This is a genomic window from Paenibacillus sp. BR1-192, from assembly GCF_029542445.1.
In the GTDB taxonomy this organism is placed as follows: domain Bacteria; phylum Bacillota; class Bacilli; order Paenibacillales; family Paenibacillaceae; genus Paenibacillus_AQ; species Paenibacillus_AQ lautus_A.
The window spans coordinates 5,535,632-5,650,974 of sequence record NZ_CP120718.1; the positions used below are offsets into that span (position 1 = coordinate 5,535,632).

Genomic DNA, 115,343 nt, shown 5'->3' on the forward strand with positions numbered 1-115,343 from the left:
TTACTGCCGGTCAATTCTTGAATCCATTTCAGCGTACGCTCAATGATCGACAGCGTCCGCAGGCCCAAAAAATCCATCTTGAGGAGCCCCACGCTCTCCAAATTCTCCATGGAATACTGCGTCAGCGCCGTCTTCTCGCTGCCTTCCTGCAGCGGCACCGCATCCGTCAAGGGCTCCCTGGAAATGACGATGCCGGCCGCATGCGTCGATGCATGGCGCGGCATGCCCTCGACCTTCATCGCCATGTCGATCAGCTCGCGTACCTTCGGCTTTGTTTCGTACTGCTCCTTCAGCTGCGGGCTTTGCTCCATCGCTCTTTCAATGCTGATGCCCAGGTGGTTAGGGATCAGCTTGGCCGCCTTGTCCACATCCCCGAACGGCACATTCAGCGCACGCCCGACGTCGCGGACGGCTGCCCTTGCGGCCATCGTACCGAACGTAATGATCTGGGCCACATGCTCTTTCCCGTATTTGTCCACCACGTAATCGATGACCTCGTCCCGGCGCTCATCGCTGAAATCGATATCGATATCCGGCATCGTGATCCGTTCCGGATTCAGGAAGCGCTCAAACAACAGCTTGTATTTCATCGGATCCACATTGGTAATCTGCAGGGTATAAGCCACTAGGCTTCCTGCCGAGGAACCCCTTCCGGGTCCGACCGCGATGCCTTTCTGGTGGGCATAGGCGATGAAATCCCATACGATCAGGAAATAATCGCTGAAGCCCATGCTCTCGATAACGCCGAGCTCATAATCAAGGCGCTGCTCCAGCTCGCTGCGTTGCACTTCATCCTGCCACCGTTCCGTTTCTTCGTAGCGTTCCCGCAATCCGCTCAGGCAGAGATCCCGCAGATATTCCGCAGCATTCTTCCCTTCGGGAAGCGAGCTGTATTCCGGCAAGATGGATTTGCCGAACTCCAGCTCCAAATGGCACTGGTCCGCAATCTTAGCCGTATTCGTTATAGCTTCAGGCACATGGGGATACAGACGCTCCATGTCGCTGCCGCTCTTCAAATAAAGCTGATTCGTCTGGATCTGCAGCCTGTCTTCATCTTCGACCGTCTTTCCCGTGCCGATGCAGATCAGGACGTCCTGAACCTCGGCATCGCTCTCGGTCAGATAATGCACATCGTTGGTCGCGACCAGCGGAATGCCGGTCTCGCGACTTAGCTGAATCAGCTGGGGATTCACGCGCTTCTGCTCCGGAATTCCGTGATCCTGCAGCTCCAGATAGTAGTCTTCTCCAAAAATCGCCTGATAACGAAGCGCGGCAGCTTTCGCTTCCGCTTCGCGTCCATGAAGCAGATGCTGGGGAACCTCGCCTCCCAAGCAGGCGCTGAGGCATATGATGCCTTCATGATGGGCGGCCAGCGCCTCCATGTCGATTCGGGGTCTGTAATGATACCCCTCCAAATGCCCGATCGAGCACAGCTTCATTAAATTGCGATAGCCGGTCTCATTCTTGGCAAGCAAAATCAAATGATAGATCGGCTGGTCCTTGCGGCTTCCCCGCTCCTTGCGGGAGCCTGCCGTGATATAGGCCTCGCAGCCGATAATCGGTTTGATGCCCTGCGCCAGGCAGGCTTTATAGAACGGAACGGCACCATACATCACGCCATGATCCGTCAGCGCCAGCGATTTCATGCCAAGCGCCGCCGCTTCCCGCACCAGGTCACCGATACGTGCCGCTCCATCGAGCAAACTGTATTCACTATGCACGTGCAAATGCACGAAAGAGCTCATCGTAACGCCTTCCTTTCGCCGGTACATGTATATTTAAAATCAATTCAGAAATATCTTAAAAAGTCTTTATACCATTTTATCATAATCCCGCTAGGCCCGCCCATAGAATGAAACTAGGGAATACGTGGACAGGCGGTTGCCTTGACATCCACCGAGAGAAGAAAGGAGACATGAGGGCATGAGCGTTTTTTTATCCAAAGCGATCCTGGATTTTTTTATAGCCTTCGGCATCGTGCTGGGGGGGGCCATGGTGGGAGGCGTGGGCGCCGTGCTGTCCCTGCAGCCCCCGACCCTGACCATGATAGAAGTGGCCGACCGGATTAAGATATGGGCGCTTGCCGCCGCCATCGGAGGCACCATTGATCCGATGCGGGTCATTGAAAGCAACATGGTAGTCGGCAATCTGTCCCCTGCCATCAAGCAGGTTTTATATCTGGGTTTTGCATTTCTTGGAGCACATATGGGCAGCGAGCTGGTCAAATGGGTGTGCTCCAGCCGGAGCTGATCCATGCGCGTACCTCCGGCCCACCGATTCCGCCCCTTCTATCAGGTCGCATCCATCTTCGTGCTGGGGATGGTCGTCGGCAGCATCCTCTACAATTCGGTTTATCATGCAGCCTACAATAAATTATGGGAAACGAATCAGGAACAGCAGCTCAAAATAACGCAGTATGAAAAAGATATCGATTCGTTAAAAAAATACAATAAACAATCCACGGTCATCAAGGAAATCAAGATCCGCAGCGAACAAAACGACAGGGAGCCTCTTGATCCCGTCATCATCAAAGAGCTCGTCAGGCTTATGAGCGACGATCTGGCTGCCCTTCGCGGCCGCAACGTGTTTGATATCGATACGGACAGCAAGCTGACCCGTTCGCTCCTCAGCGACAAAATCTATACGGTCCGGGAAAAAGATTACAAGGTCCAGATCAAGACCATGCTCGTCATGGAAGGCGTGCTGCAAATCTGGGTCGGCGTCGATCATCTGGATGCAAAGTCAACGGGATCATGATACAATACATACTATTGTAAATGATCGAATCTAACATGCTTTTAGAGGTTGTTCAAAAAGTCATCTTTTGATCACGAAGCAGCACATGAACATACACTTTCAGCCACATCGCGAGCATGTTACCGAATATAAAGGAGCCTTCCATTCCATGATAACCGTCATCCACTATATCCTGTACATTATCCTTGTCCTGTCCGTCGTAGCTGCCGCGCTGTATAGCATTCGCGCACGGCGAGTAGCGGATCCGGTCGACCGCGGAATCCATATGTCCATGATGAACCTCTGCATGGGCATTATGCTGGTTTCCCTTTCGCTGGTGTGCATGTTCCTGTTCAGCGGCTCCACGCCCGCTGTCATTGTAGAAGCAGCGTTTTTGGTGCTTGGCGCGTTCAATATATTTGCCGGCATTCGAAGCCGCACCTATTACAGCAGACTGAAGAATTCGCGGACGGCCGGCTGAATGAAGCTAAGTTGAAAAAAGGCATCCCGCATGGTCTACAAGACCAGCGGGGTGCCCTTTTTTTATTAGTCGGGAGAGTTTCCCGTTAGCCGTGATCGATCGCCTGCATCGTCATGACCGCTTTGGCAATCAGGCTCGTCTGATGCTGGATTTCAATCTCCATCTTGCAGGTACGCCGGCTGAGCTCCAGCAATTTCGGCATAATGACAATCGGATCCTCGATCTGCACAGGCCGGATGAAATACGTAGACAGATGATCGAGGACATGATCCCAGCCGCTGATATCCTTGGCGGCCTTCACGGCCGCCTGGCTCATAACGGTGGTGAGCACCCCTTGTGAAATCGTTCCGAGTTCCGAGGCCATCTGGGGCGTGATAAAGCCGTGGAAGAACAATCGCCCTTCCTCATCCCGATCCTCCGCTATCCCGTTCCAGATCAGCTGATCGAACGTCTCGCCGAGCTGAGGCTGGTTTCGCGCATCCCGCAGTGCGCCAAGCACCTCTTTCCGGGTGACGGTGGCAAGCAGCTTGCGGTTCCGATCTACGATCGGCAGAAAATCGATCCCTTCCCACATCATGATCTGCGCGGCTGACGCAAGGGAGGTCTTCATGCTGGCCGTCACCGGATTGCGGGTCATCGCTTTCTCGATCGGCTGGGTTTCGGCCAGCCCTTCCACGTCGCGAACCCCGACAATGCCGATGACCCGGTTCCATTCGTCCGTGACGGGGTACCGGTTTTCCCCTGTCTCCTGCGAAATCCGTTTGAATTCCTGAACGGTGACGGAGTTTTTCAACTGGTGATTCTTGGGCTTATCATGGGCGATATCCTCCACCAGCATAATTTTCTTCTTAATTAAACGGTCGAAAATGGCACGGTTGATCATGGAGGCGACCGTAAACGTGTCATGTCGGGACGAGATGATAGGCAGATCCAGCTGATCCGCCAGCAGCTTCACTTCCCGGCTCGTGCCGAAACCGCCGGTAATCAGCACGCCTGCCCCCTGCTCTAACGCCAGGGAATGGGCATCTTCGCGGTTACCGACAATCATGAGGCTTCCGGCGTCGATATAGCGGATCATGGCTTCCACCTTCATCGCGCCGATCACATACTTGTGCAGGCTTTTATTCAGCCCTTCGGCACCGCCAAGCACATGTCCTTCCACGATCTCAACGACATCGGCAAACGTAAGCTGCTCGGATATGTTCCGCGGCTTCCGTTCCACGCGAACCGTACCGATCCGTTCCTTCGTGACAACGATGCCTAGGCTTTCCGCTTCCTTCACCGCCCGGTAAGCGGTACCCTCGCTGACGCCCATCTCCTTGGCCAGCCGCCGCACCGATATTTTGCTTCCCACCTTCAAACTTTCAATATACTGAACCAACTGCTCGTGTTTTGTAATCGTATCATCCCGAACGTCCAACTGTTACACCCCCATAACACTATCTGTACTATACTGTATCTATTATATCACGTCCGCTGACGCTCCCATACCCGTCAAATCCAAAAAAAACCTCCCCTCAAGGATGGCGGATGGATAATCCAGCCGCATCGGCTTCAAGGGAGGTTTTTGTTTATCGCAGCTCTCGCTGTGATCCGGCACTTAATTGGCTTCCTGGCTCTTCTGTTCCTCAGGCCATTTCAGTTCCCACTGGCTCAATTTCTCCTTGCGGATTGCGTCCAGCGCTTTCTGCTTCGCCTCATCTACTCCGATAAGATAATAGAGATGCGAACCGATCACGAGCAGGGCAAAGCCTGCCCAGACAGCACCGAACAGCGAAACCCAAGAGAACCCGCCGGAGAAAGAAATGCTCGGAAGGGCGTATATCAGCATGCCGAGTGCAACCAATAAATATGCGGTGTGTTTAAACTTGTTCTTCTTTTTTTTCATTGTAAACGCAGCTCCTCTACTCTCTGAAATCTATATTTCTACTCTATGAGGAGCTTGCGCAATTTATGAGACAAGTTTTTAAAAATTTGTTCGAATTGTCTTCGAAGTTAACCGCCGCACCATGGTTACAAACGAGACCGCTTAGGATTGGGCCGGTCCGTACAGATGCTGCAGGCTGTCCGATATAATCTTGTTGACGTCTTCGATAATGACGCTCAGACGCCGCTCGGCGTCAAACAGACGGCGGATGTTCAGGTTCAGGCTCAGCACCTCGAACTGTTTCTCCATCTTCTCCATTTCCTCTTGGGCCGGCATGTCTCCGGACATCATGCGCTGTTGAAGCTCCATCTGACGCTGACGGAAATCGTCCAGCATGCGTCTGCTCTCCGGATCCGCATCCACGAGTTTCATCGCGGATGTAATCTCTTCTACCTCCTGGCTCTCCTTCATTGCTTTTGCCAAATCATGCGCTTTGTCATAAATGTTCATTCTTGGTTCCTCCCCTATATTCGGCTAAGAAGCCGTTTTGTTCGTTCGCTTTTTGCCACATCTTAACTCTTAACATCTCATCTCCACAGTATCGTCAGCAGCGATTGGAGCAATCCAATGATCCCGCCCAGCAAAACCCCGAGCCAGGTAATAGCCCTGAACTCGCGGCCGGATACGCTCAGTATGACCTCTTCCAGCCGCTCGATCGGAAATTTCTCCACCTGCTCCTGAACGAGCTGAGGCAAGTTAACGGCCTTCATCGCCCCCGGGATGCTTCGCTCCAAAAAGCCCAGCCCCTTATCGAGCATTCCTGGCAGGGCTGCCTCGATAGCCGGCATGCGCGGGCCGATCGCTTCGCCAACGCGAAGAAGCTCGATCCGCTGAATCCATGTGGACCAAGGAAGCTTGTCATCCAATGTCCGTGTCAGCCACGCAAGCCCCGGCTCATCCGATGCATGTTCGATGATATCCCCGATCGGCATCTCCCCGTAATGGGACAGCTTACCGGAGATGATGTCCGTGATGGTCTTGCGGACCTTCTCTCCCTCCAGCTGCTGGATCAGCACAGGGGTCATCTTCTGTACCAGTTTATCCTCATCCACAAAGATTGAAGCCATCGTTCCGAGAAACCCGCCCGCCTTATCGATAAGCGAAGAAGCTACGTCCGACAGCATGAGCTGCCCCTTTGCCGACAAGAGCGTATGCTTCAGCTCCTTCAGCACGGTATCGGCTGCGGCCGCGCTCCAGCCCTGGATCGTTTCCTCCGACCAGCCGGGAACGAGCTCCTTCAGCGGTTTCGCCTCAAGCCCATACCCGTGCCATATGGCAGCGGCACCTCGGGCCGTAAGCTCGCGCGCCAATTGTTCCGCCCGGACCTTCATCTGCTCCCACTGTTCGGGACTCCATACTTTCAGCGCCAAATCGCCGAAGCTCAGCTCCGATTCGCTCCATTCCTCCAGCTTCCGCCGGAGGCTTTCCTCCATCTTGCTGCGGAACACCGGCCTGCGAATCAGATCCTGCAGGCCCTCGCTTGTCACCAGGTAATCCGAAACCACATGCCCCAGCGACTCGGCAATCTCGTCCTTGCGCTTGGGGATGAGCCCCGGGGTAAAGGGTACGCGGCGGCCCAGGATGATTTTTTCTTCGCGGGGATGAAACAGCATTTTTATCGCAAAGTGGTTCGTTACGCCGCCAACAAAAGCAGCGACGCACACGTTCACCAAAATAAACAGCCAGTTCTGCATTTTCAGCACTCCTTTTTCCCGAGCAGTACAATCACCAAGGGATATATGTCCTCATATGATGCATTACATGCAATGATCAGATGAAGTCTTCGTCTGTTCACTTAAGTATCCAGTTGTTGTCGGAAGGAGATCCATCATGCGCAAATCCAAGATCAAATCCAACACCAAATCCAAGATATCGGTTCAATTAATCCGCTCAGCCCAGCTTCCGGATAACGATATCAAGCTTGGTGACCGGCTCATAAGACAGCTCCGTATCCCGACAGATTCACCGATACAGCTTGCCTTTGGCTCCTTCAAGCAGGAAATCCGCGTTACTTCAGGAGGAAAATCGAACACGCTGGCCCTAAGCCCCACCATATTCAGCAGTTCGGAACTGCTTCCTCGCACCACGATGAATGTCAGATATTATCCAACGGAAAAAATGCTGAAGCTCGGTCCGCTCATCGGTGTCATGGTCAGCCGCTTTTTACCGGATGAACCTGATAAACCTTTCGGGTCGATTTCGGCTTTCTGTTTGGAAATGGTAAACGCGGCCAAGAAACAAGGCGCATATGTGTACTTTTTCACCCCTGACATGATCGGTTCGAACCCGTCAACACTTGAAGCAATTATCTATGACGCGGGTTGGAAAAAGCGCAGCGTTCCAGCTCCGGACGTCATTAATAACCGGCTGTCTACCCGCAAACTGGAGAATAGTCCTAGCGTACAGCATTTTATGAGAGAAGTAAAATCACGATTCGGCACCCACATCTTTAACGAGAAATTCCTCGATAAATCCGATGTCTTCGAGGCGCTCGGACCCGATGCGAAGCTCCAAAAATATTTGCCGGAATCCTATTTGCTCAGCGGTTATCCGACTCTCAAAAAAATGTGCACCACGTATCGGACGGTCTTCCTGAAACCGGTGCGGGGAAGTCTGGGAAAGGGAATCATCCGGATATCCCGGCAAGAGAACGGCCATTACCAAACGATGACGACATCTCTTGAAGGATCCAAGAAGAGCACCTACTCCTCGCTTCCAAAGCTGTTCAGCAGCTTATCCGGAAAAAAAAAAAAAACGCGTTATCAAATTCAGCAAGGATTGGATTTAATCCGCATCAACCGGCGAAACGTCGATTTTCGCGCGCTTGTTCATAAAGACAAAAACGGCAAATGGGCAGTGACCTCGGTCGTGGCCCGAATTGCCGGCGGAAACCACTTTGTCTCCAATCTCGCCAGAGGCGGTACGCTATCTTCCGTCAAGGACGCGCTGGCCATGAGCAGCATTCCGTTATCCTCCAAGCAAACGGCTCCCGCACGAATGAACCAAGCGGCGCTCGATATCGCTCATGGATTGGAGGCTGCCATTCCTTATCACTTCGGAGAGCTGGGCATCGACTTGGCGATTGATACCTCGGGACGTATTTGGCTTCTGGAGGTCAACTCCAAGCCTTCCAAAGGCGAAAATGCGCCATTGAATGCCGACTCCAAAGTAAGGCCGTCTGCCGTACGACTCGTTCAATACTGTCAATACTTGACGGGTTTGTAAAAAAGGAGAACCTTATGTCCTCAAAGATAATAGGCACCCTGGGTGTCATGGCATGCCGCAAACCGGGCTTCCCACCGTTCGCCGAGAAGCAATTTCTCCGCGAGCTAAGCTTGAAGTCCGAGGGGCTCGGCATGCAGGTATTTGTTTTTTGTCCGGATGATGCCTCACCTGCTTCAGGTGCGGACAGCGCCGCGGACAGGATAAAAGGATATCGCTTCAATCCGGAAGAGGGCTGGATTACCGGCACCTTCCCGCTTCCTGACATCGTCTATGACCGTTGCCTGCACCGAAGCGGCGAGGAAACGGCCGCAGCCGGTGAACTTCTGAACCGAATGTCGCAGCTTGGCGTTAAGCTGTGGTCGCGCGGTCTGCCGGGCAAGCAGAAGGTTCATCAGCTGTTAAAGCGCTCCTCAGCCATCAAGCCTTATTTGCCGGCAACCTTAAGTTATACGGGAGCCGAATCCCTCAGCCGGGCTTTGCTCGCCTTTGGCGGACGTCTCTTCATGAAGCCAAGCGGAGGCTCTCAGGGCCGTCACACCTTGTACCTCGCGTTGACAGATCAACAGCGTGTCAGACTGCAAGGAAGGGATCGGAGCAACCGCATGTTCCTGCATACCATTCCCGTGCAAGAGATGAACGAATGGGTGGGAAGTTTTACCGGCCGCCGCCGGTTTATCATTCAGCCCTTCCTGAAACTTCGCAACGGTAACGGGCACCCGTACGATATCCGGTCATTGGTTCAAAAGAATGATCGCGGCATATGGTCCGTCACAGGAATCGCTGTTAGGCAAGGAGCCGACCAAGGATTAACCTCAAACCTTCATGGCGGAGGCACGGCATTTCCCGCCCTCCCCTATCTAACGACCGATTTCGGAGAAGAAAAGGCCACGGGGATCATGCGGACCATCCGGGATTTGTCCGCTCAGCTTCCAGCTCTGCTGGAGGAAGGATTCGGCCGGCTCGGCGAGCTGGGAATCGATTTTGGCGTGGATACCAGCGGACGGGTCTGGATCCTGGAGGTCAACTCCAAACCTGGCCGACGCGCATTTACACTAACGGGAGATGGTCACGCAGCCCGGCTGTCCGTCGAACATCCGATTCAATACGCCCGTTATTTATTGCTTCGACAACTTAGGAGGGTAAATACATGAGTTTGAATTTCGGAAATATTCATTTCTCGCAGCAGCCCGAAAAAGTCGTCTTTTTATCCGGTTCGCTTCTCAAGAGCCTGGGGCTATCAAGCAAGAAATCGATAAAGCTTCGCATTGGCACCAATACCGTGTCCGCTGCCCTGAAACCGATCGAACGGTCGGGAAAACACATCTATTTAAGCAGCGGAGTCCGAAACAGCGTCAACGTTCCCAGACAGGGTCCTGTGTATATCCATTCCCCCCGGGAAGGAGAACTTGAACTCGGGCCGGTGGTCGGGGTTCTGTCCGACGGCCCCCCGAATCCGTCCAGTCCTTTTGGAGCCCGCACTTCATATATCCGGCAGCTGCTTCGCGAAGGCAACAAAAAAATGTTCGTATATGCCTTTGCCCCACGGGATATCAATTGGCAGCGCGAAACCGTTCATGCCTATATGCTTGGTTCCGGCGGCGGCTTCATTCGCAAGACCGTTCCGCTTCCTGATGTCGTTTATAACCGCCTACCGAGCCGGAAAACCGACTTCTCCCCTTTTACCAACCAACTGAGGGACCGGTTCGGCAAACGCAACATCAAATTCTTCAATTGGGCGTTCTTCAATAAATCGGATGTCTACTCGCAGCTGGACGGTGACCTGCAGGCGGGCAAATATTTGCCGGAAACCTACAACAATCCTAGTCCCGAGCGGATTAAGGATATGATGGAACGCCATCATTTCGTATATTATAAGCCTTCTGCCGGAAGTTTAGGCCTGGGCATCTACCGGTTAACCTATCTTCCCAAAAAAGGATACTATGCCCGCTATCACGGAAACGGCGGCAACACGCTGCTCAAATTCCCGAACTTTAACAGTCTGATGCGGATGCTTCAGGCAAAGCACGGTGCCAAGCTGAAGAGCTACGTCATCCAGCAAGGAATCCGTCTCATTGAAATCGACGGATGTCCCATCGACTTCAGGTTCCATATGCATAAGAACAGCAGAAACCGTTGGGCCGTGGTCGGCATCGGCGCAAAAAAAGCCGGACGCGGCAGCGTCACCACGCATATCAAGAACGGCGGCTCGCTGATGACGCCGGAAGTGGCGCTCTCCCGCGCTTTTGGAACCAGATCGCGTGATGTGCTGGAGCGCGCCAAGGAAGCCGCCATTGCGATGTCGGAAGCGATCGAGAATCACCACCCGCATCTGTTAGGGGAAATCGGGTTCGATATCGGCATAGACGATAACGAGAGAATCTGGATGTTTGAAGCGAATTCGAAGCCGGGCAGATCGATTTTCAGCCACCCTTCACTTAAAGCGGAAGGAAGAGCATCAGTCGAGCATATTTTTGATCACAGTTTGTATCTGAGCGGCTTCCACAGGGGGAATGATTCGTGATCAGCCGAGTGGAGAGTGATGGAAGACCGGTTGTAGCAATCTTGACCATGCACGATACTCAAACCATGTTCAGAGGCAACCGGCAAAACTTTCAGGAAATTATCAAGACAGGAAAAGATATGGGGTTTCTGGTCTATGTGGTCACGGTACGCGATCTGAAGCTTGATACGGATTCTGTCAAAGGCTATATGCTGATGGGCGACCATTGGGAGCAGAGGTTATGTCCTCTGCCCCAGGTTATCTATAACCGGATTCCATACCGTGAGGATGAAGCGCTGCCGTGGGTTCGCCGCAAAATCAAGGAATGCCAAAGGCATCCCCATATCGACCTCTACAACCCACATTTCTTTAATAAGTGGAGACTGTTCGCTTGGCTGAACAAATCGCGGTTAACCAAGCAATGGACTCCTCTGACTAAGCGCTTGAAGGGGTATCCGACTTTATATGAGATGATGAAGAGGAAGCCCTACCTGTATCTAAAACCGGAGGATGGCAAAGCCGGTCAAGGAATTATGAGGATTCGGTACCAGAAAAACAAATCGCTCCCCTACCGCATCCAGATTCAGAACAACAAAAACAGTACCACGTACAAAGCGGCTTCCTTGGAAAGGCTCTGGAGCCGGGTTTATCAGGAAACCAAAGGAAGCTCATACCTTATTCAGCAGGGAATCGAGCTGGCTCAGGTCCATGGCCGCTCCTTTGATCTCCGCATTCTTGTGCAAAAGAACGATTCGGGTTCCTGGGCGGTCACGGGAATCGGAGCACGCATGGCAGGGGCCAAGAGCATAACCACGCATGTTCCCCGCGGGGGAACGATTGAGGACCCGGAGAAGCTGCTACCGATCGTATTCGGTCCGGAACGTTCAGATGCCATCCTGGGCGAGGTTAGAAAGGCAGCCGTGCATATGGCACGGCAGATTGAGAAATGCTCCGGGCAGATCCATGGGGAAATGTCCATGGACCTTGGAATCGATAACGAAGGCATCCTCTGGTTCTTCGAGGCGAATTCAAGACCGATGAAATTTGACGAACCGGCGATCCGCAAAAAATCACTGGAGCGGATTTTTCAATATTCCGACTATCTGATCAAGCAAAAGTAAATCTTGCACGGTCTCAAGCACCGGTCAAAGATGTACGGAAAGGAGGGGATCATGTGGAAATCTCATGTCTCTCTCTCGCAAGCCCGGAAGAATGGCCGCATGCCAGACAGCAATGCAGCGAGTTCTTCCGGCGTTACAGCAACAAGCGTCTAACCCGCGAAGGTTATCAGCGTCTGGCATCGTTATCCTACGACGAGCTGCTGCAGCCAGGCACTTCGATCGTGGCGGCAACGGTTCGGGGCGATATCGGGCGCATACCGGTGGGGATTTGCTTTGCGGCGGATTATGGAGAAAGTGCCTGTATGATTGCTGTACACCCTCTATACCGCAACCGGCAAATCGGTTCTTCCCTGATCCGCTCGCAATTATCCAGGTTCGGGCGGCTGCGATGCAAAGTGGCTGCAGATCATACGGCAAGTTTGCAAATGTGCTTTCATGCAGGGATGCAGGCCATTGCTCTTGAGCAGGGTCCGACAGGAAAACCTACGCTCATTATGAGCGGAAATCTGCCCCTGCACCAACCATTTAATGCTGACTCTATTCAAGAAGGTGAACCTCTGTGTCGAAACCCGTCTTAGGTATTATGACGCTTTACTTGGATGAACGGAAAAAGCTGGAGGAACGGCATATCTACGAGCATATGATCAAGGAAGGAAAGGCAATGGGGCTGGACGTCTATGTCTTCACCCCCGCCGAGGTCAACAGCGCCCAAGGGCTGATCAACGCCATGGAATACGACCCTGACCACCAAAGATGGAGCCGGAGGTGGCGGTCGTTTCCCGACATGATCTTTGACCGCTGCCGCATTCAAAAGAGCCCGCGCTTTCAACAGCTGCTGCGCTTTCGTTCCCGCTACCGGTACTTGCTGTTTCTGAACCGGCCGCTGCGCAACAAATGGACGATTCATCAAATACTGTCCACCAAAAAACGCTTCCGGCCCCATCTGCCCGACACCCGGATCGTTACGAGCACCAGTGACATTCACCGGATGCTCCATGTTCACCCTGTCGTTTATTTTAAGCCGATCAACGGAACGGGCGGACGCGGAATCCTGCGGATTGCGAAGGTGCCGGGCGTTACGGGCACGTATGAAATCCGGGGACGCAATTCCAATCGGAGCATCATTAAACCGAAACGGATGCCATCGGGCCATTTGGCGCAATATTTATCGGGCTGGGGCAATAAAGACCGATATCTCGTCCAAGAGGGAATACAGCTGGAGCTGCCGGACGGAAGAGTGCATGACTACCGAATGCTCGTGCAGAAAGACGGAGCCGGTCAATGGCAGGTGACCGGCTGCGTGGGACGCGTCGGGGCGCCGAAGAGCGTAACCTCCAACCTGCATGGCGGCGGAAGCGCGACGATGATGGAAGAATTGTTAAGCAAATGGATCGCAGATCCGGCAAAGCGCGCCAGCATCCGCGAGGAAGCCGATTCCCTCGGCGTGGCCATAGCCCAATTTCTCGACGGACAATATGGAGGCTTGTGCGAGCTTGCGCTGGATCTGGCAGTGGATAAAACCGGAAGGGTTCTTCTCCTGGAGGTGAATCCTAAGCCATCAAGGGAAGTATTCTCGCAGATCGGCGATATGGCTGCCTACCGCGAATCCATGGTGAAGCCCTTAGAATATGCCATGTGGGTATACAGTCAAAAAAAATCCGCGAAGAATGCTTAAGGCCGAACCCTGGAAAATCGAATACTAGAATCCGAAAAAACGCACAAAGGCTGTTTCCAAGAGGGTTGCATGCTACCCTTGGAAACAGCCTTTGTGACTCCTATCCAATCTACTCGGCTTGGTCATGAAGCTTCAGCAGCTGTGAAAAAGAATGGATGACAACGTCCGATCCCTTCAGCTCCTGATCCTCGCCAAAACCTGCATAGCGGCAGCCAATGACGGTTTGTCCGTTCTCTTTGCCTGCCTCCACATCCGATGACCGGTCTCCTACCATCCAGGCATCCTTGATTTCATGCTGATCCAGCAGCAATCTGACCAAATCCACCTTCGAAGCCGTTCCGTGCTCTCCGGCACTGTAGACCCCTTCAAAAAGCGGCATAAGCCCCCTCGCTTGGGAGATGCCCTTCACGTAATCCTCCAGTCCGTTGCTGGCAACAAACAATCGGACGCCGCGCCGATGAAGCTCCTCCAGCGTCTCCTTCACCTCAGGATACAAAACGGCTGCTTCATCGCTTAAACCTTCGAGCTCCAGCTGCAGCAGCAGCTCGTTTGCACGGTTATGGGCTGCCGGCGTCGCATCCGGTATGACCTTCTTCCAAATGTCTTCGAGCAGCATCCCCAGACATCCAAGCATGAGCTCCTCATCCGGCGTTTCTCCCTCGTAGTGCCCCTCTTCGCGCAGAATGTCGAACAATTTGTGATAGGCGGGCAGCAGCAGGGTCTCCGTCTGAAACAGCGTTCCATCCATGTCAAATATCATCGCTTCCGGCTTGATTAACGTAGCTGTTTTTTCCAATTTTGTCCTTCCCTTCGCTCCATATAATCTGATTCTAGTCTAATCTCCCCTCATCATATAGGAACCATATCACATCTGCAAATCCCATTCCCCCATAACTGCTGCTTTTTGTCTATGTCATCATGCGTAACCAAGTAGGCTTTAACGTTGTTATATATACGATAAGTGCGAAGAAAGGAGAGGATGAACTTGCCGGAAACAAGGGAGTCTGGTGAAGCATCGGCCATCGGGCTGCTGGAAGCCGAACTGCTGGCAGAGCTGGAACGGTATGATCCCCGTGAGCAAGCCGCCATTCTCAAGAGGATGGTTAACCGGCTTAAGAAGGGCCGATATGTCCGAAGCCCGATCGCCCTGGTGAAGGAGATGGTTCGGACACCGCTCGTATGGTACCTGTTGTCCCTGGGGTTTGCGATACCGATCCTGTTCTATATCTTGTTCGTTTGGATCTCGCTGGCGGTTGAAGGGTAACGCCGGAACGAAGCGTTATTGTTCAAATTCCGGGCGCGGCCGCCAGATCATTAACGTAGCGGCGTACCATGCCGAGGTAACAAACGGCAGATATTTGAGACCCTTCAACCCGTCCTCGTCTCCTCCAAATACCATGTGCGACGTAACGGCGATCACTGCATTCAGAACGATCCCGCCTGCAAAACCTCCGATTAAAGCCATAACCAGCACGGCAAGGCTTCTCATGTTCGTATTACCCCTTCTGTTCCTGTCGATAGGACGGGAGTACACCACGTGCCGTATCCACGGCAAGCCAGAATAATCCGATGGCAATGACCGGATGCCATGCCCCTGCGCCAGGCAGGTTCGCCGTGAGGTATTGGCTGATGACCAATAACAACAGAGCCAGTGATCTCCTTTTATACGGGGCTGGCAGTTTGCCTGCAATACCAAATATCAGCATGAGCAGCGGCACGATTTCAAAAAAATGGACAAACACGGTGTGGCTTCTCCACATCGATCCGTCGTGAAACAGCGCCATGCCGGCAATAAACGTCTGAACGGCAATACAAACAACAAATAACCATGTCAGCCCTAACGAAATCCATACGGCCAGCGGTGTTTTTCTTTCAGCTTGTTGCGTCATGTCGATATCCCTCTCTCGATTCAAAAATTTTTTACGAGATCATCCTATCATCGAAATGTTGCGATCTTGTGATGATGGCTTGCGGATTCCGTGAAATTTTCCAATTGCGGCTGGAAACCGTATATAATGGGGTGGATTTACCGCTGAACCTAACGAATCAATGGAAAGGCAGGATGGTTGCATGGCACATACCTTGCTTCTTGTGGACGATGAACGGAAAGTCATTGAATTTATGGAGCCGTTCCTCCGGCAGGAGGGATTTCACATCATTACCGCTTCGACCGGCACGGAGGCTTTAGCCAAAGCGAGAGACGCCAAGCCGTCGCTGGTCGTATTGGATTGGATGCTGCCGGAATTAAGCGGCATTGAAGTATGCCGGGAGCTCAGAAAATCAAGCCGTGTCGGCATTATTATGGTTACCGCCCGGATTGAGGAAACCGATAAGCTGATCGGGCTGGAGGTAGGCGCAGACGATTACATGACCAAGCCTTTCTCCCTGCGGGAGCTGGCTGCGCGTATCCGGTCGGTCCTTCGCAGAATAGAAGGCGAATCGGTTACTGAAGAAATGCTTAAGCGCGGCGATTTAACGATCTCGGAAACCCAATGCCGGGTATGGAAACACGACCGGGAGATCCTGCTTACGCCTACCGAATTCAAGCTGCTCCTGACCCTTGCTTCCAGGCCTGGCGTGGTATACAGCCGTCTGCAGCTGCTTCAGGCGGCCATGGAGGATGATATCCACAATGATGAACGGACCGCGGACGCCCATATCAGCCGGATTCGCAAAAAAATCGAAGATGACCCGGCCGAGCCCGTTTTTATCAAAACGGTGTATGGATTCGGTTACCGGTTTGAGCAGCAGCCATGAGCGTGGGCCGCAAAATCTTCATCGTCCTCTCGTCGTTCATTATCGGTTTCAGCACCGTCTTCGTCCTTCTTACTTATATCGTGATCCGCGATTCCATGGATGTCATGCTGCAAACCTCGCGCGAAGAAGAGCTGGATCAGCTCCAGGACCGGCTGGTCGGCTACTACGTAAAGAATGGGCATACTTTTCGTGCCGTTCAGGATCAGGCATGGTTAGCGGACAGTCCCCGTTCGGCTGACCGCCAGGAGAGCATCCTGCTGGTGTCAGGGGAACAAACGACCCTCTTGCATGAGGGGGAGGCTGTAGAGCAGCTGATCAAACGTCTGGGGGTAAAGCGGACGTTACATGTTGAAGGCGACGCGGTCGCGGAGCTGTATTATTATGATACGGATGTGGCAAACCTGACCAAGCTTCGGATCGGCACGCCCACATCCATCATCATTCTGCTGGGCGGAGGCACCATCCTCTTCGTCCTGCTATCCCTTGGGGCGGCATACTGGATATCGCGAAGGCTCACGGCGCCCCTGCGCAAACTCGTCCCGGCCATCGAACGCCTCGGTCAAGGCGAATACGGCATTCAGGCCCCCGTCACCTCGGAGGACGAATACGGGAGGGTCGCCGTCGCTTTTAACGGAATGTCTTCCAAGCTCGAACAATCGGAAATGGTCCGCCGCAATTTGGTGGCTGACGTCGCCCATGAGCTTCGCACGCCGCTGACCATCGTGAGGGGAAAGCTGGATCTGCTTCAACAGAATCGGCAGCCGATCGAACCCGAACTGCTGCTTCCCATCCAGGACGAATTGATTCGCTTAACCCGGCTCGTGGGTGACCTCCATCAATTATCTTTAGCCGAAGCGAAGCAGCTGCCGCTGGTTCGAAAACCAACCGATATGCTGGTTCTGCTGAGTCAAATCCGGGAACGGGTAGAGCCTGAGGCGGAGGCCAAAAACTTGGCTCTGCGACTGACGAGCGCTACGGAACGCACCTCCGTACCCGTTGATCCTAGTCGAATCACCCAGGTGTTCCTGAATCTGTTCGTCAACGCGATCCGGTATACGCCCCATGGCGGGCTTGTCCATGTTTCGCTGTTAGAGGAGTCCCCATCCGGCATGCTTCGGATCGATATTCGGGATACGGGCCCAGGGATTGAAGAAGAGCATCTTCCTTATCTCTTTAACCGCTTCTACCGCACGGATGAAGCGCGTGCGCGGCATCAAGGCGGCATGGGACTAGGTCTTGCGATTGCCAAGGAATTCATCGTATCTCATGGAGGCACGATTCAGGCGGAGAGCAAGCCGGGGCAGGGTACCACCTTTACGGTCCGGCTGCCGTATCATGATTCGGACCAGGAGCTGCGCGGGACCTAATGGCCGCGATATCTCCCTTCCACCATAAACAGGCCCGGCCGCTATCGGCCGGGCCTGTCATGAACGATTCACTTGGGTGGGGCTAACGATGTACGCACCCTAGAATATTTTCTTCGTTTCCCGATCTTCCTTGATAATCTCAACGGCCTCCCGGAAGCGGAGGGAATGAATGATTTCCCGTTCCCGCAAAAATTTGAGACTGTCCTGCAAATCCACGTCGTCGGTCATGTCGATGAGCCATTGATATGTAGCGCGCGCTTTCTCTTCTGCCGCAATGTCCTCGTACAAATCCGCAATCGGATCGCCTTTTGCCTGAATGTAAGTTGCCGTGAACGGAACTCCAGCGGCATTCTCGTAATACAGCGCATGATCGTGATTGGCATAGTGCGCGCCCAATCCGGCTGCCTCCAGCTCCGCCACGCTTGCATCCTTCGTCAATTTGTACACCATCGCGGCAATCATCTCGAGATGTGCGAATTCCTCGGTTCCGATATCGTTGAGCAATCCGATCACTTTGTCTGGAATCGTATACCGCTGGTTCAGATAACGCAGCGCGGCGGCCAGCTCGCCGTCAGCGCCTCCATATTGCTCCATCAAAAATTTTGCCATTCTCGGATCACATTTACTTACGCGCACCGGATACTGAAGCTTTTTTTCATATACCCACATGGGCTCTTCCGCCTCCTTGTTCTCGCTTTTCCTCTTCGTGAGGGCTGCATGCAGGTGGTGAAGCAAGCAGCAGCCCGCTGGCCAACGCCGTCAAACCTGCCAAGGCCAAGGGCCTTGGGCCCATTCGAACGGATATTTGGAATACGCGCGGCCAAAATTTTGCAGGGGCCCATACAACTCCTGGAATTGCTTCGCGAGCACCGTCCTTTCCTGCGTCAGCTTGTTGAATTGCTCGATGCTCTTGAGATCATCCGGATGGGTGTCCAAATACAGGTTCAGCTCGACGAGGACAAAATCCAATGCCTGAAGCTGCTCCAGCATTTCGTAATACTTCCGATCTCCAACCTGGGGTCTGGCTTCGTTCACGGCCGATCACTCTCCTTTAAATTTTCGCGAGGTATACGGGCTATACAAGGACGGCCATAACGTTCCGTGTCTCAATGCCTCGGCAGGGCTAAACTGCGGCAGGCCGGGCGGTTGAAACACGAGATACTGGTTAACCGGCACCACATACGTTCTGTAGAGCTTGGGCGGGCAAGGATCAAATGGCGAATGAAATACCGGGTATACGCGCACCTCAGGGTTTTCCTTCAAGGGTATTCCTCCTTATCGTTACTATCCGTCGTTTTCAAGGACTCTTCGTATTTAACATATGTCTTCCGCCCAGAAAATGAACTCCAAAATGACAAAAAAACCCTCTTCCCTGGAATATTCCCGGGAAAAGGGTTCGCATCAAGTTGTCCTTCAGAATTTGATCTTGATTTGGAACAAGCCCGCTTTACGCATGGCGGAATAGATAATGACGACCAGGGGGCCGATAAAAAATCCGATCACGCCAACCAGCTTAAATCCGACATACATGCTGACCAGTGCCGGTAATGCGCCGATGCCGACGGCATCCCCAATGACCTTCGGCTCCAGCACGCGGCGGATCACCGTAATCAGGATGAACAGGAAAATCAAGCCGATCCCAGTAAAAATATCGCCTACCGCGAGCAGGTAAATGGACCATGGGATCAGTACGGAGCCTACGCCAAGGATCGGCAGGATGTCGACAATCGTGACAAGCAGGGCGATGGCAAGCGGGTAATTGATACCTAATACCAGCAAGCCGAGCAGCGTGATCACGTACGTGAACAAACTGAGGATCAGCTGGGCCCGTAAAAAGCCGAATATCGATTTTTTCAGGCTGAGCAGCACTTCATTCACCTGCGACTGGGATGACTCGTCGAACAGCGACAAGACCTTCTCGCGCATCGTATCGAGGCTGAACGCAAACAAGTATACCGCCACGCAGAATACGATGAACGTGACAAACAGGTTAGGCAGCGTTTTGGCAAAGGACAGGAAGGTTGAAGATACCGAATTGACCAGCGACTGCACATAGGAAGAAATATTCGACATAAATTCGGTAAGACTGTCGGCAAGGCCCGGCGAAACGCCGTTCAGCATGTCCTGAGCCTGAATAATCGTATGCTGAAGGAATTCATTGGCCCCCGCAAAATATTGCGGAGCCCTGCTCCAGTATTCGACCAGCTGGTTAAACACCTGAAGCCCGATCAGATAAGCCAGAAGCAGCATCAAGAGAAGAAATAGCGTGCTGGTCACGGTTGCGGCCGCAATGCGGTTCAGCCGGAGCCTTTTCATCAAGAGCCGATTTAACGGCTCCAGTGCAATAGCAATCACGATAGCCAACAGGAACGGAGCTCCGACCGTAAACATTCCGTAAAGCAACAGGAGCCCCAGACCGATAAAGATCAGCTGCTTAATCGACATAATCCACTTCCTAACCAATAGAGTCTTGCTAGTTCTGGGTGAGGCTGCTTTCCAGCTTCTGATGAATCATGACACGGGTTACGCGCAACCGGGTAGATTCCTCAACTTCAAAGACCACCCCGTCAAAGGTGGTTTTCTTCCCGACTGCCGGGTTCCCTTCCAGCTCCTTGAACAACCAACCGCCAATGGAATCGACGTCATGCTCATCAATCATCAAGCCGGTCAAATCATTCACTTCTTCGATGAGCATTCGACCGTCTACCGAAAAGGACTCATCATAGACTTCGATTTCCGGCCGCTCGTCTTCGAACTCATCGTACAGGTCCCCGACAATCTCTTCCAGAATCTTCTCAGCCGTGAGAATGCCGGCGGTCCCTCCGTATTCGTCCACCACGAGCGCAAGCTGCTCATGTCTCGCCTGCATCTTCCGCAGCACCTGGCTGATTTCCATAGATTCCGATACGTCCATAATCGGTCTCACCAAGGATGTCAGATCACGCTGTTTCTCCGGCTCTGCCAGAAGGAGATCCGTAATGTGGACAAATCCGATGATGCGGTCCTTGTTGTCCGTGGCAACCGGGTAACGGGAATGCTTCGTCTCATTGACGATCCGAAGGTTCTCCTCCAAGGTAAAATTGGTGAACAATACGTCCATATCCGTCCTCGGCAGCATAATTTCCCTGGCTCTCAAATCGGAAAAATCGAACAGGTTGTCCATCAATTTCATCTCGTTCTCGTCGATGACACCGCTCCGTGCGCTCTCGGTCATCAGAATCCGAATCTCTTCCTCGGAGTGGGCTGCCTCGGCCTCGCTTGCGGGCTCGATGCCGACCAGCTTCAGAATACGGTTAGCGGAAGCATTGAGCACCCAGATCACCGGCAGAAAAATGCGGTAAAACCAGAGAAGCGGGGCTGACAGAAGCAGTGCCGTGCCCTCCGTCCGCTGAATAGCCAAGGATTTCGGTGCAAGCTCCCCTAACACAATATGCAAAAAGGTGATAATACAGAAGCCCACCGCGACCGATATCGTGCTGATCAATCGCTCATCCGCAAAGCCGATGCTGTGCATGATGGGGGCTACCAGCAATTCGGAAATGGCGGGCTCCCCGATCCAGCCGAGTCCCAGGGAAGTCAGGGTAATCCCGAGTTGGGTGGCGGATAAATAAGCATCCAGCTTTTGGTTTACTTTCAGCGCAATGCCGGCAAGCCGGTTCCCTTCGCTAACGAGCTGGGTCAGCCTGGATTGGCGCATTTTCACGAGTGAAAATTCGGCGGCTACAAACACGCCGTTCAACAAAACGAGCAGGAAAACCAAGAGTAAATTCAAAATCAGTTTCCCGACCTCAAATCCCTCTGCCATGATGACACGCCTTCTTTCTAGGGTTCTAGTTTGTCTTTGCTTTTCTCGACTTGAAATCCACACCCCGATAGTACATGTCGGCTACCAACAGGTTCGGGCCGCAGCAGCTCACTGCATCGCAGTGACAGTTGACCGTTTGATTCAACGGATGCCCTGTAGACCATGCGTCAAAAATATCGTCCAGCTTCTGTTCCTTAATATTACCAAAAGCCGGGATATCAGCAAAATCCGTTACGTACACGTCGCCCGAGAATAAATTCACATTCACCCGGTTACGGCCATCCGGATCGTTCCGCACCGTTACGTTCGGTTCTTGCCGCAAGCGGCGAATGATCTCCTGGTCATGATCGTCCGAGCTGCAGGCATAGAACGGCAGCGTTCCGAACAGCATCCACATGTCCCTGTCTCGGACATCCAGCAAATGATGGATGGCGGCTTTCGTATCGGCCAAAGACAAGACGGGCAGCGCGGATGCAAAGTTCGAAGCATACATCGGGTGAACCTCGTGCCGCTTGCAGCCCATGTCCTTGATCAGCTTATGAATACCGCCCAGTTTCGTATGCGTTCTGTAGTTAATCATTGATTCGGCGGATATGTACATGCCGGCCGCGCTCAGCTTCTCGGAATTGATCAGCATCGTGTCGTACATCTTGTATGCCGTTTCCTTGGAGACAGGGCGAGCGCTATTCGCAAATCCGACCTCATAAAAGTCGTCCCCGTTCAAGTAATTGAACGAAATATGCATAACGTCCAGATAGGGCAGCATCTTCTCGTACCTGCCGATATCCAGCGTCAGATTGGAGTTGATCTGAGTCCGGATTCCCCGTTCCTTGGCGTACTTGAGCAGGGGAACAATCACGTTATCCACCGTTTTGCCCAGAAACGCCGGTTCACCGCCCGTCAAGCTGATCGTCTGCAGATGCTCTACCTCATCCAGCCGCTTCAGCATCGTATCCAGGGGCAGCATCGGGGCTTCCTTCATGACGAGCATATCACCGACAGCGCAATGCTCGCAGCGCATATTGCACAGATGCGTCACTGTCATTTCCACGCTGGTCAGCACGTGGCGGCCATGCTCGCGCAGCAGGAAGTTATCGGATCCCACGGATCATAACTCGGCGAAATAGGCCTTACGGCTGATGGAAACGGCTGTGCTGTATTACTCATGGTTCACTCACCTTATTTCTTTGAATTACCGATTCAGTCAGTACAACTTGCTTGGATGTACTCTACGGTTTTGATAATGTCCATTATATGATTATAACATACCCAAACAGAAGGCTTCTGCTTGGTTCGGCTGGAAATCATCCGGATTCCCCCGTTTGTCTGAACGTTCCTTGGAAGCAAGCTTAGATGCCGGAAACATCCATGCGGGACTCCACCAATTCGCTCTGCCCAGCATCTTCATGAATGCAGGCACAAGCAGCACCCGAATCACGGTCGCGTCCAGCAGAATGGCTGCTGTCAGGCCTAAACCGATCGCTTTCATCACTTCATTGTCCGTAAATACGAAGGCACCCACAACGACGGCCAGAATCAGAGCCGCGCTGGTAATCAAACCGCCCGTACTCTCCAAGCCCTCGGCCGTGCTGAATTCGTTATCCCCCGTCCGTTCATAGTTCTCCATGATCCGCGAGAGCATCATGACTTCATAGTCCATCGATATGCCGAACACCACGCAGAATATCAGGACCGGCAAAAGCGCGAAGATGGACCCTGTAGAGGAAACGCCCAGCCACTCCGCACCAATGCCCTCCTGAAATACCCACACCACGATACCGAGTCCGGCGCCCAGGCTGAGCATGTTCATGACGCTGGCCTTTAAGGGGAGCACGATCGACCGGAATGCGAAGAGGAGGATGATATAAGTCACCGCAAATACAAATACCAGGACGTAGGAAATGTTCTGCTGGATGGCTTCCATGATGTCCAGTTTATACGCGGGGCTGCCGGTGACATAGGTCTTCAGTTCATTCGTATCCATGGTCCGCAGCGCTTGGACAAGCTGCATCGTGAGTGCATGGGATTCCTCATGCTCCGGAGTCACGGCAACGGCTGCCATATTTCCTCTGACAAAACGATGCTGCTCCAGCTGCTGGCGGATCTCTTGGCGGGACAGAACGTTTGATACTTCCTCCACCGAACCCCTGCCAACGCTCAGATAACTCTCTACCCGCTTCACGCCTGGCATGAGCCTGATTTCATCCGTGTACGCCTTCATCAGCTCGATGCTGTGCGGATCCGCATAGGAGGACGGAAGCTCCACCGCCACAACGATCGAATTCAATTCGCGTTCGTCATAAGCCTGCGTAAGCAGGTCGTGGCCATAACGGGATTCATAGGCGGGGGGCAGCACTTCGGCAGCGGGGATGGCAATGCTCATGTTTCGGACCGGATAGATCGCTACCAGCAGCAAACCGATCGCTGCTACAGAGATGGTCACGGGATGGGCCATAACAAAACCGGAGATCCTTCTCCACATACCCGAGGTCTGCCGGCCCCGAAGCGACCGGAGTTTGGCCGGAAAGAGAGGGAGCGCATCGATGCGGGGGCCCAGCATCCCCAATAAAGCCGGAAGAAGCGTGTTGCCGGCCAGCACCGAGAACAGCACGACGGTAATGCCGCCTATGCTGAAAGAGCGGAAGATCGGCAGGTCGATGAAACTCATCGCCACAAAACCGATCAACACGGCAGCACCCGAGAACATCACTGCTTTGCCGGCGGTTGCGCAAGTGATAGCCAGGGCGGATCCCACATCCCCGCTCCGTGTCCGCAATTCTTCTTTGAAGCGGCTAACGATCAGCAAGGCATAATCAATGCCTACGGCCAGACCCAGCATCGTGACGACATTCGGAAGAAAATTGCTGATCGAGCCGTCGGCCAAAGCGACAAAATACAGAATGCCCATCGTGACCACCACGCTGACAATTCCGGCGATTAAAGGAAGAAGCGCGGCAGTCAATGTGCCGAATACGACCGCCAGGATGAGCAAGGCTGCAGGAATGCCTATCATTTCCGCATGGATAATATCGCTCTTAACGGCTTGATTCATATCGGCGAAGATGGCGGTATTTCCCGTTATGTACGTATCCGCTCCCGTGATGTCGGGAACCGAGTCTCTGATCTCTTCAAACTGCTGCAGGGCTTTCGAGGAATCCAGATCCAGCAGCACCGTCACGGATACGATATGATCCTGGCCTGCCTGATGAGCTGCGATATTCATATACATATCCCTGACATATGGGCGGTCACGCAAAGGCGCAAGCTCCGTCAGTATCCGCCTCTGCGCCGTCCCTGCCGTCAGGTTCTCATCGTGTCGACTGACAACGACGATATCTAGCGAGGCTGCCGACAATCCCAGACCCTCCTCCAGCTTCTCGATTCCGATCTGGGCCGGGCTATCCTTCGGCGTAAACCCGTTATGCTGCAATATGGACGGCAGCTTGAACGCAAACGGAAGCAGCACGCAAAACAAAATAAGCCAGGTTACAACAATGGCTTTACGGTAGCGGTAAATCAGTCGCCCCCATGTATGCAGCAATGTTGCATGGCCGTTACGTCTCACGAGTCAACCTCCTTATGCTCCAGTTTGATCTATGGTGCTCTGTCCGATGCCGGCGATCATAACGGCCAGCGTCTCGGATAAATCCAATTCGTAAGGCGCGGATAACGGGGTGCCCTCGGCATCCGTCAATACGCGGACAACGGGTCGATGCGGCACATGCGCGTGGATCCTGGATACCACTCCATTCTCACCCGTATGCAATTTCACGGTGATCCCGGGAGGATATATCGCTACCCGATCCCGAAACATGGCCAGGAATGATTGTTCATACAGCGTTCCCGATCCGGCGTACATGACCTCCACCGCTTCGTGCGGCAGCAATGCAGGCTTGTACACCCGCTGCGTGGTCATCGCGTCGTAAGAATCCGTAATCGCGATCCATTTGGCGTATTCATGGATGTCAGGTCCCTTCAAAGCCCGGGGATAACCGCTGCCATCCAGGCGCTCATGATGTGACAGGGCGCAATGCGCCGATAACAGCGGAATGTTGGGCTCGTCCTTCAATATTTTGAAGCCGATCTCGGTGTGCTTCTGGACCTCGCGAAATTCCTCCTCGCTAAGCCGTCCTGGATGGTTCAGCAGCTTCTGGCTTATCCGCGTTTTGCCGATATCGTGCAGCAGGGCCCCCAGGCCGAGCACCCTCAGCTCTTCCCGGTTATACCCGTAAGAAACGCCAAGAACCGTCGAGTAGACGCATACGTTCAGAGAATGACGGTACAGGTTGTAATCGTTCGTATTCATATCGGTCAGCAGCACCATGCCCTCATCATGCTCCGAAATTTCATCCATAATGGACTCCATCATTCCGGAGAACGTTTTGCCCAAATGAAGGAAGCTGCCTTTCAGAGCAGCCTGGCTCTCCAGGTTCTTGAAGCTGGTCCGAATCGATTGGATCGCCTGCAGCCGCGTCTCTTCGGTCAACAGCTCCGGAACCACGATATCCTCCGTCATCGGATCCTCGATGTATACATACCCGAGTTCCAGCGTGCCCAGACGGCGGATCAGCCCGGCTGTCAGTTCCACGCCCTCGGCAAGCAGGATTAAACCGTCACTATTGTATATTTTCTTACCAAGAACCATGCCCGGCCTCAACGCGTTGATAGGTATAAGACGCAAAATCCGTCACTTCCTCTGCTATTCTGAAACTTGTGTGGGATATAGCGTCTAGTCTTCAGTGGATCACGATACGAAGAAGCCGGATCTCCTTCTTGTGTCTACTCCTGCTTAATGCATGATGAACAGCCAAAAAACGGCAGCGAGACCAAAACGGTAGATCGCAAAATGAGTAAGCCTTATCTTCTGTATGAGTTTCATGAAGGCCAAGACGACAAAATAAGCGACAACAAACGAAACGATAAAACCGGCTAGAAATACGCCGATCGTATCTAAAGTAAAATATCGGTAAGAATCCAGCAATTCATATCCCGATGCGGCACACATGATGGGAATCGCGATAATAAACGAGAAATCGGCCGATGCCTTATAACTCACGCCGCTAAGCATGCCCCCGGAGATCGTGGACCCCGAACGGGAAAAGCCCGGCCATAAGACGGATATGATCTGGTAGATCCCAATCAGAAAGGCCTGCTTATATGTCAAATCATCCATATCATGCGCGGTCACTTGGACTTTATGCTTATTGTACCATTCCGCAAAAATCATAAAAATGCCGCCGGCAACGAGCGCAAACAGCACCGTCTGCGCATGGAACAGGCTTTTGATGAAATCCCTCGCAAAAAACGCAACCAGCAGGGCCGGAGCAATCCCCAAAAATATATGCATCAGGTTCAATCGCCTCCGAGGCACTTTCCGGGTCAACGGCTCGCTTCGGCTCCACCCGAGCAGATTCAAAATCCGATTCCAATAAACTATCGCGATCGCCAAAATGGCTCCCAGCTGAATGACAACCTCAAACGTCTTCATGATCGGTGTTTGGTCATCGTAACCGAGCACCTTGGCCGTCAAAATCATGTGGCCCGTGGAAGACACCGGAATGAATTCGGTTAGTCCTTCCACGATCCCCAGTATGATGGATGTGATAAAATCCATGTCCTATCCCTCCCCTTACCTTTGTCCTCCTCATATGTATGCTCGGCCAAAGGAAGTTAGTCGGGGGTTGTCAGGATATCCAGCGTGAAATCATGGACGCTTCAAGCGATCCGGGACGCGAAAGCTCGCTCCGCAGCAGGTCTCGAATAAACTCGGGCAGCATATAAACCGTATCCGTTCCAAGCGCCAGGGTCTCGTATCCGATTTTAAAAGTAAACATGTCGAGCGTTCCCACATGATATTCCCGCTGCCATTCCAGCGGTTGTCCCTTGAAGGAGATTTGCGTGATCTTCCGGTAAGGTTCTCCATCCTTGTCATATCGGATCTTTAATCCATCGACGGCCAGGCCCCCTAACAGATACCCGCGGAAGCCGAAGCCCATGATCTTCTTCCCGCTAAACTCCGGAAGCAGACTCTCTTCAAGCGCCTGATAGATGTGTTCTCCCCGCAATTTCACGACACAGGGATTAATCGGTGACGGGCACAAACCATGCAGCATCCCGGTGCTGATTTCGCCCTCCGGCAGCGGTCCCAGCAGCTGCCCGGAATTGACGATCGCAATTTCGGCGCCCGTGTGCTGCAGCACGGCCTGAGCCAACAGGTTCGCAAACGGCGATTCCTCCTCATAATGGATCGGCAGGCTGCGGTCGATTACGGCCACGGCTTCGGTTAACTTCTCCTTGGCCAGCTCACGATGTTTCAGGATGGCCTGCTCCACGATGGGCTCCATTAAGCTTTTATCCACAGGCAGCAAGGTTCCCTCTACGCATGCAAACCGTTCACCAACGTCATTCCGCTCCATAACGAGGCGGCCTACGTATTGTCCGAATTTGCCCGCGCCGCATACGGCTGTCTTCCCGATCATTAGCGGCTCCTCAAGGATGTGATGGGTATGGCCGCCAAGTATGACATCAATGCCTTCTACATGTTCTGCTAATCTTTTATCAATCGTTAGTCCTAAATGGGATAAAACGATAACGATATCACACTGGCCCTGAAGCGCTCGAACCTGTTCGGCGATGGCCTCCACCGGGTCTCCTGCTTCCCAGCCTAACAATTGATAAAATCCTGCAAAAGCTGCCGTCGCGCCGGTGAGCCCGATCGAAATGCCATCCCGCTCTAGGATCACATGCCGTTTCATCCATGAAGGAGGACTGCCGCTCTCCGTCTCCCTGATGTTGCAGCAAACGACAGGGCACTGCAGTCCGGCATATACATGCTCCAGAACATCATACGAAATGGTCAGGCCTTCGTTATTGCCGATCGTAATCGCGTCGTATCCTGTCAAATTAATGACATCCACATTCGCTTGCCCCATTGAGCCTTCGGTTTCCACCGATGCGCGATCCATATGGTCTCCGATATCCAGTACGATCGACTTATCGCCGGCAGCCGTCTTTTCCCGGGAAATAAGTGCCGCCACATTGCTCATCATCTCGAAATGGCTGTGTATATCGTTGGTATATAATATGGTCAGCTTTTGTTTATTGCTTTTAAGCCCCATCTGGCGGCCCCCTCCCAAGTTACTTTTACGATAATTTCCGGTCTTACAAGCATAACATTTTAGCGAAGAATATGGTATATTGTAGCCCATAAGAATTACGAGGTGATCAAAATGTCGACAACCATTTCCATACTGCTATTCGCCGGATTAGCCGATCGCATCGGCACGGCTTCACTTGCATTCAGCGTACCCGCCCTTCCCCTTACGACCGGGGATTTGAAGCGGCTTCTTAGCGAGGCTTATCCTGATGCCCAATCCCAGATTGCCACGGCCTTCGTTGCGGTCAATCAAGAATATGCGCTGCCGGATCAGCTTATTCAGAGCGGGGACGAGGTGGCTCTGATTCCGCCTGTGTCCGGCGGAGACGGAACCAACCTGCAGGACACAGACTCCAGTTCCTCGTCAGACGGAACGTGCACCATCACCTGCCACCGGCTGTCCGTGGAAGAAACCATCGCCAAAGTGCATGATGATAACCATGGCGCAACGCTTTCCTTTGTAGGCACGACGCGGGAGATAACCGGTCAGATGCGAACGGTAACGCTGGAGTATGAAGCTTACATTCCGATGGCCCTGAAAGAAATGCAGCAAATCTGCATGGACATCCACGGCCGATGGCCCGGCACGAAATGCGCGATTTCCCACCGTATCGGTACGGTCGGAATCGGGGAAACCAGCGTCGTTATCGCCGTATCTTCACCGCATCGGGAAACATGTTACGAAGCAAGCCGATATGCCATCGAGCAGTTGAAGCGATCCGTTCCGATCTGGAAGAAGGAGATATGGGACGATGGATCCGAGTGGAAAGGGGCGCAGACCGGACCCTGGGACCCAATGGCTAGGCAATAAGTCGCGATTATATCATTGTAAAACCATAATTTTCTTGCTAAGATAGTTTTGATCTTTTTACTTATATAAGGGCAAGAGGTGCAATGATTTGAGAGTACATGTCACGGACCTGAAACCCGGTGATCAAATACAGCAGGATGCTTACAACACTAACGGCGTTCATGTTCTGCAAAAAGGAGCTTTGCTACGTTCAGAGGATATATCCAAGCTATTGCAGCACGGCATCGATTACATAGAAATACGGCCGCGCGCGCTGTCCGTATCCCTCGATCCGTTATCTGAAATTTCGGACTCGTTCAACAAGGTTAAACCTCACTTTAACCTTGCGTTTGACGGATGCTCCGCCTTATTTACGGAAGCATCCCAATCCGGAAAGTTCAATGAATCCCTTGTAGACGATGTTTTCCAGCCACTGGTCGGCTCGCTGAACGAGCATACGGATGTGGTATCCCTGCTTCTGCTGTTTAATGGAACAGACGATTATACCTACAGGCATTCCATTCAAGTAGGGATGCTATCCTACTACATCGCGGATTGGATGGGTTACTCCGGCAAGGAAGCCTATGAAATCGGCAAGGCAGGCTATCTCCATGATATCGGCAAGAGTAAGATTTCAAGGGATATCCTGGACAAGCCCGGCAAGCTGACCCCCGAGGAATTCGAGGAAGTGAAGCTGCACACCATCTATGGTTACGAGATGATCGCCGAATCCATGGATGACAAGGTGACCGCCATGGTCGCGCTTCAGCACCATGAACGGGATGACCGTTCGGGCTATCCGCGAGCGCTCCATGCAGACCAGATTCATCCGTACTCTCATATTTGCGCGGTAGCCGATGTCTACAGCGCCATGACAACGAACCGTGTTTATCAGTCCAAGCAGCAGCTGCTAACCGTTCTGCGCGAGCTGTACAGTCTCAGCTTCGGGAAGCTGAACGGCAAGCCGACGCACGCTTTCATTCAGCAGATGCTGCCGAATTTCATCGGCAAAAAGGTTCTGCTGACGACGGGCGAATCCGGCATCATCGTCATGAACCATCCTTCGGATTACTTCCGTCCGCTTGTAAAGACCGATGATCGTTTCATCGACCTCTCCAAGGAATATCATACCGAGATTCAAGAGATTCTGTTGTGACCTGTGTCCCTATAGATAATCCGGAAGCTGCTAAATCGCTTGCTCCCCTGCTTGAATAACCAGTATTGCCGTCAGCCTTGAGGCTGGCGTTTTTAGCATCTGCCTTGTGGCGTTTTTCACATCAAATCTTATTGGATTTTGGCAAAATCGAAGACGTATCCAACCGGCCTGTGCAATCTATAAATCTCTTCGTCCGCGTCTCGGTGCCATTCCCATAAACGTTCAAGCACAATAAAAAGAGCGAATCACCCATCCCTGAGTGATTCGCTCCTGTCTTCATATGAACTACTTAGCCGATGGAACCTTCCATCTCGAACTTGATCAGGCGGTTCATTTCAACGGCATACTCCATCGGAAGTTCTTTGGTGAACGGCTCGATGAAGCCCATAACAATCATCTGCGTAGCTTCGTCTTCCGTAAGTCCGCGGCTCATGAGGTAGAACAATTGATCCTCGGATACCTTGGAGACGGTCGCCTCATGCTCCAGCGTAATGTTGTCGTTTTTGATTTCGTTGTAAGGAATCGTATCGGACGTCGACTCGTTATCAAGAATGAGTGTATCGCACTTAATGTTCGCTTTCGCGCCTTCCGCATTGCGGCCGAACGAGGCGAGACCGCGGTATGTTACTTTACCGCCATGCTTACTGATCGATTTCGATACGATCGTGGACGTCGTATCCGGCGCCAGGTGGAGCATTTTCGCCCCAGCGTCCTGATGCTGGCCTTTGCCCGCAACCGCGATGGAAAGCACCATCCCTTTGGCACCGCGTCCTTTCAGGACGACAGCAGGGTATTTCATCGTCAGCTTGGAGCCGATGTTACCATCCACCCATTCCATCGTTGCGTTCTCTTCCGCAACCGCGCGCTTCGTTACGAGGTTGTAGATGTTCGGTGCCCAGTTCTGAATCGTCGTGTAGCGAACACGCGCGTTCTTTTTGCAGATGATCTCAACCACGGCACTGTGAAGCGAGTTCGTGCTGTAGATCGGAGCCGTACAGCCTTCAACGTAATGCACGAAGCTGTCCTCGTCGGCAATGATCAGCGTGCGTTCGAACTGACCCATGTTCTCGGAGTTGATCCGGAAGTAGGCTTGCAGCGGAATTTCGCACTGTACGCCTTTCGGCACATAGATGAAGCTTCCGCCGGACCATACCGCACTGTTCAAAGCCGCGAATTTGTTATCCGTCGGAGGTACGACCGTTGCAAAGTACTCTTTCAGAATCTCCGGATGCTCTCTAAGAGCCGTGTCGGTATCCATGAAGATAACGCCTTGATCCTCTAGATCCTTTTGCATATTATGGTAGACCACTTCGGATTCGTACTGCGCGGATACGCCCGCCAGGAACTTCTGCTCTGCTTCGGGAATCCCCAACTTATCGAAGGTTTCCTTGATCTCGGCCGGTACTTCCTCCCACGTCTTGCCTTGCTTCTCGGAAGGTCTTACATAATACTGGATATCGTTGAAATCCAGCTCGTCGAGATCGCCGCCCCAACGAGGCATCGGCATTTTCTCGAACTGCTCCAGAGCCTTCAAACGGAATTCCAGCATCCATTCCGGCTCGTTCTTGATTTTGGATATTTCCGTAACGACTTCACGCGTCAAACCTTTGCCGGTTTGGAAAATAGCCTTGTGCTCGTCACGGAAACCATATTTATACTCTTCCATTTCTGGCGCTTTTTTAGCCATTTAACTTACCTCCCTATCGATCTGTTCATTCGCTTACTTCGCGTCAATTCCTTTTCGGAGTGCGTTCCAAGCAAGTGTTGCGCATTTAATGCGTGCAGGAAACTTGTTAACACCGGATAGGGCTTCAATATCCTCGTACTCGTCAAAATCCACTTCATCGCCTTTCATAAGGGAAGAAAAGCGGTCCGCCAAACTGATGGCTTCATCGAGCGTTCTTCCTTTTACGGCGTCCGTCATCATCGAAGCGGAAGACATGCTGATGGAGCAGCCTTCCCCCGTATATTTGGCATCGGCGACCACGCCGTTCTCTACCTTAAGCTGCAAGGAAATGCGATCTCCGCAAGTCGGATTGTTCAAATCGATGGTTACCGCATCTTCTTCAAACTTGCCGCGATTGCGGGGGTTCTTATAATGATCCATGATGACACGTCTGTACAAATCGTCAAGTTGCATCGCCAAAATACTCCTTTGTCTGGATTAAGGCGCTAACTAATCGATCAACGTCCTCTTCTGTATTATACAGATAAAAGCTCGCGCGTGCCGTGGAAGATACTTTTAACCAACGCATAAGCGGTTGACAGCAATGATGTCCGGCACGAATCGCAATCCCCTGGGCATCCAGAACGGTTGCCACGTCATGCGGATGAACGTCTCCAAGATTGAATGTGATAAGGCCCACTTTACGCTTACGGGGACCGTAAATGGAGATGCCTTTGATCTCGGAGATCCGGTCCATGGCGTAGTTCGCAAGCTGAGCCTCATGCCGTTCGATGGCGTCCATTCCGATTTCCTCCAGGAAATCGATCGCGGCGCCAAGTCCGACAGCTCCTGCAATGATGGGCGTGCCGCCCTCAAACTTCCAAGGGAGCTCCTTCCAGTTCGATTCGTACAACCCGACGTCATTGATCATCTCTCCGCCGAATTCGATCGGCTCCATTGATTCCAGCAGCGCCTTCTTGCCGTATAATGCGCCGATACCTGTTGGAGCACACATCTTGTGTCCGGACAAAGCGTAGAAATCGCAGTCCAGGTCCTGAACGTCCACTTTCATGTGCGGCGTGCTTTGCGCCCCGTCCACCACGATAACGGCACCGTGCCGATGCGCGATTTCCGCGATTTGTTTAACGGGATGCACGACGCCCATGACGTTGGACACGTATGCGATGGCTACGACTTTCGTCCGTTCGGTCACCAGTGCCTCTACATCTTCGACACGGATCGTGCCGTCAGGCTGCAGAGGAATATATTTCAGCGTAGCGCCGACGGCGATGGCCGCCTGCTGCCACGGAATGAGATTGCTGTGATGCTCCATTTCCGTCAGGACGATTTCATCCCCAGGACCGCAAACGGAGCGTGCGTAGGATGAAGCCACCAGATTCAGGGCCGTCGTCGTTCCGCGGGTGAATATAATCTGCTCCGAACTCTCGGCATTTATGAAACGGGCAACCTTCTCCCTGGCTCCTTCATAAGCATCGGTAGCACGGCTGCCGAGCGTATGAACTCCGCGGTGCACATTGGAGTTCTCCCATTCGTAGTACCGCTTGACGGCATCTATGACCACCTGCGGCTTTTGCGATGTCGCGGCATTGTCGAGATATACCAGCGGATGTCCGTTGATCTCCTGGTGAAGAATGGGAAATTGCTCACGGACGGAGGCGATCATTGTCCCAGCTTCCTTTCAACGAGCCCCTGCAGCTGGTCGCGAAGTCCCTCGAGCGGAATTTCGCTGACAACCGGAGCCAAGAAGCCGTAAATAATCAGGGATTCTGCAACGGAACGGGAGATGCCGCGGGACATCAGGTAGTAAATTTGCTCCCGGTTCACTTGTCCTACGGACGCTGCGTGACCGGCCGTTACGTCGTCCTCGTCGATCAACAGAATCGGGTTCGCGTCGCCGCGGGCTTTCGGGCTGAGCATCAGAACGCGTTCGGTCTGCTGTCCGTCCGCCTTCGTCGCACCCTTCTCGATCTTGGTAATGCCGTTGATGATGGCTTGTGCTTCTTCGCGCATGACCGCACGGGTGATCATCTGGGATGCGGAGCTCTTGCCGAAATGCTTCGCTTGCGTGGTGTAGTTGATCTTCTGGGATCCGGAACCTACCGCAATGATTTTAGCATCGGATGTCGAGCCGTTGCCCTTCAGAATGCTCATGGTGTCGCTGGCTGTATCGCCATCGTTCATCTCGCCGACGATCCACTCGATCGAAGCGTCGTTGTCAAGCACCGCGCGGCGGAACGTGACATCCGTTGCTTCTCCGGCCAATTGGTGAACGGATGCGTAACGCACCTTCGCGCCGTTCTTAGCAAACACTTCCACCACGCCGTTATGGGTTACCGGCGCAGTCAGGGAATCCGATACGTAGTTGTCTACATAAGTAATCTGACTGTTCGCTTCGGCTACGACCAGCACATGCGGAGCAAACGTTGCTTCAGCATCGTCGGTCAGCATGACCGCTTGCAGCGGAACATCGACCTCCACATTCTTGGGAACGTAGAGGAATACTCCGCCGTTCCATACGGCAGCATGCAGAGCGGCCATGGCGTGCTCATCGCTCTTAAGCGCTTGGTGCAGATAAGGTTTAACCAAATCCGCGTGTTCTTTAACCGCTGTTTCCAAATCGGTGAAAATCACGCCTTTGGCTGCGAGTTCCGGTGCCAGGCTTGCATATACGGTTCCGGAATTGCGTTGAATAACCAAACCGCCTTCTCTCGAGCCTTCGACAAGTTTGGCCACATGCTCAGGCAATTCGTCAAGGGACGCGAGTTTATTGCTCTCTTTATATTCACCGTAGCTGTGGATGTTCCAACGCTCGATGCGTTGTTTCTCCAGCTTGGGCAGTTCCAACTGGCCGGCCAGTTCCAGGGCTGCCAGACGGCTGTCTGTAAGCCAAGCCGGCTCCTGTTTACTTTCGGACAATGCCTTCAGAGCCTCAGCGTTGACCGGAAGAATGGTTTGTGTAGTCATATCGTTTCCTCCTCCCGTCTATTTACGCGTCTTGACCTACAGTTTCATCGGTAATGCCCAGCTCTTCCTTGATCCAGTCGTAACCTTCCGCTTCCAAACGCTCAGCCAGCTCAGGGCCGCCGGATTTCACGATGCGCCCTTGCATCATAACGTGAACGTAATCTGGCGTGATATAGTTAAGCAAACGCTGGTAGTGGGTAATGATCAAGAAACCGCGCTCTTCGGACTTCATGGCATTTACGCCGTTCGCCACGATTCTCAAAGCATCGATATCCAGACCGGAGTCGATTTCGTCTAGCACGACGATTTTCGGATCCAGCATCATCATTTGCAGAATTTCATTACGCTTCTTCTCACCGCCGGAGAAGCCTTCGTTCAGGTAACGGTGAGCAAACTCGGGATTCATCTCGAGCTCTTTCATTTTGCCTTCCATTTGACGAATGAACTTGATCAGGGAAATCTCGTTGCCTTCGCCGCGGCGTGCATTGATGGAGCTGCGCAGAAAATCGGAGTTCGTCACGCCGGCGATTTCGCTCGGATATTGCATGGCCAGGAACAGACCTGCGCGTGCGCGCTCGTCTACTTCCATCTCCAGCACGTCTTCATCGTCGAGGAATACTTTACCTTCGGTTACTTCATATTTAGGATGACCCATCAACGCGGAAGCCAACGTACTTTTACCCGTTCCGTTTGGTCCCATGATGGCATGAACTTCTCCGCCCTTCATCTCAAGGTTGATCCCCTTCAGGATCTCCTTGCCCTCGATCGTTGCTTTCAATCCTTCAATGACAAACTTGGTTGACATATTAGATTCCCTCCGTTGAATAGGTAGTGTATTTGTTGTCCCATATGATAACAGGATTGTACGCCCTGATTTCATAAAATAAAAAGTGATTCTTTATTTATAATCATTCTAAACTGATTATCAATGATTCTCAAGCCATTTTATAATAAAAAATGACGTATTTCAACCGGACAAGCCTTTTGGAGACAACATTCGGACAACTGTAACCATTAAAAACAGGCTTGGCCGATTAACCGGCCAAGCCTGTTTCATTCTGCCCTTTTCATCCGCCGTATATGCTGTGGCTCCCCGTGTCGGTCACGGCATCTAGGCAACGGCGTCAACCGCGCGTCGTCAGACGGTGTTGGGGGACACATAAGCTATGAGGAGGACTCGTTAACAAGCTGCCTCAAGCTGCAGCGAATATACGGAATGAATGGGGATATCATTCTATAGGAATCACGCTTTATCCAAGGTAAGAGCGCAGCATCCACATATGCTTCTCAAGATCGGCCTTGAACCCGGTGAACATGTCCGCTGTCGGCGCATCTCCGGCTTCCTCGGCCATTTCGATGCCTTCCGCCAATTCCTCGGACACGGTAGCAAAGTCCTCCACCAAGGCCTGTACCATGCCGCGGGTATCCTCGTTGCCGGAGGCCTCCTGAACGGTCGCAAGCTCCAGATATTCTTTCATCGTTGCAGCCGGCTTGCCTTTGATCGAAAGCAGGCGTTCCGCAACCTCATCCATTTTAAGCGTGATTTCGTCATAAAGCTCTTCGAATTTAACATGAAGGGAGTAGAACTGCTCTCCGGTTACATACCAGTGATAGTTGTGAAGTTTGACGTAGAGCACGTTGAAGTTCGCAACCTGCTGATTGAGCATTTGCTCCAGACTTGCGTTTTTCGTTTTTCCTGCAGCTTTGCCAGATGTAGTTTTTGCCATGGTTTATCCCTTCCTTTTCTATATGAAATGCACCCTGTACTGCGTCAAAGGAACATTCGGCAGATCGGTGTATCCCCATTGTAACTGGAACCATCTGCTAATGCTATTCCTTCATTAATATATGAGTACATCCTGTGCTTGGGCGTCTATTTGTAGTTTACCCTCAGGACTGCGAAGCGAATCAGGTTCGGCTAACCTTGAGACTTGCCAAAAAATTATACAAAATTCGCGAAAAAACGTTATACTAGGTAATACCAAGCAAAAAAGTTGGCTTTGTTTTTCTTCTATTATATTTGGGGGTGACCATCCATGTCTGCATATCATCCGCTGAACGCGGACGAAGCGATACAATTAGCTAAAAGTATACCGGGCCGGTTCCCGGACCATGCCGAACTCGAATGCCGCGAAATCGGCGACGGCAATCTCAATCTGGTGTTTCATGTCACCGCCAAAAATACGGCTGATAGTATCATTATCAAGCAAGCTGTTCCTTATGCAAAAGTCGTAGGCGAATCCTGGCCGCTGTCTCTCGACCGCGCGCGCATCGAGCGTCTCGCCCTGGAGACGGAGTACTCCCTGTGCCCTGACCTCGTGCCGAAAGTATACGGCTATTCGGATGAGCTCGCCTACACCGTGATGGAAGACTTAAGCGAATACACCATCATGCGCAAAGGCCTTATCGAAGGCATCGCCTATCCGAAGTTCGCGGAGCATATCGGCCGGTTTTTGGCCAGAACCCTGTTCTATACGTCGGATCTGGGCATGAACCAGCAGAAGAAGAAGGAACTTGCCGGCCGTTTCGTTAATCCGGATCTATGCAAAATTACCGAGGACTTAATCTTTGAGGATCCATACCGCGAATCCGCCAACAACAACTATGAACAGAGCATTGCCGATGAAGCGGAAGCCCTTCGCGCCGACCTGCCGCTTCACTTCGAAGTCGCGCTGCTGCGCCATAAGTTTCTGACCCATGCGCAAGCTCTGCTCCACGGGGATCTGCATACGGGCAGCATCTTCGTCACGCCGGAATCCACCAAGGTGATCGACCCGGAATTCGCTTATTTCGGCCCGATGGGATTCGATATCGGCGCGGTGATCGGAAACCTCCTGCTCAACTACGCGGCACAGCCGGGCTGGAGCGGGGACGAGCAGACGCTGGCCGCCCGGGAAGCCCGACTCCTCGAGATGGCGAGCAGCGTTTGGAACCACTTCGAGAACAACTTCCGCTCGCTGTGGAACGATGATCTCTTGGACGAGATGTCCCGCACGCCAGGCTATCAGGACCATTATGTGTCGCAGATTTTGAAGGACGCCGCAGGATTCGCGGGCTGCAAAATGATTCGGCGCATCGTCGGATTGTCCCATGTTGCGGACATCGACACCATAGCGGACGATAAGGCCAGAGAAGCAGCACAGCGCAAAGCGCTCGCCATCGGCAAAAATCTCGTGCGCCATCACCGCAGCATCAAGTCCTTCGAGGACATACTGACCTTGATCACGCAAGCATCCAAAGGAAATGAGGTATCGATATGAGCGGTATGACTACCGGCAATACCAGCACCTATGAACCGCTAAGCTCGGTTTACTGGGGAGGAGACCATCTGGTCCTTCTGGATCAGCGCTTGCTCCCGGAAGAGATCGTCTATCTTAAGCTCTATACGCCAGAGGAAGTCTGGGAAGGGATTCACTTCATGAAAGTCCGCGGCGCACCGGCGATCGGCATCGCGGCAGCATTCGGCGCCGTTCTCGGGGGAATGCAGGTGGAAGCCGATGGTCGCGAGGATTGGCTTCAGCAAGTCGCAAAAACCTGCGCTTATCTCGCAACGTCCAGACCGACGGCCGTCAATCTGTTTTGGGCGCTGGACCGCATCAAGCTTGCAGCCGAGAAGCTGGCGGCTTCGGATCTCGACACGGCTGGTCTGAACGCGGCGCTGCTCGCCGAAGCCGAGGCCATCCGGGCCGAGGACGAGGATGTATGCCGCCGCATCGGCGAGAACGCGCTGCCGTTCTTCCGGGACGGCATGGGCGTGCTCACCCACTGCAATGCGGGGGGATTGGCGACCGCCAAATACGGGACCGCCCTGGCGCCAATGTATCTGGCCCATGAGCAGGGCCTGAACATCAAGGTGTTCGCGGATGAGACGAGACCCGTTCTGCAAGGTGCCCGCCTAACCGCCTTTGAACTCCAGCAGGCCGGCATCGACGTCACGCTGCTGGCAGACAACATGGCCGCCATGGTCATGTCCAAAGGTTGGATACAAGCGGTTATCGTCGGTACGGATCGCGTAGCCGCAAACGGCGATGTCGCCAACAAAATCGGTACGTATGGGGTCGCGGTCCTGGCGAAAGCCCATGGCATTCCTTTTTATGTGGCGTGCCCGTTGTCCACGATCGACCTGAATACGAAGACGGGTGCCGATATTCCGATTGAGGAGCGGCCGGCGGAAGAAATCACGGAAGGTTTCGGCAAGCGCACCGCACCACAAGGCGTCAAAGTGTACAACCCTGCCTTCGACATTACGCCGAACGAATACGTGACGGCGATCATAACGGAAAAAGGCGTCGTGCAAGCACCTTACGAAGAGAGCTTGAAAAACTTATTCGAATAAGCCGCTGCAAGATTTCACGCCATCGACGAACAAACGGACAAAAGGCCCCCGCCGATTGTCCGTTTGTTCTCTTTGATTGCGTTTCGGCGCATTTTTTTCCCTGTGAAGCTGACAAAAGCATCGCTTATCTCATTAAAAAAAGAGCGATCCGCACCGGAATCACTCTTGTACCGCTTAAGCCTGCTGGGCTCAGATCATCCGCAGGATCGCATCCTTGCCGGCGAGGCCGGGATGAATGCCCCACTTCTCCGCCTCCAAGGTTACCGATTCCAGCGGTGCCTCCAGCAGCTGCTCCAATGTGCGAACCCCAACGGCTCTCCCGGCAATAATCTTGCGGTCTGCAAGCTGTTCGTTCAGAAGGCCCACATCGAGGGCACCGCACATAATATAACCGCGGGAAGTGTATACAGCCAGCAGCGTAGTTTTCGGAAGTTTGACCTCGACGCCCATAACGGTATGTCCTTCAATCTCGATCGGCAGTAAAGTCACCAATATAAACAATCCTCCCCTCACATCGGCTTAGAATTATGTTTATTCTCTTTGAACCGACATGGTGCGAATGTCTCTGATATTGCGCAAGGGCGCCTTATGTTTATGGTGCGAACGTCTCTCGATTTAATAGAATAAAAGTGAAATATCCGTGACATTAGGACTATGAAAATTCGAAAATTATGGTATATTTGATTCAGAAGAAAACCTTGAAAGCTGGTGAATGATAAAAGCTATGAACACAATTCCTGTCACCGATGATAACGGCTTTTTATTCAACGTTGATATTCTGGTCAAGAGTCCCTCCAACGCACTGGCTTTGCAATATTTGCTGGAAATGCTGAACGACAAGGCCGAAGTCGTCGATTTCCGGATTAAGTCCGGAATGGAACTTGGAGAAATTATCAACACCTTGGTCCAAGCCAAGAAAGATTCCGTTATTAGCAAGGCCTCCCGGAAGATGGCTTCTTCCACGACTCAGCATGAGAAACCTGCTCCGCCTGCGATATCCTCGCCGGAAAAAAAGATCGCTGCAAGCGCACCTCCTGTCCAAACTCCACTCGCCGGAAATGATCCCTTTGAATGGATTAAAGTATACAGTAAGGACAATCGCCTTGTTCGCCTGACAACCAACCGCCATGGTAAGCAGACAAGTCTCCCCTGCCGCATACTCAACTATGACGAAAGCAATTTCCTGGTCAACGTCTATCATGTCGATGAGAAGCAGGTATATACCTTCAAACTCAATGAAATCGACGAGTTCAGCGTGAGCTGAGTCGGCAGTATATTATAGGTATGTAAAAACGGCATCGCCGCCCTTTATCAGGGATCGGTGAAGCCGTTCTTTTTTTTGAGTGCTAGTTTTTACGGGACAGCGCCGAGGACATCAGGATCAGCCAGCCTGCGATAAAGGATACGCCGCCGATCGGCGTAATCGCCCCTAGCCATTTGATGCCGGATATACTTAACACGTAGAGACTGCCGGAAAAAATAACGGTTCCCGCGATGAATAAAGCCCCCGCCCAAAACAGCTTCCGGGATTCGCCCAGCACCTTGGCCACAATCCCCGTAATCAGGACCGCCAATCCGTGAATCATATGATAGTGGACGCCCGTCTCATAGGTGGCAAGCTCGTCCGGCGTAATGATATCCTCCAGCATATGGGCGCCGAATGCCCCAATGGCGACGGACAATGCCATCAGGATCGAGCCCCATGCGATGAAAGCACGACTCATGTTTTTTTCAACCCCTTTTGTCAGCGGACACCCGTGTCCATATGTAATCATGTTAAGTTTAACGGATTCGCGTACGCTTTTCCACCGGCGCGCAAACGCTTTGGACTTGATTTCAGGGCCATTTTGTGAAAGATTAATAAGGATGTCTTTTATTTGGAAACCGCATGGACCCATTAAGAATGAATCTCAAGTTAGGAGCGATTATGTACATGGATCAACAATCACCTTCCTCCCCATCCGAGGGGCAAGATTCGCCCAAGCGACCTAAAACCACCTTCATTCCTCCCGAGGACAGAAAGAACTCCCGCTTCGGCATTGCATCATTCATTCTGTCGATCGTGACGCTGCTTGGTTATATTCTGCTCGGCGCGCTCGGCACCACGATGATTGAACCTTACATGACGGAAAACGGGCCGATCCTGGAGCCGACGCAGGAAACGCTTGAAGCGATGACCACGCTGGCGGCCGTTTTCATTCTCGTGATGATCATCAATATCGTCGGCCTGGCGCTTGGCATTGTCGGCTGCTTCTCTAAGACGCGCAAGCGTGCCGTCGCCGTCATTGCCACCATCGTGAACGGCGTAGTCATCGTCACCATCGGCGCCCTTTTCCTATTCGTATTAAGCGCATAAGGATTACGTACCAGGACACTTGCCTGATCCATTTCAGGTTAAGTGTCTTTTTCATGGCAAACACGGATTCACACTCACATATCGCTCTTTCTCCCGAATATAATGAGATACTACAGCCGAAAAGACGGCAACCGTGTCAAGGCTACACTTGGGAGGTGACTGTCCGTGCAAAATGAAGACGCTCTGTCGTTTGTCGTATCCCGTGAAGACTGGTCGCTGCACCGCAAAGGCTATCAGGATCAGGTACGTCACCAGCATAAAATCCGCGAAGTGATCAAACGCAACCTGCCCGACCTTATTACTGAGGAAAACATTATTTTGTCCGACGGAAAGCAGATCATTAAAGTTCCGATCCGAAGCCTTGACGAATACCGTTTCATCTACAATTACCAGAAGCAAAAGCATGTCGGTCAAGGCGACGGTGACAGTCAGGTTGGGGACGTCCTTGGACGCGACCCTTCAGCGGCCCAGCCCGGAAAAGGAGAATCGGCCGGTGACCAGGCGGGACAGGATATTGTGGAAACCGAGGTCAGCCTGGAAGAGCTGGAGAATATGCTGTTTGAGGAGCTGGAGCTCCCGCTGCTGCAGCCCAAGGATAAAGAGCAGATCGAGACGGAGTCCATCGTGTTCAACGACATCCGCAAAAAAGGCATCATGTCCAACATCGATAAGAAACGCACCATCCTGGAGAATCTGCGCCGCAATGCGAGGGACGGCAAGCCCGGCATCCACGGCATCAGTCCGGACGACCTGCGCTACAAAACCTGGGACGACACCGTCATACCGGAATCCAATGCGGTCATCATCGCCATGATGGACACTTCCGGTTCCATGGGTTCCTTCGAGAAATACTGCGCGCGCAGCTTTTTCTTCTGGATGACCCGTTTCCTCCGCAAGCAGTACGAGAAGGTGGAAATCGTGTTTATCGCCCACCATACCGAAGCGAAGGAAGTGACCGAAGAGGAGTTCTTCACGCGCGGCGAAAGCGGGGGTACGATATGTTCATCCGCGTATCAGAAGGCGCTGGATATCATTCATCACCGGTACCCTCCTTCCAAATACAACATCTATCCCTTCCATTTCTCGGACGGCGATAATCTCACATCCGATAATGAACGCTGCGTCAAACTCATCGGGGAGCTGCTGAAGGTGAGCAACATGTTCGGTTACGGCGAGGTCAATCAATACAATCGCAGCAGCACGCTGATGTCGGCGTATAAAAATATCAAGCTGGACCAATTCATGTACCATGTCATAAAGGACAAAGGGGAAGTGTACGAGGCGCTCAAGACCTTTTTTCGGAAACGGCAAGGAGCCGCTACCTGATTTTAAAGTCGATAAGTGAAAGAAAAAAATAAATATCGGATGACCTGGACACTGGAGGAGGCAGGGACCTCCTCTTTCTTATGGCCTCCTGCGATACGACTAACAGCCCGTTGCCGAATAATGGATATGTCAAGCATAACGGCTTGTCATTTCAAATGAAAAATCTGTCTTATTATTGACATCACAATGTAGCCGTAGGTTCATTTTTTTGTCACCTTCTGTTTTTCCAAGGATGGTAGTATTAGCTATGACATCTTGTTGCAGGATATTACAGGATTCGATAAGGTCTCCTGCATATGAAATATCCTCCTATAAAGGAAAGGGAAGGTTTACCATGTTCCAAATGACACATCGACTATCCAGCACCCAGACGTTTGAGAATATGTCCTACATATTATCGCAGCGGCTGTTACAGGGCGGCATGAGCGCAGATCCCTCGAGAGGAGTGATCTTCCGTGCCGATATCCGATAAACCACATTCACGTTACATGCCCGGTCTTGACGGACTGCGGGCCCTCGCATTGATCGGTGTGATGGGATACCACTGGAATTTTGGCTTTGCAGGCGGCGGGTTTCTCGGGGTAAGTTTATTCTTCGTATTGTCCGGTTACCTCATTACGGATATTTTGGCTTCGCAATGGCATCATCATAGACGGATTGATCTCAAGGATTTTTGGATACGGAGATTCCGGCGTCTCCTGCCGGCGATGCTGCTCATGCTGTTCATCCTTGTGGTATGGGTAACGCTGTTCGACCGGTCAAGATTGGCTACGCTTCGAAGCGAAGTGCTTGGAGCGGTTACGTACATAAGCAACTGGCAGTTTATTTTTCAGCAGCAATCCTATTTTGAATCGTTTGGCCCGCCTTCTCCGCTGGGGCATTTCTGGTCGCTAGCAGTGGAAGAACAGTTCTACCTGCTGTGGCCGGTTATCATGCTGGCGGCGCTCAAGCTGTTTCCCCGCCGAGGGCAGCTCTTTGCGTTCATTGCCGCCGGTGCCGCGATTTCCGCGCTCCTCATGGCCGTGATCTATCAGCCGGGCGACGATCCGAGCCGGGTTTACTACGGTACGGATACCCGGGCGTTCGGCCTGCTGATCGGAGCGGGGCTGGCCATCGTATGGCCCAGCTGGAAACTGTCCTCCCGCGCTTCAAGAGGCATCCGCTATAAACTCAACATGACGGGTGCCGCGGCAATGCTTATCATTCTCTACATGATGTGGCAGGTGGACCGTTACGACGCATTCCTGTATCAAGGAGGCATGTTCCTCTTTTCCTTGGCTGCTGCCGTGCTCATAGCGGTGCTGGCCCACCCTGCGGCTTCCATCAGCCGCTTGTTAAGCTGGAAGCCGCTGCTGTGGATCGGCGTTCGTTCCTATGGCATCTACTTATGGCATTACCCGGTCATGATCCTGACCTCGCCTGATTCCGGCGCTAGCGATCTCAGTTTGCTTCAGACTGCGCTGCAAATCACCGCAAGCGTTCTGCTGGCCGCGCTATCCTGGAAGTATGTCGAAGAACCGATACGGCATGGCGGGCTTAAAAAATTATGGCTTAAAGCCCGCTCGCTTCGCCGCCGCCCAGCTTCGATTTCGTTAAGAGGCTGGATCGTGTCCCTGAGCTCTCTTATGCTGATCGGCATATTCTGTTCGGGGATGATGAGCAGCGTGTCCTCTGCAAGAACGGTGGGCGATATCGCTGCCATGCTGAACATCGATGACCCTGCTCCGGAGGAAGCGGCTCAGCCTCCAAGCACCGAGTCTGCTACGGCCGAACCGCCGCAACCGGTCGACACGAACGGAGACAACGCAACGCCTCCTGCCGTAGAGCCATCGAAACAACCGGATACGGTGAAGGAGCCGAATTCTAGGGATGAAGGGGCTAAGGCTCCGCTTTCGGATGGAGCGACGGACTCTGGAAATAACGACGCCGGTGCTGATGAGAACGAAGTGCCGGACCCAGCGGCAGAGAACAACCAAGACGTCCAAGACAAGCAAACCGGCGGAGAAAGCGATCCTATGGATAAAGCCGACTCCGGGAAACCGATTCCGGATCAACCGGATGACGATAAGACTGGCGAGCCGAATGGGGATCAGGTCGATAAGCCGGATCCATCCAAGGACCCGGCTAGCGGAACTCCCGGCGGCAAGAACGATCCTGCCAAGCCGACGACGAAGCCGGAGCAGCCACCGGTAACCAAGTCCGCCATCACGGCCATCGGGGATTCGGTTATGCTCGGGGTCTCCCCTTATCTCGAAAAATCGCTGCCCGGCATTCACATTGATGCGGTGATTGGCCGCCAAATGCGCCAGGCCGATGAGCTGATTCCGGCCCTGAAATCCCAAAATCGGATTGACGGCGGCATTGTCATCATCGGGCTCGGAACCAACGGGGCCTTCTCGCAAAAGGATCTCGATTCCCTGCTGGGCCCTCTGAATTCGGCCAAACAGATTCTGCTTATCAATACGCGCGTTCCGCGCGATTGGGAACAGAACGTTAACGGCATGCTCGCCAAAGCAGCCGAACGGAACCCGAAAGTTACGCTGGTGGATTGGTATTCAGCCAGTAAGGATCATCCGGAATACTTCCGGTCCGACGGCGTCCATCTGGAGCCGGAAGGTGCCGAGGCCTACACATCCATGCTGCTTCAAGCCATCAAGAAATAAACGGATTGTCCTGATTCTTGCCATCATTCATTCTCATATCGTCGGCCTGATCTCATCATTTGATGAGACAGGTCGACTTTTTAGTTATATACGTATTCGCAAGCAGCAATATGATATAATTCGGTTACTTAATCTCATCATTTCTTAATAGAAGGCGGTGTCCTGGCATATGAACAATATCGTGACAATGAAATGGCTGCTGGCTAGACTCTATGAACCGGATCTGGTCATCGTCGACTGCCGTTTTGCCCTCGGCAAACCGGAAAGCGGCCGAGCCACATACGAGGAATCGCATATTCCGCGGGCGGTTTACCTCGACCTGGAGAAGGACCTCTCCTCCCCCATTACCGAGCATGGCGGTCGCCACCCCCTGCCCGACCTGGATCACCTTGCACAACGTCTTGGCCAGTCCGGCATTCAAAGCAGCAGCCGCGTCGTGATCTACGACGACCAGGGCGGAGCCATGGCCAGCCGACTATGGTGGCTGCTGAAATATACCGGCCACGAGCAAGCTTATGTATTGGATGAAGGGTTTACGGCTTGGAAGAACGCATCGTATCCGGTAACGGACGAACAGCCGGTCGTCATTCCGGTTACATATGACATCCACCTTAAGCCCGACAAATTGGTCCGCGTCGATGAAGTACGCAAGGCGTCGCAGCAGCGAAGCAAAACGCTCATCGATTCCCGCGAGCCGCGCAGATATGCCGGATTGGAGGAGCCTATGGACACCAAAGCCGGGCATATTCCGGGTGCTGTGAACTATTTCTGGAAAGGCGTCCTGGACGATTCCGGACATTGGAAGGATGCGGAAGCGATCCGCGAGCATTTCTCGGACATCCCGCAAGATGCCGAGATCATCGTATACTGCGGCTCCGGCGTCACCGCTTGTCCGAACGTGCTAGCCCTGGAGGAAGCCGGGTACGGCAACGTAAAGCTGTACGCGGGCAGCTGGAGCGATTGGATCAGTTATGAGGAGAACCCGGTGGCGACGGGGGAAGAATCACTAGGTTGAAATCGGGAAAAGCCCGCTATGGTAGCGGGCTTTTAATTTTTTGATCATCTGCATTCTTTCCTACATCAGAATTCCTGACAGATGCTCAAGAGCCATCGAGCGTATCCGGTTCTCCTCAGGGATATTCTCGTAGAGCAGAGCCTCTTTGCCCGCTTCCACCATTCGCTTGCGGAGAGCAGCAATTCGGCCTTTGCCGGAATCGATAAACCGGAAGTCGATCTGGCGCAGGCAGTCCATTTTTGTTAAGCCGTCCAAGGCTTCCGCCTTGATCCTTGTAGAAATCTCCTTCAGCATTAGAACCTCCAACCGGTCCGCGGTCCACAGATTCCCGATCTCCTGCAAGGATTTCATATAATCCAGTTCAAGCTGCCGAAGATTACGCATATGCGAGAAATCGCACAAGCGCTCGACTTTCGGCAGCGACAAGTGCAGAAAGGCCAGATGATCCAATGCCGCCAGGTCATCAATATGCACCAGGTTGCGGACGGAAGACAGCCTCAGCATGCTTACATTCGAATCGGCCAACACATTAAGCGAACCGTTCAATGTACAGCTGTCTAAGGCCAGATACTTCATCAAGGGCAAATCCACGATAAAATCCAGTTGATCGATGGAGCAGTTCAGGACCAGCGTATCCAGGCGAATGCAGTCGGCAATCGGCGCCAGATCATCGAATTTACCGCTGAGCTCCAGGTATTTTAGAAACTTGTAGCTCCGGATAAAATCGATGCTTTGCGTTTTGGGCGAGCGTAACTTAAGAAACTCCATTCGATCCATCGCGCCCAGCCTAGTTAAATCCTGCCGCTGTTTCAGATCCAAATGCAAAGCAGCAACAAACTTCAATCCCGCGAGCGTCTTCAGAAATTCATCGGTATATCTTCCGTTCGCTTCTGCTTGATAAATATGCAGTATCAAGTCCGGACGCTTGGAAAACACCTGCTCGTCCAGCTTCAGCAGATCTTCCGCATCGTCTGCCCCGACAACAAAACCGATGGTTGCACGGTTCCTCAGCTGTTTAACGGCACTATGCATTTTGTCCGTGCTCCAGGGAGCACCGCTCATCGATGCAGCCCACGGCTCGCTCATTTCGTTCGCCTCCATTCTTTGAACTGATCCGGGAGCCTCCACTCCGCCTTAAATCTAGTTAACATAGTACCAAAATATGGGCAAATCTTCCACTTCAACAGAAGAGAAGAAGCCGTCCTTCTTCGTGTCGGCGAAGAGGACAGCTTCTATGCAATTCTAAAAACTCTACTAGATCATAAGCGTCAAAGAGAGCTTTCCTCCCAACCGGAAAATATAGTATGCTAAGCCATAAGAGAGGAGAGGATTATTATGGTAAAACAACTGATCATCGGCGATGCAGCGCAGGAGCTGGCTCATACGCGCCGCGTTCTGGAACGCTTGCCCGAGGAGCATATGTCGTGGAAGCCGCACGAGAAATCGATGACGCTCGGCGGGTTGGCCACGCACCTGATTAACCTGCTCAACTGGCAAATCGCGATTTTTCAGTATCCGGAGTTCGATCTTTCGAGTGTGCCGCTGCGGCGGGAGGCTTTGGAAAAACGCGCCGACGTTCTGGAGGAATTCGACGCGAACGTGGGCAAGTTGGAGCAGCTGCTCGCCGAATGCGACGAGAAAACGCTCGCCGAGGAATGGACGCTGCGCCACGGCGACCATATCATCCTCCGCGCGCCGCGGGCGATTGCGCTCCGCACTTTCGGCTTCAGCCACATGGTTCATCATCGGGCTCAGTTAGGGGTATATCTGCGGCTTCTCGATATTCCGGTGCCGGGCATCTACGGTCCATCTGCCGACGAGGCGGCGCAATGAACTAAAACTTCCCGATCGGACAACGTCAAACAGTCGCGGGTACCGGCATAACCGCCGGCACTCTGCGACTTGTTTAGTTTAATGCTTTTCTATGAGCTGCTTCGTGCTTGACGGGCGAGCATTCCGCTCACGAAGACCATGACCGCGGCCAGCCCAAGAAAATACAAAGGCATGGCGACTAACGAGCCGTCGTGAAGAAAGCTCATGCCGCTCGTTATCAGGCTGACGACAACGTAATAACCCAATCCGAAGATGGCCCCTGCCGTCCCAAGCACGTCTCCGTAATGGATCAGCGCCAGGCTGAGGCAGTTGGGAATGGCCATTCCGATGCCGAGCAGAATAATAAAAATACAGGATACCATTAACACCAAATCCATCACGGTGGCTTTGATCCCGCTAAGGGCAAAACCCGTGAAGCAAAGGGCCCCCACCGACGTAATGAACGTGCCGAGCAAGATCATGCGCTCTGCCTTGAGCATGGTCAGCAGCCTTTTCGACAGCAGCGCGCCTAAAATCGAGGACATCGCCACTAAGATTCCGAAGAAGCCGAACGCAGCAGGTCTCATCTGAAAAAATTCAATAAAAATAAAGGGCGCTTCCACATAATAACTGAACAAAATGCCGTTGGTCGCTCCAATAAGAAAACCGAATCCCCATACCCTGCGATCGAAGAGCAGACGCTTGACCACCGAGAACGTGTTAATCCTCGAGGCGGCCTGTACTCTGGTCTCGGGCAGGGAGATCCAGGTGTAGGTCAATACGGTTGCGCTCAATATTACCAGCGTGAAGAAAACCGCTCGGAAGCCGAGCGACTGATCTACCCATCCGCCAATCAGCGGCCCTATCGCAGGAGTAAACGCCAGCGCCGCCGAAATCTGGGCAAACACCGCATGGCGTTTGGCTCCAACTACGGTCTCGCGCAAAATCGTTTGCGTGACGACAGAGCCCGTGCTGGCACCAAAAGCCTGTATGAACCGGCTGACCAATAACCATTCGGCCGAACCGGACAGATAACAGCCCAGGCTGCCCAACCCATAAACCAGGATGCCCCACAGCATGGCGGGGCGCCGTCCGATGGAATCGGACAGCCTCCCCCAGCAATACACGCCAAAGGCAAAGCCCAGAAAGTAAATGCTGAGCGTAAGCTGGATCACATTATTGCCCGCCCCTAAATGATGGGCGATATCCGGTAATGAAGGCGTATATATCGTTTCGCTTATTTGCGGGAAACCCACAAGAACAATAAACAACAGCAGCGACGGTTTTGAGATTTTTCTTTGCACAGCCAAACTCCCCCTTATCGTTTCAGAAAATCTCTAGTTTGCCGGCAAAGGAATTACGGGATCGGGGGTTTGCATTTGGTTAGTCTAGTAAATGAAAGCATTGAAAGTTCACCTGTACGAGATCCGATACGTCGTCGGCCGAACGCTAAATGCAAGAGCCCACGCGTCACGCGTGGGCTCTTGCTCCAAGGCTATACAATCCCCTGCCAGCTCTCATGATACGCTCAATACAGCTCCCAAGTCTCCGTGCATAACGCCGGCAAAGAATCCGCAACACGCTCGCAGTCTTCATACCCCAGGTTGCCGGAATGCGCGAACAAAATCGCATATTCGCCGTTTGTCGGCGCTTCCCTCATATCGAACATATAATGGTTTCCGCTTCCATCCATCGCAAACGACACCGCACCAGGCATATACTCCGGCAGCTCGTAGGCCAGATTCATCTCCCTCAGGTCATCCGTGTTAAAGAACTGGAAAAGACGTGCTCCCTGTTGAAATTCCCCGCCGTTGGAATACTTCAATAACTCCAAATAGCTTGCGGGAAAGTTTCGCCGAGGCAGCTTCCAGCCTGCAGGATCCAACGGAACATATTGATCGTAGAAGGGGGAGCTTTTATGAAAAGGATTCACTTGTCTCCCCTTGATTTCATCCATCTCCTGCACGGAAAGCCCTGCATTCCACTCCATAACAAAACGGGCAATTTGTTCTTCGGCGGCACCCGCGCGTATGTCGTACGCGTGCTCAAAATCGATATTCCACATCTTCGCCTGCCTCCGTCCCAATACTTCCTTCCTCGCAACTTCTTCAAACATTATAAAGGAAATACTGGAAAAAGGAATCATGCCGTAGGTTCTTTCTATGTTCATGGATTGCGGCAACGGCGGCGGTCACAGATGGGTTCCTCCGCTGGCATCGATGCACTGACCGGTGATCCAGCGGCTGTCCGGCGAAGCCAGAAACGCCGCGATATCCGCGATATCCCCCGGCTCCCCCCACCTTCCGAACATCGAATAGTCGGCCCCGAACCGATACGAGTCAGGATCCTGCAGCATTCCGGCATTCATGTCGGTAGCTACGAATCCGGGCAGTATCGCATTGATCGTGATTCCGCGGGATGCCAGCTGGCTCGACAAGGAGAGCGTCAGCGCATTAATGGCTCCCTTCGTCATCGTGTACGCCGGAATATTGGGCAGGGAAATCCGGGTGACCGCAGACGATAAATTGATGATGCGCCCATTGTCCCGAAGGCGGGGAAGAGCTTGCTGTATCAGGAAGAACGGCGTTTTCACGTTAAGATGCATCACTTCGTCAAAGCTCTGCTCCGTGGTTTCCTCGATGGTCTCCACCAAGCCGATCCCTGCGTTGTTAACCAGGATGTCCATTTGCGTGCTGCCCGTCCGGTCGTTCAACGCCTCATCCAGCGACTCGAACAGGGCATTTACCCCCTCCAAGGAGCGGAGGTCCGCTCCAACCGCAAAAGCCTCCCCTCCGGCCTGCGCAATCTCGCGGACGACCTCTTCCGCAGCCTCCCTATTCTTGCCGTAGTGAACGGCGACCACGGCTCCTTCCTTCGCCAATCGGTTCGCGATGGCACGTCCGATGCCCCGGCTGGAGCCCGTAACCAAAGCCGTTGTTCCATTCCATGTTTTCATGTTCTCATCATCTCCTCTTCTTCTTTCCCTTTCAGTTTTATCACAGCTCCCATTTTGAAATGTTGCGCTCCTATTCCCGCTCTCCGCTCGATTTCAAACATCATTAAAAAGCCCCCTCTTGGATAGGGGGCTGGAATGCAGGGATTTGCGCCGACCTGCAAGCTTATGAAAATTAAAAATCATTTACATTCCATGTGAAGATTATTATAATGAGTATATCAAAAGAGCTGCGCAACCTATGTTTGCATAAAGCGATTAAAGGATGAGTTTTTCCTTTAATCGCTTTTTTTGTGAGCTTGTTGAAAGTCATGGAGGTATATCGTATGAAAAAAAGAGCGTTTGATATGATCATGCTGCTCATCGGGGCATTTATTTTTGCGCTGGCGGTCAATTTATTCGTCATTCCCAACGATTTTGGCGAAGGCGGCGTTACCGGGATATCGATCATCCTGTTTTATGTGCTGAAATGGTCGCCGGCGCTGGTCGGCATTGTGATTAACGGGATATTGCTGATGATCGGCTACAAGCTGCTGGATAAAAAAACGACGGTATATACCATCATTGCCGTCGCCTTTCATTCCCTGTTCCTGCACTTGACGGAGAACTGGCGCATCGCGTCGGATGAGCCGGTGATCAACGCCATTTTCGCCGGACTGTTCGCCGGCGTCGGGATCGGACTCATCGTCCGGGTGGGCGGAACGACGGCAGGCACGGTGATACTGGCTCGTCTGGCCAATAAATATTGGGATTGGAATATCAGTTATGCCCTGCTGTTCTTTGACCTGATCGTGGCCGGACTGTCCGTTTTCGTAATCGGGATCGAGAAGGTGATGTTCACCGTGGTCATCCTCTACATCGGCACCAAGGCAATGGAATTCATCATTGAGGGCTTGAATCCCAAAAAAGCCGTTACCATCATCTCGACACATCATGACCGCATTGCCATCCGGGTGACGGAGATTATGGACCGCGGGGTGACCGTGCTCCGGGGGTACGGATATTACACCGGTCAGACCAAAGACGTGCTATACATCGTCATCAGCAAACAGGAAGTTTCCATGCTCAAAAAAATCGTCCGTGCCGAGGATAAAAACGCCTTTGTCACCATCCACGACGTACGTGACGTGTTCGGGGAAGGATTTATTGATATTTCGAAGTAAAGCCGGACTTATCGTTAGATAAAAAAAGATCGAAACCATCGCTGAGGCGGGTTTCGATCTTTTTTCGTAATAACTCGGCTCCATCGAAGGATCAGGGGGACATATATCTTCCATATTCCAGCCCGAGATCCGTAATCGCATCGTCCGATACGGACAGAAGCGAAACATTCTCACCTTCCGCGCCCATCCACTGCACGCCAAGCACAAGACCAAGCTCCGATTCTGCCGCAAACAGAAAGGAGAACATGTCCGGACGCACCTCTCCTTGGTCATCCACTCTCCACGTCGAGCTCGGATCGTACTTCGCCGGATAATCGTAATACAGCCAGCCGCTCTCGCGTTTCAGCGCCAAGCTGGCCAGCATATCGTCACCTTCTCTGACGAACTGCACCAGATAGAGGGACTCTTCCTCCGGAAGCTGAATAAGCGGCCATGCCTGCTCTACCGCTCTCCCCTTGCTGTTCTTGATCTCCTGCAGCACTTGTCCATCCGCCTGTTCCGGCTTGGCCGGCTGGATGGTCAACAGCGCCTCTTCCGGAACATGGCGCTTTGGTATGATGAAGTACGTTGCATTCGGGGCGGCCGTCCCCTCCGTCACCTCGTACAGCTGCCCGGCCTGATGGCTGAAATTCTGCGAAGTTTGCCTGCCGTTATCTTCTTCCGTCGCTTGCTGTTCACCCGCATATTGGACCGGAAGCGGCTCGCCGCCCTGGCCGATGGCAATCAGCGAGGCTTCTTCATCCTGAATCGCGGCATCCGGATTAACGAGCAGCTTATGCCCCGTTTCGTCGGAAAATGCAAAGGTCCCTTCCTGTAAGGCAGCCACATTCCGGATCACCAAGGGTTGGTCCTCCTTTACGTCAGGGGCCGGCTCCACGCTCGAAACGGGCGGGGGTTCGACTTTCCCATTCTCCGAATCGGCGCATGCGGTCAAGGTACAAATGGCTGTCATGAACAGCGCTGCCCATATCTTTTTCATGCCTTCAGCTCCTGTAATAAGATTCCAACTCTTCCATAACCTCAGACGAAAAAATGGCCGAAAAAGTTGATGTCAAAGTTCCTTTTATTTGTATTTTTCCATGACAAAATCGGATGTTTTTTTGCATTTTCGCTACATAAAACACGGGATAATGGCTGATTAACTTACACCTAATGACAGGTTCATAGAAATATTTAATGAGTTTGCAAAAAACATTTTATTGGTAATACGAGGCAAGATTCTATAAAATTCTTTTTAACTTAAAAATGCTGAGTGCAAACTTTTAATGGTTTTGTACAAATGGTTCAAGACGGGCGTCCCTTTTCTGAAACACCAACGATTTTTCTCGCAATTCTACTTTAACGATTTGAAGGAGTGCATCGCAAAAGTGACTACGAATATTTCTGTAACTTCACCCCTTACTGCCGCGCAAGAATATGTGGAATCCATCTATAACCAAGTTGTAGCCCGCGATCCGCATGAGTCCGAGTTTCACCAAGCCGTCCGGGAATTTGTGGATTCCCTCGTCCCTGTGTTAGCCCAGCACCCGAAATATCGTGAACACGGCATTCTGGAGCGCCTTGTCGAGCCGGAGCGCATGGTCACCTTCCGCGTACCTTGGGTGGATGATCAAGGCAAAACGCAAGTCAACCGCGGATTCCGCGTTCAGTTTAACAGCGCACTGGGCCCGTACAAAGGCGGCATCCGGTTCCATCCGTCGGTTTATGCCGGCATCGTCAAGTTCCTCGGTTTTGAGCAAATCTTCAAAAACTCGCTCACCGGCCAGCCCATCGGCGGCGGCAAAGGCGGTTCGGACTTCGATCCGAAAGGCAAATCCGATCAGGAAGTCATGCGTTTTACCCAGAGCTTCATGACCGAGCTGTACCGTCATATCGGACCTGATTCCGATGTGCCTGCCGGCGATATCGGCGTGGGCGCTCGCGAGATCGGTTATATGTTCGGCCAATACAAACGCATCCGCGGAGGACATGAGGCCGGCGTGCTGACAGGCAAAGGCGTCATTTATGGAGGAAGCCTGGCACGTACGGAAGCAACCGGTTACGGCTGCGTCTACTTCGTACAGGAGATGCTGGCTGCGAAGGGCCTTAGCTTCCAGGACAGCCGCGTCGTGGTGTCCGGTTCGGGCAACGTCTCCATCTACGCCATCGAAAAGGCACAGCAGCTCGGTGCGCACGTCATCGCATGCAGCGACTCTAACGGATATCTGTATGATCCGGAAGGAATTAACCTTGAAACCGTCAAGCTGCTCAAGGAGCGGGATCGTCTGCGGATCAGCGAATACGTGAAGATTCATCCGCATGCCGTATACACCGAAGGCTGCACGGGAATCTGGTCGCTTCCATGCGATATCGCACTCCCTTGCGCCACGCAGAATGAGCTCGACGCCGACGCTGCCAAAACCCTCATCTCGAATGGAGTGAAGGCCATCGGCGAAGGCGCGAACATGCCTTCCACGTTGGAGGCGATTGAGTTGTTCATCAGCAAGGGCGTATTGTTTGGACCGGCTAAAGCCGCCAATGCAGGCGGTGTTGCCGTATCGGCTCTCGAGATGAGCCAAAACAGCATGAGAATGTCATGGACGTTTGAAGAGGTGGATGCGAAGCTCCATCAAATCATGAAGAACATTTACAACAGTGCGGTAGATGCTGCCGAAGAGTATGGCGTAGCCGGCAATCTTGTGGCCGGTGCCAACATCGCAGGCTTTATCAAAGTGGCCGATGCCATGATCGCGCAAGGAATCGTATAAATTACACAAAAAAAGCCCTGCCGCATATGCGGCAGGGCTTTTTACAGCTTATAGGAGCTCGCTGCGGAGCTGTTCGGCCGATTTTGGCGACAGGTACCCGAGCGGAATGTCAAACACCGTTTTGGCGCCCTGCTGTCCCTCTCTGCTCAAGCGATGCGCAGCTCTTGCATAAGACACGAGCACGCTTGCCGTAAATTCAGGGTTGCTGTCCAGCTTCAGGCCAAATTCAACAATTTGCTTGCTTCCGTTTCCGGTAACCCCGCTGCGGATGACAAATCCGCCGTGTGGCATTCCGGCATGCTCAGCCTCAAGCTCTTCCTGCGTAATGAAGGTAACGGTTGTATCGTAATCGGAGAAATAGTTCGGCATCGACACAATCGTCTGACGGATTTGCTCTTGGTCCGCGCCCTCTTCCGCAACGACGAAACAATCTCTCCGGTGCTTCTCGCGAGTGGCAAGCTCCGGTGTCTCACCGGAACGGATCTGGTTAATAACCTCTTCTACAGGAACCGTGTATTGAACGCCTGCTTTCACTCCGGGTACGCGACGGATCGCATCGGAATGGCCTTGGCTTACGCCTTTGCCCCAGAACGTATAATCTTTGCCTTCCGGCAAAATCGCTTCGGCAAGCAGACGGTTCATGGAGAACAAGCCCGGATCCCAGCCTGTCGAGATGACGCTGATATGGCCGCCGCCCATCGCCGCTTTGTTAACCTCCTGGAAAAACTCAGGAATTTTAGCGTGCGTGTCAAAGCTGTCTACCGTATTGAACATGCTGGCAAGCTGTGGCGTTTGCTCCGGCAAATCGGTAGCCGAACCGCCGCACAGAATCATCACGTCAATCTTCCCGATATATTGCTCTGCCACTGAAATATGCTCGAAACGCGCACCGGAATTGGCCGGCATTTGCTGCGGGTCTCTGCGCGTGAAGATGGCTACCAGCTCCAAATCCGGATTTTGCCCGATAGCTTTCTGCACGCCCTTGCCCAAGTTTCCATAACCTACGATCCCTACTTTAATAGTTGCGTTCAATGTTATCCTCCCTTTGTCAGTCCATTTGCTTTGACATGATGTTTATGTACTGCTTTAAAGTATAAGTATATAGACATCACACTAATTGTAAACTATTTTATATGAAGAGGAAATTGTTTCTAGCTGCGTCATTCATATTTTCACCTGCTACCCGATAACTTGAACAACGTTTCCTTCCTGATCCTTGATTTCCGTCTTCACGATGTCAATTCGGATTCCAGGTAAACCGGAAAGCTCGAAGATGCTGACCTGCGGAACCAAACGGCTTGAGAATTCACCCGCCGTCCGATCGTCCAGGATCAACGTAACATCTCCATCCTCCGCGGTCCAGCGGCTCTCGTTCCCCGGCTCAAATACGACCCGAACCTCCGGACCTACAAGGCTCAAGCTCTTCTCCTTCAGAATTCGCCCCTGCAGCAGCTTGCCGATGATGCCCGCCTGCTTGGCGCCGATTTGGAGCGCAGCCGGGGTTTTGCTTAACCAGCCCTTTTTTCCCGGTTCAAAAGCCAGCTGGCTCACATATAGAAATCCGGTGTTCGAGCCTTCCTCCTTCATTCCTCTATCCACGGTTTCCGAGATCGAAGGTACCTTAAGAAACGAATCCCGATTCAAATCCGTTATGTAAAGCGGCATATGTTCTGCACAAGCTTGCAGCACGCCAAGCGTATTCCAGGTCTGCATCGCCTCAAGCTCTTCCCGGGTAATGCCGATCATCTGCAGGAATTCGACCCGCCCATTCGGTGTATCCATGGCCGGCAGCTCGGGATCTTCGACAAAGGCGAGTGCGGTCAGCTGCGTATCGGCACCCAGGCAGATCGGTCCATTGGCATCCAAATAATCGCCCGAGCGAAAAATATTCCCGCTATTAAACACGTATCTCCCCATATTCTGAAGCAGATTTAGCGCCCATGCCGGCGGCTCTTCCTCATCCTCCGGCTTAGCCAGCCTCAACGTCAATTCGAATCCGTAACCGCTCTCCTCCAGATGATCCGATTCTTTATCATACAGCTCGCTAAAACCATAGGTAACCATATGCCAATGCGGCATTGGCGTATCCAAGACATAAGCGCTGATTCCATTCAGCGGATCAGGTCCTCCAAGCGCATACGGAATCAGCGCTCCGTAATGCTTCGGCTCCTGCTCTCCATATAGCTTCAGCAGTGCATCGTCAATCGCGTCCCAGCCGGGTGCGTTATCTTCATATGTCATATCCTGTTCCCTCCCGTTATCGTTTCCATCCTAAACTTCACCCTATCCGCCCCCGTTAAATCATATCCCCTTCCATTAGGCGGCGCATTCAACAATTACCGATAATACAAGCAAGGCAGCTTCAGGACGATAGCCCATCATCCTCCTTCACTTCATTATATAGGACATATTGGGGAATGAAGAAGTTTCCAGAGAAGTGTATAATAGTACCATATCAACAAAGGAGCCTACATGTTCATGAAAAAACGAACGGCATTATCAGTAACCTTAACGCTCACCGCTTCGCTTACAGTCTCTTCTCTGGCCCTGCAGCCGGCATCTGCCGACGCGGCCTCCGCCAAGGAATGGATACAAATTTCCGAACGGACGTCCTATTACGGCGAAGCGGCTAACGGCCAGCCTAACGGACGCGGCACCATCAAGTGGGGCAACGGCAAACAATATTCCGGCGATTTCATGGACGGGAAGCGTGCCGGGAGCGGTAAATACATTAACGAATACCAATTGGACGGCGAAACGCATAAGGTGGTGTACAGCGGCCGCTGGAACCATGACAAAATGGATGGCGAAGGCACCCTGACCCATAAGGTGACATTGCCGGACGGGTCCGTCCGATGGAACCAGATCCAGGAAGGGATATTCAAGGCAGGCGTCTTCCAAAGCGGATACGATGTCATTCATGCCGTGGCCGATCCCGACTACAGCTTTACCTACAAGAAGGGCAAGGAACTGCTCGTGATTATGGGCACCAATCAGAACATGAAGAAAAACTGGGCGAGCGGAACGATGTTCAGCGCTCAATACAAGAATGGTTCCGTCAACCATCGTTACTCGATCTTCCCGGCCAATTCGGCGGCCGAGCAGCGTCAGAACGACGCCGCGCTCCGATACTTCAAGAGCATTCAAGCCAAGATGGCTCCGCATCTGCAGCAATTCGAAGCCTTGTCCAAGCAGGTTCCGTTAAAATAACCCGCCATAAAAAAGAACCCGGTATTGCCAAGGCAGAACCGGGTTCTTTGATTTGACCGGAAGGAATTCACCGTCTTTCTGCGCACGTCCCCCGTTCAGAAGCGTGACCGATTTATCGATTCGCCGCTGACGCGTCTCCATCGTCTTGGCCCCTTCAATCGACAGCGCCAAGCGGCGCTGGTTGGCTGTAGGGCAAACGATCAAAAAATTGTCGGGCCGCCGGATTCAGCTCACTCAAGGCTTATTCCGTCATCCCTATTGTGCCGTCCAGCCGCCATCCACAAGCAGCAAGGTGCCCGTAACGAGGTCGGATGCCGGCGATGCCAAATAGATAACGGCGCCGGCCACATCGCCTATGGTGCCGATCCGGCCTGCCGGGATCCGTGCCAATACGCCGTCCCGGAACTCGGGGGAGTCCAATCTTTCGGCCGTTCCCGGCGTATGGATGAAGGTGGGACCGACCGCATTGATGTTGACGCCCCGGCTGGACCACTCCAGCGCCAGCACCTTCGTCAGCTGGTTAACCCCGCCCTTGGAGGCGCAATAGGCAGCGCCTTCGGTAATCCCGACGATGCTGACCTGCGAGCTGACGTTGATGATTTTTCCATAGCCCTGCTCCAGCATGAGGCGGCCGGCAGCCTGACAGCAGAAAAATACGCCCTTCAAATTAACGTCCATCATCTCGTCCCAATAATCTTCCGTGATGTCTTCCGCGAGCATGCCCTCTCCCAAACCCGCGTTATTGACCACGATATCCAGCCGGCCAAAGTCCTTGGCTACCTGTCCAAATACGGATCGGATCTGCTCCACATTGCGCACATCCAGCTCATAGGCCTTGGCCTGGCCTCCCGCCATGAAGATTTCCTCAACCAATCGATCCAGCGACGCTTTGCTACGTGCCATAACGGCAACCTTGGCTCCTGCCGCTGCGAGCGCTTGGGCTAGTCCGTAACTGATGCCTTTGCTGGCACCCGTCACGATTGCGATTTTATCCTGAATGCTGAAATTGGGCTGCATGGTAACCTCCATCACCTTGGATTCGTTTCTGTAGTTACATTAAAGCATGACGTCTTGGCCTCGGGCAATCATTTCGGATGTTCTGAGAGCAAAGGCTGTCCAACACTCCTGAAACACGAAATCCGCATCCATGGAGGAATCTACGCATCAGGGATAGAAGTGAGGAATATCGTATCGTTGTATTTTAGTATGAAGGTATGGAGGAGCCGAAAATGAGCGAACGGTTAACCGAAGCGCAGCAACAAGCGATTCTTCATGTCGAATCGTTAGCGGCGAACGCACGGAAGAGCACCTCGGCCATGACGGAGCATATTTTACGAAAACATGGAAAAGAATCCGTGACGATGTGCCGACAGTTAAAGCTCATCGAAAAGCATGCCCGGGTCACGTTGAATTTCCATCCGGATCGGATACTGCCTACAGGCCGCTCCGTTATCGAATCTCTCCTGACGGAAGGCGTATATCATAACCAGTTCATCACGAGCGTGACCAACGGAAGCCGTACGGCCCACCCGGGCGGCGACCGCGACCAATGGGAACGGCTCCTGTTTGGCGGAGCCTACCAGCAGCCCGGCGTTCGCCATGACGAGCGGCCGAAGTACGGCGCACTCAATCTCATGAATTATGCTGACGGGGGGTCTCCCCGCTTCGGTTCTTGTTTTCTGGTGCTGTCCCCGGGCATATTGAAGCGCAGCACCTTTACATTCGGTGACAGTCACGCAGGTCCCGAGTTTGTAGGCACCATACGTCAGTGGGATTCGATTCTCGCTGCGCTCTTGCAGCAAGTGGAATCCACCGGCTCGGCCCTGGGTTCTCCGAATGTAAATATTCCAGCTATGCTGGAGCGGCTGATTCATCTTCCTTCATCGCATACCGGTCCCACCGGACCGGTCGGCCGCTCCTTGGACGATTATATTGAAGCACAGATCCATGGTCCCATCGACTTGTCCAGCGATGCGGAGGCCCTGGTTGCCGATCCGTCCTACAAGCATACCCCGATCGGCCGCCTGCTCCACGCGCTGTGTGAGCGATATCATCTTGCCCTGTCCTGGCATCCGGGGTTCTCTCTTGCCGTGCAGGATGTCCCCAATAACTTCCGGGGACCCGCCATGCCGCCGCTCGCCAAGCGGATCGACCAGAGCTACGCAGGCTCGAAAGGCGTCCTGGATGCGGCCATCATCGGCAAAGCGGCTGCTCACCTGGAGGATGATCCAAGCTCTTGGAGCGATTGGGGAACCTATGAAGAAACTTTTCAGCATCTCAAACAGCTGTGGCATGTGCTCGTAAAATATGGACATCCGAATCCGAATCCGAATGCCGCAGACCGCTAAGCGGCATTTGCAGCTTGCGTTTCCAACGGAATCTCAGCTCGCGGATACGGGGACATAGCATGGCTAGCGAAATCCGTGCAGAAACGGCTAGGCCTACCTGCTATGACTTCTTATATATTGATCTTAGAAAGGATGATGACCGGATGGATTGGGTCCAGCGGATGAATGAAGCCATCGGCTATATAGAAGCGAACATAACCGAAGAGATCGATTACGCTGAAGCGGCGAAGGTCGCCTGCTGCTCCGCATACCATTTTCAACGCTTGTTTCCGTTCGTTACGGATGTCACGCTCTCCGAATACATACGGAGACGGAGATTGACGCTGGCCGCTTACGAGCTGCAAAACAGCGACATCAAGGTCATCGACCTTGCACTTAAATACGGCTATGATTCCCCGGAGGCGTTCGCGCGTGCATTCCAGAACATGCACGGCACAACGCCGACGGCCGCCCGCCAAGCCGGTACCAAGCTGAAGGCCTATCCCCGCATCTCCTTTCAATTCTCCATGCGAGGGGCTGCCGAAATGAATTACAGAATCGAAGAAATGAAGGCATTTTCCGTTGTCGGTTTCAAGAAGCAAGTAAGCACGCAGCGCGCCTATGAAGAGGTTCCTTTTCTCTGGAAAGACGCCCATGCGGAAGGCATCTTCGACAAGCTGTGGAACTACCGTGCGCAAGACCATCCCATCCGGGGAATTCTCGGGGTTTGTGCAGACGGCGACTACGGAAAGAACGAGTATTTCGACTACATCATGTCCGTCGTATCGACGCATAATCCTCCGGAACCGATGGTGTTGCGGCATTTCCCTGCCGCTTCATGGGCGGTATTCGAGCTGGAAGGAAATCCGAGCCGTATTGCGGAGATGTGGAAGCGTCTTTATACCGAGTGGATCCCGTCCCATGCCTACGATCTAGCGCCGCTGCCTGCAATCGAATGCTATCTTCCCCCGGACGAGTATAAGAACGAATTATGGATTCCTGTCATTCGAAAGGCGCAATAAGTATTGCTGCTGAAGACATGTTTAGGGGCTCACCGCATCAAAAGTCATAAATCACGGCCGACTATGGTGCAGTGAGTCCCCATCATGTTTTCCTGCCGAAATGAAACAGCCTCAGCGCCAACCATCCCGCCGTTAACAATGCCGCCGTGCCGATGAGCACCGGATAGGGCCCAAAATGATCAATCGTTTACTCTATACTGATTAACGCGTCGGCAGGCGGATAAACTAGATATCCTCCATGCGCATCAAGATGGAAATATAAAAAAAACCGCTCTTTATCAGAGCGGTTGGTATTATCCCCTTTTAGTAGACAAGAGAAAAAAGACATCTGTTAAGATGGACTTAATCTTGCCTAACGAAGGGGATTTTTTCATGGCTAAAAAAGGACAAACTTACCAACGGTACTCCTTGGAATTAAAATTGGAGGCGGCCCGGCTGGTCAACGAAGAACATATGAGTATTCGTGAAGTAGCAAAACGTTTAGGTATTCAAAATAAATCTCAAGTACAAGTATGGGCGGCGAAAACGAAACGTGGAATGAGCCTAGAACCTGCCACATCCAAACGGGGACGCCCCAGAACGAAGTTTTCCAGTATGGAAGAAGAGATGGCATACTTGCGAGCGGAGATTGAATATTTAAAAAAGCAGTATCCAAATCTACACAAGGAGTGACGAGTAAAGCAGCTAGATTTCAGATCATAGAGGACTTGCGAGTACGCCATCGTCTTGTTTGGCTCTTGAAGTTAGCCGCGGTTTCCCGTTCAGGCTATTACAAGTGGAGAAAGAGCTTGCAAGCGGCAAAAGAACGTAGACAAAAGCAGCATGAATTGGAATCCCATCTGCTTGCCATCCATCGCATTCATCCCTACTTTGGTTATCTTCGAATGACGGTAGCTTTACGGAGGGAAGGCATTAGGGTCAACCACAAGAAGGTGTACCGATTAATGAAACAATTAGGAATCTGTTCTGTCATTCGGAAGAAGCGTCGATTCTTTGGAAAACAAGCTTCCGTGGTGAATCCGAATCGGCTTCAACGCCAGTTTAAAGCGGATACGCCACGAACTAAACTGGTCACAGATATTACCTATATTCGTGCTGGAGAACAATTTGTGTACCTGTCTGTGATTCAGGATTTATACAATAACGAGATTGTAGCTTGGCATTTATCGGAACGAAATGACCTCGCTTTGGTTCATGAAACGCTGGATAGACTCCGTCAGCACGTGGATGTGAGTGGGGTAATCCTACACTCGGATCAAGGATTTCAATACACGTCAAAACCATTTAACCGTAAACTGAAACAACTCGGCATGCTAGGCAGTCACTCTAGGCGAGGGAATTGCCTGGACAATGCCTGTATCGAGTCTTTCTTCTCTCATTTGAAGAGCGAGAAAATATACTTGAATGAGGCAGCAAACAAAGCTGAGGTTGAACAGCAAGTGAGTGAATACATTTTGTTCTATAACCAGAACCGATTCCAGAAAAAATTAAACGACCGTTCCCCGGTAGAATACCGGGAAACGGCCGCAGCTTAAATCTTGTCTTTTTTGTACTGTCTACTTGCCAGGGTTATGACCAGGTTTGCGGCTTTTCGCATAAGTTTGTATATAAGGCTAGAAAGTCCGTCCTTTGTTGCCTGCGGTGTTCCTGTCAGATCCGGCTATTCCGTTTGAACGGGAATCATGATCATAAACTCAGGGTCATCCGAATACGGGTCTTGACTCATCGGATATTGTTCGAAATGCGTTAAATGATCCGGGTTGTATTCCGAGTAGCCTTGTTCCGCAATCCAGGCATAGATATTGTTGTAAGATTGGTCGATGCTCTGCCCTTTGCGATGGGAACAAGCGGCATAGGTTAATGCGGGAACGGATATCGTAACCATCCCTTCCGGTACTTCCTCAATCCGCTCCACTTCGACGACGGCATAATGGATGAATCCTTCACCCCCGGGAGCCGCGTGGTAAGATAACCCCAGCAGGGTGTCCGCATGGATTGCGTTAGGAATCTCCGCGAGCCGCTCTTGCAGCGTCCGCTGCACCGCCCGGATTCCGCCCGCGCCTGCCTCGGCAAATGTGCCCTCCCATTTCAATCCAACCGCCTGAAATGCCGGCTTTCTCGTAACCGCTGCTTCATTTCGTTGATCGATGTTCATCGGTAAATACTCCTTTATCCTCTTTTTAGTTTCATTATATACTTGAACTATGCCAGAAACTGTCACAGTATATAAAATACTCAAGGAGCAGATTTATGCCCAAAACCGAACGGATCCTTAACGTCATGCAGCGAGTGTATGAACGGCAGAACTTCACCGTCGGCGAGTTAGCCGATGAATTCTCGGTCTCGTATCGTACGATGCTCCGCTATCTTCATGAACTGTCTCGGCTAGGCGTTCCCTTATACGCCAATGAAGGAAAGAATGGCGGCTATTCCATCCTGACTTCTCGGCAGAAGCGGGAACGATCCGAGCAGACGAACGAGACCATTCAGCGGATCATCAAACCGCGGACGCTGATCGTCGGCCTGGAGATGAAGCTCCCCTTCACGGCCTATTACATGTCTCAGGCCCTCAAGCCCAGGCTGTGGCAGGAGCTTCAAAACCGGATGGAGGAGATTCCCTATATCCGCCATAAAACGCCGAACCCCTTGTTTATTGCTGCTGTTTTGAATCGGCAGCCGATCTATCATTATGTAGCAGGGTTCGAGGTCAGCACGATCCGGGATATGCCGGAGCGGATGGTGGGTTTAACCCTGCCGACGCAGGAGTATGCGATGTACACCCATGAGGGCCATTCCGAGCGGGAGGATACCGACCAGTCCTACTCCTATGTTCTTCAGCTGCTGAAACAACGCGGACTTATGCCGAACCCCGAACACTACAGCTTGGAGCTGAGAACCTCGGTGCATGCCTCGAAGACCCAGATCTACATCCCTATAACCTGAATCAGGGAATTTCACTTTCGGGAAATGGTACGCTGCGGATGCGCATATTCAGGTTTACCCCTTGGCGATATAAAAAAGCGAGCCCGGATCCTTTCCGGAGCTCGCCTTTGCTCGATTAAATGGCTTTCGGATTGTCGACCACGGGATTTACATCCGCATCATAATCCACGCCGTCGGTTTCAAAGCCGAACAGCTGGAAGAACTCGCGGCGGTAACCGGCAAGGTCGGTCAATTCTTCGATATTTTCACTGGTCACTTTGCTCCACAATTCGGCTACTTCGGCCTGAACGTCCTCGCGAAGCTCCCAATCGTCGATACGGATACGGCCCTTCTCGTCCACCGGGGTTTCTTGCCCGTTATAGAGACGATCGGAGAACAGACGGTAAATCTGCTCGATGCAGCCCTCGTGCAGCCCCTTTTCCTTCATGACTTTGTACAGCGCCGATACGTACAGCGGCACGACCGGAATCGCCGAGCTGGATTGAGTCACTAACGCTTTGCTCACCGTAACGTATGCGCGTCCGCCTCCGGTGGCAAGCTTCTCGTTCAGTTTCAGCGCGGTGGCCTCCAAGTGATCCTTGGCTTGTCCAATAGATCCGTCCCGGTAAATGGCCTTGGTAATCTCGGAGCCGATATAAGAGAACGCAATGGTCGTCACGTCAGGAGCCAATACGCCGCCTTCCGCCAGTTCGTTCATCCACAATTCCCAATCGTCGCCGCCCATGACCTCAACGGTGTTCTTCACTTCCTCTTCCGTCGCCGGTTCAATCGTAACCTCCGTCACTTCACCGGTGTGGAAGTTAACCGTTTTGTTGGTATACGCCGGTCCGATCGGCTTCAATACCGAGCTGACCGTCTCGCCCGTTTCAGGGAGCGTGCGTCGAGCCGACGCAACGCTGTAGACCACGAGATCGACCCGGCCCAGCTCTTTGCGGATCAGTTCAACCGTTTTGGCTTTGGTCTCCTGCGTGAAGGCATCTCCCGTCACGCTGTACGATTTCAAGCCGGCGGCATCCGCTGCCTTCTCGAAAGCGGCCGAATTGTACCAGCCCGCGGATGCGGTCCGTTTCTCGGTGGCCTGGCTTGGACGATACACGCCTACGGTATTCGCCCGGGCGCCGAATGCTGCAGCTATTCTGGCCGACAAGCCATACCCCGTGGAGGCGCCGATGACCAGCACATTGCGCGGCCCTTCGATTCCAGGCTGCTTCAGTACATAATCGATCTGCTCCTGCACTTGGGCTTCGCAGCCTACAGGATGGGATGTCGTGCAAATAAATCCGCGTGTTCTAGGTTTAATGATCATATTTATATACCTCTCTTCTCGTATCCGTCGTTTCATACCTTATGTATGGTCTGCCAAGTTCCCCTCTATTTTAACTGTTTTTAGCGGAGAGAGGAAATGTTTTGACGGGAAAATCAAGAAAACCTCCCTTTGGTGTGACGGAGGCTTCAGCCTGCATTCCTTCCAAAGAGAGGTTCTTTATGTTTAATGCGCTATATCTGCTACCATAAAATACAGAACGGATTATTTGAATGAAGCATAGCCCTGGTCGGCCATGACCACGCTGCCCGTAATCGCAGCCGCTTCATCCAGCGACACGAGATACACGGTATCGGCGACCACCTCGGGCTGCGTCAATTCTCCGCCCATGACTTTGGCTCTCATGGAATCCAGCATGCCGGAATCTTTATAACCCTGGATGATCGGTGTATCGACGGCTCCAGGAGCAACAGCCACGACACGAATGCCGTATGGCGCCAGTTCAAGCGCGGCGGATTTGCTCATCATGATGACGGCACCCTTTGTCGCATGGTAAGCAAATGTTCCCGGCGAAGCCAAGAAGCCGAATACGGAAGCCGTGTTGATGATAACGCCTTTAATGCCCAGTTCTTTCATTTTTCTGCCTGCCGCGATGATACCGTAGGCAACCCCGTGCTGATTCACGTTAATCGTGCGATGGTACAGATCCATATTTTGTTCAAGGACCGGCCCGGCGCCGCCAATGCCGGCATTGTTGTGCATGACGTCGATGCGGCCGTAAAGCTCAACCGCTTTATCCACAAGCGCCTCGACGCTTTCTTGCTTGGAAACGTCGACTTGAACGAATGAAGCTTCGCCGCCTTCTGCTTTGATCATATCGACGGTCTCTTGCCCGGCAGTTTCATTAAAATCGGCAACGACGACGCGATCGCCTTTTCTTGCGAATTTAAGGGAGACCTGGCGACCGATTCCGCTCGCTCCACCGGTAATTACCGCTACACGTTGTTCTGACATTATCAATGACCTCCTAGAGTAAAATAGCGTTATGATTTGAACATTGTGTGTCCATGTCCTTGTGTTCATTGTAATCCCGGGTTATATTTAAGTAAATTTAAACATAATTAATGTTGCTTAACTTTTATTTAAGGATGAAAGCCATATGAATCTTGAACAATTGGAATATATCGTGGAGACGGCCAAGACAGGATCGTTAACCAAGGCAGCCCAGAATTGCAACGTCACCCTTTCCGCGGTGAGCCAAGCCGTGTCCAGCCTGGAAGCCGAGTTCGGTTTTTCTTTGTTCACCCGTTCCCGGCTTGGTGCCGTACCTACGGCCGAAGGTCAGCGGATCCTGCAGAAGGCTTATGCCATTTTGGAGCAATTTCAGGAGCTGAGGGCAGAGGCCGAAGGCTATTCTAATTTGCTTGGCGGGTCATTGCGGATTGCTACCGTACCGGTGCCTTTAACGCTGTCCATCGATGCCATTATCCGGTTCAAAAAAGACTTTCCGCAAATCAAACTCGACATCACGGAGAAAGCGACGCTCGATATTATTGAGGATATTAAACAGAATCAAGCGGACATCGGTCTGATCTTCGTCGATGAATCCATCATTCATCAGCATCGCGGCCTGCATTTCGGGAAGCTCCTCGAGAGCAAATTCGTGGTGGGGGTCAGTCGCCAATCCCCTCTCGCCATGCGGCAATCGATCACGCCCGAAGAGCTCCGGGAATATCCCTTGGTACTGTATAAGGATGACAATCTGTTCAAGCTGATGGATGTATTCCAGGAGCAGTACGGGGACATGGATGTGCTATTCTCCACCAACCAGACGAGGGTCATACAGAAGCTCGTCGAAGAGAATGTGGCGGTTACGGTAGGGGTCGACTTGTCCTTTGCCAGCTTCGCCTCCGTTCCTTCGGGAAACATCGTGACGCTGGAGCTGGAGATGCCTCCCGGCCTCGCCGCTTCCTCCTTCGGGTGGGTACAGCCCGGAACCCACCACCTGTCGAAGCCGGCGTCGATCTTTCTGGACAAGCTGAAGCATCAGATTGGATAAGGGGCTTAGGTTCGCCGAATGAAAAGCCAACCGGCAAATAGGGTCGTGGCATTATACCAGTCTCCCCGTTCGCCGGTTGGCTTTTTTAACAAGCTCCGTAATTATGTTAATGAATTACTCAAGCGTCAAACTCACCGGGCAATGATCGCTTCCGAGCACATGGCAGTCGATCTCGGCATCCTTCAGCTTCTCGGCTAAACGGGCAGACGTCAGGAAATAATCGATGCGCCAGCCGATATTCCGCTCCCTCACCTTGGCCATATAGGACCACCAGCTGTATACGTCCGTACGGTCGGGGTAGAAGTGGCGGAAGGAATCGATAAAGCCCGCAGCCAGCAGATCGGTCATTTTGCCGCGCTCCTCCTGCGTGAAGCCGGAATTCCCATGATTGGATTTGGCATTTTTCAGGTCGATTTCCTGGTGCGCCACATTCAAGTCCCCGCATACGATCACGGGTTTGCGTTCGTCGAGCTGAAGCAGGTAAGTGCGGAACCGTTCCTCCCACTCCAGCCGATAATCCAGCCGGCTCAGGTCGCGCTTCGCGTTCGGCGTGTATACGTTCACGAGATAGAAGTCCTCAAACTCCAGCGTGATCACTCTGCCCTCGGGCTCGCTGTCTTCCTCCAGACCATAGCGAACGGACAATGGGGCGATTCTCGTAAATACCGCCGTTCCCGAGTATCCTTTCTTCTCCGCATAGTTCCAATACTGCTGATATTCCGGACCCAGATCGAGCTCGATCTGTCCCGCTTGCAGTTTCGTTTCCTGCACGCAAAATATATCGGCATCCGCCTCATTAAAATAATCCATAAAGCCTTTCGTAACGCAGGCCCGCAATCCGTTGACGTTCCATGATACTAGCTTCATATCGTAACCTCCGTGGTATCCATATCGTTTTGCGCGTTGAATCTATGAATCTTCTAAATTCTATAATGGTATCATGTCACGGGTGTAACGAACAAGAAGCTTCGCCCCTTTCATCATAACTTCATGAAACGATAAGATGAGGCCTTGCGTGCATAATCCCGCCCCAAATCAGGAACAACATAAACGTAAACGGAGTGCGGTCATTTCGCACCCAATCGATGAGAATCCCACGAAAGGAGGAGTGCAGCAAATGACTGGCAGAAACAGCAAGCCTAAGAACGACGGCCCTTCCAGCAGCCCTGAACGTTTGGATCAATACGGGGACAAGCTGGCTTCCGAGAACGAAGAGGAGTTCACCTCCGCGGCCGAAGAGCATTGTCGGGATCAGGAATAATGGAATTGATGCGGCTGTCGATGCCCATTCGATAATCACCGCAGCAAAAACACCCATCCATGCCAAGGCAATGAGATGGGTGTTTTTCCTAACGATCATCTGGACGAACAAAATGCTCGTCGATTATAACCATTCTGCTCCTCGCCGTCGCTACTCCGTCACCCCGCAGCGGTTGCCGTCCGGATCTGTCAGGGAAAATCCTTTGAACCCGCCAAAATCCTCAATTTCAGTCACGTCGGCTCCCTTGGCAACCAGTCGTTGATGGATTTCACTCACATTCGTGGTATGCAGGTTGAAATATTGCCCCACACCATAATCGTTCTTGGGAAATTCCGGCTGCTTCACCTCATAGGATCGCACGAGGCAAAAGGATACCTTCTCATCGTTCATTCGCATGACAACCGCATTCGGTTCATCCGTGTGAATCACTTCAAAGCCGAGCATTTCCGTATACCAGGCCGTCGAACGCTTTAGATCACTCACCGGTACGAAAATGCCAACGCCGTACAATAGGGATTTTTTCAACCAACCTTCCTCCTCTTTGATTAGCTTAAATAGCTTCCAACACATAAGAAACGATATTTCGGGCTAAAACCAAACAGGGTCCAAATTTATTCCGTAAATTTCCACACGTTTCCATCCGGATCTTCCATATAAAATGCAAGGACTCCGCCAACCCGGCTCAATTTGCTTATTCTGATGCGCAGCTTGGTCAGTTGAAGGTACGAAGTACAAATCGCTTGGGGATCTCTTCTTCGAAAAGCTATCACAAGCGCATCCATATCCAGTGCTGCGGCTGTACCCGCTGGGTCTCTCTCCTGCGGCTTAGGTTCATCGCCTGTTTGCTGCATGCGATGCAGCTTCTTCAGCCTGGCTCGCGCACGTCCGAGCGACACCTGAACCGTCCCTTCGGACATGGAGAGAAATTCGGCCGTCTCCCTGGCCGTGAAATCCAATACGTCCATAAGCAGCAAAATCACCATCGCACGTGGCGATAACCGGTCCGCTAAGGCCTCCAAAAGCTCCCTGGTGGATAAGCCGTCATCTTCGGCCGCCCTATCTCCTAATACATTCTCGGAAACCCTCATCCCGGGCTTATCCTTTCTCAGTCGGTCCTTCCACGCGTTGCTTGCGATGCGAAACAAATAGGCATTGGACAGATGTCTTCCAGGGTCGGTTTCAACGGCCCGCATTACCTTCATCATGACATCCTGCAGCAGATCCTCCGCTTCCCATGGATCCCCCGAGATCCGCATGCAGTATCGGTGCAGCTTGGTCTGGATGTTGGATAAGTCCGGCATATACTTCGGCATCATGATTCCCACCTCGCTAACTAGTTCTGTGAGTGCCCGTGTTTTCCTGCTCAAGGTTTGCATGTTATCTTAGCCCATATCCATATCCATATACCAAAAAGCCGCCTCCCGACAATATCGGGTGGCGGCTGCTTTGTTCACTCTGACAGCGTTTATTTCACCAAACTTTCCAGCACGTCATCAATGATCTGGCTGTTGGCAATCGTGCCGGTATAGAGCCAGCTTGTATCTTTTCCATATTCATAGATGTTGCCGTTCTTGACGGCCGGAATATTCGCCCAGAGCGGATCCTGAAGCACTTCGGCGCCTTCGCCGTCGCTGTTAATAAAGAACAGATGATCCGCGTCGAGCTCGGCCAATTTCTCGAGGGAAATGGAGGACCAGTTGCCGGTAGCCGATGCCGAGATTTCCTTCACCACGCCCGGTACGGTAAGTCCCAAGTCACCGTACATAACGGCGCCGCTGGACAGCGTCTCGCTGACAACGAACAATTTGCCGCCGACAAGCCATATAGCCGCAGCGGATTCACCGCCGATCGCCTGTTGGATTTGATCCCTGGCATCCTTGGCCTTCTGCTCGTAACGATCAAGCGCCGCTTGAGCTTCCTCCTCCATGCCAAAGATTTCGCCCACTTTCTTCAGCTCTTCGCGCCAATCGTTATTGACTTCGTTGCCGATGACGTAGGTAGGAGCAATCTTGCTGTACTGGCTGTATTTATTGCCTTCTACCATAGAAGCGGAGTCCATGATCAACAGGTCCGGCTGAAAGCTTGCTACCGCTTCAAAAGGAAGATCATGCTCAATGGTCGGCACGTCTTTTAACGCATCCTGCAGGTAATCCTGGACGCTTCCGCCCTTGACCGACCACTGCGCGATCGGGGTAATGCCCAATGCCACCAGGTTATCCTCCAAGTAAGAAGCGATCACCCGTTTCGGCTCCGCCGGAATGTTCACTTCATGGCCCATGGCGTCCGTCAACGTTCGCTCCGTCTTCGCTTCCGTGCTTCCTTCCTCCGGCTTGGCTTCGGTGCCGCCGTTCTGCTCGCTTGGCGTTGGCGTCCCCGTCGGCTCGTTACCGGCTGCGTCCTTGCTGTTACCGCAAGCTGCAAGCAGCGTTAAAGCCGCCAGCAGTCCTGCGATAATCCATATTTTTTTCTTGAAAAGACTCATCTTTTCTTTCCCCCTATGTATATTTTTTTGGCGCAATCACTAGCATTCTACGCATGAAGTGATATAATAACACTAACCATGATAATGAAATTCATTCTCATTTACAATACGTTATTTCAATATTTTTATCAACATAAAGGTTTAGGTGAACATGCAGGCAAATCATCCCAATCACAAAACAACCGCAAAATCCATTTACCGTCCCAAAACAGCGGCGGCCGTCATTCTCCTGGGGCTTGGTCTGCTGGCTGCCGCGATGGCATCTTCGATTATCTATGGCGCGTCGAACATTAAACTGTCCACCATATGGGAGGCGTTTGTCCGCTTCGATGCCGATTCCACCCCGCATCAGATTATCCAGAGACTTCGAATGCCAAGGGTCTTGGCGGCTGCGCTGATCGGCGGTTCCTTGGCCGTATCGGGAGCCATCATGCAGGGCATGACAAGGAATGCGCTCGCCTCCCCTTCCATTATGGGCGTCACCGCCGGTGCCTCCTTCATGATGTCGATCGGGTTTGCCTTTATGGAGTCGCCATCCATTACTGCGCTCATGCTGTTATCTTTTACAGGCGCCGGCTTGGGGGCCGGGCTTGTGCTGCTGATCGGCTCGTTATCCAAACGGGGATTGACGCCTGTCAAGCTGGCCTTGGCCGGGTCAGCCGTTACCGCGCTGCTGAGCTCGATATCCTCGGCCATTGCCATCCGCTTTAACGTTGCCAAGGATATCAGCTTCTGGTATGCCGGTGGCGTGTCGGGCGTGCAATGGGTGAACGTGAAACTCCTGATCCCCGTCGCCATCGTCGGGCTGCTGATTGCGCTGGCGCTCAGCCGATCCATTACCGTCATGAGCCTGGGCGAGGAAGTCGCTACCGGGCTTGGCCAAAAAACGGGAACCGTCAAGTTCCTGGGCACGCTCGTTGTGCTGCTGCTGACAGGCGCAGCGGTGGCTGTAGGCGGAACAATCGGATTCGTGGGGCTCGTCATCCCGCATATCGTCCGCTTCATCGTCGGACCCGACTATCGGCTGATCATCCCTTGCTCCGCCGTCATGGGAGCACTTCTGCTGGTGTTTGCCGATGTGGGTGCGCGGATGATCAATCCTCCGTTCGAGACGCCGGTCGGCGCAATTACGGCGATGATCGGCGTTCCCTTCTTCCTCTATCTTGCACGGCGCGAAGGGAGAGGGCTGTAACGATGAATACAACGAGAAAAATCATCTCCGTATCCATGATCCTGCTGCTGGCTATCATTGCCGTGTTCCTGGTCAGCCTGAATATGGGAACGATGAAAATCCCGCTGGCCGAAGTGGTCAAAGCGTTCAACGGGACAGGTTCCGAACAGAATTATACCGTCCTGATGCACTTTCGCCTGCCCCGCATGGTCATTGCCATCCTGATCGGCGCGGGAATCGCCGTCTCCGGCGCCATACTGCAAAGCGTTTCGCGAAACGCGCTGGCAGACCCGGGCATTCTGGGCATCAACTCCGGGGCAGGATTGGCCGTCGTACTGTATATTTTTTATTTTCAAGGAAGCTCGTTCAGTTCCGGCATATGGTCCGTCTATATCATGCCTTTTGCCGCGCTAGTCGGTGCATTTCTTGCCGCCTTCCTCATCTATTCGCTGGCCTGGAAGCAAGGCGTCACGCCGATCCGGCTGGTGCTTGTGGGGATCGGCATCAACGCGGCCTTCGGGGCGCTGATTATCGTATTCCAGCTGATGATGGACCCTAACAATTTCATGCAGGCCACCATCTGGCTGTCCGGCAGCATCTGGGGGGCAAGCTGGGAGTATGTCGTTGCGATCCTTCCGTGGATCCTGTTCCTGGTTCCTTGGGCGGTATATAAATCGCAAAATTTGAATGTGCTCAACCTGGGAGACCACACGGCTGCGGGGCTTGGGGTGACGGTCGAGCGCGAGCGAAGAACGCTGCTGTTCATCTCCGTTGCCCTGGCGGGCGCCTGCGTCGCCGTTGGCGGCGGCATCGCGTTCCTCGGACTCGTAGCTCCGCATTTGGCACGCAAGCTGGTGGGTCCCCGTCATCAAGGAATGCTGCCTGTCTCCGCGCTTCTCGGCTCGCTGGTGCTGCTTGTGGCCGATATGATCGGCAAGAACCTGATGGCCCCTTCCGAAATCCCGGTCGGCTTGGTCGTTTCCTGTCTCGGAGCGCCTTACTTTATCTATTTGCTGATCAAGGATTAAGTTGGAATAGGTTTAACAAAAAAAGACGGCGATCGCCTCCCGGTCCATGCAGGAGGAAATCGCCGTTTTTTTAATCATCTTGCTGACTTGATTGATTCACAAGAGCCGAGTGCTATGCACGGTTCTGGTTCAGCTCGGAGACGATCTTTTTGTTCGCAAGGCTCCGGGCATATGGAAGGAATACCGTAAACGCCAGCGCCAGCATGATTCCCATGATCGAAGTTACGAATGCAGCATGAATATGGATAGGTGCCGGGTCAATCAGCCTAAATGCATATAACAGAATAATTCCGAGCGTGACCCCCACAAACATGCCGATACAGAGGTACAGCAGCACCTGCGTTAGAATGATCCCCACGAGACCCTTTTTGTCCACGGAAATAGCCCGTAATACGGCATATTCCTTACGTTTGCTGTAAATATTGTTAATGAGGGAATTAAATACGCCGATGGTCACGCTTAGCATAATCACAATGATGGCACTTAAGAAAAAAGACCATACCCGCGTGTACATGTTGCTTGAATTCTCCAAAGCTTGGGCGTAACTGCTGACATCGACCGTTGGAAACTGCCCCTTGATTCCTTGCAGCTGCTTCAAGGCAGCATTCTCATTCGCGGGCGTTACATAAGCGGTTCCGAATACCGTAAACCTTGTATGGAAGGCGCTGTTCGACCAGTCGATGTACATATCCGCCTGTTGGAATGGCTCCGTAATGGCCGCTACCGTCAATGTTCCGGCATTCTTGAAGTTCTCTGGATCCTCTTCTTGGTATATCGACAAAGCTATCGTGTCGCCGATGCTTAACGCATGTTCGTCAGCGTAACGGTTGGATACGATAACGGCATTCCCTACATTTGAAACTTCCGGCAGCAGCCGCTGAGCCGCCAACGCATCCAAATCAGCCAACGCATAGTCGATAATCCTTCCGTCTTGTCCCTGTTTGGCAGGGCTTAATCTGCTGACGGTGCTGACTTCCTCGATCCCTTCCAATTCCGATATTCGCTGCTTTAATTGTTCAGGGTTAATCGATGACGAGTTCTCCAGCCGATCGACCACCTGAATATCCGTGGCATACTGCTTCTTGACATAATTCCGTTCGTTATGCTGTATCGTATTCAGGAGAGACGAGCCGATGACGGCAATCATCATGGCAAGGCTGATCGTCAGAATAACGAAGGTGTTTTTCTTGACCTGCGGCACAAGATTTTTGACAGCAACATAAGAAACTCGCCCCCCTAGCAGCTTCAACACAGGCGACACCTTAGCCAACACACCGGGAAGGTATACGGGAACCATCGTAAACACGGACCATACGAACAATAGAAATCCCATTAAAAAGCTTAACTCCGGGTTAGCTGACGGGGTACCCGAGAATGCAACCCCAAAAAGGATGCAAAACAGGCTGGCTGCCATCAGCACTTTCCCTAATGCTTTTCGTCCCTTTCGCCCTCTAAAATCGGTATTCTGGTTCATCTCCAGCATCTTAAGCGGCAGTATCTTGGTGCTTCTGTAAGCAGGAATCAACATAAATAACTCCAGGATGATAAAGCTTGCCACCGCTACCATCGTCGCAACTCCAACATCAAAACGGCTATCCGTCAGCGGAACCAGAAACAGTCCGGATATCCATGGGATAATGTAAGTGTAACCTAGTAGGGATACCAGCAAGCCGCTCAGAACACCGAGCCCATTCGTAACCGTGCATTGGATGAACACCATCTTAAACAACTGTTCGGTTTGCGCGCCCATAGACCTGAGAACGGCGAATTGGAAGCGGTATTTATGCAGCATGCCTTCGAAATTGGACACGATCAACAGGGAGATGACCATAACAATCAGGACCGAGATGACCAGGATGTAATTGCCCAAGATAGACAAGCCCGCCTTCAATGTTGAATTCTGCGCGGCAATCTCGATCGTTAGCCCGGGCTCCAGCTCTTGTAACTGCTCACTCAGAACCAGCAGGTCGGTATCATCCGCCGCCTGCACCATCACATAACTTGACACCGCATCATGCTGGGCTCCTGCAGCCTTAATCTGCCTGACTTCCTCCCGGTTCATAAGCAGCAGATCCGATGTGGTACCTGCAGCGGCAACCGGATCGCCAATGATCTCCGTGACTGTGTACGCTTTCCCTTCAACCTTCATCCGACTGCCCACCCGCAGCTGTAACTCCTCTGCAAGCGACTCGTTCAGAATCAACTCCCCGCGTCCCGGATATGCTGTGAAATGATATCGGCTCATCGACAACGCGTCATCCTCAATACCGGCAACGGCTACAGGTGCAGCGAGATCATTAACGAACATCCGGGACAGCATGACCGGAGAGGCCTGTCGTACCCCGCCTGTGGACTGCATTAAATCCATAATGCGTTGATTTGATGTCTCATGATCCACTTCGTTAGTGTATCCCACCACCATATCGACATCGCCATACTGCAACTTCACTTCGTGGTCTATGGAACGGTTGGCATTCGCCATGAATGAAGACATCGTGATCATCAGAAACACGGCCAAACTTATGCTAATCACGGAAAAGGACAGAATCGACTTGTTACGGGCCAGTATACGAAAAGCTATGCTTCGTAGGGAATGAATCATGCGGATAACTCCATCATCTTCTTGAATATGTTCAATATCGGATCCATCTTTCGCTCTCCGCTGCTCTCATACTGATCCACGATTTGACCGTCATGGAAAAATAACACCCGATCGGCATAAACCGCTACATTCGGATCATGCGTTACTATAATCATGCTTTGATTGAAGGCGCTTCTCATCTCCACCAAAGCTTCAAGAATTTCCTTTGAGGTATTGTAATCCAGATTGCCGGTCGGCTCGTCTGCCAGCAGCAGCGGCGGATTCGTAATCAGCGCCCGGCCGATGGCTACCCGCTGCTGCTGTCCCCCTGACAGCTGAACAGGCCGTTTCTTCCTCCAGCTCGCAAGTCCAAGCAGAGTGAGCATGTCCTGAACTTTGTGCTGAATCTCCGCCTCCGATGCCCCTTGCAAGATCAAGGGAATCGCCATGTTCTCTTCTACGCTTAAATCATTCAATAAATGAAAAGATTGAAATACAAAACCGATATTTTCTCGTCGGTAGCGGGTTGCATGAGGTTCCACGAAGATATGGTCCATGACCTCTCCCTTTAACTCGATGCTGCCTGAGCTAGGGGTGTCCAAGGAGCTGATAATGTTAAGCAGGGTGCTTTTTCCGGAGCCGCTGGTTCCCATAATCGCCACCAATTCGCCCTCCGCCAGCCCAAACGAAACATTCTTTAGCGCTTGAACTTTAAATCCGTCTCCATCATAGGTTTTGTGGATATTGCGAACCGATAACAAACTCTTCTGATTCATCCAATCCCTCCACTCGATTTATTTGTCTATACTTGGATAAAATACTCTATGAGTATATCAGATTTGGTTATATATGTAATCTCATGGAATCCATGGAATGCAATTGACTAGTTTGATATCTTATTGGCATAAACATCCAAAGAAAAAAAGACCGCGTTACGCGGTCTTTCATAAGCCATGCAGCTTCGATATTAGTGAGCGCTCACCAGGATCTTCACTTGGTTCTTCTCTTTAAGCAGGGCTTCAAAGCCCCGGTCGATAACCTCATCCAGTTTGATCCGCTGGGTGACCAGCTTATCCGCCGGGAAGAAGCCTTTTTCCATCAGGCTGATCACAGCCGGGAATACGTCGCGATAGCCGATGATTCCGGTAATGTTACGTTCCTTCATCACGATGTCATTCGGCACGATCGGAGCGGAGGTTTCGAAGATGCTGACAATCATAATCTGTCCGCCGATCTTCGTCGAGTTGATCGCTTGGGTCAGAACCGGCGGAACCCCGGTCACCTCGAATGCCACATCGACTCCGGTACCGGTACGGCGATGAAGCTCTTCTACTACATCGCAGGCCTTCGGATCAATGACGATAGCCCCCAATTCCTCGGCTTTCTGCTTGCGTTCCGGGGACAGCTCCACGGCGTAAATCTCGGATGCTCCCGCCGCCTTCAATGCTTCGATGACAAGCAGGCCGATCGGCCCGGCACCGAATACGACCGCCCGATCCCCAGCCTTTAGCTGGCTTTGGCGCACGGCGTACAGCGCGACTGCCGAAGGTTCCACCAGGGCTCCCTGTTCATAAGAAACGCTGTCCGGGATTTTATGAACCATGTGCTCATCCGCGGCGACATATTCGGAGAAACCGCCGCCGCCGCCGGCGAGCCCGAGAAAGCCCATTTTGTCGCACAGATTGTATTTCCCTTGTCTGCAAGCTTCGCATGTTCCGCATGCAAAGACAGGCTCTACAACCACGCGGTCGCCAGCCTTGAATTTCGTAACGCCTTCGCCAACCTCTACAACCTGGCCGGAAAACTCATGGCCCATAACCACCGGAGCCTGTTCTCCGGTAAGGGCGTGAGGCGTATTCTCAGGTATAAATATAGGCCCGGCCACGTATTCGTGCAGATCACTGCCACAAATCCCGCACCACTCGACCTTGATTTTCACTTTTCCGTTCGTAGCTTGCGGCTCTGCGATCGTCTCCAAACGCAGGTCCTTTACTCCATGCCAGCGCAATGCTTGCATCGTCTTCATCTCCTTATAGGTTCGAAAAAATAAAAATGAAATAGGAAACGTTTCCGAAATCAAATATGTCACAGTTTTGACAATCTGTCAAACCCGTTCCACGAAAATGTATGAAATGTCATGGACAACTGCAGACTGCCGTTCCCCTGCCTTTGCCATGGAAATGCAGCGATCGATGCAGCATCGCTTGCTTGTTCCAGTTGTTCCCCTGCGAATCCCGTGATGGAGAGACGAGCTTAATGTTATAATATAGTTAATGGCTTCAATCCCATCTTGTATTCGCACATACACAGGAAACGTTTCCGATATAGAGAGGAATTTATCGAATATGGTGAACCCCAGAAAAGTAACGATCGAAGATGTCGCCAAACAAGCGGGCGTCGGTATCGCAACCGTGTCCCGAGCCATCAACGACAGCAAGGGCATCAGCCCGAAAACGAAAGCGCGGATCATGCAGGTGATCGAGGAAATCGGCTTCAGTCCGGATACCTCCGCTCAAAGCCTGAAGGTCCGCCAGACGAATCAAATCGCTCTCGCCGTGCCCGACATCCGGAATGCGATCATCCCGGAAATCGCCTGGTCGGTCGAACAGACCGCCAAACAGCACGGCTATCGGGTCGTTCAGATCAATACGGCCGGGAACGCACGGAACGAGCTGGAAATCGTGAGGGATATCAAAAAACTGCACGTGGACGGCCTGATTATCATGCCGCTGGCCTATCCCAAAACGCTTGGCGACCTCATTAACAAATCGAGCCTCCCCGTCTCCATCATTAATTACGGAAAACAACTGGGTGAAGAGTATAGAGCCGATATCGTCGGCCTCGCGCGCCAGGAGGGCAGGCTTGTCATGGAGCATCTGCTGAAAATCGGGCGGAGCCGAATCGCCTATGCCGGTGCGCCCAAGGATAAAATCGAAGAGCGCTATTGGGCTTATGAACAGTCGCTGCAGAAAGTCGATCCGTCGCTTGTCTATTTCGGGGAGGACTTCTCGTTTGAGACAGGGGTTCGCGCGGCGGACTATTTCTATGGCCTGAGGCATATGCCGGACGCCATCTACGCGGTTAACGATATGGTTGCCATCGGCATCGTCAACCGTTTTAAGGAACTGAAGGTTCGGGTTCCCGACGATGTGGCGGTCGTCGGCATCGATAACAATGCATGGACCACCGTCACGACGCCGCAGATCAGTTCGGTGTCCATCATGGGCGATGAAGTGGCCCGGCTTGCGACGGAATTGCTGCTGAAGCGGCTTCGCGAGCAAAAGACCGGGCAATTCGAGCGCGTGCAATTCGAGCCGAGGCTTATTGTCAGGGAATCGAGCGTGTCCGTGATCCGAACCGCAACAATCGACTAAGCGTGATTCGGACCCGTAAAGAAGAGCCCGGAACGCGATGTTCCGGGCTCTTTCCCATTATGAATCATGAAAGCTTAATGGCTTATCGTATACAAATAATAGCCATAGTCGGTAGGCGTGCCGGGATGTCCGATTTGCCGGAGCATGGCGGTTACGTTCCCCCGATGATAGGTCCCGTGATTGACCATATGCTGAATATAATCCAGGCAGCTGGCTCTAAAAGCTCCGGACGGATAGATGGTGTGCAGATTCTCGTGCTGTTCGATAAACAACCGGAAGCGTGCAGCCAGATCGTCCATTAACCGGCCCAATTCTTCGATTCGCTTGCCTTCCGTTTCCGCAACCAGCCGAGCAATCGAATCCTTCAGACTCTCCAAGTACGCAGGCGACATCTCCGTGACTCCGCCCGCGTTAAAGAACGACAGCCAGCCGGAATCAATGACATAGATGTGCACCATCGTGTCATAAATGGATGGAAAAACGCTGACAATCTCCTTGCGGTATACCTCTTCCGAAAGCCCCTGCAAATATTCGCAAACCTTCCGGTTTGCCCATACGTGGTAATCATGCTGCTGTAAGATCCATGTTTTCAAATCATTGTTCCCCTTTTCATAGGCGGGGAAGCACGCAGTTTAAGGGCAATTATGCGCTAATCCCCATATTAGTTTGCCCGTGTACGATTGTTGTTTTCATCTCGAACGCCTCCTGAAATTTACCTAATCCCATTCTAGCATATATGCGGCCAAATAAGAGTGAATCATCGTATGGTTCTAGTTCCAACAAGAAAAGACCGCAACAGGTTCCATGCAACTCCCTGTCACAGCCTTGTGCGGCATGCCTGATTTGCGTTCACCTAGGTCGGAACCGGCGCATGCTGCAGCCGATACGAAGTAGGCGATATGCGATAATACTTAGCGAATGCTCTCGAAAACGTGTGGAGATTGGAATATCCCAGCGAGAACGCCACCTCCGTCACGGACACGTCGGTTTCGGTCAGCAGAACCGCTGCCCGCTCCATCCGCAGCTTCATTAAATAATGGCTCGGACTGATGCCATGCACCCGAATGAACTCGCAGTAGAGATGCGTCCGGTGCACGCCGGCTTGATGGACCACATCCGTCACCGTGATCCCTTCCATGTAGTGGGAATCCATGTAATGCACGCTTTGTTCGAGCCAATTCGGCTTCGTTTCTCTTTTGGCCGGAGCGGCAGCCAAAAGTTCAAACAGCTGATACAACCGCTTCTGCCGTCCAAACTCGTGACCGATGGTATCGTCATCCACGCACCCGTAAATTTGATCCAGCACCGCCTGCAGCCCGCCCTTCATCACATTATGCAGAAAGGGCGTGGAGGGGTGCAGCCCGATTCGGGTCAATGCGCTCTCCGCTGCTTCTCCGTCCAAGACGATCCACTGCATGCGCAGCGTCGGTTCGGGATCGCCGTTCGGTTCCCAATAACTGTACCTCGTATGAGGAAACAGGCAAAAGGCATCCCCTGCCGACAACGTAACCACCTTATCCCCGAATGCCAGCGAGATTTTCCCGTTCAGGACAAAATGCAGCGCATAGTTCTCGGATATTTTGGGGCCGACGCTGTAGTTGGGTCTGGCCAAACTCCGGCCTGCACGGAGAATCCAGATTCCGCCCTTTCTTTCCATGTCCGAAGGTATGCCATACTTCATATTGGCATGCTCGAAGACCATCTCCTTCACATGAAATCCCTCCCGCCTCAAATAAAATGCTTCCTGCCAAATGCAACATGCGGAGCATGATACGCCTGCCTTCACCGCATAAAAATAACAAAGAGGCACGGCTTCATGGCCATGCCTCCAGTGATCTGGTCGACGAGCTTTGTGTTCTTTTTTTGCGATGTACTCTACTTGCAAATCTGAGCTTAAGCCATTAGAACTCTTATACTCCCCATTCCTTGCGGGCTTCGGCTACGGACTTCTGCGGTGTGCGTCCCCAAGCATAATGACCTTTGGGTTTGCGGCCGATCCATCGCTCATCCACCGGTTCGGATGCAAGCTGATAACGGGTATCCGCGCTGATTCGGTAACGGTTGGTGCTGTTGTTCAGCGAGGTGTGCATCATATACATTCCGAATATAATGGCGTCTCCGGCCTCAAAAGCGGTCGTCGCCCATTGCCCGCCGTAACGGTCCACAATCTCGACGGGATCCTCGGAGAACCAGCCCGTGGCAACATTGTCACGATCAACGTCCATTTCCCCGTAGGTCATCTTGATTTTCGTAAAATGCTGGGACCCGAGACACATCGCCAACGTTCCCATTTCAAGAGGGATATCCCCAAACGGCGTCCACATAGTGTACAAATCCTTCGTGCCTCTACCCATATACACAACATCGTAATGAGCGCCGGTATTGCCTCCGCGAGCGACGGCGCGCGGCCACTTGTAGTCGTATGTCATCGCGGCTCCGCCCAGCAATCGTCCAAAGAAGTCCAGCACCGCTGGCGAATTGACAACGTCCAAAAACTGGGGGAAATCCGGCTGCAATTCCTCGGTACTGCCGCCCCACATTCCGCCCTTGTTCTCCGATCCGATGATCCCGTCTTCGACAAGGGCATGGGGATCCAGTCTGCCCATGGCCCCGAGTTTATTCAAGAACTCCATTCTTGCGTTCAAGACCCGTTCCCGCTTATGGAAACCGCGAATCAGGAGATATCCATCCTCCCGCAGCCGGTTTCGCAGCGCGACCGTATCCTCCAGCATGTCATTGCAGTCTCTTAATTCCGTGAGGTATTTACCTCCCCACTCCAGTTCCCGTTGTCCGATGGTCACCTTCATAACAAACCTCCCTTTCTGTCCGTCAGGATAACCTGAAGCGAAACATCCACGCTTCAAGTATCCTTATCCTATTGGATCCGGAAGAGGAAGTCGTTACCGAAAACCGAACCAAATTTACGCAAAACCCGTCTGCATCCGCGGTAGGCTATCGTAAGCGCGTTAGTGATGATATAGGCGCTGCCGGTTTCTCCACTCCGATGGGGGGCAGCCCTCCATTTTTTTGAACCAGAGCGAGAACGAGTGAAGCTGGGAGAAGCCAACCGATTCGGCAAGCGACTGGAGGTCTTTATCGGAGGAGCTTAAGAGCCACTTCGCTTCCGCAAGCCGGCATTGCTGCTGGTACTGCTTCGGGGTCATGCCGTATATTTTGGCGAACTGCTTGCGGAAGCCATCCTCGGACAGCCCCGCCATTTCCGCCAGGGTAGAGACATGCATTGGATCCCGGATATGCTGACGGATGTAGTCGCCGATGAACGAGATGGACAGCGCCTGATGATCGGAATGGGCGTGTTCGTTAAGAAACAATAAAAGCAGCTCCACCCAGACCGCATAATTCCGTATCGGGTCTTTCAACGGAGCAGAACGGATTCTCAGCCATTCGCGGAACAAGCGTTCATAACGGTCCCGATCCAGACGGGACAGGGCGATGATACGAGTGCCGCCATCCTGAATAAGCCTGTCGAACAGCTCCTTCACCTCAGACGGAATGCGGTCTGCCAAAAGCACGCCGAAGCGTATAGGAGACAACGCGTGGAACGAATGGGGAACCTCGGACGGAATGAGAACCACGTTCCCGGATTCCACTCTCGCTTCCCTGCCGTGCGCGCAAAAGCGGCCGCTACCTTCCATTATCAACGTAATCTCAAGTTCCTGGTGGCTTCTTAAGCCGTCATCTTCCCAATGTTCATCATGCGCGCCAATAAAACTTTTACATTCCATCAAGGTTGTTAATCCCCCTTGCCGCATGTCGATTTCGAACGGTTATGATTTCAACTATACCGTCGATAAACCTTACGTCAAGTCGGGATAACCTGCGAGAAGCACCTTAGCTTGCTGCAGTCTCAGCATGATCCATGATCAATCTTCACCTGCGGCAATCTCATGGTCCTTGTAGCTGATCCAATCGCTCCAGCTGCCTGCGTACAGCTTCACCTTGCGGTACCCGGCTTCCCGCAAAGCCAGCACGTTCGGGCAAGCCGACAACCCAGATCCGCAATATACAATCACTTCGTCATCGAAGGACAACCCGGCAAAACGCTCCCGCTGCCGCTCGGCTCCCTTTAGCGTCCCGTCATCATCGATCCCGTCCTTCCAATAGGCATGCGCGGCTCCCGGAATATGTCCGGCCACCGGATCCTGTGGTGCCGTTTCTCCCGTGAACTGCTTCCAATCCCTTGAATCGAGCAGGGTCACGCCGGTTTTGCCGATCTTTGCCCTCACCTCATTCACATCAGCCAGCCATTCCTCCCGCACGTTCGGCTGGAATACGCGCGGAGCCGCCTCGCTTCTTTTCGAGGTGAGCGGATATCCGGCCGACTTCCAGCCGGCGAATCCTCCATCCAATATATATGCCGAACCGTGGCCCAGGTATTTCAAAATCCACCATAACCGCGCACCTTCCGGGCGAAGGTCATCGTCATAGACAACGACGGGCGTACTCGCATCGATCCCGAGCTTGCCGAGCCTCCGGGCCAGCTCCTCCGTATGCGGCAAGGGGCTCCTGCCGCCGTGCTCGCCTGGAGAATCCGTCAAATCCTTTTTCAAATCAACGAATACGGCACCGGGCACATGCTCGCGCTGATAAGCCTCGTAGCCGTAATTCGCATCGCCCGGGCTGAATCGGACGTCCGCAACGACAAGCTGACCCGGATTCGACTGCAGCTGTTCCAGCACCCATTCCTTGCTTACGATATTTGACATAGGCTCCTCGTCCCTTCTGATATCAAGCTGCCGTTTAAATCGTAAATTCCAAATCCTCTTCCGTCTTGACGTCATAAATCGCAGCGTAGATGTCGTTCTGAATCTTCAGGAGGCTGGCATCCTCCCGCTTGCGCGGACGCTCATGGGGAACGTCGAAAATATGGTGAATGCGCCCGGGGCGCGGGGACAGCAGGACGACCCGGTCTGCGAGAAAGACGGCTTCGGATACGTCATGGGTCACAAACACCACCGTTTTCTGCTCCTCCTGCCATATGCGGAGCAGATCCTGCTGAAGCTGAAGCCGGGTAAGATGGTCCACCGCGCCGAACGGCTCGTCCATCAGGAGGATGCTCGGACTGCTCACGAGCGCTCTTGCGATCCCTGCTCGCTGCCGCATGCCACCCGATAAATGATGTGGATATTTCGAGCCGAATCCCTCCAAGCCGACCATGCTCAGATATTTGTCCACGAGCGTTTGCCGCTCCGCTTTTTTCATGCCGGCAAGCTCCAGCCCAAGGCCGACGTTCTGCGAAATGGTGCGCCACGGGTACAGGGATGCATCCTGGAATACGACCCCAGAGCTCCGCGTAGGCCCCTGAACCTTCTTGCCATCCAGCAAAATGTCGCCCTCCGTCGGAAGCTGCAATCCCGCCAGCAGCTCCAGCAGCGTGCTTTTTCCGCAGCCGCTCGGCCCGAGGATGCACAGAAATTCGCCGTCCCTCACCTGCAGGTTTATATTTTGAAGCGAGATTGTTGGAAGATCGCCGCCATAGACCTTCGAGACATTTTCAACCGTAAAGCCGGACATAGGAACGCCTCCTGCCATACTTTATTTTTTCGGAATAAACCTGAGGTCCAGAATATCCTCCACCTTGTAGATCTCATCCTGGAAGCCCAGCTCCTTCTGAATCTGCTGGGTATCATTCAACGCGTTGATGTCCACGTCCGGATTGTTCTCCCACAGCACCTCTTCGCGCTTCAGCGCCAGATCCAGCACCTCGGGATCGATCTCGATGTTGTTCAGATAGTAAGCCTTAAACTCGTCCGGATGGCTCTTCGCATACTCCTGCGATTTGAAGTAAGCCCGCAGCAGCTTCTCGACCAATTCCGGTTTCTCTTCCAGAATACCGTCGCGGGCCGCCAGCACCCCGGTGTGGAAGGTCGGCAGGTAATCCCAGCCTGTAGCGATGATATGGCCCTTTCCCTGCTTTTCAGCCAGAGAAGCGAACGGTTCATGAATGATGGTGGCGTCGACCTGTCCGGTTTCCAGACTCGCGTAAGCCGCCTGATGCGTGCTGTTGGCAATGAAGGTCACATCGTCCGGACTCAATCCGTGCTCCTTCAGGATGACCTGCGTATATACCTCCAGGCCGCTGCCGAACACGGCGATGCCCACCTTCTTGCCCTTCAGGTCTTCCACCTTCTGGATCTCCGGCGAGGCGATCAGGTAGAACGGCCCCTTGGTCCGGAACATGGAGGAGACGATTTTGACGGGAGCGCCCTTGCCCGCAGCCACGATCGCCGTCGTCGTGGCCACGTCGACCACGTCAATGTCCTTGCTGGTCAGACCGGCTATCGGGTCCTTGGTGGTGATAAATTCGACGTCGAGTCCTTCCTCCTCGAAGAAACCCTTCTCCGCCCCGAAGGACACCGCCAGTCCGCTGACCCCGCTAAGCGGCGCATACCGGATCTTCTCCAGCTTGGCGCCTGCCGCGCTCTCTCCGTCCCCGGCGGACGGTGCCGCTTCCTTCCCGTTATCTTGACCGCTTGCGCAGCCGGCCGTCATGGCGATCAGCCATAGCGCCGCAAGTGCTATTAGGTATGGACGTATTCCTCTTCTGTTCATATGGTTCTCTCCCCCTGGTAGTGATGCTTTTGCCCGATGGTCTATGATGATTTCCATTTCAAAAAAACGCTGCGTTCCAACAAATCGATCAATGAAATGATAAGCACGGATACGACGGTAACCAGCGCTACAATGGCAAAAGCCTGCGCGGTATTGTACAGCGATGTCGCCTTCACGAGAATATTGCCAAGGCCATCCTTCGACGCCAGCATCTCCCCGAACAGCGCCCCGACCAGTCCGGTAGCGGCCGAAATTCGGAGAGCGGCAAAAATGGTGGGCGCAGCCGATGGCAATATCACCTTCATGATGGTCTGATAGCGCGTCGCCTCGAATACTTTGGCGACCTTCAGATGGTTGTCCGCCGTCTGTTTGATTCCGGTCATCGTATTGACCGTGATCGTAAAGAAACAAAACAGGAACACAATCGATATTTTATGCGTGATCCCGATCCCGAGCCAGAGCGCCAGCAGCGGGACGATCGTCACCTTCGGAATCGCCATCAGCGCCGAAAGGTACGGCCGGAAGAACCGCTCCGCCCATGGGATCAGCACCAGAGCCATGCCGACGGCGAGCCCGCCAATGGCCGCAATGCCGTAGCCCGCAACGAACTCGGCCAATGTGACGTACAGGTGCTTCCAGATCTCCCCGTCACCGAACAGCTTGAACAGTTCGCGGAATACTTGGGAAGGCGCAGGCAGATACAAGCTGCTGACGGTCTCCGTGCGAACCAGAACCTCGCAGATCCCCAGTATGACCAGCAGCAATGCCCCCTGACCTGCCCAGATGCCGGGGAATTTCTTGGCATTCCTCGTTCCCATCCGGCTCACCCCTTCGCAATCAGGTCATAACGGTTCCTTGGGCGGCTCAGTCCCAAATGCTCCCGGAAGGTGCTGCCTTCATACTCGGTGCGGAACAAGCCTCTGCGCTGAAGCTCCGGCACAACCAGCTCCAGGAACAGATCCAGACCGCCAGGCATATAGGGAGGGCAAACATTGAACCCGTCGGCCGCTTCATCCCGGAACCACTCTTCGATGATATCCGCTACCTGCTGCGCGCTGCCGACCACGAGCAGATGCCCGCGGACCGTGACGGTGAAGAAATAGAACAGGTCCCTGATCGTAATATCCTCGCGTCCGTTCGCCCCTCTGGCCAAGTCGGCCCAGTGCAGCGCGGCTTCCGAAGCGGATAAGTCAGGCAGCGGATCCTCCAGCGAATATCCCCTCAGGTCGATTCCGATCTTATCCGAAAGGGGACCCAGATCGAAATCGGTCACCACCAGTTCGTTCAGCTCCGCATATTTGGCCCGTGCTTCTTCCTCCGTCCGGCCCACGATCGGAACCAGCCCGGGAAGGACCTTCAAATCCGAAGCTTCCCTTCCATACGCTGGCAGGCGCTCTTTCACTTCCTTGTAAAATTTCACGGCGACTTCTTTGACGTTCGTTCCGGTGAAGACCATGTCGGAGTATTGGGCCGCCAGCATTTGGCTGCGCAGGGAGGTTCCTGCCGTGATCAGCGGAAGCTGTCCCTGTATCGGACGCAGAATGTTCAGCGGCCCGGCGACGGAGAAGTGCTCGCCGACATGGTCCAGGGCATGCACCTTGCTGCCGTCGGCGAACACGCCGCTTGCCTTGTCCCGCGGAAGGGAGTCATCCTCCCAGGTGTCCCACAGTCCGCTGACGATTTCGATGAATTCCTCGGCATAGTCGTACCGCTTGGCGTTATCCCAATGCTTCTCCCGGCTGAAATTCAGCGCAGCCCGCGTATCGGAGCCTGTCACGACATTCCATGAGGCCCGGCCCCGGCTGAGATGATCCAGCGATGCCGTGAAGCGTGCGATGTTGTAAGGCTCGGCATAGGTGGTGTTCACCGTGCCGATCAAACCGATTTTATCCGTTGCCGCTGCCAGATAGGACAGCATGGTGAACGGCTCCAGCCGCGTCATTTGGGAAGGGAATAAATGCTGCATATCCGCGCTCGTGGCCAATCGGTCCCCTAGGAAAAAGAAATCGAACTTGGCCTTTTCAAGCTTCTGGGCGACCTCCTTCAGGAACTGGGGATCGTAAGCCCCGTCCGTTTTGCCTTCGGGCAGCCTCCAGCCCGCGGGATGATAGCCCGTCCCGAATAAGAACAATCCAAGATGCAATTGACGACGTTTTGAACTCATGGTTGTGTCACCTTCCTGATCCATATTGGTTATGGTTGATCATGATCATGCCGAATAGGTACTGGCGTTATATCTGCTTGATCCGCGGAATTCCTCCGTCAAGCGGTCGATCTCCTGCAGTTCTTCCTCTGTCAGCCGTTCATCCGAATGCTTCAGCGTATCCGCGATGTGCTCAGGCTTCGATGCCCCGACAATGGCTGACGTGATGCCAGGGCGGCTGAGCACCCAATTCAGGGCGAACTGCGGAAGCGTCCATCCCCGCTGTTCGGCCAGCGGCCGGATCCCCTCCACGACGGAAAGCGCATGCCGCTGGTTCAGCAGCAATCGTAACCGCTGCTCGCCTGCAGCTAGGCGCGAGTCCGTTGGGGGAGCTTCGCCCGCCCGATATTTGCCGGACAATATGCCCCGGCCGAGCGGACTGTACACGATAACCCCGACCTGCTCGGACTGGGCAAAGGGAATCAGCTCGCGTTCAATCTCTCTAGTAATGAGACTGTATTCCGGCTGTACGCTTTCGAACCGGCGAAGGCCATGCAGCGCACTGATGCCGTGGGCTTTGGCGAGCTGCCAAGCCGCATAGTTCGAGCAGCCGATGTAACGCACTTTCCCCTGCCGTACAAGATCCGTAAGCGCATCAAGCGTCTCGTCCAGCGGGGTTAACTCATCAAACCGATGTACTTGATAAAGATCGATATAATCCGTTTGGAGCCGGGCAAGACTGTTCTCCAGCGCACGGTAAATATGATAGCGGCTTTGGCCCTGGTCATTGATGCCGGGTCCGATGCGATTATGCAGCTTGGTTGCCAGGAGAATGTCCTGTCTTCGCTCCTTCAGCAGCCTGCCCAGAATTTCTTCCGATTCCCCGAGCTGCTTGACGTTTCCGTTATCCATGCCCGTGCCGTAAACGTCAGCCGTATCGATCAGATTGATGCCGGAACCAAGCGCTTGATCCAATACGGCGGCCGAATCCCTCTCATCGATCCAGCGCCCGAAAGACATCGTCCCGAGGCTTACCTCCGACACTTGAACCCCGGTTCTGCCCAGTGTTCTATACTGCATAATGCCAACCCCTCACTTTGCTAGATTCATAAAAAAACAACCGGAGACACCCCTCGGATCATAACTTGATCCAAGGATGCATCTCCGGTCGTCCGGTAGAATGTGCATCAATCATATTAGCGTTATAATTGTCATGTAGCCCTTAGAATCGAACGTCTCGTTCATCTCCGTTGGTTAGGTAGATAAACAAAGCATCTAATTCTATCATTTCCGATATGTTAAGTTGGATTATAACACCGTCTAATTTTGTCGTCAATTATTTTTCATGTTGGGTTTGCGGCCGGATCAGCCCGAGGTGATCTCGTAGCGTCCTGCCCGCATATTCCTCGCGAAACAGCCCCCGCTGCTGAAGCAGCGGGACTACGCGCTCCACAAACTGTTCGAGCCCGCTCGGGAGCAGAGGAGCCATTATGTTGAATCCATCGCAGGCCAAGCTGCGGAACCAATCCTCCATCATATCGGCAACTTGCCGCGCAGTGCCAACCATCGTCATATGTCCCCTCGACACCGCGTAATGCCGGCCGAGCTCCAGAATGCTCATCCCTGACTTCGCGGCCATATCCATAATCATGATCGCCCGGCTGCTGTTTCCTTCCCGCGGCAAATCGGGCAGCGGGCCGTCTGCCGGATATCCCGTCAAATCCGCATTCAGCAGCTGGGACACATACTTCACCCCTGCCTCCGGCAGAATGAGCTCGCTGAATGTCCGGTGATATGCCATGGCTTCGGCTTCGCTGTCCCCAAGGAAAACCTGCAGTCCCGGCAGAACCTTTACCTCTTCCCTCTCCCGTCCATACTCCATGAGCAAGTCCTTAAACTCGCGGTAATACTTGATCGCATCCTCCCTACTCTCGCAGGCCGTGAACACGACATCAGCCGTTCGAGCCGCCAGCCTTCTTCCGGCAGCCGAGGTTCCCGCTTCAATGATGACAGGCCTCCCCTGCGGAGATGTCGGCATGTTTAAGGGCCCTTCCACCCTGAAGTACTCGCCTTCATGATGCGCCCGATGAATCCGTGCCGTATCGGCAAAGACCGCCTTTTGCCGATCCAATACAAGGGCATCGTCCTCCCAGCCGTCCCATAATCCGGTCACGACTCGTAGAAATTCCTCCGCCCTTTCATACCGTTTTTCGTGCTCCATTAATTCCGCCGATCCAAAATTGCGTGCCTCCGCATCCTTCGTGGAGGTCACCACATTCCAGGCGGCCCTGCCGCCGCTGATATGATCCAGCGTAGACAGACGCCTGGCCAATCCGTACGGCTCGTTGAAGGTTGTAGATGCCGTTCCGGCTAATCCAATACGTTCCGTCACCCCGGCGAGGCCGCTCAACATGGTGAGCGCTTCAGGCTGCAGAAAGCTGACATTCGTCCGTAAATCCTCGATCAACGGGATCGAGTTGTTGTCCGCAAGGAATACCATATCGAATTTTCCGCGTTCGGCTGCTTGGGCGCAGCGTTTATAGAAATCGTAGTCCATCGCCCCGACCCCTGCCGAATCGGCATGACGCCATGCAGCGATATGATGGCCGTAATTCATCAGAAAAGCGCCCAGGATGATTTGGCGTTGATCTGAACCCATCACGTTCACTCCCCTCCGGTCTAGCTCTATAGATTCTTGATCTCGATGAGATTATCTACGTATTCACTGACATACTTGTTATCGTGAAGACGGGCTTGAACTTCCTTCTCCCATGTCACGGCTTCCCGCAAGGACGCAAGACCCGTCCCGATGCCATACCATGCCTCCACCTCATCCCGACGGATGGTGAAGGACCGGTCTTCAAACTTGAAGATCAGTGTATCCAAATTATCAATCATGGCAAAATTCGCAGTGGAATTATAGACCAGCGTCTTCTTCAGCATGTCCTCTTTCAGATCGCCGACCCTGGACTTGAACCGAAGCTCGGCCGTCAATTCCTCCGGATACAGCTGAAATGTGCGCTCGATGTCACGCATAGGAAGCGAAGCATTCAAATTGATCAGGTTCCCGGCATTGCCCATATATGGGCTGGCGAAGTTCAGCGAATTCCGTATATCGTGCGTCAACGGATCATTTTGCTCCGCTTCATACTGAACCGCTTGTTCATTTGCCTTGGGCTTAATGTATCCCTCCAGCGCCGCCATGCCCCCGATGCCGATAAGCAGCAGGACAACGATCAGCCAATTCTTTCTGCTCATGGTTCATTCACCTCAAGTTGAAACGTTAGTTTATAAGCTTTTTGGACCAGCAGCGGAATGATGACCGACGTCATCGGGATAACATACCGCATGACGGTCACGTAGAACGAATAAGGCCCATCGACCGACAGTTCTCGCCCAAACCATAAATCGCTGCCGTATTGAATCACGAAGGTATACATGGAGATAACCACGATAAATATCGACCACAGCCACCATGCCCACTTGCTCCATTGGTTCAATTTGCGTGCATTGATGACGGCTGTCTGCTTTTCATACCGTTTCAGATGCCGTGACATGGAAAGATACGCCGCACCGGTTAATGCAGCCAAACACAGGAGGAGCGTGTTCACCCATATCCCGATTGGTAAAAACCGGGCCGGAATGGTAGCGATCCAGGCCAGCAAGGAATAAATAAGGGCGCTCTGAAGGAGGTCATGACGGAATCGGTAGCTGTAAATTTTCTGGTTGTCGTCAATCAGAGATTCGATGTCTTCCATATTTTCGATCGCCAGACTGATCGCCGACTGATATGCTATGCCGTTCTCCATATAATCCGTGACCCGCGCCTCCAAATTGCTGAGAACCTCGTTCTTCAGATCGACAACTTCCTTGGTTTTGCGTTGATTCGCGAATAGGCGATCCACAAAAATCTCGAGGTCATGCCTGTTGGTCATTGCTACTTCAGCTCCTTTCCGTTTCCAATCAGAACATCGATAATCTCGCGTGCCGCCTTCCATTCTTCTTGGTTGCGCAGCAAGCGCTTCATTCCCTCCTGGCTGAGATTGTAATATTTACGTCTCCCGCCCTGGGTTTCTTCTCCCCAATAGGAGCGTATCAATCCCTGCTTCTCCAGCCTCCTCAGACTTGAATACAATGTAGGCTCCTTCAGTTCAAATCGATTCCCGCTTCGAATCGCGATCTCCTTAATGATCTGATAGCCGTAATTGTCTCCGTCTGATAGCACATGCAAAATAAAGGTATCAATATTGCCGCGTATCAAGTCACTGTTATGTAAGGGTTCAATCAAATACCCGAACCTCCTAACGGATGGAATGGGTATAATATAACGCACATTACTATGCATGTCAAAGTAATATTCCACACATATATTCCATTGCGATCTTCTTTGGATTGACGGTTTGCGAGCGTCTACTATATAATTCTTGAAAGTTCTTCCTATTATAAATAGGATCCCATAGAATGCTGCGCAAGAGACCCATTTATCTATATCCCATCAGTACCCGCAGGAGGAAACGGTTTTGCTTCATAAATACATTCGACGTCTGAAATACTATATTCTCCGGACCCTTCGCATGCAAAATAGCGACCATCGGATCGCTCTCGGCTTTGCCGTCGGCTTCTTCCCTTGCTGGTATCCCACCTTTGGCATCGATCTGCTGCTGGCTCCGCTGCTGGCTCGCATGGTAAGGGGGAACATCCCCTCCGCCTTCCTTGCGGCCTCCGCAGGCTCCGTCTTGTGGCCGATCCTGTTCTATCTAAACTATAGAATCGGCGTGTTTGTGCACCTGTTCACTACGTTTCCGGCGACCTTCGAAATCGAAGATGCGCTCACGGTTCCCGTTCCGGAGACGGATTATATCGTTGAAACGGACCATTTCGGCAGGTTGGGCGACATGGGCGTTAACTTTCTCGTCGGCGCCTTGATCAACAGCGTTCTTTCTACGCTGATTCTTTACATTCTGCTGCGAATCATGCTTTCCGTCTACCGCAAACCCTTGCTCCACAAGATCAAAGAATCCATTCGCAGAGGAAAATCGAAGCATTAGCCCGAAGCTCCCCCTGTAAAAGCGCCCGGAATTCTATTCCAGGCGCTTTTTTTATACCGTTCAAGCTCAATTGTCTCGGTCTATTCGTGATTTCCCCTTCAGTTATGAGCCGTTTTCTCTGGAAAATTCGGTATAAGTTGCTAAAAGTACGGCATTCTAAAGAGGATGAGCCTTACTATATACCGGCAAAGGAGGGAAGTGTCAATGAAATCGAAGGTACGGCCCGCGCTGCTCGATCCTGTTAAAATGCGGCTGGAACATTGCGAAGATGTCATCTACCAATCCTTGCGTCTCCATGGATCAACGTGTACCGTCATCTACATTGAACCTATTGTGGATATCAGCACCCTGCATGAATACATCGTCAAACCGTTGATTAAGGAAGCCGCGAAGGTTCAGCATGATTTTCTTAATTTCATTGACCGCATGGATCGCGGAGACATGCTGTCGGTTCCGTTCGAGCGTTCTTCCTCGGCCGAGTATATTGCCGATATGATCGTTGAAGGCAGAGCCGTTGTGATTGTGGAACAATTGGCGGAGGCTTATTTGTTCGACATCGTCTTGTATCAGAAGCGGGCGGTTTCGGAATCTCAGAACGAGCTGGTCGTGAACGGACCGCAGGAAGCGTTTATCGAAGACATCGGAACAAATCTATCGCTGCTCCGGCACAAAATCAAACATACGGATCTCAAAACCGTGCGCTACCAGATCGGCGACTACTCCAAGACCGCCGTGTACATGGTGTATGTCGACGGTTTGTGCAAACCTGAAATCGTTGCTCAAGTGGACCGGCAGCTGAGCAGCATGTCCATCGACGGGACGTTTGGGATCAGCACCTTGTCCGAGCAAATGAAGGAAGGCGTAAAATCCCCCTTTCCTCAGTTTCAATACACGGAACGCCCCGATTCCGTTGCCGCGTCCCTGCTTGAAGGCCGGGTTGGCATCATGCAGGACGGAACGCCGTCGGCGCTGATCGTGCCCGTCACCCTTTTTTCCCTGCTGCAGTCGTCCGAGGATTATTATCACAGCTTCTTCTCCTCCAGCTGGATTCGGATCGTCCGGTTCATGTTCGCGATTATTTCATTATTGATGCCTGCCCTGTATGTCGCTATCACAACTTTTCAGCCATCCATCATACCAACCGATTTGCTGATCACCTTAGCCGCATCGCGTGAAAACATACCGTTCTCCGCCTTAGCGGAGGCGCTGATCATGGAACTGACCTTTGAAGCGCTGCGGGAAGCCGGGACCCGTATCCCGAAGCCCGTCGGGCAGACGATATCCATCATCGGCGCCATTGTCATCGGACAGGCCGCGGTGGAAGCGGGGATCGTATCGAACCCCATGGTCATCGTGGTTTCGATAACGGGCATCGCTTCTTACATCATTCCGCACTTCGAGCTGGGGCTGGCGTTCCGCTTGCTGCGCTTTCCTATCCTCATACTTGGAGGAACGCTCGGTCTGATCGGCGTGTTTACGGCCGCCTTCCTGGTGTATGGACATATGGCTTCCCTGAAGTCGTTCAATACGCCGTATCTGCAGCCCGTTGCCCCCCTTGTCTTATCGGAATGGAAGGACACCTTCGTGCGGGCGCCGTCCATGCTGATGAAGAACAGGCCTAAAACCTATGCATCATCCAACAATTTAAGGAGACGAAAACGATAATGCTTCTACTCAAATGGTTGAAAATTCTGCTGCCATTATCGTTGTTGACCGGCTGCGGCTTCAACCTGACCAAGGTTGAGATCAACGAGCAAACCTTTGTCTTTGCCATGTACGTGAATAAAAGCCCGAAAGACGAAAGCGTGGAAGTGACGATCAGCGCCCCCTTGCCGAACCGGCTTACATCCGGACGTCAAGCGGGCGGGAAGGGCGGCGGAGATCCGTATGCCATGGTAACCCAATCCTCCACCACCGTGCAGGATGCCCTCCACCTGATCCAACGGGATCTTTCACGGCGTTTCGACTTCAGCCACACCAAGGTCGTTGTCGTAGGCAAGAGCTATGCGGAATCCGGATTAGAGGATCTGATGGATTGGCTCCAGCGGGAACCGACAACGAACATGAACATCTATATCATGGTTGCGCCCGGCGACGCGAAAAAAGTCGCCGAGCTGACGCCGGTTTTTGAACAGATGCCTTCGGAGGTGCTCATCCGGTTTGCGGACCAGCACAACATGATCACCACGAACCTGAAGGATTGTCTCTTTGCCGATTCGGGCAATCAAGGGTATGCCCTGACCTATTTGACGGCAGGCATGAAGCCTATGGTCGCTGACCAGGAGAAGCTGGAGCCGTGGACGGGAATTCAAGGCACGGCGCTGTTTCATCAACATAAGCTGGTAGCCACCCTTCCAATGGAGGAGTCGCTTGCCGTCAGTTGGGGAGTGAACGAATTAAAAGCCCCCCTGTATACCGTTTCATGGGATGAAAAAGGAAAAGCCAGCGCTTTCCTGATTTCAACCCGCTCCAGCAAATCCGTACGCATGGTTTCGGGCCATCCGGTATTCACCGTCAAGCTGAGCGGGACAGGAGATGTGATGTACAAAAAAAATCATAAGCAATTGGATACCCTTCAGGCGAAAGAGCTTATACAGCATGAGCTCAATGAACTCATTGCAGGTCACCTCAGAAAGGCCCTCCATACCTCGCAGCGGGTCGGTGCAGACGTCCTGCAGCTCGGAATGCTGGTGGACTGGAACTATCCCGATCATTGGAAGAAGGTTCGCTCCAACTGGTCCGACTATTACAAGAACGAAGTGGAGATTCAGGTGGTTACCGACATTAAGATTCGAAACTTCGGGGCCGTACTCAAAAGGAATCCGAAATAAGGAGGCGTGCCATGCTGGCTCTTGTGTTCCTCGTATACGCTTTGACGGAATGGTACTTCGCGAAGAAAAAGGTAAGGTCCCCCCGTGAGAAATGGACGATGCTCATTCTGATTCTTGCCTTTTCCGTCTGGAATGTAATCGCCTTATACACTCACGAGTGGCTGACCCCTAATCATCTGATCATGCTGCTGTTCGGCTGGCTGGATAAGCTGTAACATCTAAAAAAACGAAAGGAGGTTCGCACCCGACATGCGCAACACGCCTTGGCAGCTGTTCCGTTTCGGATTTGTCTATCTTAATGCCATACCTACGGGATTTCTAATCAGTCCCCTCTTGTGGAATTCGGCATATTTGGGATGGGCCGCGATTCTGGGCGGTTATGCGATGAGCCTGATTTTCCTCTGGTTTGCTCTGCAGGTCGGACAGTGGGATCCACGAAAACCGTGGATCGAATTCGGCAGCGCCCTGGTCAGCAAATGGATCCACTTTCCGATCGTCGCATTAGTATTCTTCTGGTCCATCAATTACATAGGGATGGATATCGAAGGTTTCACGTTATTCTTCGATACCAATTACATGCGGGAATCTCCCCAGTGGTTCATCCTCCTGATTGTGGGCCTGGTCGTTATGGTTACGGCTAGGTGGGGCATGGAGACGATGATTTATATTTCCGACGGGCTGTTTCTTGTCATCGTGGTTGCCATTGTTGCCATGAATATGTTTTTCTTTAAGGAAGCGCATTGGGATATGATGATTGCGCTGGTCAGACATCACAATTATGAGTCGGCGATCAAGGACAGTTTGTTCTGTCTTTCATTCTTCGCGGAATGGATCGTGTTCCTCTTTCTGGCTCCTTATATCCAATTCAACAAAAAATCCTTTCGCAACCTTGCTGCGGCAGGACTGTTGGTCACCATAGGCGTGATGCTCCAATGGGCTTCGGCTCTGCTGAATTTCGGCCCCTATCTAGGGCGCGAGATGCAGTATCCGCTCGTCGAATTAATGCGTGCAGCCAGCGGGTTCCTCGGCAATTCCGATCCGCTGATCATTGGGTTATGGAGCAGCTCGATGTTCTTCCACAGTGCCTTTCTAGTCCACGTTAGCGTAAGGTGTATGGCGAAACTCCTTAACCTGAAGCAAATGGATGGTCCCCTGATCGCGATCATTGGGGGAACCGCTATCGTAATTGCGTACCAGTATTCCCAAAATCCGATCCTTTTTCAGCAAGACTTCAATTCCTTCGGGATGGCGGTATTTTTCATTCTCATGGAGTTCATCCCGATTTTCTATTGGATTGCCTCCCTGTTCCATAACCGTAAGCGTAAACCAAAATCAAGACCAAAGCCTGATCATAAACCCGCTTGAAAGTTTTGAACCTTGTAATGAACCGCCCTCCCATCCTGTTCTTCGTTCGAATTTCAACATGAAAAAGAGCGGCCGTCAGCCGCTCCCATCTTACGGATCAACATGGTTAAGAAGAAATTTTCCCGGAAAGTATGATAACCCTCCGATGTTTATACTTTCTGATATCGTCAAAATACCAACATTTTATGTAAGCGCTTCCTACAAAAAGGTTCTTTTATTGTAAGCAATTGGCATATTATATAGTACAGTAGACCAGCTAAGCAAGGGTGGCAGGAGGAGGTGATCGGCATGGGCGTGAATGAAGCTTTGGCTTTAATGATTTCGTTCGCCACTCTGGTCGTTTCGATCCTTGCCTTCCATAATAAGAAATAGACCCGTCCTGGAACAGATGAATCTATTTCTTACGTCTGGTTGCAAGCAAATATCCACCTTGCGGGCGAAGATCTGCTGTACGAGGAGTCGGCGGCAACCGGCTCCTTTTGTAATACACAAAAATATCCTATTCCGGTTTTTGCGGATTTATGACTCGGCGACATCCATTACGTCTTCAGAATCGGCTGAACATCCGCTAAAATTTTCTCCATCCGTTTGGAGCTCTCCTCATACATTTTCTTGGCTTTCTTACTTTTCGTGCTGAGACTGAACAATTCCAAATCCGCCTGGCATTTCTTTAAGTTTGCATACAAGAGCTTCCGCTCCTCATTTTGGGGTACCTGGATCTGATCATCATACAAATCGACGGTCAGCTGTCCATAAGTGTCTACCTGGGCAAGATATACATCCTTGATCTTAGCGCCCTGTTTGTCCAGCTCTTCGACCAGCCATCCCTGATTGAACCCCATTACGCGCAGCGGCTCATCCATAACTTTACCATCCATAACCACAACCTGTGCGGCTTTTTCCGCCGCTACGTGGATGCCAAGATCTTTAGGAGTTAAAGGCAAATTCTCACGCTTCTGCAGAATATTAATCTCCCCGCTGGACTCCATGATGGCAAATTCCACGTCGGCGACCTGAAACACGTCTTTTTTCCGCAGCTGCTCCATTAACTCATCGGAAGTCAGCCTTTCTTTCTTTAAATTGTCTTCTAATATCTTGCCGTCCTTAATGAGCACGGTCGCCTTAAAATCGATAAAGTCCCTGGCCTTCTTGCTCTTGAGTTGCAGGAATTCAATAAGTAATGAACAGCCTACCCATACGCCCAGCCCAATTAATCCCAAATACCAGTTCGCTTCATGATCCAAGGAGATATAGGCGGCCAAGCTACCGATCGTAATTCCCGTTAAATATTCAAAAAAAGAAAGTTGCGAAACCTGCCGCTTGCCCAGCACTTTCGTCATCAGAAACAACACAACCACAGCGCATAAGGTTCTAAGTACGATTTCTAACCATTGGGCCACGATAAAGCCTCCTCATTTGATATCTCGACATAGCAATCACTATATAGATTATTGTCAAATATCCTAATTGAAATCACACCATTATTTTCCTTGCCATGCTTCATGCATGTTCTTCTCCAAAATGCGTACATTATTACGCATGAAAGGAGTGATAAAAACCAATGACCGTAGCTTCCGATGTGAAAACATGCCTCTCATCCTTAAAAAGCGCTCAGGCCAGCCTTGAGCAATTTGCGCTGTCTACGCAAGATCAAAATGCCAAGGATCTGTTCACTACCGCGGCACAACAAACGCAGCAAGTCGTAGACCAAGTAGCCCAGCGGGTTCAGCAGCTTGAACAGGAAGAGCCTCAGTATAAAGGTTTCTAAGCATTGTTTTTTTGCTTTCTCCTATGCTGAAAGCCCATGCATACCTCCTATCTTTCCCGGATAGGAGGTTATTTACATTGTGTTATTTTTTATTGAGTTATCATCACCATCAGGGTAAAGTGTTAATAACGGAGACTGAATATAAGGGGGTAATTCTATGAATAATGGTATGCGTCCTATCGATGTCATCACGTTCGGCGAATCGATGGGATTATTATATCCCGAAGGCACACGGGGCATTGGCCAGGGAGGAACCATGGCCCAGTCCTTCGGCGGCGCCGAAAGCAACCTCGCCATCGGGCTTTCCAGGCTTGGCTGCAGCAGCGGATGGTTCGGCCAGCTCGGCAACGATCCGATCGGAACCGGCATTTTGAAAACGCTTCGAGGTGAAGGGGTCGATGTTTCCAGCGCCAGACAAACGGATGCTGCACCGACCGGTCTTATGCTGAGACAGAACGTTCGCGGTCAATCCTCCGTCTATTACTACCGCAAAGGCTCTGCCGCCAGCCAAATGACGCCGGACCATGTAGACTCCGAATACATAGCCAAGGCCCGCATCCTTCATTTCACGGGCATCACCGCCGCCTTAAGCAGCAGCTGCCTGGAGACGATACGGCATGTCATTTCCGTATGCAAAACGCATGGCGTCCAGATCAGCTTTGATCCGAACCTCAGGCTGAAGCTGTGGAACATTGAGGAGGCTCGCCCCGTATTGCTGGAGCTTGCCGAAAGCTGTGATTATTTCCTCCCTGGCTATGATGAATGCAAGCTGTTGTTCGAAACGGAGGACGAGCAGGTGATCCTGGACCGTCTGCGTCAGCTCCCCGGCATGTCCGTGATCAAGAGTTTCGACGGAAACAACGTTATTATTCGGGAAACCGGGACCTACTCCCTTCCTTTTGAGCGCGTGGATAACGTAGTGGATACCGTTGGCGCGGGAGACGGCTTCTGCGCAGGCTTCCTGGCAGGCATCGCCAAAGGCTGGACACCGGAAGAGGCCTTGTCCCTAGGCGGATTAACCGGATCCCTGGTCATTCAAGCCCCAGGTGACTGGGAAGCGCTTCCGACCTGGGAGGAAGTTCAACAGCGGCGAGGAAATGCCGCCCATATCGAACGTTGACCCGCTATGATTGGATATCAAGCCATCATCTAATAGAATGCATAGATTTAGAAGGAGTGTCTAACATGAAAAAATTGAAACTGATCGAACAGATCCATCAGGCTGGCGTTGTCGCGGTCCTGCGCGGCGATTCTCCCGATGAGGTTGTAGAGATTGCCAAACGCGCGATTGAAGGCGGGATCAAGGTCATCGAGGTGACCATGACCGTACCGTTCGCTACGGAAGCCATTACGACGTTATCCAAAATGTACTCTTCCAAAGACCCGCAAGCGGACAACTATGCCATCATCGGAGCCGGTACGGTTCTGGATGCAGAAACGGCCAGAATCACGATCCTGGCCGGTGCCGAGTTCGTGGTCTCCCCAGGGTTCGACCGCGATACGATTATGCTCTGCAACCGATATCGCATTCCGGTCATGCCGGGTGCCGTTACCGTCCATGATATCGTGGCCTCGCTTGAGCTTGGCGTCGATGTCGTTAAGCTCTTCCCGGGTAATCTGTACTCTCCGTCCGTCATACCGTCTCTGAAGGGCCCGCTGCCGCAGGCCAATATCATGCCGACCGGAGGCGTGAATCTGGACAATCTGCATGAATGGATCAAGGCCGGGGCATTCGCGGTCGGAATCGGGTCCGATCTGACCAAAGACGCGCTTAAGAGCGGAGACTTCAATTTGATTACGGAGAAGGCCCGTGCTTATATCCACGCCTTTAAGGAAGCTCAAACCTCCCATAAATAATCTTTATGCACATGCCGTAGTAGTTCATAGATGGCGTTCGCTGCATGTTCATCTTCATAAATAACAGACAAGCCTATCAAGTCGATCTTGATAGGCTTGTCTGTTATTAGATCCTTCTCTTTCCGAACCATCGTTTCTGTGTAATCATGCCCGTTGTAAAACCGCCTGCAACAATCGTCAGAATGGAGTACACAAAGGTGCTTCCCGAGAGCAGAACGCCTCCGAATCCGATGATGACGGCATCCATCAGCAAAATAATGACGCCTACATTCAATGGCAAATACCTTGCCAGAAAATGAGCCAACAGATCCGTTCCGCCCGTGCTTGCATCATTCCTCAGCATCAATCCTAGCCCGGCCCCGATCAACGCACCGCCTATGGGCGCGCTGATAATCACATGGGGAGCAAAAAAACGCAAAAAATCCGTTTGCAACGGGGAGAGCAAATCGATGACAAACGAAGATATCAGCATGCCTGACAGACTATTGTAAAAGATTTCGCGATTTAACATCCAGGCGGCGATAAACATGGGGATGCTGCACAAAATGATTACGAATCCGATATGTAGGTCAAACACGTAGTTGGCGATCAGAGCAATCCCGATAACTCCGCCATCCAGAACTTTATGCGGGACAAGAAAAAAATTGGTCCCCATCGCGATCAGAAAGCTTCCGATCACGATAATGACATGTTTTCGAAATGACAGCATATCCCACATCTCCATTTATAAAGGCATGTCTTATTCATATGCTTGTCATTTCGAAAAATTGCGAACTCGCTGTCCCGCATTTGAAAAAAAATTCCATCGGAATGTCTATCGCTTATTCGGCTTTTACATAAAGCAAACGCTCGGTGCGCGCCATCACTTTGGTTTTCATATACGGATGATTCTCATAGCAATAATCCACGAAGTACCCCGGCTTCTCTCCATTCCATGGAAAAATATCGTAATGCATCGGAATGGTCAAATCGAATGCCGACGCTGCGGCAAGTTCTGCGGCTTCCCGGAAGCCCATGTTCCCGACGATGCCGTCCTTCCGGCGGAAGGCATCTCCCCCATTGATCGGCACCATCCCGATATCAATGGAGTGCGCCTGCAGCCTTTCCACCAATCCGGGATAGACTACGGTATCTCCCGCATGGTAAATCAACACGCCCTGGATGTCCACCAGGTAACCGACAAATCGATGTCCAAACTCTTCATGCTCATCCAAGGTCTCGTGGGCAGCCGGAATCGCCATCAGACGAAAGCCGTCAAACTGCTGCCATTCATCGCATACGGCCGCAAACAGCCGCTCCGGCGCCACGCCGGCACCGCGCATCGCTTCATGGCAGCATGCCGGCGCAACAAACGCTGTTTCCGGATTCTGTTTGGCGATGACCGCAATCGTTCCGAGATCCATATGATCATCGTGCTCATGGGTGATCAGGACCATGTTTGCATTCGTAATATGCTCCGGCTGCAGCGGAGCCGGAAACGCGCGCTGAAATCCCGCTTTGCGTTCCAGGTCGGCTGACATATAAGGGTCGATATAGATGACGACCTCCCCGCCCTTCAGGACAACGCTCTCCTGACCCAAAAACCATACGGCCGCCATCCCATCGGTTGTAGACGTCCGGTTGATTTCATCGATCAGCTGCTCCGGCCCCCGGCTGCTGCTGTTCTGTTCTCTCATCTCTGTCCTCTCTCCTTCCTGATACTAACATGACTCGATTATACCATGACGTACCCAGTATAAATCCGGATGTTCATAGATTCTGTTCCCCAAGAGAATCGCAGATCCTCCGTTTATTCCCGCTCGGCACACCATTCCTAAGCGTACCTTATATCAGAAAATCAGGGCTTGCCGTCATAAGAAAAAACGGGTCGAAGGTAAGCTGAATGGCTTACCCTGAACCCGTGTAATTGAGTCTAATTTCGTTCAAGCGGCTTCTTCCAAACGCCAAGCAGCACACCCGAGATCGCCGAACCAATGAGAACCGAGAGCAGGAATAGGAGCGCATGATTGGCAAGAGCAGCGACGAAGATTCCCCCGTGCGGGGCCGGAACGTTGATGCTCCACAGCTGCGTCAGCCCGCCTGCCACCGCGGAACCGAGTATACAGGATGTCAGTACGCGCAGCGGGTCGGCCGCGGCGAACGGGATCGCCCCCTCCGTTATGAAGGAAAGGCCCATCACATAGTTGGTCACGCCAGATTTGCGTTCCTGCTCCGTGAACTTATGCTTGAAGAACGTCGTGGCCAGAGCAATGGCCAGCGGAGGCACCATCCCGCCGGCCATGACCGCAGCCATCATGGCTCCGTTCGTGTTGCCGCTGGATGTGAATACGCCGATCGCAAATGCATACGCCGCTTTATTGAAGGGACCGCCCATATCAATCGACATCATCCCGCCCAGAATCAGACCGAGAATCACCGCGTTGCCGGTACCCAAATTGTTAAGAATATCAATCAGGCCGAGATTGATCCAGCTAAAGAACGGATCGAACAAGTAGAACATGATCGTTCCGGTAATCAGCAGGCCGACGACCGGGTACAACAGAATCGGCTTTAAGCCGTCAAGCGCTCGGGGCAGCCCCGCAAACGCTTTGCGCAGCAGGATAACCACGTAACCGGCCAAGAAACCTGCCGCAAGACCGCCAAGGAACCCCGAATTGGAATTGAGGGCCATCAGGCCTCCGACCATGCCGGGCATCAATGCCGGACGATCGCCTATGCTGAGCGCTATGAAGCCCGCCAGAACCGGAATCAGAAAGTGGAAGGCACCGTCTCCTCCGCCGATCGTTTGCAGCAGCTGGAAGAGCGGATGATCCTCGCCGGCAAGCTGCTCGATCAGGAAGGAGATGGCCAGAAGAATGCCGCCGCCCACGACAAACGGCAGCATGTGCGAAATACCATTCATCAGGTCCTTGTACACTTTCGTGCCTATGCTGCCCTTCTCCGCGTCCTTCGCCTTCGGCTCACCGCCGCCATCGCTGCGGTAGATCGGCGCCTCGCCGCCCATCGCCCTGCGGATCAGCTCCTCCGATTTGCGGATGCCGTCGCTGACAGGACGCTGGAGAACGGGTTTTCCGTTAAAGCGGGCCATCTCCACGTTTTTGTCGGCGGCAATGATGACGCCTGAGGCCCTGCGTATTTCCTCTTCCGTCAATACGTTCTGCGCGCCCTCCGAGCCGTTCGTCTCCACCCGGATTTCGACGCCCATCTCCTGGGCTTTCTTCTTAAGGGCGTCTTCGGCCATAAACGTATGGGCAATGCCGGTCGGGCAAGCCGTTACGGCAACCACGAACGGAGTCGAGGCCAAGGCAGAAACATCCCGTTGGTCAGCTTGGACTGCAATGCCGGATTCCCGATGCTTGTTCTCCGCTTCCTTTTGTGCGGCTTCCCTTTTTTTGGCTGCTTCCCTCTCTGCCTTGGCGGCTTCTTCAACCGCCTGCTTGGAGTCGAATAAAGCCGTTACCTCCGCCGGCGTCTCCGCCTTCATCAACTGCGCGATGAATTCCGCATCGATCAACAGCCTCGATAACGCTGCAAGGGTACGAAGATGCGTATTCCCCGCTCCCTCGGGGGCGGCGATCATGAAAAAAACATGCGCCGCCTCACCGTCCAGCGCTTCGAAATCCACGCCCCCGCTGCTCTTGGCAAACACGACGGTCGGCTCGTTAACCGCTTTCGTCTTGGCGTGGGGCATCGCAATGCCGCCGCCGATCCCCGTACTGGATTCGGCTTCACGCTTCAGGATCATCTCTTTAAACAAAACCGGATCGTTGATCCGCCCGCTGGCGGCCAGACTCCCGATCAGTTCATCGATGGCAGCCTCCTTCGTGACCGCCTTCAGATCCATGATCATCGTTTCTTGTATCATTAAATCCGTAATTCTCATGTGATTCACACTCCCTTGAAATCTTCGTGGGGATAACCGCGCCATAACCGCCCATTACCGGTTATTTGATGTGAAGCGCCTCACCACTCCGTGATCCTAACCAGAGGAAGCAGCTCATCAATCGCTTCCCTTGCCGCCAAGTCGTCCGAGAACGCCGTAGCGCTTCCAGAGGCGACCCCCGTCCGGAATGCCTCGATCGGGCCCTGGCCCTTCGCAAGCGTGCCGACGAATCCGGCAATCATCGAATCGCCGGCACCGACCGAATTCCGGACGGTACCCGGCGGAACATGGGCGTGATAGACCCGATCGGCCGTGATGAACAGCGCCCCTTCCCCAGCCATGGAAATCAGGACATGCTGCGCGCCTTTCTCAAGCAGTCTCCGTCCGTACTCCACAAGCTGCTCCCTTGAGTCAATGACGACGCCGAACAATTCGGCCAACTCGTGGTGGTTCGGTTTCACAAGGAGCGGCTTATAGGCCAATGCCCTCATTAGAGCCTCACCGGTGGTATCCATGACGAATTCGGCGCCGCCCTTTCGGCACGCTTCGATCAGACGGCCATAAAAGTCCGAACCCAGCGAAGGCGGCACGCTGCCTGACAGCACAACGATATCGCCGGCTTCAAGCTGTGACAGCTTATGGAGCAGCTCTTTCGTTTCCTCTTCCCGGATATCGGGTCCCAAGCCGTTGATCTCGGTCTCTCCGCCATGCTTCAGCTTAACGTTGATGCGGGTATCGTCCGAGATGTTCACGAAATCCGTGCGGATTCCTTCCTTGCCGAGCATCTCGTCGATATAACGGCCGGTGAAACCGCCAAGAAAACCGATAGCCGTATTATCGGCTCCCAGCTGGTTCAGCACACGCGATACGTTAATTCCTTTCCCGCCCGGAAACTTCATGTCCCGGGTCATTCTGTTCAAGCCGCCAAGCTCGATATGCTCAACTTCCACGATGTAATCAATGGAAGGATTCAGTGTAACCGTATATATCATCATGATCCCTCAATTATTTTGGTTTTCTGTGAAATGACCTTCTTCCATGATTCCGGCAAGGACTCCGTTATCAGCGTCGCTTCGCTCAGGTCCAGCAATTTGGCGAAGGAAACCTCTCCGATTTTGCTGGAATCCGCAAGGACGTAACTGGAAGCGGACAGCTGGTGGGCCCGCCGCTTGATCAAGGCTTCTTCCGGATCGGGGGTGGTGTAGCCCATCTCCGCATCCACGCCGTTCGTGCCCAGAAAGCACCGGTCAAAACGGAAGTTGTCCATATTTTGCAGCGCGATGCTTCCGATGACGGCTTTGGTATGAATCTTCATCATGCCGCCCAGCAGATAGCTTTTGATCCGCTTGCTGACCAACGCTTCGATATGGGATAAACCGTTCGTCACAACCGTGACGTCTTTGGCGTCGATGAACGGAATCATGGCTAGCGTGGTCGTACCCGCATCCAGGTAAATGCTTTCTCCATCCTCAACCTGTGCAGCAGCCAACCGGGCAACCGCGTTTTTCTGTTGAATGTTTTTGAACGTTTTTTCCTCGATTCCAGGTTCTTGTATCTTTGGGCTCGGCAGAGCAGCTCCGCCATGAATACGCTTTAGCAATTGACGTTCTTCAAGGTCGATCAAATCTCGCCTTACCGTCGATTCCGAAGCTTCAAGGAGTTCTACCAATTCCTGCAGCTTCACGACACCGCGCTGTTGTAAGCGCTCTAATATAATTCGGTATCTTTCTTCCGTCAGCATAATGAATCCCCCTCTACAGTTTATAGTATCATATTCGTCTCAAAAAACAATCTAAAACTTTCAAAAACATTCACAATCATTCAGGAAATCGATGAATGATTTACCATCCTGGCAAGCTGCAAAATTGGATGGTTTCCTCTTATGGATGACAGTTTGCCCCATAGCAAGCCGAGAAGCGTCGAAACATCTCATAAACGTTTGTAACCTGCTGCCTCTACGCTATATACTGGTAACTAGGAAACTCTCACAGTATAGAAGAGGTGACATGAATGGACCAACTGAAAGAAGCCTATGAGCGGCTCGGTCTGCCAGAGGATGCAACCAAGGAACAGCTTGACGACCGGTATACGCTGCTCATGCGCCAAACCCGTTCGCATCAAAGGCGGGAGCCGGACCGGGCGGAAGAGATCGAAGCCGAGTTTGCCGAAATCACCAAAGCCTATAAATTCATCCTGGAAGAAGAGAACCGCAAAGCTTTGGAAGAGATGAATCAGAAACGGTACGGCAAATACAAGAGGTTTGCCGGGACGGCGGAGAAAACCGACCATTTCTTCCGTTATTATAAATTCCACGTGCTCGGCGGCATTGCCCTGGTAGGCGTTCTCATTTATATCGTGATCAGCATTTTCAACCATCAGGCAGAGAAGGAACGGCTGGCCAGCCTGCCCCCGGTTGACCTGGAAGTCATGTTCCTCGGTTCTTATATGAGCCAGGATGGCGGACAGGACCTTAAACCGATCGAAGACGCGATTTTGGCCCAATTTCCCGATTGGAAACGCGTAACCGTTAACATTAACTACGTGCCTCCCCTGGATTCCAACAATCCGCAGGATGCCGCCATGCTGCAAAAGGCACTGCTGGTGCTGTCCACCGAACGTCCCGACCTGTATATCATGGATCAAACCGCCTTTGATTGGATTGGCAATCAAGGCATGGTACGCCCGCTCGAAGCGGAAGTCGAAGGCGAGCTGAAGGAACTGCTTACCCCGGAAATGCTGGTGAAGGGTACAAATGAGGAAGACGGCGCGGAGCATGTGTATGCCGTGGATATTATGGGCAGCCCGCTTGGCGAAGAACTGCCCGTCCTGAAGAAAGAAATGTTTGCGGGGATTCGCGAAGGCACGGAACGCGATGCGAATGCACTGCGATTCATTAAGCAATACTTGGAGACGTCCAAGTAACGTCGGACCCCCTCGAATATCGATACAGCCCCTGCTGCTTGGCCTTATGGCCAAACGACAGGGGCTGTTTGCATGACATTATCGATTAACAATCGAGCTCAAGGATGTAAAAGCATGTGTAGCAAATCCTTCGGAAGGTTCGCGGTGAGGGTTATTTACGCGGAAAATATAACCCTGTCCGTCAAACTCATCCACAATGTACATCTTCGTGAGGCCCTCGCCTTCGCCTATCATATACACGGATGCATCCTTCAAGACTTTGTGCCTTTCACTGCCCTCAGCTTCATGGACTTTGCCAACCTCCGCAAGCTCCTTCTCCGCCTCAAGCTTGAGTATGTCCGCATTGTAATCCGAAGGCAGCCTCGTAATCTCGACGTAATAATCCTGGTCCACATTCATGGTCAGCCTGTTGGTTTTTGCATCGAAGGAAAAAATATCGAATATATACAGCGCGTAGCCGTCACCCTCGGCCAGTTTGGCTGTTTTGGTTTCTTTCATGCCCTCCAGCTCCAACTCGAAATCCTTGGTTTCCGGAAGCTGCGCGTTCTCGGAACTCGAGCCGCCGCCTTCGTCGTCCACCGTCAATTTGATGAGGATCAACTGCTTCAAATCTTCCCCGCCTTCAACCGGCTGTTCCCTGTACTCATAGGAGACGGACTCTTCTCCCTGAAGTTTGGATATGATCCGATCCATCCCCTCGCCCAGCCGGAATGCGGTCGGACCATCGGCCGTCTCGATTTCGATCGAATTGTTGTCGATTTGACCTACGTAAGTACCGGTTCCTTGCTTAATCTCATACTTGGGCTCCTCGACCGGATTCGGATCCGCCGGCGGCTGAGAAGTCGGGCCTTCGCCGCTGCATGCCGTCATTGCCATAAGCAGCATAGTTGCGGCAGATGCTGTGATTATTTTGCTCCAACGCTTTCGCTTTGCCATATAACCACCTCCATTATGATTAACGGGAATCCTGGGGTTAATGTTGCACAATTCCCGCTTTTTGGGCGATTCCTTCGCATTCGCGTTCAAAACGACAAGAGCATTTCCTTTTCTGATCAAACAAGGTATTCTAGTAGTAATACAGACTCAAATAGTTGATAAAGGGAGATGTTCATGCCTGGTAAAATTAGAATTTTTGCTGACAGCACCTGCGACTTACCACCTTCGTGGATAGACGAATATAATATCGGCATCGTTCCGCTCTACGTCGTATTCGGAGAACAATCCTTACGGGATGGAGTCGACATTACACCGGAACAGTTGTATGCCAAAGTCGATCAGATCGGCAGCCTGCCCAAAACAGCGGCACCTTCTCCGTCCGACTTCATTGCGGCCTTCTCGCCTTCGATTGAACAGGGTGAGGATATCCTGTTCCTCAGCATTTCGTCAGAGCTTTCTTCCACCTACCAAAATGCGTTGATAGCTGCAGGCGAGCTGCCCGAAGGGCGGGTTACCGTGTTTGATTCGCGCAATCTTTCCTCCGGCATCGGACTGCTTGTTATGAAGGCTGTTCACGCGGCCAATGAAGGCTCGTCCATACCGCAAATTGTGGAGCTATTAAGCCGTACCGTAAACGAAGTGGAGTGCGAATTCGTTGTCGATACGCTGGATTATTTGTATAAAGGCGGACGCTGCTCCGGCATGCAAAACATCATCGGCAGCCTGCTCAAAATCCGTCCGGTGATCAAAGTCGTGGACGGCGGCATGATCCCGGCTTACAAGGTACGCGGCAAAAAAGAAAAGGCGCTGGATCAAATGATTCAGAATGCACTGGCTCAAGTGGATAAGATGGACAATGATCTGATCGTTGTTGTACATACCATGGCCGAGGAGGAAGCCCGTTTCCTGCAGAAGGAACTGCAGGAAAAGACAGGCGCACGACAGGTCAGCATTTCTACGGCCGGCTGCGTCATTTGCAGCCACTGCGGTCCTCAAACCGTCGGACTGATGTATACCAAGAAGCCATCATAAAATTGTTTATATCCGAAGACAGTTCTGCTTTGTTGTTCTCTGCTGCAGGACTGTCTTTTCTGTCCTTCGTCTAAGCAGAACGTTTAGGAACTTATTAAACGAGCGGCCAATAGGTTACACATGTCCATCCTAGACTAAAGTCTAGGTGAAACATTCCCCGAAGGACCGAGGACACCCCATCCCTTGCATGGTATTCTTGGAATAATCAATCTATATAAGGAAAGGAACGAAGTTTGTATGACGAAACGTACAATCTTAGCACCTCTGCTCATCCTGCTTGGCGCATACTTGCTCTTGAACCAAGGCGGTACCGTAGGCGCCGGTTCTATCTTTGCCACGTTCTGGCCTACCCTGTTCGTGATCCCGTTAGGCCTGTTTTTTCATTGGATGTACTTCTCGCTGGTCGGACGTCAGGGAATCGGGCTATTGATACCGGGCGGCATTCTGCTCACAGCCGGTATTGTCAGCCAAATCGCTTCCTTGTTCGACTCGTGGGGGTCGATGTGGCCCGGCTTTATTCTTGCCGTTGCGGCCGGATTGTTCGAGTTCTACTGGTTCGGTTCGCGTAACAAGTGGCTGCTCATCCCGATTAACATTCTGACCGTCCTGTCGCTGCTGTTCTTCGTGGTATTCTCGATCGGACCCGTACTCAATTACCTCTCGGTCGTTCAGCCTGTCATCGCTGTGCTGCTTGTGCTTGGAGGAGCTTGGCTGATGCTCGGGCGTAAGAGGCACGGGTGAGCGCACGATTGCCAAACCGTTAACAACGCATAAAGGCACTCCGAAGGTCGACTAACCTTGGAGTGCCTTTTATTTAGCGGATGCCGCCCATATCCATCAAGAAGATGCAGCGGCGGCTAAGGTTTCATTGCTTTGGAACAGATGATGGACGCTGCGGATATAACGGATGGTTCTCGTGCCGGAGTACATCATGACCGAATGCGTTTCGGCCCGCTGACCCGGCATATATTTAACCCCGCGCAGGAAATCTCCGGCCGTCACCCCGGTGGCTACGAACAGCACGCCTTCCCGTCCCACCATATCCTCCATCGTCAGCAGCTGCTCGGGATGCTTCAATCCCATGCCCTGGCATCGGACGAAATCCTCCGGCGTCTCCGGTATGAGCCGTCCCTGGATTTCTCCGCCCAGGCATTTCAAGGCGGCTGCGGCCAGAACGCCTTCCGGTGCCCCTCCGGAGCCCACGTAGAGATCGACCTCACTGTCCGTGCAGGTCTCGATCGCTCCCATGACATCGCCGTGGCTCAGCAGCTTGATCCTTACCCCGGATTCTCGCAAAGCCCTGATCATCGTGCTGTGACGCTCGCGGTCGAGAATGGACACGGTCATCTCCGACAGCGGCTTGGATAAGATCTCCGATGCTTTTCGAAGGGTAACCTCAATCGGGTCATTCAAACTCAGCTTGCCCGCAAGCTCGGGGCCTACCGCAAGTTTATGCATATAAATATCGGGCGCGTGCAGCAGGGTTCCCCGTGGAGCCGCGGCAATCACGGACAACGCATTGTTCAGCCCGTTCGCCACCGTTTCCGTTCCTTCGAGCGGATCCACCGCCACGTCCATCTTCGGACCTTTGCGGTTCCCTACGCGCTCTCCGATATACAGCATCGGCGCTTCATCCATCTCTCCTTCCCCTATGACCACGACCCCATCCATCGCTGCGGAATCAAAATGCTTGCGCATCGCTACCGTTGCGGCTTCATCAGCACTGTTCTTGTCACCTCTTCCTGTCCAGCGGGCGGATTGCAGCGCTGCTTCCTCCGTCACTCTTACAAGCTCCAATGCTAATGAACTCTCCATGATTGAATCCCTCCTTCTGCTATTTTCCTAACCGATGCTGCTTATTTCAGATAATTCATAATCAGTCCTGCCGATTCCTCAATCGCCTTATCCGTGACGTCGATGACGGGACACCCGAGCTCCTCGTACAGCGACAAGGCGTAATCCAGCTCCTCCTGGATCCGCTCCAGGGCTGCATACTGCACCTGATGCGGCAGTCCCATGACCTTTAAGCGCTCGCTGCGGATTTTGAGAAGATGCTCCGGCTCGATCGTAAGCCCGATGATCGTGCCGTTCGTGACCTCTCTGAGCTGGGAAGGCGGCGACATCTCCGGCACGATCGGGAAATTGACCGTTTTGTAGCCTTTATGTGCGAGAAACATCGACAGCGGCGTCTTCGAGATCCTGGATACGCCCAGCAGGATGATGTCCGCCTTCAAAATGGCGCTGACATCCTTGCCATCGTCATACTGGACGGCGAATTCCATCGCGTCCACCCGCCGGAAATAGCTGTCGTCCAAGCGGTGCAGCAGGCCCGGCAGCCGCTTGGGATAGTCGTTGAACGTGTCGGCAAAGGCCTGCATCATCGGCCCCATGATATCCACGGTGCGAATGTTGAGCCGGACGGCTTCTTCCCGCATGACCTCGCGAAGCTCCGGCTGAACGAGCGTATAAGCCACAAATCCTCCGCGCCTTGCCACCTCCTCCATCAATTCGGTCAATTCTTCCTCGTCGCGAACGTTCATATAACGTTTAACCTCTGTATTCGGAAGCTCGAATTGGCGCAGGGTGGCTTGAACAACCGCTTCAGCCGTCTCCCCGATGGAGTCCGAACAGATTGCTATGAAATGAGTTAATGCCTGATTCATCCGATTCCTCCCATTATTCCTCGGCTACCATGTCGAGCAGCATTTTGATAATATTCGTTTTTGTGATCCGACCGACAACCTTCCAGTGCTCCCCCGGATTTCCCGTGGTGGATGGAACGACCACCGGCAGGCTATCGATTTGGTGATTAATGATTTTTCGTGCGGCATCCAGCACCGTGTCTTCCGGCTGGACCGTTGTTACGTTGGCCCGGCGGGTCATGATCAGGCTTACCGGCATGGAGGAGGCCGTCGGGTTGCCAAGCGTTACCTTGAGCAGATCCTTACGGGACACGATACCGGCCAAATGGCCGTCGGCATCGGTAACGATCAGATTTCCCACGTTCTCCAGAAACAAGGATACAACGGCTTCGTGAATCGTCGTGGTCTCACGCACTATCACCGGAACGCCGTGCAGATCGCCAACCTTCATTTTGAGAAGGCGAAACTTTTCCTCCCGGTCGCGCGTTCCCCGCTTTCCCAGAAAGTACCCGACCTTGGGCTTGGCATCAATATAATCCAGAACCACAAGCTTGGATAAATCGGTGCGAAGGGTGGCACGGCTGACATTCAGCATCTCCGCAATCTGATCTCCTGTAATGGGTGCATGTTTTTTTACGATATCGACGATATCCTGCTGCCTTGTCGTCAGTTCGATAGTGATCCCTCCTGCGTGCATTTCCTCTACTTGCCGATATAATACGTCATATATAATATATATGCAACATATTTTCGTCTAAAAATGCATAATAAAGTATCAATAATTTTTGTTATACCCATCAAAAAAGGTTATAAATCCAATAAAAAGCATGCTTTCAGGAAAATTCCTCCCTTAAGCATGCTCGTTATTCATTCCGCTAATCGCCACGATCATTCAGTTCTGAAAGTCCGTGCCCTTGCATTCCCCTTTTCCGCAAAATCCATAAATGATTTTCACTCCGTCGGTTGGAATCGTGTCCACCATCTCATCGCATCTGGAGCATATGATCAGGCCCCATTCCTCGTTCGCCTTGCCTTTGGCTGCCTCCGGACTTGTTAACGCTTTCATAACATTTCCTCCTCATGTTTATTCACTTTGCTGCAAGGCAGTTCCCGCTTGATTATCAAGGGGTCACAAACGATTCTCCACTTCATGCCAAAGACCGCTAACCAACCTCCTACGCTTCACCCATCCTTTATTTTCCACTATATTCTTAATGTATTGGGCAAGAAATAAAGATATGAGTAAATCATGTTTAATGTAACAAAAAACATGTTAAGTAATTTTTGTGTAATCTTATCTCATCTAAAAGAGAGGGATATCCTTAATTTGGCATGATATGATAATATATACTTCGGATTCCACTAAAAATCGACATTATAGACGGAGGGTTTGGATTGAATAACACATGGCAGCTCATTAAGAAAGGAAATACCTCATCCGCCATTGCCGCACTGGGCAATACGGGATTGGCCATCATCAAGGGGATTGCCGCTTCCATCAGCGGCAGCGGGACGATGTTTGCCTCCGCCATGCATTCGGTGGCCGATGCCGTGAATCAGGGATTCGTATTCGTAGGCAGCGTCCTGGCCGAGCGGAAGCCGACCAAGAAGTTCCCCACCGGCTTCGGCAGGGTCATTAACCTGGTCTGCATGGTCGCGGTGATCGTGGTCACCATCATGGCCTATGAAACGATACTGAAGGGCTTCAAGCTGTTAAAACATCCGGAAGAAGCCACGAATTTCTGGCTCAATTTCATTGTGCTGGCCATTGCTGTTATCATTGACGGTTCCATCCTGGTTAAAGCCATGAAAGAAATTATGAAGGAGACCCGCGCCGAAGCATCGGGACTTTCCTTGCTGCCCGCCGCTTTCAAAAATGCCGGCCGCGCCGCCCCGCCGACAC

The 115,343-nt window shown here is 52.5% G+C and carries 116 protein-coding genes and 1 pseudogene (2 of these 117 running past the window's edge); 47 read left to right on the forward strand and 70 right to left on the reverse strand.

Annotation, left to right across the window (positions count from 1 at the left end; genetic code table 11):
* Positions 1–1,745, reverse strand: the 5' end (the start) of a protein-coding gene (locus P0X86_RS24925; protein WP_277746730.1) for a DNA polymerase III subunit alpha. The gene continues 1,981 nt to the left of window position 1, outside the view; only the first 1,745 of its 3,726 coding nucleotides appear in the window; it begins with the start codon at positions 1,743–1,745; its stop codon lies off the left edge, out of view.
* Positions 1,746–1,923: 178 nt separating this feature from the next.
* Between P0X86_RS24925 and P0X86_RS24930 the strand changes: the two genes are divergently transcribed.
* From P0X86_RS24930 to P0X86_RS24940, 3 genes are all read left to right on the forward strand, one after another.
* Positions 1,924–2,250 (forward strand): YtrH family sporulation protein, encoded by a 327-nt coding sequence (locus tag P0X86_RS24930; protein WP_009595060.1) that lies wholly within the window; start codon positions 1,924–1,926, stop codon positions 2,248–2,250.
* A gap of 3 nt (positions 2,251–2,253) precedes the next feature.
* Positions 2,254–2,757, forward strand: coding sequence for a sporulation membrane protein YtrI (locus P0X86_RS24935; protein WP_009595061.1), 504 nt, complete (start codon positions 2,254–2,256; stop codon positions 2,755–2,757).
* A gap of 148 nt (positions 2,758–2,905) precedes the next feature.
* The gene (locus P0X86_RS24940; protein ID WP_009595071.1) at positions 2,906–3,217 is read left to right on the forward strand and encodes a YtpI family protein; all 312 of its coding nucleotides are present in this window, start codon (positions 2,906–2,908) and stop codon (positions 3,215–3,217) included.
* Positions 3,218–3,302: 85 nt separating this feature from the next.
* Here P0X86_RS24940 and P0X86_RS24945 read toward each other — a convergent pair whose 3' ends face one another.
* From P0X86_RS24945 to P0X86_RS24960, 4 genes are all read right to left on the reverse strand, one after another.
* Positions 3,303–4,637, reverse strand: a complete 1,335-nt coding sequence (locus tag P0X86_RS24945) for a DRTGG domain-containing protein (RefSeq protein ID WP_036659800.1) — start codon at positions 4,635–4,637, stop codon at positions 3,303–3,305.
* 180 nt (positions 4,638–4,817) lie between these two features.
* Positions 4,818–5,105: a hypothetical protein gene (locus tag P0X86_RS24950; RefSeq protein ID WP_015736991.1), complete on the reverse strand. Its 288-nt coding sequence runs from the start codon at positions 5,103–5,105 to the stop codon at positions 4,818–4,820.
* Positions 5,106–5,246: 141 nt separating this feature from the next.
* A complete protein-coding gene (locus P0X86_RS24955) occupies positions 5,247–5,594 on the reverse strand; it encodes a YlbF/YmcA family competence regulator (protein WP_009595776.1) in 348 nt (115 codons plus the stop codon).
* A 77-nt stretch (positions 5,595–5,671) separates the two neighbouring features.
* A complete protein-coding gene (locus P0X86_RS24960; RefSeq protein ID WP_015736993.1) occupies positions 5,672–6,838 on the reverse strand; it encodes a DUF445 domain-containing protein in 1,167 nt (388 codons plus the stop codon).
* A 136-nt stretch (positions 6,839–6,974) separates the two neighbouring features.
* On the opposite strand from P0X86_RS24960, the gene P0X86_RS24965 reads away from it, so the two are divergent.
* From P0X86_RS24965 to P0X86_RS24990, 6 genes are read left to right on the forward strand one after another with little or no spacing between them, the layout of a single operon-like run.
* Positions 6,975–8,369, forward strand: a complete 1,395-nt coding sequence (locus tag P0X86_RS24965) for a YheC/YheD family endospore coat-associated protein (protein WP_277746731.1) — start codon at positions 6,975–6,977, stop codon at positions 8,367–8,369.
* A 14-nt stretch (positions 8,370–8,383) separates the two neighbouring features.
* Entirely contained in the window at positions 8,384–9,520 is a 1,137-nt protein-coding gene (locus P0X86_RS24970; RefSeq protein ID WP_096776318.1) for a YheC/YheD family endospore coat-associated protein, read from the forward strand.
* On the forward strand, positions 9,517–10,890 hold the full coding sequence (locus P0X86_RS24975; RefSeq protein ID WP_277746732.1) for a YheC/YheD family endospore coat-associated protein: 1,374 nt from the start codon (positions 9,517–9,519) through the stop codon (positions 10,888–10,890). The genes P0X86_RS24970 and P0X86_RS24975 overlap by 4 nt, the downstream gene beginning before the upstream one ends.
* A complete protein-coding gene (locus P0X86_RS24980; RefSeq protein WP_096776320.1) occupies positions 10,887–11,990 on the forward strand; it encodes a YheC/YheD family endospore coat-associated protein in 1,104 nt (367 codons plus the stop codon). Before P0X86_RS24975 ends, P0X86_RS24980 begins: the two co-directional genes overlap by 4 nt.
* 53 nt (positions 11,991–12,043) lie before the next feature.
* Complete coding sequence (locus tag P0X86_RS24985; protein ID WP_213579552.1) at positions 12,044–12,568, forward strand: GNAT family N-acetyltransferase; 525 nt, start codon at positions 12,044–12,046, stop codon at positions 12,566–12,568.
* Entirely contained in the window at positions 12,550–13,665 is a 1,116-nt protein-coding gene (locus P0X86_RS24990) for a YheC/YheD family endospore coat-associated protein (protein WP_096776321.1), read from the forward strand. The genes P0X86_RS24985 and P0X86_RS24990 overlap by 19 nt, the downstream gene beginning before the upstream one ends.
* Before the next feature lie 109 nt (positions 13,666–13,774).
* On the opposite strand, the gene P0X86_RS24995 is transcribed toward P0X86_RS24990, so the two are convergent.
* On the reverse strand, positions 13,775–14,461 hold the full coding sequence (locus P0X86_RS24995; protein WP_009595725.1) for an HAD family hydrolase: 687 nt from the start codon (positions 14,459–14,461) through the stop codon (positions 13,775–13,777).
* A 183-nt stretch (positions 14,462–14,644) separates the two neighbouring features.
* On the opposite strand from P0X86_RS24995, the gene P0X86_RS25000 reads away from it, so the two are divergent.
* Positions 14,645–14,929: a hypothetical protein gene (locus P0X86_RS25000; RefSeq protein WP_249732774.1), complete on the forward strand. Its 285-nt coding sequence runs from the start codon at positions 14,645–14,647 to the stop codon at positions 14,927–14,929.
* Positions 14,930–14,944: 15 nt separating this feature from the next.
* On the opposite strand, the gene P0X86_RS25005 is transcribed toward P0X86_RS25000, so the two are convergent.
* Both P0X86_RS25005 and P0X86_RS25010 read right to left on the reverse strand, forming a co-directional pair.
* Positions 14,945–15,154, reverse strand: coding sequence for a DUF5957 family protein (locus tag P0X86_RS25005; RefSeq protein ID WP_192570836.1), 210 nt, complete (start codon positions 15,152–15,154; stop codon positions 14,945–14,947).
* A 7-nt stretch (positions 15,155–15,161) separates the two neighbouring features.
* Positions 15,162–15,554: a DUF6220 domain-containing protein gene (locus P0X86_RS25010; protein ID WP_277746733.1), complete on the reverse strand. Its 393-nt coding sequence runs from the start codon at positions 15,552–15,554 to the stop codon at positions 15,162–15,164.
* A gap of 181 nt (positions 15,555–15,735) precedes the next feature.
* Here P0X86_RS25010 and P0X86_RS25015 point away from each other — a divergent pair, with 181 nt between their 5' ends.
* Together P0X86_RS25015 and P0X86_RS25020 are read left to right on the forward strand one after the other, a co-directional pair.
* On the forward strand, positions 15,736–16,422 hold the full coding sequence (locus P0X86_RS25015; RefSeq protein ID WP_096776325.1) for a response regulator: 687 nt from the start codon (positions 15,736–15,738) through the stop codon (positions 16,420–16,422).
* A complete protein-coding gene (locus tag P0X86_RS25020; protein WP_277746734.1) occupies positions 16,419–17,789 on the forward strand; it encodes a sensor histidine kinase in 1,371 nt (456 codons plus the stop codon). Before P0X86_RS25015 ends, P0X86_RS25020 begins: the two co-directional genes overlap by 4 nt.
* Positions 17,790–17,888: 99 nt before the next feature.
* On the opposite strand, the gene P0X86_RS25025 is transcribed toward P0X86_RS25020, so the two are convergent.
* From P0X86_RS25025 to P0X86_RS25070, 10 genes and pseudogenes are all read right to left on the reverse strand, one after another.
* The gene (locus P0X86_RS25025; RefSeq protein ID WP_096776327.1) at positions 17,889–18,458 is read right to left on the reverse strand and encodes a manganese catalase family protein; all 570 of its coding nucleotides are present in this window, start codon (positions 18,456–18,458) and stop codon (positions 17,889–17,891) included.
* 90 nt (positions 18,459–18,548) lie between these two features.
* Positions 18,549–18,824: a spore coat protein CotJB gene (locus P0X86_RS25030; protein ID WP_036659829.1), complete on the reverse strand. Its 276-nt coding sequence runs from the start codon at positions 18,822–18,824 to the stop codon at positions 18,549–18,551.
* 6 nt (positions 18,825–18,830) lie between these two features.
* Positions 18,831–19,052 carry a spore coat associated protein CotJA gene (locus P0X86_RS25035; protein WP_096776328.1) on the reverse strand — a complete coding sequence of 74 codons (222 nt, stop codon included), beginning with the start codon at positions 19,050–19,052 and terminating at the stop codon, positions 18,831–18,833.
* A 150-nt stretch (positions 19,053–19,202) separates the two neighbouring features.
* Positions 19,203–20,234, reverse strand: coding sequence for a sporulation integral membrane protein YtvI (gene ytvI, locus P0X86_RS25040; RefSeq protein WP_009595724.1), 1,032 nt, complete (start codon positions 20,232–20,234; stop codon positions 19,203–19,205).
* 28 nt (positions 20,235–20,262) lie between these two features.
* Entirely contained in the window at positions 20,263–21,594 is a 1,332-nt protein-coding gene (locus tag P0X86_RS25045) for a hemolysin family protein (RefSeq protein WP_277746735.1), read from the reverse strand.
* Positions 21,595–21,619: 25 nt separating this feature from the next.
* A pseudogene (gene yfkAB / locus P0X86_RS25050) lies at positions 21,620–22,761 on the reverse strand (radical SAM/CxCxxxxC motif protein YfkAB).
* 91 nt (positions 22,762–22,852) lie between these two features.
* On the reverse strand, positions 22,853–25,159 hold the full coding sequence (locus tag P0X86_RS25055) for an MMPL family transporter (protein ID WP_277746736.1): 2,307 nt from the start codon (positions 25,157–25,159) through the stop codon (positions 22,853–22,855).
* Between the two features lie 12 nt (positions 25,160–25,171).
* Positions 25,172–26,275 carry an HD-GYP domain-containing protein gene (locus tag P0X86_RS25060; protein ID WP_009595803.1) on the reverse strand — a complete coding sequence of 368 codons (1,104 nt, stop codon included), beginning with the start codon at positions 26,273–26,275 and terminating at the stop codon, positions 25,172–25,174.
* Between the two features lie 108 nt (positions 26,276–26,383).
* Complete coding sequence (locus P0X86_RS25065; protein ID WP_009595695.1) at positions 26,384–27,208, reverse strand: undecaprenyl-diphosphate phosphatase; 825 nt, start codon at positions 27,206–27,208, stop codon at positions 26,384–26,386.
* A 70-nt stretch (positions 27,209–27,278) separates the two neighbouring features.
* Complete coding sequence (locus P0X86_RS25070) at positions 27,279–28,712, reverse strand: bifunctional metallophosphatase/5'-nucleotidase (protein ID WP_192570828.1); 1,434 nt, start codon at positions 28,710–28,712, stop codon at positions 27,279–27,281.
* A 111-nt stretch (positions 28,713–28,823) separates the two neighbouring features.
* Here P0X86_RS25070 and moaD point away from each other — a divergent pair, with 111 nt between their 5' ends.
* Positions 28,824–29,561 (forward strand): molybdopterin converting factor subunit 1, encoded by a 738-nt coding sequence (moaD, locus tag P0X86_RS25075; protein ID WP_277746737.1) that lies wholly within the window; start codon positions 28,824–28,826, stop codon positions 29,559–29,561.
* A gap of 88 nt (positions 29,562–29,649) precedes the next feature.
* Positions 29,650–30,696, forward strand: a complete 1,047-nt coding sequence (locus tag P0X86_RS25080; protein ID WP_277746738.1) for an HD-GYP domain-containing protein — start codon at positions 29,650–29,652, stop codon at positions 30,694–30,696.
* Between the two features lie 289 nt (positions 30,697–30,985).
* Here P0X86_RS25080 and sufB read toward each other — a convergent pair whose 3' ends face one another.
* The 6 genes from sufB to P0X86_RS25110 all read right to left on the reverse strand — a co-directional run bounded on the left by sufB (position 30,986) and on the right by P0X86_RS25110 (position 37,074).
* Positions 30,986–32,383, reverse strand: a complete 1,398-nt coding sequence (gene sufB, locus P0X86_RS25085; RefSeq protein WP_015737014.1) for a Fe-S cluster assembly protein SufB — start codon at positions 32,381–32,383, stop codon at positions 30,986–30,988.
* 33 nt (positions 32,384–32,416) lie between these two features.
* On the reverse strand, positions 32,417–32,836 hold the full coding sequence (sufU, locus tag P0X86_RS25090; RefSeq protein ID WP_015737015.1) for a Fe-S cluster assembly sulfur transfer protein SufU: 420 nt from the start codon (positions 32,834–32,836) through the stop codon (positions 32,417–32,419).
* Positions 32,826–34,046: a cysteine desulfurase gene (locus P0X86_RS25095; RefSeq protein WP_277746739.1), complete on the reverse strand. Its 1,221-nt coding sequence runs from the start codon at positions 34,044–34,046 to the stop codon at positions 32,826–32,828. The genes sufU and P0X86_RS25095 overlap by 11 nt, the downstream gene beginning before the upstream one ends.
* Positions 34,043–35,347: a Fe-S cluster assembly protein SufD gene (sufD, locus tag P0X86_RS25100; protein WP_192570827.1), complete on the reverse strand. Its 1,305-nt coding sequence runs from the start codon at positions 35,345–35,347 to the stop codon at positions 34,043–34,045. The genes P0X86_RS25095 and sufD overlap by 4 nt, the downstream gene beginning before the upstream one ends.
* A gap of 22 nt (positions 35,348–35,369) precedes the next feature.
* Positions 35,370–36,152 carry a Fe-S cluster assembly ATPase SufC gene (sufC, locus tag P0X86_RS25105; protein WP_015737018.1) on the reverse strand — a complete coding sequence of 261 codons (783 nt, stop codon included), beginning with the start codon at positions 36,150–36,152 and terminating at the stop codon, positions 35,370–35,372.
* Positions 36,153–36,597: 445 nt separating this feature from the next.
* Complete coding sequence (locus P0X86_RS25110; RefSeq protein WP_277746740.1) at positions 36,598–37,074, reverse strand: Dps family protein; 477 nt, start codon at positions 37,072–37,074, stop codon at positions 36,598–36,600.
* 309 nt (positions 37,075–37,383) lie between these two features.
* Here P0X86_RS25110 and mtnK point away from each other — a divergent pair, with 309 nt between their 5' ends.
* Positions 37,384–38,607: an S-methyl-5-thioribose kinase gene (gene mtnK, locus P0X86_RS25115; RefSeq protein WP_213579563.1), complete on the forward strand. Its 1,224-nt coding sequence runs from the start codon at positions 37,384–37,386 to the stop codon at positions 38,605–38,607.
* Positions 38,604–39,683 (forward strand): S-methyl-5-thioribose-1-phosphate isomerase, encoded by a 1,080-nt coding sequence (gene mtnA, locus P0X86_RS25120; protein WP_277746741.1) that lies wholly within the window; start codon positions 38,604–38,606, stop codon positions 39,681–39,683. Before mtnK ends, mtnA begins: the two co-directional genes overlap by 4 nt.
* 189 nt (positions 39,684–39,872) lie before the next feature.
* Here mtnA and P0X86_RS25125 read toward each other — a convergent pair whose 3' ends face one another.
* Positions 39,873–40,175: a YunC family protein gene (locus P0X86_RS25125; RefSeq protein ID WP_009595810.1), complete on the reverse strand. Its 303-nt coding sequence runs from the start codon at positions 40,173–40,175 to the stop codon at positions 39,873–39,875.
* Positions 40,176–40,407: 232 nt separating this feature from the next.
* On the opposite strand from P0X86_RS25125, the gene P0X86_RS25130 reads away from it, so the two are divergent.
* Positions 40,408–40,947: a hypothetical protein gene (locus P0X86_RS25130; protein ID WP_228468857.1), complete on the forward strand. Its 540-nt coding sequence runs from the start codon at positions 40,408–40,410 to the stop codon at positions 40,945–40,947.
* A gap of 82 nt (positions 40,948–41,029) precedes the next feature.
* Here the strand turns inward: P0X86_RS25130 and P0X86_RS25135 are convergent, their stop codons facing one another.
* The gene (locus P0X86_RS25135) at positions 41,030–41,407 is read right to left on the reverse strand and encodes a DUF423 domain-containing protein (RefSeq protein WP_009595784.1); all 378 of its coding nucleotides are present in this window, start codon (positions 41,405–41,407) and stop codon (positions 41,030–41,032) included.
* Between the two features lie 209 nt (positions 41,408–41,616).
* Between P0X86_RS25135 and P0X86_RS25140 the strand changes: the two genes are divergently transcribed.
* From P0X86_RS25140 to P0X86_RS25155, 4 genes are all read left to right on the forward strand, one after another.
* Complete coding sequence (locus P0X86_RS25140; RefSeq protein ID WP_228468856.1) at positions 41,617–42,039, forward strand: hypothetical protein; 423 nt, start codon at positions 41,617–41,619, stop codon at positions 42,037–42,039.
* 165 nt (positions 42,040–42,204) lie between these two features.
* A complete protein-coding gene (gene yhbH / locus P0X86_RS25145; RefSeq protein WP_009595852.1) occupies positions 42,205–43,365 on the forward strand; it encodes a sporulation protein YhbH in 1,161 nt (386 codons plus the stop codon).
* A 455-nt stretch (positions 43,366–43,820) separates the two neighbouring features.
* On the forward strand, positions 43,821–46,028 hold the full coding sequence (locus P0X86_RS25150; protein WP_277746742.1) for an acyltransferase family protein: 2,208 nt from the start codon (positions 43,821–43,823) through the stop codon (positions 46,026–46,028).
* Between the two features lie 169 nt (positions 46,029–46,197).
* Entirely contained in the window at positions 46,198–47,043 is an 846-nt protein-coding gene (locus P0X86_RS25155; protein WP_277746743.1) for a sulfurtransferase, read from the forward strand.
* A gap of 60 nt (positions 47,044–47,103) precedes the next feature.
* Here the strand turns inward: P0X86_RS25155 and P0X86_RS25160 are convergent, their stop codons facing one another.
* Positions 47,104–48,129 carry a leucine-rich repeat domain-containing protein gene (locus P0X86_RS25160; RefSeq protein ID WP_277746744.1) on the reverse strand — a complete coding sequence of 342 codons (1,026 nt, stop codon included), beginning with the start codon at positions 48,127–48,129 and terminating at the stop codon, positions 47,104–47,106.
* 249 nt (positions 48,130–48,378) lie between these two features.
* Here P0X86_RS25160 and P0X86_RS25165 point away from each other — a divergent pair, with 249 nt between their 5' ends.
* Positions 48,379–48,876, forward strand: a complete 498-nt coding sequence (locus tag P0X86_RS25165) for a DinB family protein (protein ID WP_277746745.1) — start codon at positions 48,379–48,381, stop codon at positions 48,874–48,876.
* Positions 48,877–48,965: 89 nt separating this feature from the next.
* Here P0X86_RS25165 and P0X86_RS25170 read toward each other — a convergent pair whose 3' ends face one another.
* The 3 genes from P0X86_RS25170 to P0X86_RS25180 form a co-directional block, all read right to left on the reverse strand.
* Positions 48,966–50,159 carry a multidrug effflux MFS transporter gene (locus P0X86_RS25170; protein WP_277746746.1) on the reverse strand — a complete coding sequence of 398 codons (1,194 nt, stop codon included), beginning with the start codon at positions 50,157–50,159 and terminating at the stop codon, positions 48,966–48,968.
* A 224-nt stretch (positions 50,160–50,383) separates the two neighbouring features.
* On the reverse strand, positions 50,384–50,920 hold the full coding sequence (locus tag P0X86_RS25175; RefSeq protein WP_277746747.1) for an SMI1/KNR4 family protein: 537 nt from the start codon (positions 50,918–50,920) through the stop codon (positions 50,384–50,386).
* A gap of 126 nt (positions 50,921–51,046) precedes the next feature.
* Entirely contained in the window at positions 51,047–51,811 is a 765-nt protein-coding gene (locus P0X86_RS25180; protein WP_277746748.1) for an SDR family oxidoreductase, read from the reverse strand.
* 323 nt (positions 51,812–52,134) lie between these two features.
* On the opposite strand from P0X86_RS25180, the gene P0X86_RS25185 reads away from it, so the two are divergent.
* Positions 52,135–52,971 carry a YitT family protein gene (locus tag P0X86_RS25185; protein ID WP_009595825.1) on the forward strand — a complete coding sequence of 279 codons (837 nt, stop codon included), beginning with the start codon at positions 52,135–52,137 and terminating at the stop codon, positions 52,969–52,971.
* A 91-nt stretch (positions 52,972–53,062) separates the two neighbouring features.
* Here the strand turns inward: P0X86_RS25185 and P0X86_RS25190 are convergent, their stop codons facing one another.
* A complete protein-coding gene (locus tag P0X86_RS25190; RefSeq protein WP_277746749.1) occupies positions 53,063–53,950 on the reverse strand; it encodes a hypothetical protein in 888 nt (295 codons plus the stop codon).
* Positions 53,951–54,338: 388 nt separating this feature from the next.
* On the opposite strand from P0X86_RS25190, the gene gdhA reads away from it, so the two are divergent.
* Positions 54,339–55,718 (forward strand): NADP-specific glutamate dehydrogenase, encoded by a 1,380-nt coding sequence (gene gdhA / locus P0X86_RS25195; RefSeq protein ID WP_096776697.1) that lies wholly within the window; start codon positions 54,339–54,341, stop codon positions 55,716–55,718.
* A gap of 48 nt (positions 55,719–55,766) precedes the next feature.
* Here gdhA and P0X86_RS25200 read toward each other — a convergent pair whose 3' ends face one another.
* Positions 55,767–56,750, reverse strand: a complete 984-nt coding sequence (locus P0X86_RS25200; protein ID WP_015737036.1) for a diaminopimelate dehydrogenase — start codon at positions 56,748–56,750, stop codon at positions 55,767–55,769.
* A 147-nt stretch (positions 56,751–56,897) separates the two neighbouring features.
* Positions 56,898–57,959 (reverse strand): suppressor of fused domain protein, encoded by a 1,062-nt coding sequence (locus P0X86_RS25205; protein ID WP_277746750.1) that lies wholly within the window; start codon positions 57,957–57,959, stop codon positions 56,898–56,900.
* 237 nt (positions 57,960–58,196) lie between these two features.
* On the opposite strand from P0X86_RS25205, the gene P0X86_RS25210 reads away from it, so the two are divergent.
* Positions 58,197–58,928: an MORN repeat-containing protein gene (locus tag P0X86_RS25210; RefSeq protein WP_277746751.1), complete on the forward strand. Its 732-nt coding sequence runs from the start codon at positions 58,197–58,199 to the stop codon at positions 58,926–58,928.
* Here the strand turns inward: P0X86_RS25210 and P0X86_RS25215 are convergent.
* A complete protein-coding gene (locus P0X86_RS25215) occupies positions 58,920–59,132 on the reverse strand; it encodes a YdeI/OmpD-associated family protein (RefSeq protein WP_277746752.1) in 213 nt (70 codons plus the stop codon). The two genes, P0X86_RS25210 and P0X86_RS25215, sit on opposite strands and share 9 nt — an antisense overlap.
* A 51-nt stretch (positions 59,133–59,183) precedes the next feature.
* The gene (locus tag P0X86_RS25220; protein ID WP_277746753.1) at positions 59,184–59,945 is read right to left on the reverse strand and encodes an SDR family NAD(P)-dependent oxidoreductase; all 762 of its coding nucleotides are present in this window, start codon (positions 59,943–59,945) and stop codon (positions 59,184–59,186) included.
* Positions 59,946–60,157: 212 nt separating this feature from the next.
* Between P0X86_RS25220 and P0X86_RS25225 the strand changes: the two genes are divergently transcribed.
* From P0X86_RS25225 to P0X86_RS25235, 3 genes are all read left to right on the forward strand, one after another.
* The gene (locus tag P0X86_RS25225; RefSeq protein ID WP_277746754.1) at positions 60,158–61,276 is read left to right on the forward strand and encodes a DUF3626 domain-containing protein; all 1,119 of its coding nucleotides are present in this window, start codon (positions 60,158–60,160) and stop codon (positions 61,274–61,276) included.
* A 143-nt stretch (positions 61,277–61,419) separates the two neighbouring features.
* Positions 61,420–62,277, forward strand: a complete 858-nt coding sequence (locus tag P0X86_RS25230) for an AraC family transcriptional regulator (protein ID WP_277746755.1) — start codon at positions 61,420–61,422, stop codon at positions 62,275–62,277.
* Between the two features lie 372 nt (positions 62,278–62,649).
* A protein-coding gene (locus P0X86_RS25235) for an IS3 family transposase (RefSeq protein WP_481858172.1) occupies positions 62,650–63,812 on the forward strand; the annotation gives its coding sequence in 2 pieces (ribosomal slippage) (positions 62,650–62,914 and positions 62,914–63,812; 1,164 coding nt in all).
* A 125-nt stretch (positions 63,813–63,937) separates the two neighbouring features.
* Here P0X86_RS25235 and P0X86_RS25240 read toward each other — a convergent pair.
* A complete protein-coding gene (locus P0X86_RS25240; RefSeq protein ID WP_277746756.1) occupies positions 63,938–64,432 on the reverse strand; it encodes a GyrI-like domain-containing protein in 495 nt (164 codons plus the stop codon).
* Positions 64,433–64,527: 95 nt separating this feature from the next.
* On the opposite strand from P0X86_RS25240, the gene P0X86_RS25245 reads away from it, so the two are divergent.
* The gene (locus P0X86_RS25245; protein ID WP_277746757.1) at positions 64,528–65,220 is read left to right on the forward strand and encodes a GyrI-like domain-containing protein; all 693 of its coding nucleotides are present in this window, start codon (positions 64,528–64,530) and stop codon (positions 65,218–65,220) included.
* Positions 65,221–65,335: 115 nt separating this feature from the next.
* Here P0X86_RS25245 and fabV read toward each other — a convergent pair whose 3' ends face one another.
* Both fabV and P0X86_RS25255 read right to left on the reverse strand, forming a co-directional pair.
* Positions 65,336–66,526, reverse strand: coding sequence for an enoyl-ACP reductase FabV (fabV, locus tag P0X86_RS25250; RefSeq protein WP_277746758.1), 1,191 nt, complete (start codon positions 66,524–66,526; stop codon positions 65,336–65,338).
* 222 nt (positions 66,527–66,748) lie between these two features.
* A complete protein-coding gene (locus tag P0X86_RS25255; RefSeq protein ID WP_015737046.1) occupies positions 66,749–67,498 on the reverse strand; it encodes an SDR family NAD(P)-dependent oxidoreductase in 750 nt (249 codons plus the stop codon).
* 145 nt (positions 67,499–67,643) lie between these two features.
* Between P0X86_RS25255 and P0X86_RS25260 the strand changes: the two genes are divergently transcribed.
* Entirely contained in the window at positions 67,644–68,543 is a 900-nt protein-coding gene (locus P0X86_RS25260) for a LysR family transcriptional regulator (RefSeq protein WP_277746759.1), read from the forward strand.
* A 114-nt stretch (positions 68,544–68,657) separates the two neighbouring features.
* Here the strand turns inward: P0X86_RS25260 and P0X86_RS25265 are convergent, their stop codons facing one another.
* Positions 68,658–69,410: an exodeoxyribonuclease III gene (locus tag P0X86_RS25265; RefSeq protein WP_192570808.1), complete on the reverse strand. Its 753-nt coding sequence runs from the start codon at positions 69,408–69,410 to the stop codon at positions 68,658–68,660.
* 250 nt (positions 69,411–69,660) lie between these two features.
* Here P0X86_RS25265 and P0X86_RS25270 point away from each other — a divergent pair, with 250 nt between their 5' ends.
* Positions 69,661–69,804 carry a hypothetical protein gene (locus tag P0X86_RS25270; protein ID WP_009595787.1) on the forward strand — a complete coding sequence of 48 codons (144 nt, stop codon included), beginning with the start codon at positions 69,661–69,663 and terminating at the stop codon, positions 69,802–69,804.
* A gap of 150 nt (positions 69,805–69,954) precedes the next feature.
* Here the strand turns inward: P0X86_RS25270 and P0X86_RS25275 are convergent, their stop codons facing one another.
* The 3 genes from P0X86_RS25275 to P0X86_RS25285 form a co-directional block, all read right to left on the reverse strand.
* A complete protein-coding gene (locus P0X86_RS25275) occupies positions 69,955–70,329 on the reverse strand; it encodes a VOC family protein (protein ID WP_277746760.1) in 375 nt (124 codons plus the stop codon).
* 86 nt (positions 70,330–70,415) lie between these two features.
* Complete coding sequence (locus tag P0X86_RS25280) at positions 70,416–71,120, reverse strand: RNA polymerase sigma factor (protein ID WP_277746761.1); 705 nt, start codon at positions 71,118–71,120, stop codon at positions 70,416–70,418.
* Between the two features lie 149 nt (positions 71,121–71,269).
* Positions 71,270–72,286: an iron-hydroxamate ABC transporter substrate-binding protein gene (locus P0X86_RS25285; protein ID WP_277746762.1), complete on the reverse strand. Its 1,017-nt coding sequence runs from the start codon at positions 72,284–72,286 to the stop codon at positions 71,270–71,272.
* A 151-nt stretch (positions 72,287–72,437) separates the two neighbouring features.
* Here P0X86_RS25285 and P0X86_RS25290 point away from each other — a divergent pair, with 151 nt between their 5' ends.
* Together P0X86_RS25290 and P0X86_RS25295 are read left to right on the forward strand one after the other, a co-directional pair.
* The gene (locus P0X86_RS25290; protein ID WP_277746763.1) at positions 72,438–73,478 is read left to right on the forward strand and encodes a FecCD family ABC transporter permease; all 1,041 of its coding nucleotides are present in this window, start codon (positions 72,438–72,440) and stop codon (positions 73,476–73,478) included.
* Positions 73,479–73,480: 2 nt separating this feature from the next.
* Entirely contained in the window at positions 73,481–74,485 is a 1,005-nt protein-coding gene (locus P0X86_RS25295) for a FecCD family ABC transporter permease (RefSeq protein ID WP_096776366.1), read from the forward strand.
* Between the two features lie 112 nt (positions 74,486–74,597).
* Here P0X86_RS25295 and P0X86_RS25300 read toward each other — a convergent pair whose 3' ends face one another.
* The 3 genes from P0X86_RS25300 to P0X86_RS25310 all read right to left on the reverse strand — a co-directional run bounded on the left by P0X86_RS25300 (position 74,598) and on the right by P0X86_RS25310 (position 79,083).
* On the reverse strand, positions 74,598–77,087 hold the full coding sequence (locus tag P0X86_RS25300) for an FtsX-like permease family protein (RefSeq protein WP_277746764.1): 2,490 nt from the start codon (positions 77,085–77,087) through the stop codon (positions 74,598–74,600).
* Entirely contained in the window at positions 77,084–77,842 is a 759-nt protein-coding gene (locus P0X86_RS25305) for an ABC transporter ATP-binding protein (protein ID WP_096776368.1), read from the reverse strand. Before P0X86_RS25305 ends, P0X86_RS25300 begins: the two co-directional genes overlap by 4 nt.
* A gap of 191 nt (positions 77,843–78,033) precedes the next feature.
* Positions 78,034–79,083 (reverse strand): 2,3-butanediol dehydrogenase, encoded by a 1,050-nt coding sequence (locus tag P0X86_RS25310; RefSeq protein WP_277746765.1) that lies wholly within the window; start codon positions 79,081–79,083, stop codon positions 78,034–78,036.
* Between the two features lie 328 nt (positions 79,084–79,411).
* Here P0X86_RS25310 and P0X86_RS25315 point away from each other — a divergent pair, with 328 nt between their 5' ends.
* Entirely contained in the window at positions 79,412–80,440 is a 1,029-nt protein-coding gene (locus tag P0X86_RS25315; RefSeq protein WP_096776369.1) for a LacI family DNA-binding transcriptional regulator, read from the forward strand.
* Positions 80,441–80,514: 74 nt separating this feature from the next.
* Here P0X86_RS25315 and P0X86_RS25320 read toward each other — a convergent pair whose 3' ends face one another.
* The 14 genes from P0X86_RS25320 to P0X86_RS25385 form a co-directional block, all read right to left on the reverse strand.
* Positions 80,515–81,033 carry a DinB family protein gene (locus P0X86_RS25320; protein ID WP_277746766.1) on the reverse strand — a complete coding sequence of 173 codons (519 nt, stop codon included), beginning with the start codon at positions 81,031–81,033 and terminating at the stop codon, positions 80,515–80,517.
* Positions 81,034–81,293: 260 nt separating this feature from the next.
* Positions 81,294–82,142, reverse strand: a complete 849-nt coding sequence (locus P0X86_RS25325; protein WP_249732821.1) for an AraC family transcriptional regulator — start codon at positions 82,140–82,142, stop codon at positions 81,294–81,296.
* A gap of 208 nt (positions 82,143–82,350) precedes the next feature.
* Positions 82,351–83,247, reverse strand: a complete 897-nt coding sequence (locus P0X86_RS25330; protein WP_213579589.1) for a phytanoyl-CoA dioxygenase family protein — start codon at positions 83,245–83,247, stop codon at positions 82,351–82,353.
* 159 nt (positions 83,248–83,406) lie between these two features.
* Positions 83,407–84,186 carry a helix-turn-helix domain-containing protein gene (locus P0X86_RS25335; RefSeq protein WP_277749093.1) on the reverse strand — a complete coding sequence of 260 codons (780 nt, stop codon included), beginning with the start codon at positions 84,184–84,186 and terminating at the stop codon, positions 83,407–83,409.
* A 138-nt stretch (positions 84,187–84,324) separates the two neighbouring features.
* A complete protein-coding gene (locus tag P0X86_RS25340; RefSeq protein ID WP_277746767.1) occupies positions 84,325–85,167 on the reverse strand; it encodes a sulfurtransferase in 843 nt (280 codons plus the stop codon).
* A gap of 34 nt (positions 85,168–85,201) precedes the next feature.
* Positions 85,202–85,975, reverse strand: coding sequence for an ABC transporter ATP-binding protein (locus P0X86_RS25345; RefSeq protein ID WP_192570793.1), 774 nt, complete (start codon positions 85,973–85,975; stop codon positions 85,202–85,204).
* A 21-nt stretch (positions 85,976–85,996) separates the two neighbouring features.
* A complete protein-coding gene (locus P0X86_RS25350; RefSeq protein WP_096776376.1) occupies positions 85,997–87,013 on the reverse strand; it encodes an ABC transporter substrate-binding protein in 1,017 nt (338 codons plus the stop codon).
* 41 nt (positions 87,014–87,054) lie between these two features.
* Positions 87,055–87,831, reverse strand: coding sequence for an ABC transporter permease (locus tag P0X86_RS25355; protein ID WP_096776377.1), 777 nt, complete (start codon positions 87,829–87,831; stop codon positions 87,055–87,057).
* A 5-nt stretch (positions 87,832–87,836) separates the two neighbouring features.
* A complete protein-coding gene (locus P0X86_RS25360) occupies positions 87,837–89,177 on the reverse strand; it encodes an LLM class flavin-dependent oxidoreductase (protein WP_096776378.1) in 1,341 nt (446 codons plus the stop codon).
* Positions 89,178–89,222: 45 nt separating this feature from the next.
* Positions 89,223–90,236, reverse strand: a complete 1,014-nt coding sequence (locus P0X86_RS25365) for an aldo/keto reductase (protein WP_277746768.1) — start codon at positions 90,234–90,236, stop codon at positions 89,223–89,225.
* Positions 90,237–90,492: 256 nt separating this feature from the next.
* Positions 90,493–91,815, reverse strand: a complete 1,323-nt coding sequence (locus P0X86_RS25370) for an LLM class flavin-dependent oxidoreductase (protein WP_277746769.1) — start codon at positions 91,813–91,815, stop codon at positions 90,493–90,495.
* Positions 91,816–91,841: 26 nt separating this feature from the next.
* Complete coding sequence (locus tag P0X86_RS25375; protein ID WP_277746770.1) at positions 91,842–92,414, reverse strand: DUF4825 domain-containing protein; 573 nt, start codon at positions 92,412–92,414, stop codon at positions 91,842–91,844.
* Positions 92,411–93,091, reverse strand: coding sequence for a permease prefix domain 1-containing protein (locus P0X86_RS25380; protein WP_277746771.1), 681 nt, complete (start codon positions 93,089–93,091; stop codon positions 92,411–92,413). The genes P0X86_RS25375 and P0X86_RS25380 overlap by 4 nt, the downstream gene beginning before the upstream one ends.
* A 2-nt stretch (positions 93,092–93,093) precedes the next feature.
* On the reverse strand, positions 93,094–93,444 hold the full coding sequence (locus P0X86_RS25385; protein ID WP_090909122.1) for a PadR family transcriptional regulator: 351 nt from the start codon (positions 93,442–93,444) through the stop codon (positions 93,094–93,096).
* 232 nt (positions 93,445–93,676) lie between these two features.
* On the opposite strand from P0X86_RS25385, the gene P0X86_RS25390 reads away from it, so the two are divergent.
* The 6 genes from P0X86_RS25390 (at position 93,677) to P0X86_RS33340 (ending at position 98,772) form a co-directional block, all read left to right on the forward strand.
* Positions 93,677–94,204, forward strand: a complete 528-nt coding sequence (locus P0X86_RS25390) for a DUF2062 domain-containing protein (protein ID WP_213579597.1) — start codon at positions 93,677–93,679, stop codon at positions 94,202–94,204.
* A gap of 204 nt (positions 94,205–94,408) precedes the next feature.
* Positions 94,409–95,869, forward strand: coding sequence for a spore germination protein (locus P0X86_RS25395; protein WP_213579598.1), 1,461 nt, complete (start codon positions 94,409–94,411; stop codon positions 95,867–95,869).
* On the forward strand, positions 95,869–97,035 hold the full coding sequence (locus P0X86_RS25400) for a Ger(x)C family spore germination protein (protein WP_277746772.1): 1,167 nt from the start codon (positions 95,869–95,871) through the stop codon (positions 97,033–97,035). The genes P0X86_RS25395 and P0X86_RS25400 overlap by 1 nt, the downstream gene beginning before the upstream one ends.
* An 11-nt stretch (positions 97,036–97,046) precedes the next feature.
* Positions 97,047–97,250, forward strand: a complete 204-nt coding sequence (locus P0X86_RS25405; RefSeq protein WP_213579600.1) for a hypothetical protein — start codon at positions 97,047–97,049, stop codon at positions 97,248–97,250.
* A 34-nt stretch (positions 97,251–97,284) separates the two neighbouring features.
* Positions 97,285–98,400, forward strand: a complete 1,116-nt coding sequence (locus P0X86_RS25410) for a GerAB/ArcD/ProY family transporter (protein ID WP_277746773.1) — start codon at positions 97,285–97,287, stop codon at positions 98,398–98,400.
* A 288-nt stretch (positions 98,401–98,688) separates the two neighbouring features.
* Positions 98,689–98,772, forward strand: a complete 84-nt coding sequence (locus P0X86_RS33340) for a putative holin-like toxin (RefSeq protein WP_223260591.1) — start codon at positions 98,689–98,691, stop codon at positions 98,770–98,772.
* Positions 98,773–98,939: 167 nt separating this feature from the next.
* On the opposite strand, the gene P0X86_RS25415 is transcribed toward P0X86_RS33340, so the two are convergent.
* Entirely contained in the window at positions 98,940–99,800 is an 861-nt protein-coding gene (locus tag P0X86_RS25415) for a DUF421 domain-containing protein (protein ID WP_277746774.1), read from the reverse strand.
* Positions 99,801–99,961: 161 nt separating this feature from the next.
* Here P0X86_RS25415 and P0X86_RS25420 point away from each other — a divergent pair, with 161 nt between their 5' ends.
* From P0X86_RS25420 to P0X86_RS25430, 3 genes are all read left to right on the forward strand, one after another.
* Positions 99,962–100,168: a DUF1657 domain-containing protein gene (locus P0X86_RS25420; protein ID WP_009595791.1), complete on the forward strand. Its 207-nt coding sequence runs from the start codon at positions 99,962–99,964 to the stop codon at positions 100,166–100,168.
* 157 nt (positions 100,169–100,325) lie between these two features.
* Positions 100,326–101,288 (forward strand): sugar kinase, encoded by a 963-nt coding sequence (locus P0X86_RS25425; RefSeq protein WP_277746775.1) that lies wholly within the window; start codon positions 100,326–100,328, stop codon positions 101,286–101,288.
* Between the two features lie 65 nt (positions 101,289–101,353).
* The gene (locus tag P0X86_RS25430; protein WP_096776389.1) at positions 101,354–102,025 is read left to right on the forward strand and encodes a bifunctional 2-keto-4-hydroxyglutarate aldolase/2-keto-3-deoxy-6-phosphogluconate aldolase; all 672 of its coding nucleotides are present in this window, start codon (positions 101,354–101,356) and stop codon (positions 102,023–102,025) included.
* A 106-nt stretch (positions 102,026–102,131) separates the two neighbouring features.
* Here P0X86_RS25430 and P0X86_RS25435 read toward each other — a convergent pair whose 3' ends face one another.
* From P0X86_RS25435 to P0X86_RS25455, 5 genes are all read right to left on the reverse strand, one after another.
* Entirely contained in the window at positions 102,132–102,734 is a 603-nt protein-coding gene (locus P0X86_RS25435; protein ID WP_036659917.1) for a YitT family protein, read from the reverse strand.
* A gap of 112 nt (positions 102,735–102,846) precedes the next feature.
* Positions 102,847–103,701, reverse strand: coding sequence for an MBL fold metallo-hydrolase (locus tag P0X86_RS25440; protein ID WP_096776390.1), 855 nt, complete (start codon positions 103,699–103,701; stop codon positions 102,847–102,849).
* A gap of 236 nt (positions 103,702–103,937) precedes the next feature.
* A complete protein-coding gene (locus P0X86_RS25445) occupies positions 103,938–105,908 on the reverse strand; it encodes a PTS fructose transporter subunit IIABC (protein WP_213579605.1) in 1,971 nt (656 codons plus the stop codon).
* A gap of 80 nt (positions 105,909–105,988) precedes the next feature.
* Positions 105,989–106,900: a 1-phosphofructokinase gene (gene pfkB / locus P0X86_RS25450; RefSeq protein WP_213579877.1), complete on the reverse strand. Its 912-nt coding sequence runs from the start codon at positions 106,898–106,900 to the stop codon at positions 105,989–105,991.
* On the reverse strand, positions 106,900–107,649 hold the full coding sequence (locus P0X86_RS25455) for a DeoR/GlpR family DNA-binding transcription regulator (RefSeq protein WP_015737090.1): 750 nt from the start codon (positions 107,647–107,649) through the stop codon (positions 106,900–106,902). Before P0X86_RS25455 ends, pfkB begins: the two co-directional genes overlap by 1 nt.
* A 269-nt stretch (positions 107,650–107,918) precedes the next feature.
* Between P0X86_RS25455 and P0X86_RS25460 the strand changes: the two genes are divergently transcribed.
* Positions 107,919–108,830 (forward strand): molecular chaperone DnaJ, encoded by a 912-nt coding sequence (locus tag P0X86_RS25460; RefSeq protein ID WP_036659924.1) that lies wholly within the window; start codon positions 107,919–107,921, stop codon positions 108,828–108,830.
* 78 nt (positions 108,831–108,908) lie between these two features.
* On the opposite strand, the gene P0X86_RS25465 is transcribed toward P0X86_RS25460, so the two are convergent.
* Complete coding sequence (locus P0X86_RS25465) at positions 108,909–109,766, reverse strand: hypothetical protein (RefSeq protein ID WP_277746776.1); 858 nt, start codon at positions 109,764–109,766, stop codon at positions 108,909–108,911.
* A gap of 174 nt (positions 109,767–109,940) precedes the next feature.
* Here P0X86_RS25465 and P0X86_RS25470 point away from each other — a divergent pair, with 174 nt between their 5' ends.
* Positions 109,941–110,798, forward strand: coding sequence for a DegV family protein (locus P0X86_RS25470; protein ID WP_015737093.1), 858 nt, complete (start codon positions 109,941–109,943; stop codon positions 110,796–110,798).
* A 237-nt stretch (positions 110,799–111,035) separates the two neighbouring features.
* On the forward strand, positions 111,036–111,539 hold the full coding sequence (locus P0X86_RS25475; protein WP_009595848.1) for a hypothetical protein: 504 nt from the start codon (positions 111,036–111,038) through the stop codon (positions 111,537–111,539).
* Between the two features lie 96 nt (positions 111,540–111,635).
* Here P0X86_RS25475 and glpX read toward each other — a convergent pair whose 3' ends face one another.
* The 4 genes from glpX to P0X86_RS25495 form a co-directional block, all read right to left on the reverse strand.
* Positions 111,636–112,613: a class II fructose-bisphosphatase gene (glpX, locus tag P0X86_RS25480; protein WP_277746777.1), complete on the reverse strand. Its 978-nt coding sequence runs from the start codon at positions 112,611–112,613 to the stop codon at positions 111,636–111,638.
* Between the two features lie 41 nt (positions 112,614–112,654).
* The gene (locus P0X86_RS25485) at positions 112,655–113,461 is read right to left on the reverse strand and encodes a pyruvate, water dikinase regulatory protein (protein WP_009595762.1); all 807 of its coding nucleotides are present in this window, start codon (positions 113,459–113,461) and stop codon (positions 112,655–112,657) included.
* Positions 113,462–113,474: 13 nt separating this feature from the next.
* Positions 113,475–114,137 (reverse strand): helix-turn-helix transcriptional regulator, encoded by a 663-nt coding sequence (locus tag P0X86_RS25490; RefSeq protein WP_009595798.1) that lies wholly within the window; start codon positions 114,135–114,137, stop codon positions 113,475–113,477.
* 195 nt (positions 114,138–114,332) lie between these two features.
* A complete protein-coding gene (locus tag P0X86_RS25495) occupies positions 114,333–114,506 on the reverse strand; it encodes a GapA-binding peptide SR1P (protein ID WP_015737095.1) in 174 nt (57 codons plus the stop codon).
* A gap of 329 nt (positions 114,507–114,835) precedes the next feature.
* Between P0X86_RS25495 and P0X86_RS25500 the strand changes: the two genes are divergently transcribed.
* Positions 114,836–115,343, forward strand: the 5' portion of a protein-coding gene (locus tag P0X86_RS25500; protein WP_015737096.1) for a cation diffusion facilitator family transporter. The gene runs 476 nt beyond the window's last position; the window shows 508 of its 984 coding nt (coding positions 1–508); its start codon is at positions 114,836–114,838; its stop codon lies beyond the right edge, outside the window.

Coding starts and splice junctions, on each gene's coding strand:
- P0X86_RS25065 (WP_009595695.1), bottom strand. CDS start 27,208: ATGGATTTTATCACATCCATCATACTGGGGATCGTGGAAGGACTAACC.
- P0X86_RS25165 (WP_277746745.1), top strand. CDS start 48,379: ATGGTAAAACAACTGATCATCGGCGATGCAGCGCAGGAGCTGGCTCAT.
- P0X86_RS25325 (WP_249732821.1), bottom strand. CDS start 82,142: ATGGTCTTCGAGCATGCCAATATGAAGTATGGCATACCTTCGGACATG.
- mtnA (WP_277746741.1), top strand. CDS start 38,604: ATGAGCGGTATGACTACCGGCAATACCAGCACCTATGAACCGCTAAGC.
- P0X86_RS25025 (WP_096776327.1), bottom strand. CDS start 18,458: ATGTGGGTATATGAAAAAAAGCTTCAGTATCCGGTGCGCGTAAGTAAA.
- P0X86_RS25420 (WP_009595791.1), top strand. CDS start 99,962: ATGACCGTAGCTTCCGATGTGAAAACATGCCTCTCATCCTTAAAAAGC.
- P0X86_RS25315 (WP_096776369.1), top strand. CDS start 79,412: ATGGTGAACCCCAGAAAAGTAACGATCGAAGATGTCGCCAAACAAGCG.
- P0X86_RS25285 (WP_277746762.1), bottom strand. CDS start 72,286: ATGAGTCTTTTCAAGAAAAAAATATGGATTATCGCAGGACTGCTGGCG.
- P0X86_RS24960 (WP_015736993.1), bottom strand. CDS start 6,838: ATGCAGAACTGGCTGTTTATTTTGGTGAACGTGTGCGTCGCTGCTTTT.
- P0X86_RS25020 (WP_277746734.1), top strand. CDS start 16,419: ATGAGCGTGGGCCGCAAAATCTTCATCGTCCTCTCGTCGTTCATTATC.
- glpX (WP_277746777.1), bottom strand. CDS start 112,613: ATGGAGAGTTCATTAGCATTGGAGCTTGTAAGAGTGACGGAGGAAGCA.
- P0X86_RS25335 (WP_277749093.1), bottom strand. CDS start 84,186: ATGGAATGTAAAAGTTTTATTGGCGCGCATGATGAACATTGGGAAGAT.
- P0X86_RS25360 (WP_096776378.1), bottom strand. CDS start 89,177: ATGAGTTCAAAACGTCGTCAATTGCATCTTGGATTGTTCTTATTCGGG.
- P0X86_RS25110 (WP_277746740.1), bottom strand. CDS start 37,074: ATGGCAAAAACTACATCTGGCAAAGCTGCAGGAAAAACGAAAAACGCA.
- moaD (WP_277746737.1), top strand. CDS start 28,824: ATGTCGACAACCATTTCCATACTGCTATTCGCCGGATTAGCCGATCGC.
- sufU (WP_015737015.1), bottom strand. CDS start 32,836: ATGCAACTTGACGATTTGTACAGACGTGTCATCATGGATCATTATAAG.
- P0X86_RS25240 (WP_277746756.1), bottom strand. CDS start 64,432: ATGAACATCGATCAACGAAATGAAGCAGCGGTTACGAGAAAGCCGGCA.
- P0X86_RS25310 (WP_277746765.1), bottom strand. CDS start 79,083: ATGCAAGCATTGCGCTGGCATGGAGTAAAGGACCTGCGTTTGGAGACG.
- P0X86_RS25465 (WP_277746776.1), bottom strand. CDS start 109,766: ATGGCAAAGCGAAAGCGTTGGAGCAAAATAATCACAGCATCTGCCGCA.
- P0X86_RS25445 (WP_213579605.1), bottom strand. CDS start 105,908: ATGAGAATTACGGATTTAATGATACAAGAAACGATGATCATGGATCTG.
- P0X86_RS24955 (WP_009595776.1), bottom strand. CDS start 5,594: ATGAACATTTATGACAAAGCGCATGATTTGGCAAAAGCAATGAAGGAG.
- sufC (WP_015737018.1), bottom strand. CDS start 36,152: ATGTCAACCAAGTTTGTCATTGAAGGATTGAAAGCAACGATCGAGGGC.
- P0X86_RS25400 (WP_277746772.1), top strand. CDS start 95,869: ATGCTTCTACTCAAATGGTTGAAAATTCTGCTGCCATTATCGTTGTTG.
- P0X86_RS25155 (WP_277746743.1), top strand. CDS start 46,198: ATGAACAATATCGTGACAATGAAATGGCTGCTGGCTAGACTCTATGAA.
- P0X86_RS25160 (WP_277746744.1), bottom strand. CDS start 48,129: ATGAGCGAGCCGTGGGCTGCATCGATGAGCGGTGCTCCCTGGAGCACG.
- fabV (WP_277746758.1), bottom strand. CDS start 66,526: ATGATCATTAAACCTAGAACACGCGGATTTATTTGCACGACATCCCAT.
- P0X86_RS25470 (WP_015737093.1), top strand. CDS start 109,941: ATGCCTGGTAAAATTAGAATTTTTGCTGACAGCACCTGCGACTTACCA.
- P0X86_RS25425 (WP_277746775.1), top strand. CDS start 100,326: ATGAATAATGGTATGCGTCCTATCGATGTCATCACGTTCGGCGAATCG.
- P0X86_RS25405 (WP_213579600.1), top strand. CDS start 97,047: ATGCTGGCTCTTGTGTTCCTCGTATACGCTTTGACGGAATGGTACTTC.
- P0X86_RS25295 (WP_096776366.1), top strand. CDS start 73,481: ATGAATACAACGAGAAAAATCATCTCCGTATCCATGATCCTGCTGCTG.
- sufB (WP_015737014.1), bottom strand. CDS start 32,383: ATGGCTAAAAAAGCGCCAGAAATGGAAGAGTATAAATATGGTTTCCGT.
- P0X86_RS25440 (WP_096776390.1), bottom strand. CDS start 103,701: ATGAGAGAACAGAACAGCAGCAGCCGGGGGCCGGAGCAGCTGATCGAT.
- P0X86_RS25380 (WP_277746771.1), bottom strand. CDS start 93,091: ATGACCAACAGGCATGACCTCGAGATTTTTGTGGATCGCCTATTCGCG.
- P0X86_RS25475 (WP_009595848.1), top strand. CDS start 111,036: ATGACGAAACGTACAATCTTAGCACCTCTGCTCATCCTGCTTGGCGCA.
- ytvI (WP_009595724.1), bottom strand. CDS start 20,234: ATGTCGATTAAGCAGCTGATCTTTATCGGTCTGGGGCTCCTGTTGCTT.
- P0X86_RS25190 (WP_277746749.1), bottom strand. CDS start 53,950: ATGAAAAAGATATGGGCAGCGCTGTTCATGACAGCCATTTGTACCTTG.
- P0X86_RS24930 (WP_009595060.1), top strand. CDS start 1,924: ATGAGCGTTTTTTTATCCAAAGCGATCCTGGATTTTTTTATAGCCTTC.
- P0X86_RS25010 (WP_277746733.1), bottom strand. CDS start 15,554: ATGACGCAACAAGCTGAAAGAAAAACACCGCTGGCCGTATGGATTTCG.
- P0X86_RS25340 (WP_277746767.1), bottom strand. CDS start 85,167: ATGTCAAATATCGTAAGCAAGGAATGGGTGCTGGAACAGCTGCAGTCG.
- P0X86_RS25185 (WP_009595825.1), top strand. CDS start 52,135: ATGAAAAAAAGAGCGTTTGATATGATCATGCTGCTCATCGGGGCATTT.
- P0X86_RS25345 (WP_192570793.1), bottom strand. CDS start 85,975: ATGTCCGGCTTTACGGTTGAAAATGTCTCGAAGGTCTATGGCGGCGAT.
- P0X86_RS25135 (WP_009595784.1), bottom strand. CDS start 41,407: ATGAGTCGTGCTTTCATCGCATGGGGCTCGATCCTGATGGCATTGTCC.
- P0X86_RS25220 (WP_277746753.1), bottom strand. CDS start 59,945: ATGCAGCCCAATTTCAGCATTCAGGATAAAATCGCAATCGTGACGGGT.
- P0X86_RS25330 (WP_213579589.1), bottom strand. CDS start 83,247: ATGAAGGTGACCATCGGACAACGGGAACTGGAGTGGGGAGGTAAATAC.
- sufD (WP_192570827.1), bottom strand. CDS start 35,347: ATGACTACACAAACCATTCTTCCGGTCAACGCTGAGGCTCTGAAGGCA.
- P0X86_RS25290 (WP_277746763.1), top strand. CDS start 72,438: ATGCAGGCAAATCATCCCAATCACAAAACAACCGCAAAATCCATTTAC.
- P0X86_RS25270 (WP_009595787.1), top strand. CDS start 69,661: ATGACTGGCAGAAACAGCAAGCCTAAGAACGACGGCCCTTCCAGCAGC.
- P0X86_RS24935 (WP_009595061.1), top strand. CDS start 2,254: ATGCGCGTACCTCCGGCCCACCGATTCCGCCCCTTCTATCAGGTCGCA.
- P0X86_RS24965 (WP_277746731.1), top strand. CDS start 6,975: ATGCGCAAATCCAAGATCAAATCCAACACCAAATCCAAGATATCGGTT.
- P0X86_RS24970 (WP_096776318.1), top strand. CDS start 8,384: ATGTCCTCAAAGATAATAGGCACCCTGGGTGTCATGGCATGCCGCAAA.
- P0X86_RS25305 (WP_096776368.1), bottom strand. CDS start 77,842: ATGAATCAGAAGAGTTTGTTATCGGTTCGCAATATCCACAAAACCTAT.
- P0X86_RS25005 (WP_192570836.1), bottom strand. CDS start 15,154: ATGAGAAGCCTTGCCGTGCTGGTTATGGCTTTAATCGGAGGTTTTGCA.
- P0X86_RS25265 (WP_192570808.1), bottom strand. CDS start 69,410: ATGAAGCTAGTATCATGGAACGTCAACGGATTGCGGGCCTGCGTTACG.
- P0X86_RS25070 (WP_192570828.1), bottom strand. CDS start 28,712: ATGGGGCTTAAAAGCAATAAACAAAAGCTGACCATATTATATACCAAC.
- P0X86_RS25485 (WP_009595762.1), bottom strand. CDS start 113,461: ATGAATCAGGCATTAACTCATTTCATAGCAATCTGTTCGGACTCCATC.
- P0X86_RS25015 (WP_096776325.1), top strand. CDS start 15,736: ATGGCACATACCTTGCTTCTTGTGGACGATGAACGGAAAGTCATTGAA.
- P0X86_RS25130 (WP_228468857.1), top strand. CDS start 40,408: ATGAACACAATTCCTGTCACCGATGATAACGGCTTTTTATTCAACGTT.
- P0X86_RS25175 (WP_277746747.1), bottom strand. CDS start 50,920: ATGTGGAATATCGATTTTGAGCACGCGTACGACATACGCGCGGGTGCC.
- P0X86_RS25455 (WP_015737090.1), bottom strand. CDS start 107,649: ATGCTGACGGAAGAAAGATACCGAATTATATTAGAGCGCTTACAACAG.
- P0X86_RS25355 (WP_096776377.1), bottom strand. CDS start 87,831: ATGGGAACGAGGAATGCCAAGAAATTCCCCGGCATCTGGGCAGGTCAG.
- P0X86_RS25495 (WP_015737095.1), bottom strand. CDS start 114,506: ATGAAAGCGTTAACAAGTCCGGAGGCAGCCAAAGGCAAGGCGAACGAG.
- P0X86_RS25095 (WP_277746739.1), bottom strand. CDS start 34,046: ATGATCGCCTCCGTCCGTGAGCAATTTCCCATTCTTCACCAGGAGATC.
- P0X86_RS25435 (WP_036659917.1), bottom strand. CDS start 102,734: ATGCTGTCATTTCGAAAACATGTCATTATCGTGATCGGAAGCTTTCTG.
- P0X86_RS25375 (WP_277746770.1), bottom strand. CDS start 92,414: ATGAGCAGAAAGAATTGGCTGATCGTTGTCCTGCTGCTTATCGGCATC.
- P0X86_RS25225 (WP_277746754.1), top strand. CDS start 60,158: ATGAGCGAACGGTTAACCGAAGCGCAGCAACAAGCGATTCTTCATGTC.
- P0X86_RS25245 (WP_277746757.1), top strand. CDS start 64,528: ATGCCCAAAACCGAACGGATCCTTAACGTCATGCAGCGAGTGTATGAA.
- P0X86_RS24975 (WP_277746732.1), top strand. CDS start 9,517: ATGAGTTTGAATTTCGGAAATATTCATTTCTCGCAGCAGCCCGAAAAA.
- P0X86_RS25395 (WP_213579598.1), top strand. CDS start 94,409: ATGAAATCGAAGGTACGGCCCGCGCTGCTCGATCCTGTTAAAATGCGG.
- P0X86_RS25370 (WP_277746769.1), bottom strand. CDS start 91,815: ATGGGTTCAGATCAACGCCAAATCATCCTGGGCGCTTTTCTGATGAAT.
- P0X86_RS24940 (WP_009595071.1), top strand. CDS start 2,906: ATGATAACCGTCATCCACTATATCCTGTACATTATCCTTGTCCTGTCC.
- P0X86_RS25490 (WP_009595798.1), bottom strand. CDS start 114,137: ATGCACGCAGGAGGGATCACTATCGAACTGACGACAAGGCAGCAGGAT.
- P0X86_RS25045 (WP_277746735.1), bottom strand. CDS start 21,594: ATGGCAGAGGGATTTGAGGTCGGGAAACTGATTTTGAATTTACTCTTG.
- P0X86_RS25180 (WP_277746748.1), bottom strand. CDS start 51,811: ATGAAAACATGGAATGGAACAACGGCTTTGGTTACGGGCTCCAGCCGG.
- P0X86_RS25230 (WP_277746755.1), top strand. CDS start 61,420: ATGGATTGGGTCCAGCGGATGAATGAAGCCATCGGCTATATAGAAGCG.
- P0X86_RS25350 (WP_096776376.1), bottom strand. CDS start 87,013: ATGAACAGAAGAGGAATACGTCCATACCTAATAGCACTTGCGGCGCTA.
- P0X86_RS25460 (WP_036659924.1), top strand. CDS start 107,919: ATGGACCAACTGAAAGAAGCCTATGAGCGGCTCGGTCTGCCAGAGGAT.
- P0X86_RS25260 (WP_277746759.1), top strand. CDS start 67,644: ATGAATCTTGAACAATTGGAATATATCGTGGAGACGGCCAAGACAGGA.
- pfkB (WP_213579877.1), bottom strand. CDS start 106,900: ATGATATATACGGTTACACTGAATCCTTCCATTGATTACATCGTGGAA.
- P0X86_RS25140 (WP_228468856.1), top strand. CDS start 41,617: ATGGATCAACAATCACCTTCCTCCCCATCCGAGGGGCAAGATTCGCCC.
- P0X86_RS25000 (WP_249732774.1), top strand. CDS start 14,645: ATGAACTTGCCGGAAACAAGGGAGTCTGGTGAAGCATCGGCCATCGGG.
- P0X86_RS25255 (WP_015737046.1), bottom strand. CDS start 67,498: ATGTCAGAACAACGTGTAGCGGTAATTACCGGTGGAGCGAGCGGAATC.
- P0X86_RS25210 (WP_277746751.1), top strand. CDS start 58,197: ATGAAAAAACGAACGGCATTATCAGTAACCTTAACGCTCACCGCTTCG.
- P0X86_RS25300 (WP_277746764.1), bottom strand. CDS start 77,087: ATGATTCATTCCCTACGAAGCATAGCTTTTCGTATACTGGCCCGTAAC.
- P0X86_RS33340 (WP_223260591.1), top strand. CDS start 98,689: ATGGGCGTGAATGAAGCTTTGGCTTTAATGATTTCGTTCGCCACTCTG.
- P0X86_RS25280 (WP_277746761.1), bottom strand. CDS start 71,120: ATGATGCCGAAGTATATGCCGGACTTATCCAACATCCAGACCAAGCTG.
- P0X86_RS25410 (WP_277746773.1), top strand. CDS start 97,285: ATGCGCAACACGCCTTGGCAGCTGTTCCGTTTCGGATTTGTCTATCTT.
- mtnK (WP_213579563.1), top strand. CDS start 37,384: ATGTCTGCATATCATCCGCTGAACGCGGACGAAGCGATACAATTAGCT.
- P0X86_RS25205 (WP_277746750.1), bottom strand. CDS start 57,959: ATGACATATGAAGATAACGCACCCGGCTGGGACGCGATTGACGATGCA.
- P0X86_RS24950 (WP_015736991.1), bottom strand. CDS start 5,105: ATGAAAAAAAAGAAGAACAAGTTTAAACACACCGCATATTTATTGGTT.
- P0X86_RS25430 (WP_096776389.1), top strand. CDS start 101,354: ATGAAAAAATTGAAACTGATCGAACAGATCCATCAGGCTGGCGTTGTC.
- P0X86_RS25365 (WP_277746768.1), bottom strand. CDS start 90,236: ATGCAGTATAGAACACTGGGCAGAACCGGGGTTCAAGTGTCGGAGGTA.